A 111,469-nucleotide genomic window follows, 5' to 3' on the forward strand; every position below is an offset into this window, starting at 1 on the left:
TGCTCGTGGACACCGGTCTCGCCGACTATGTCCTGCCCGAGCTGCCGGCCCTGCGCCTGGAGCGCGACGAGCACCACCGTCACAAGGACGTCTACGACCACACGCTGATCGTCCTCGAGCAGGCGATGGCGCTGGAGACCGACGGCCCCGACCTGACCCTGCGCCTCGCGGCGCTGCTGCACGACATCGGCAAGCCGCGCACCCGCCGCTTCGAGAAGGACGGCCGGGTCTCCTTCCACCACCACGAGGTGGTGGGCGCCAAGATGACGAAGAAGCGCATGACGGCGCTCAAGTACTCCAACGAGCTCGTGAAGGACGTCTCGCGCCTCGTCGAGCTGCATCTGCGCTTCCACGGGTACGGCACCGGCGAGTGGACGGACTCCGCCGTACGCCGCTATGTGCGGGACGCGGGGCCCCTGCTGAGCCGGCTGCACAAGCTGACCCGCTCCGACTGCACGACCCGCAACAAGCGCAAGGCCAACGCCCTGTCGCGTGCCTACGACGGGCTTGAGGAGCGGATCGCGCGGCTTCAGGAGCAGGAGGAGCTCGACTCGATCCGTCCCGACCTCGACGGCAACCAGATCATGGAGATCCTGGATGTCAGGCCGGGGCCGGTGATCGGCCAGGCGTACAAGTTCCTCCTGGAGCTGCGCCTGGAGAACGGCCCGATGGAGCACGACGCGGCGGTGGCAGCGCTCAAGGAGTGGTGGGCCGAGAGCGCGCAGGACTGACGCGCATGCCATGACTCGGGGCTCTGTTTCACGTGAAACAGAGCCCCGAGTCATGTGTGGAGGACGGCGATGTTTCACGTGAAACATCGCGGCGCTCACTGTCGCCGCGAGCGGGACATCGCCAGTGCGACCGCCCCGTAGAGGGCCGCGACAAGGATCACGAGGGGGACCGAGCGGCCGTCGGTCGGCAGCATCAGTGCGGCCACGCCGGCGGCGCCGACGAACGCGACGTTGAAGAGGACGTCGTAGACGGAGAAGATCCGACCGCGGAAGCCGTCCTCCACCGCGGACTGGATGACGGTGTCCGTGGCGATCTTCGCGCCCTGGGTGGTGAGGCCCAGAACGAACGCCGCCACCAGTATCGGCGTGGGCTCGAAGGTGAGGCCGAGTGCGAGTTCCAGGACGGCCGCGAACCCGGCGCAGAGCATGATCCAGCCGCCCGCGCCGAAGCGGCCCACGCCCGTCGGAGTGATGACGGCCGAGACGAAGAAGCCCGCACCGGAGATGCCGACCGCGAGGCCGAGCAGGGCCAGGCCCTCGGACTCCGTGGACGACCACGCGTACCGGCACAGCATGAGCACCATGACGAGCAGGGCGCCGTAACAGAACCGCATGACCGTCATGGCTGCCAGAGCACGCGCCGCGGCCGGGCGGGAGACCAGGTGGCGTACACCGGAGAGCAGGTCCCGTGCGGTGCCGGAGAGAGCGGTGCCCAGGCGTGGCTGGACCAACTCCGGGTCGGGACCGAGGAGTTGTACGTCCATGCGCAGGGAGGCGAGTGCCGCACAGAGGTAGAGGGCCGCCCCGAGCAGCACGACCGCGGCGTCCGAGTCCGAGGCGACGATGCGCACGCCGAAGGCGAGGCCGCCGCCCAGCGTGGCGGCGAGGGTGCCCGCGGTCGGGGAGAGGGAGTTGGCCATGACGAGCCGGTCGGCGTCGACGACGCGGGGCAGCGCGGCCGAGAGCCCGGAGAGCACGAACCGGTTGACCGCGGTGACGCACAGGGCGGACGCGTAGAAGAGCCAGTCCGGAGCGTGGGACAGCATCAGGACGGCCGTCGCGGACGCGAGGAGCACCCGCAGCAGGTTGCCGTAGAGGAAGACCTGGCGGCGGCGCCAGCGGTCGAGCAGGACGCCGGCGAACGGACCCACGAGCGAGTAGGGAAGCAGCAGCACCGCCATCGCGGAGGCGATCGCGGCGGGTGACGTCTGCTTCTCCGGGGAGAAGACGACGTACGTGGCGAGGGCGACCTGGTACACGCCGTCCGCGCCCTGGGACAGCAGCCGCAGCGTGAGCAGGCGCCGGAAGTCGCGCAGGCGCAGCAGTACGCGCAGGTCACGGACGACAGCCATGGGGCACAGCCTCACATACGAGCGAGGCCCCCGGCCGCACGACGTGTGCGAACCGGGGGCCTCGACAGCCCTCAGGAAGCGGATGTTTCACGTGAAACAGCGAAGCAGCCGCCCATCGGGTCGGGTCAGCGCTCGACCTCGCCCTTGATGAACTTCTCGACGTTCTCGTAGGCCTCGTCGTCGAAGTACTGCACCGGCGGGGACTTCATGAAGTACGAGGACGCGGAGAGGATCGGGCCACCGATGCCGCGGTCCTTGGCGATCTTCGCGGCGCGCAGGGCGTCGATGATGACACCGGCCGAGTTCGGGGAGTCCCAGACCTCGAGCTTGTACTCCAGGTTCAGCGGAACCTCACCGAAGGCACGACCCTCGAGGCGGACGTACGCCCACTTGCGGTCGTCGAGCCACGCGACGTAGTCCGACGGGCCGATGTGGACGTTCTTCTCGCCCAGCTCACGGTCGCGGATCTGCGAGGTGACGGCCTGCGTCTTCGAGATCTTCTTCGACTCGAGGCGGTCGCGCTCGAGCATGTTCTTGAAGTCCATGTTGCCGCCGACGTTGAGCTGCATGGTGCGCTCAAGACGGACACCGCGGTCCTCGAACAGCTTCGCCATCACACGGTGCGTGATGGTGGCGCCGACCTGCGACTTGATGTCGTCGCCGACGATCGGGACGCCCGCCTCGGTGAACTTGTCCGCCCACTCCTTGGTGCCGGCGATGAAGACCGGAAGAGCGTTGACGAACGCGACCTTGGCGTCGATGGCGCACTGCGCGTAGAACTTCGCCGCGTCCTCGGAGCCCACGGGCAGGTAGCAGACGAGAACGTCGACCTGCTTGTCCTTGAGGATCTGGACGACGTCGACGGGGGCCTCGGAGGACTCCTCGATCGTCTCGCGGTAGTACTTGCCCAGACCGTCGAGCGTGTGACCACGCTGGACCTGGACGCCCGTGTTCGGGACGTCGCAGATCTTGATGGTGTTGTTCTCGGAGGCGCCGATGGCGTCCGCGAGGTCGAGGCCGACCTTCTTCGCGTCGACGTCGAACGCGGCGACGAACTCGACGTCGCCGACGTGGTACTCGCCGAACTGGACGTGCATCAGACCGGGGACCTTGGCCTCCGGGTCAGCGTCCTTGTAGAACTCGACGCCCTGAACCAGCGAGGCGGCGCAGTTGCCCACGCCGACGATGGCTACGCGAACCGAACCCATTCCGGTTGCTCCCTGTGTGTACTCGGTGAAGCCCTGACCGGGCTTCACGTGGCGGTGTCGTCGGACGGATCCGGCCGGGTGCTGTCCCGGTGCCGGGGCAGGCCGCCCGTCTCTCCAGATGTGTCCTGCTGAGCCGCGCCGTCCGGGCCTGAGCTCCGTTGGTCGCGGCCCGCGCGCTCGCTCTCGATGAGCTCGTTCAGCCAGCGCACTTCGCGCTCCACGGACTCCATGCCGTGCCGCTGAAGCTCGAGCGTGTAGTCGTCGAGGCGCTCCCGGGTGCGGGCGAAGGAGAGGCGCATCTTCTCCAGACGCTCCTCCAGCCGGCTGCGACGGCCCTCGAGAACGCGCATTCGCACGTCGCGCGACGTCTGCCCGAAAAAGGCGAATCGCGCGGCGAAGTGCTCGTCCTCATAAGCATCGGGGCCGGTCTGCGAGAGCAGGTCCTCGAAGTGCTCCTTACCTTCCGCCGTCAACCGGTAGACGATTTTGGCGCGACGCCCTGCGAGTGGAGCGGCAGGAGCGTCGGCGGGACCTGTGCCCGGTTCCTCGATCAACCAGCCATTGGCGACCAGCGTCTTGAGGCAGGGGTACAGCGTCCCGTAGCTGAAGGCGCGGAAGACCCCCAGCGACGTATTGAGTCGTTTGCGCAGCTCATAGCCGTGCATCGGGGACTCGCGGAGCAGGCCGAGTACGGCGAACTCAAGGATGCCGGAGCGCCGACTCATGATCGCCTCCTCACTGTCGCGGGCCCGTGTATCGACTCTTTATGTCGTGCTGATGTATCGGCTCGATACATCTCGACGATAGAACGACCCTGCGACGGCGACAAGAGGGATCACGGTGAACGGCGTCACATCACCGATTCGTAGGAAGCAACTTGCCTGATTTGGGGTGAACTTCGGCCCTAGGTGGGTTTTGACGGTGCGTAGTCTGTCCGCCATGCAAAACACCGGGAACCAAGTGACGCGTGGGGGCGTCGTCGTCCCTGGTGCAGTGCGGGTGAGTGCCGGAAGAGGCGCATCCGTATGTCGGGGGGACCGGAAACCAGACGCCGTTTCCAGGCGCGCGATGCCGCGCCTGCCCGAGGAGTAGTCGTTCGATGAGCGAGCACCGTCGCAAGCCGCCGCAGCCGCAGGGCGGCGGGCGCGCCGCGGCCCGTCGCGGAGCGTCCGGAGCACCGTCGGGCCGCCGTGCGGCCCCGCGCGGCAGCACCGGATCGCCGTCCGATTCCTACGGCGCCCCGAGGTCATCGGGCTCGTACGGCAATGCGGGCGAGGACAGTCAGTGGGGAGGCCGGGCGGAAGCACGCCGGGCCTCCCAGCGCGGTACCGGGAGCAGGCGCAGGGCTCCCGACGGCGGCGCCGGACGTGGCGGTGCCGGTGGCGGCGGCCGTCGCGGCGGCGGTCCCGGCGGGCCGAACGGTCCCGGGCGCGGCAGAGGCCGTCCGGAGAAGAAGAGGTTCATCGACTACCCGCGCTCCGGCAAGTACGGGCTCGCCCGTTTCGTGCCGTCGTGGAAGCAGGTCGTCGGCACGTGCTTCGGCTTCATGCTCCTGGGGATAGGAGCATTCGGCATCGGCCTGTTGATCGTGTCGGTACCGGTCGAGGCGGAGGCCGCCCAGGCCCAGTCGAACGTCTTCTACTGGGACGACGGCACGCAGATGGCGGCCACGGGCGGTCAGCAGAACCGTCAGATCGTCGACCTCGCGGACATCCCGAAGTCCATGCGGAACGCGATCATCTCCGCCGAGAACGCCTCGTTCTACGACGACTCGGGCGTCGACCCGATGGGTATCGCGCGCGCCATGTTCAACATGGCGAAGGGCGGCGAGACCCAGGGCGGTTCGACCATCACCCAGCAGTACGTGAAGAACGCGATGCTGGACGACCAGTCCCAGTCGATCTCCCGTAAGGCCAAGGAGCTCTTCATCTCGGTGAAGGTGGGCGCCACGGTCGACAAGGACGACATCCTCCAGGGCTACCTCAACACCGCGTACTTCGGCCGCAACGCCTACGGCATCCAGGCCGCCGCGCGCGCCTACTTCGATGTAGACGCCAAGAAGCTCACGGAGGAGCAGAGCATCTTCCTGGCGGCGGTCCTCAAGGGCCCGAACCTCTACAACCCCGACGGCGGCATCGGCTCGAACGCGACGTCGCAGCTCAACACCGAGCGCGCCAAGGGGCGCTGGAAGTGGATCGCCGACCGCGAGGTCGAGGTCGGGAACATGACTCAGGCGAAGCGCGACAGCCTCAAGGGCTTCCCTGCGTTCAAGAAGCAGAAGTCCGCGCTCTCCGGGCAGACGGGCTACCTGGTGGACATCGCCAAGGACTACGTCACCAAGAAGAGCCACATCTCGCCCGAGGACCTGGAAAAGGGCGGCTACAAGATCTACACGACCTTCAACAAGCAGAAGGTCGAAGAGCTTGAGAAGTCGGTCAAGGCCACCGAGAAGAGCTTCCTGGACCCGAAGCACCGCGCCAAGGACAAGTACGTCCAGTTCGGCGCCGGTTCGGTGGAGCCGGACACTGGCAAGATCGTGGCCCTGTACGGCGGTGCCGGCTACGACAAGGACCACTACACGAACAACGCGAACACGGTGGGTGTCCCGGTCGGTTCGACGTGGAAGCCGATCGTCCTGGCCTCTGCGATGGAGTACGGGACGAACAAGTCGGACAACGAAGGCATCTCGCCGCTGAGCCGGTACAACGGCAACGACCTCGCCATCATCAAGGACCGCAACGGCGAGCCCATCCGCGCCGCCGACGGGACCCCGTTCCGTCAGAAGAACGAGGGCGAGAAGGCCTGGGGCAACGTCACGCTCCGCAAGGCGATGGAGCAGTCGATCAACACGCCGTTCGTGCAGCTCGGCATCGACGTAGGCCTCGACAAGACGCGCACGATGGCCGAGAAGATGGGCATCCTCAAGTCGAGCTTCGACTCGGGGAACCTGGGCAACGCCTCCTTCTCGCTGGGTACGTCCACGCCGAGCGCCATCCGCATGGCCGACGCGTACGGGTCCTTCGCCACGTCGGGGGAGCACACCGAGCCGTACTCCGTGACCAAGGTGGTCAACAAGGAGGGCACCGAGCTCCGCGGCTTCGAGGCGCCCAAGCCGACCCGCGCCATGAAGGCGTCGGTGGCGGACAACGTCACCGACGTGCTCCAGAACGTGGTGAAGAACGGTACGGGTAAGAAGGTCGCCGACATCGGCTTCCCCGTCGCCGGCAAGACCGGTACCACGGACAAGAACAAGTCCGCCTGGTTCGTGGGCTACACGCCGGAACTCTCCACCGCCGTCACGCTGTTCCGTACCGACCCCCGGTCGAACGGCAAGGAGCTTCTCTCCATGAACGGCACCGGCGGTGTCGAGTCCATCCACGGTGGTGACATCCCGGCGCAGATCTGGAAGGACTACATGGCGGCCGCGCTCAAGGACGTGGACCATGGGGACTTCCCCGAGCCGGAGAAGATCGGCACGATCGTCGGCAACACCCCCAGCCCGACGCCCACGCCGTCCGCCACGCCGTCCCCGAGCGACACCGCCACGGCGACCCCGTCGCCCAGCAAGACCCCGCCGGGCCATCAGTCCCCGTCGCCCAGCGAGTCGTGCAGCCAGTGGGACTGGAACTGCAACAACAACGGTGGAGCGACCGGCGGCACCGACACCGGGGGAACGACCGACGGCGGGGTGACCTCATCGCCGACGGCGAGTCCCACCGATGAGACCGGAAATACCAAGGGGAACGGCAACGGTGGCTTCTTCGGAGGCACCGGCTAGCCGCAACTCAGCGTGTTTCACGTGAAACACTCCGTGTTTCACGTGAGGCGAGGGCCGTCGCACCGACCGGGTGCGGCGGCCCTCGCCCCGTTCTCAGCTCCGTACGGCAGGATGTGCGGCATGCCCAGTGCAGAGACGACGCATGTGAACCCGCAACAGCCGGAGCTGGTGAGACCGACCACGGAAGACGAGGTCGCCGCGGTCGGCAGCGAGTTCATCGGTGGGCCGGTGGGGCGGCGGGCGCTGCTGGGCCGCTCCTGGTGGACCCCCGTCCGCGTCATCGCGCTCGTCATGCTCGGCATGTTCGCGCTCGGCATGGTGCAGAAATTCCCCTGCTACGACGGCGCCTGGTTCTACGGGGCGAGTTCGCAGTACACCCACGCCTGCTACTCGGACATCCCGCACCTCTACCAGGGGCGCGGTTTCGCCGACGGACTCGTGCCCTACTTCGACAAGCTGTCCGGCGACATGGACTACCTCGAATACCCGGTCCTCACCGGTGTGTTCATGGAAGTCGCCGCGTGGCTGACGCCCGGCAGCGGGACCATCCAGCACCAGGAGCAGGTCTACTGGATGGTCAACGCGGGGATGCTGATGATCTGCGCCGTGATCATCGCGGTCTGCGTCACCCGCACCCACCGCAGGCGGCCCTGGGACGGCCTCCTGGTGGCGCTCGCGCCCGCGTTCGCGCTGACGGCCACGATCAACTGGGACCTCTTCGCCGTGGCCCTCACCGCGGCCGCGATGCTGATGTGGTCCCGCGGACGTGCCCTCGCCTTCGGCGTGCTGCTGGGGCTCGCGACCGCCGCCAAGCTCTACCCCGTGCTCATCCTCGGCCCGCTGTTCGTGCTGTGCTGGCGGGCCGGGAAGTGGCGGGCGTTCGGTACGGCGCTGCTCGGCGCGGCCGGCTCGTGGCTGATCGTGAACCTGCCGGTGATGCTGCTCGCACCCGAGGGCTGGTCGAAGTTCTACACGTTCAGCCAGGAACGCGGCGTCGACTTCGGCTCCTTCTGGCTGATCATCTCGCAGCACATGGACACACCGCTCGACACCGATGTGGTCAACACGCTGGCCACGGCCCTGATGGTGCTGTCCTGTCTGGGTGTCGCCGCCCTGACGCTGACCGCGCCGCGCAGGCCGCGCTTCGCGCAGCTCGCGTTCCTGGTGGTCGCCGCCTTCATCCTCACCAACAAGGTCTACTCGCCGCAGTACGTGCTGTGGCTGATCCCGCTCGCCGCCCTGGCGCGGCCGAAGTGGCGGGACTTCCTGATCTGGCAGGCGTGCGAGGTCGCGTACTTCCTGGGGATCTGGCTGTACCTCGCGTACACGACCAGCGGCGACAAGCACCAGGGCCTGCCGACCGAGGGCTATCAACTGGCCATCGCCGTCCACCTCTTGGGGACGCTGTACCTGTGCGCGGTCGTCGTGCGCGACATCTGGCTGCCCGAGCGCGACGTCGTACGACGCGCGGGGGACGACGATCCGTCGGGCGGTGTCCTGGACGGCGCCGGGGACCGCTTCGTCGTCGGTCACGCGGCCCTCGCGCCGTGGCACCTCGAACAGGGCCAGGAGCACGACGGGCAGCCGCCCACCGTGGACTGGGGCAAGGCGCCCTACGAGCAGTCGTACGAGCAGTCGCACGGCCGGGCGCCGCATGACGCGGACCCCGACGACACCAACCCCTACCGCGCCCCCTGAGCGAGCTCACCAGGGCGCATAAAGGCCGGGCACCCCATCGGGTGGCCGGCCTTTCGCGTACGTACGTGTGCCCGGAGGCGCTCAGCGGTCCACGAGCCGGTCGAACTGCGTGGTCGTGTGCCGCAGATGGGCCACCAGCTCCTCGCCGACCTTCGGCTCGGGGGCGTCCGACGGCACGAAGAGGATCGAGACCTGCATGTGCGGCGGCTCGGCGAACCACCGCTGCTTACCGGCCCAGACGTACGGCGCCAGGTTCCGGTTCACCGTGGCGAGGCCGGCCCGGGCGACGCCCTTGGCGCGCGGCATGACGCCGTGCAGCGCCTTCGGGGCCTCCAGTCCCACGCCGTGCGACGTACCGCCCGCCACGACCACCAGCCAGCCGTCGGAGGCGGCCTTCTGCTGGCGGTAGCCGAACCGGTCGCCCTTGGCGACGCGCGTGACGTCCAGGACGGCGCCGCGGTACTCGGTCGCCTCGTGGTCGCCCAGCCACAGCCGCGTGCCGATCCGCGCGCGGAAGCGGGTCTGCGGGAACTGCTGCTGCAGGCGCGCCAGTTCCTCGGCCTTCAGGTGGCTGACGAACATCGTGTGGAGCGGCAGACGAGCGGCACGCAGCCGGTCCATCCAGCCGATGACCTCCTCGACGGCGTCCGAGCCGTCGGTGCGGTCGAGCGGCAGGTGGATCGCGAAGCCCTCCAGGCGCACGTCCTGGATCGCGTGGGCGAGCTGCGGCAGATCCTGCTCGCTGACGCCGTGCCGCTTCATCGAGGACATGACCTCGACGACGACGCGGGCGCCCACGAGGCCGTGCACGCCGTCCACGGAGGAGACGGAGCGGATGACGCGGTCGGGCAGCGGAACCGGCTCCTCGCCGCGCCGGAACGGGGTCAGGACCAGCAGGTCACCGCTGAACCAGTCCTTGATCCGGGCGGCTTCGTACGTGGTCCCGACGGCGAGGACGTCCGACCCCATACGGGTCGCCTCCTCGGCGAGGCGTTCGTGGCCGAAGCCGTAGCCGTTGCCCTTGCACACGGGGACCAGCCCCGGAAACTGCTCGAGCACGTGCTTGTGGTGTGCCCGCCAGCGCGCGGTGTCGACGTAGAGCGTGAGCGCCATGGCCGGTCCCGGAACCTTTCGTGAGGAGTACGGAGCTACGTGAATTGTGCCGGGTGGTCAGCGGCGCGACATGTAGATGTCGAGCGCCTTGTGGAGCAGCTTGTTGAGCGGGAAGTCCCACTCGCCGAGGTACTCGGCCGCCTGGCCGCCCGTGCCGACCTTGAACTGGATCAGACCGAAGAGGTGGTCCGTCTCGTCCAGCGAGTCGGAGATGCCGCGCAGGTCGTAGACGGTGGCGCCGAGCGCGTACGCGTCGCGCAGCATCCGCCACTGCATCGCGTTCGAGGGGCGGACCTCGCGGCCGATGTTGTCGGAGGCGCCGTACGAGTACCAGACGTGACCGCCGACGACGAGCATCGTCGCGGCCGACAGGTTCACGCCGTTGTGACGGGCGAAGTAGAGCCGCATGCGGTTGGGGTCCTCGGTGTTGAGGGCCGTCCACATGCGCTGGAAGTACGAGAGCGGGCGCGGCCGGAAGTGGTCGCGCGTGGCCGTGATCTCGTACAGGCGCTGCCACTCCTCGAGGTCCTGGTAGCCGCCCTGGACGACCTCGACACCGGCCTTCTCGGCCTTCTTGATGTTGCGGCGCCACAGCTGGTTGAAGTTCTTGTGGACCTCTTCCAGGGAGCGGTTCGCGAGCGGCACCTGGTAGACGTAGCGCGGCTGGACGTCACCGAAGCCGGCGCCGCCGTCCTCGCCCTGCTGCCAGCCCATGCGGCGCAGCTTGTCCGCGACCTCGAAGGCGCGCGGCTCGATGAAGTCCGCCTCGATGTCGCGCAGGCGCTTCACATCCGGGTCCTGGATGCCCTTCTTGATGGAAGGGGCCTCCCAGCGGCGGATGATGACCGGCGGGCCCATCTTCACGGAGAAGGCGCCCTGCGCCTTCAGATGCGCGAGCATCGGGCGCAGCCACTCTTCGAGGTTCGGCGCGTACCAGTTGATGACCGGGCCCTCGGGCAGGTACGCGAGATAGCGCTTGATCTTGGGCAGCTGGCGGTACAGGACGAGGCCCGCGCCGACCATCTCGCCGGTCTTGTCGTCGAACCAGCCCATGTTCTCGGAGCGCCACTCCGCCTTCACGTCTGCCCATGCGGGGACCTGCATGTGGCTGGCCGACGGCAGGCTCTGGATGTATGCCAGATGCTGCTCTCGGCTGATGGTCCGCAGGGTCAGGCTCATTCGGGGCGCTCCTCGGGCTGGTGTGTCCCCATGGGTACAGGGGCTCCGGCTCTCGCGCCGAAGCCTACTGCGCCCTGTGAGCGCCCCGACTGGCCGTATGGAAGGTCGGCCCCTTCCGGTGGTCGGACGTCAGCCGATGACCCCGCCGAAGAGGCCTCCGTGGGCCATGCCGATGAAGAAGCCGACGGCCGAGGCGCCGAGGCCCAGGATCAGCCCGAAGCGCTCGCGGGTCGTCTCCGAGACGAACTGGCCGTACGCCCCGGTCAGGATTCCCACCAGGCCCGTCCACGAGCTGAGGAGATGGAGCCCGGTCCAGAGCGACGAGATGATCGCGATCGCCCCGAGGACCACGGTCACCGCGAGCAGGGTGTCCGGGAGCGGATGGGACTTCCCGTCCGAGGCGAAGAGAGAGCCGGCTGTGGTGCTGTTCGGTCGCATTGCTTGTGCCATGAGGGCACCTCCTGCGGAAGGCGGCGCATCGTAGCGCCATACACACCCGATGTGTACAGACTGCGGCTGTCCACTGTCGGATTTCAACCGGAAGCCGAGGTGCGGGTAGTCTGTACCGTCTGCATCGGTGTCTGCCCACGTCCCGGCAAGGGATGGATACCCACTGATCTGCAAGGTTCTCCTCGCGAGACCCGATTGTCAGTGGTGGCCGATACCGTTGCTCACGCATAACAACCCTCCTGCCACGGAACGACCGTGGCCGCTGAGTCCAAAGGAGGTGGGTTCCACATGCGTCACTACGAAGTGATGGTCATCCTCGACCCCGATCTGGAGGAGCGCGCCGTCGCCCCCCTGATCGAGAACTTCATGTCTGTCGTCCGTGAGGGCAACGGCAAGGTGGAGAAGGTCGACACCTGGGGCCGTCGTCGTCTCTCGTACGAGATCAAGAAGAAGCCCGAGGGCATCTACTCGGTCATCGACCTGCAGGCCGAGCCTGCGGTCGTCAAGGAGCTCGACCGCCAGATGAACCTGAACGAGTCGGTCCTCCGGACCAAGGTCCTCCGCCCCGAGACCCACTGAACTTCCTAGTTCAGCGGTATCGGGATTCGAGTAGCAGCAAGCAGTCCGCAGCAAACCCGCCGAGAGGTACCCCATGGCAGGCGAGACCGTCATCACGGTCGTCGGCAATCTTGTCGACGATCCCGAGCTGCGCTTCACCCCCTCCGGTGCGGCGGTCGCGAAGTTCCGTGTCGCGTCCACTCCCCGCACCTTCGACCGGCAGACCAACGAGTGGAAGGACGGCGAGAGCCTGTTCCTGACCTGCTCGGTCTGGCGTCAGGCGGCGGAGAACGTCGCGGAGTCGCTCCAGCGAGGCATGCGCGTCATCGTGCAGGGCCGGCTGAAGCAGCGGTCCTACGAGGACCGTGAGGGCGTCAAGCGCACGGTCTACGAGCTGGACGTCGAGGAAGTCGGCGCCAGCCTGAAGAGCGCCACGGCCAAGGTCACCAAGACCAGTGGTCGCGGTGCCCAGGGTGGTGGCTTCGGCGGCGGCGGTGGCGGCCAGCAGGGCGGCGGCTGGGGCGGTGGCTCCGGCGGCGGTCAGCAGCAGGGTGGCGGCGGTGCTCCCGCCGACGACCCCTGGGCGACCGGTGCGCCGGCCGGCGGCGGCCAGCAGCAGGGCGGCGGCGGTGGCGGCTGGGGCGGAAGCTCCGGCGGCTCCGGCGGCGGCTACTCGGACGAGCCCCCCTTCTAGGGATCACTCCCTCGGGGCCGGGCTCACCCCACACTTCTTGATCACACAGGAGAAACACCATGGCGAAGCCGCCTGTGCGCAAGCCTAAGAAGAAGGTCTGCGCTTTCTGCAAGGACAAGGTCACGTACGTGGACTACAAGGACACGAACATGCTGCGGAAGTTCATTTCCGACCGCGGCAAGATCCGTGCCCGCCGCGTGACCGGCAACTGCACGCAGCACCAGCGTGACGTCGCCACGGCCGTCAAGAACAGCCGTGAGATGGCGCTGCTGCCCTACACGTCCACCGCGCGATAAGGGAAGGGTGACCGAAAGATGAAGATCATCCTCACCCACGAGGTCTCCGGCCTCGGCACCGCCGGCGACGTCGTCGACGTCAAGGACGGGTACGCCCGCAACTACCTGGTCCCGCGTGGCTTTGCCATCCGCTGGACCAAGGGTGGCGAGCAGGACGTGGCGCAGATCCGCCGCGCCCGCAAGATCCACGAGATCGCGACCATCGAGCAGGCCAACGAGATCAAGGCCAAGCTCGAGGGCACGAAGGTCCGTCTGGCCGTCCGCTCCGGCGACGCCGGTCGTCTCTTCGGTTCCGTCACGCAGGCCGACGTCGCTTCGGCGATCGAGACCGCCGGCGGCCCGAAGGTCGACAAGCGCCGCGTCGAGCTGGGCTCGCCGATCAAGACGCTGGGCGCCCACGAGGCGACCGTGCGTCTGCACCCCGAGGTTGCCGCCAAGGTCAACGTCGAGGTCGTCGCTGCCTGAGCACTGCCCTGAGCAGCGCTGAAGCGAATGTGGGGCCGCACCCTTCGGGGTGCGGCCCCACATGCTTGTGCGGTCGCGGTCGCGGTCGCGGTGGCGGTGGCGATCACCGTCGTGGGCGTGTCGTTTCACGTGAAACGACGGATGTTCGTCAGCGCGTCGCGCCCGTGACAGCCCAGCGGCCTGAGCGGTAGCGGGTCCAGAGGGTCAGCATGCGCACCGCCATCATCAGGGTCATCGCTCCCCACACGGCGGTCAGACCACCGCCGAGGACCGGAACCAGCAGGGCCACCGGTGCGAACACCGCCAGCGTGATCAGCATCGCCCAGGCCAGGTACGGCCCGTCGCCTGCTCCCATGAGCACACCGTCGAGCACGAACACGATGCCGCAGATGGGCTGGGACAGCGCCACGACGATCAGGGCGGGCAACGCCGCGTCCTGGACGGCCGGGTCGCTCGTGAACAGCGGGACGAAGAGCGGTCGGGTCAGGACGAGAAGGATGCCGAGGACGATCCCCGCCGCGATCCCCCACTGCACCATGCGGCGGCAGACGTCCCGCGCTCCTGGCGCGTCGTCGGCGCCGAGGTAACGGCCGATGATCGCCTGCCCCGCGATGGCGATGGCGTCCAGGGCGAAGGCCATCAGGCTCCACAGGGACAGGATGATCTGGTGGGCGGCCACGTCCGCGTCGCCGAGCCGGGCAGCGACCGCCGTGGCGATCATCAGGATCGCGCGGAGCGAGAGCGTACGGACCAGCAGCGGCGCCCCCGCCTTGGCACAGGCCCGGATCCCGGCCACGTCCGGGCGCAGGGAGGCGTGGTGACGCCGGGCTCCACGGACGACCACGACCAGATAGACGGCGGCCATGGCGAACTGGGCGATGACGGTGCCCCAGGCGGAACCCGCGATGCCGAGCCCGGCGCCGTAGACCAGCGCGACATTGAGCACGCCGTTGGCGACGAAGCCGGCGATGGCCACATAGAGCGGGGTCTTCGTGTTCTGGAGGCCGCGCAGGACTCCGGTCGCGGCCAGGACGACGAGCATGGCGGGGATGCCGAGTGCGGAGATGCGCAGATACGTGACCGCGTACGGTGCGGCGGTGTCCGATGCGCCGAAGAGCTGCACCAGCCCCGGGGCGGTGGGCAGGACGACGGCGATGACGGCGACGCCGAGGAGCAGAGCGAGCCAGATGCCGTCCATGCCCTGCTGGATCGCGGCGCGCAGATCACCCGAGCCGACGCGGCGGGCGACGGCGGCGGTGGTCGCGTAGGCCAGGAAGACGAAGACGCTGACCGCGGTCGTCAGGAGGGCCGAGGCGATGGCGAGTCCCGCCAGCTGCGCCGTGCCGAGGTGCCCGACGATGGCGCTGTCCGCCATGAGGAAGAGGGGCTCCGCGACGAGTGCGCCGAAGGCCGGAACGGCGAGGGCGACGATCTCTCGGTCGTGCCGACGGCGGGCGGCTTTGGGTGTCGCGGGAGCCTGTGTCATGCCCACCAATCTAATCTTCCACAGGTAAGAGATGCAATGCCATGTAGACCCTTACTTGTGGCCGTCTTCCGCGTGTCGCGGGACGCTCCTCCGAAGGATCTTGGGCCGACTGGGAAAGTTTTTCTTCTGCACAGCCGGTGGACGGGAAAAGCGCAGGTCACGTCCTGTGTGTGGAAGTGGCTGAGGGCTTGTTCACAGGCCTGTCCACCGGGTCGTGCACAGGTTTTCCCCGGTTCTCCACAGCGAGAGGCCCGTCATCCACACCGCCTGTGGATAACCAGATTGGCTGACGGTGCCCGCGCGCCTAACGTGGTGCGGCGCCCACCCTGTCCCGCGCCCTCGGAAACCTCACAAAACCGACGCGTCGCAACCGGAGTCGGGCCCCCTATTTGTCAGTGTCGTGCCGTAGGAATGACAGCACGGCGAGGTCCGCTCGGCGGACGGGAGGAGGTGGCCCGGTGAGTATCTCCGAGCCCTTGGACGACCCCTGGGCCGACAGCGGTCCCAGTGATCGTCTTCCCCCTTCCCGTAAGGGCCGGGGTGGTGCCCGTGGCCAGGGCGACCAGCACGAGCGGGGTCGCGAGGACAGCGGCTGGGACGACGGTCCCGCCACGTTCGAGCGCGTACCGCCGCAGGATCTGGACGCCGAGCAGTCCGTGCTCGGTGGCATGCTCCTGTCCAAGGACGCCATCGCCGATGTCGTCGAGGTGCTCAAGGGCGCCGACTTCTACAAGCCCGCCCACGAAACGATCTTCCAGGCGATCCTCGACGTCTACGCCAAGGGCGAGCCGGCCGACCCGATCACCATCGCCGCCGAGCTGACCAAGCGCGGTGAGATCAACAAGGTCGGCGGCGCATCGTATCTGCACACCCTCGTCCAGACGGTCCCGACCGCTGCCAACGCCGAGTACTACGCGGAGATCGTTCACGAGCGGGCCGTGCTGCGCCGGCTCGTCGAGGCCGGCACGCGGATCACGCAGATGGGATACGCGGCCGACGACGACGTCGACGAGATCGTCAACAAGGCGCAGGCCGAGATCTACGCGGTCACCGAGCAGCGCACCAGCGAGGACTACCTCCCGCTCGGCGACATCATGGAGGGCGCGCTCGACGAGATCGAGGCGATCGGTTCGCGCAGCGGCGAGATGACCGGTGTGCCGACCGGCTTCACCGACTTCGACTCGCTGACCAACGGTCTGCACCCGGGCCAGATGATCGTCATCGCGGCCCGACCCGCCATGGGTAAGTCCACACTCGCCCTCGACTTCGCGCGCGCCGCATCGATCAAGCACAACCTGCCCAGCGTCATCTTCTCCCTCGAAATGGGGCGCAACGAGATCGCGATGCGTCTGCTGTCGGCGGAGGCGCGCGTCGCGCTGCACCACATGCGGTCGGGCACGATGACGGACGAGGACTGGACGAGGCTCGCGCGCCGCATGCCCGAGGTCTCGGCCGCGCCGCTGTACATCGACGACTCCCCGAATCTGTCGATGATGGAGATCCGTGCGAAGTGCCGTCGCCTCAAGCAGCGCAACGACATCAAGCTCGTGATCATCGACTATCTGCAGCTGATGCAGGCCGGTGGATCGAAGCGGTCCGAGAGCCGACAGCAGGAGGTCTCGGACATGTCCCGAAACCTCAAGCTGCTCGCCAAGGAGCTTGAAGTCCCGGTGATCGCGCTCTCGCAGCTGAACCGTGGTCCCGAGCAGCGCACGGACAAGAAGCCGATGGTGTCCGACCTGCGTGAGTCCGGCTCCATCGAGCAGGACGCCGACATGGTCATCCTGCTCCACCGCGAGGACGCGTACGAGAAGGAGTCACCGCGCGCGGGCGAGGCCGACATCATCGTCGGCAAGCACCGTAACGGTCCGACGGCCACGATCACCGTCGCCTTCCAGGGCCACTACTCCCGCTTCGTGGACATGGCGCAGACCTGATCCGCAGCAATTCGGTCGACGCGGGCCGATGAGCGGGGTGGACTGAGGGCATGACGATGCCCCCTGAAGAGTTGTTGCCCACCACGCGCCGCGCGCTTGTGCACCGTATCGCCGTGGCTCAGAGCGAGGGGCGTTCACCGTCCCTCGTCGCCGCGGTCGCCCGGGACGGGCAGGTGGTGTGGACGGGATCCCGTACCTCGGTGGACGGGCACGGGCCTGATGAGAACGTGCAGTACCGGATCGGCTCGATCACCAAGACGTTCACGGCCGTGCTGGTGATGCGTTTGCGTGACGAGGGGCTCCTCGATCTGGGAGACCCGTTGGAGAAGCACCTTCCGGGCACCGGCGCGGGGGAGGTCTCCATCGCCGAACTCCTCGCGCACACCGGTGGGTTGGCGGCCGAGACGCCCGGTGAGTGGTGGGAGCGCTCGTCGGCCGCGCTGCGCCCGACCCTGGGCGACGTCCTTGGCGAGCGGCCGTTCCGGCATCCGGTCGGCCGCCGGCACCACTACTCCAACCCCGGCTACACACTGCTGGGTTCGCTGGTGGAGAAGGTGCGCGGCGTCCCCTGGGAGCAGGCTCTGCGGACGGAGATCCTCGAACCGCTCGGCCTGAGCCGGACCAGTGCCCAGCCGCAGATGCCGCATGCCGGCGGGTGGGCCGTCCATCCGTACGCCGACGTGATGATGCCGGAACCCAGCGAGGACCTCGGCCTGATGGCGGCCGCGGGCCAACTGTGGTCGACCACCAAGGACTTGCTCGCGTTCGCCGCTTTCCTCATGGCCGGCGACGAGCGGGTCCTGAGCGCGGAGTCCGTACGGGAGATGCGGGCGCCAGCCGCGCCCGCGCTGCCCGGCAGCGGCGAGTCCTCGTACGGCCTCGGTATGCAGGTCCTGACCGCGAACGGGCGGACGCTGGCGGGACACAGCGGGTCGCTGCCCGGGTTCGTGGCGGGGCTGTGGCTGAGCGAGGAGGACGGCCTCGCCGCCGTGGTGCTGGCCAACTGCACCTCCGGGGTTCCCGCGGCGACCGTGGCCGCCGACCTGCTGGTGACCGTCGCCGAGGCCGAGCCGCGCATCCCCGAGCCGTGGCGCCCCCTGCCCGAAGTGGACGTCTCCGTACTGGGGTTGGCGGGCCCCTGGTACTGGGGTACGCAGGCTGTGGCGCTGCGGCTCACCACGGAGGGCGGCGTCGATCTGGGGCCCGTGGCCGGTGGTGGGCGTCGCTCGCGCTTCCGGGCGAACGGTGACGGCACCTGGACCGGGCTCGACGGCTACTACGCGGGGGAACTGCTCCAGGCGGTGCGGCGGCCGGACGGCTCGGTGAGCCACCTGGACCTCGGCTCGTTCGTCTTCACACGGAAGCCGTACGACGAGGACGCTCCGGTGCCGGGTGGTGTGGACCCGGAGGGCTGGCAGGGGATGCCGCAGTAGACGCGATGCGTCGTTTCACGTGAAACGGCCCGTCGTTGTTTCACGTGAAACAACGACGGGCCGTTCTGCGTAGCCGGAGGCATCGCAGCGGCGGCTTTACAGCTGCATCTTGAACCCCACGTGCGAAGCCTCAAAGCCGAGGCGCTCGTAGAAGCGATGGGCGTCGACGCGGGTGGCGTCGGAGGTCAGCTGCACCAACTGGCAGTCCTGGCGCCGGGATTCGTCGACGGCCCACTCGATGAGCAGGGTGCCGAGACCACTGCCGCGCTCGTCCGCGTGGATGCGTACGCCCTCGATGACCGAACGGGTGGCGCCCTTCCGGGAGAGCCCGGGGATGACGGTGAGTTGCAGGGTGCCGACGACGCGGCCCTCGCGCACGGCGACGACGAGATGCTGGTTCGGGTCGGCGGCGAGGCGTGCGTGAGCGGCGAGATACGGCGCCAGGTCGTCCGGCGACTCCCGCTGGGCGCCGAGCGGATCGTCCGCCAGCATCGCGACGATCGCCGGAACGTCCTCGGCCGCGGCAGGCCTGATCTCAAGATCTCCCATGGCCGCAGCCTAAGCGGGACGCCCCGTGCGGACCAGGGCTTTACGCGGGGACGCGGAGGGCTTCGACGGCCCTGACCAGCGGAGCGAGCTCGGGGTTCTCGGCGGCGGCGTCGAGCGCCTCGCGCAGTGCCGCCTCGTTGGTCGGCCGGGCCTCTTCGAGGAGCTTGAGGCCCGCCTCGGAGACGTTCGTGTAGATGCCGCGCCGGTCGGTGGGGCACAGGTAGCGCGCGAGGAGGCCGCGGTCCTCGAGGCGCGTGACCAGGCGGGTCGTGGCGCTCTGGCTGAGGACGACCGCGTCGGCGACCTGCTTCATCTGAAGGTGGCCGCCCTCCCCGTCGTGCTGTCGGCTGAGGACGTCGAGCAGGGAGTACTCGCGCACGCTCAGGCCGTGTCCGGCCTGGAGGGCGCGCTCGATGTGGGCCTCGATCCTCCCGTGCAGGAGGGAGAGCGCGCACCAGCCCTGGGAGAGGGCGGTGAGTGCGGGGTCTGTGGCGGTCATGGCTCGTGGATCCTCCGTCCCGGAGCGGCTGTGCACCAGGATAGTCGATGCACGCGATTGCCCGCGTTTGCAATTAACCAGCGTCTGCAATTATTGTGAGGTCTCGTAAAGCGCACCCGCAACAGTCTGGGAAGGTGAACCCCATGCCTCTCGCGCTCCTTGCCCTCGCGATCGGGGCCTTCGGGATCGGAACCACGGAATTCGTGATCATGGGATTGCTCCCAGAGGTCGCGGGCGACTTCGGCGTCTCCATCCCCACGGCCGGATTCCTCGTGACCGGCTACGCCCTCGGCGTCATGTTCGGCGCCCCGCTGATGACCGCGCTCGGCACCCGCATCTCCCGCAAGCGGATGCTGATGCTCCTGATGGGCCTCTTCATCGTCGGCAACCTGCTCTCCGCTGTGGCCCCCGTCTTCGCCGTGATGCTGATCGGCCGCGTGGTCGCCTCGCTCGCCCACGGCGCGTTCTTCGGCATCGGCTCCGTGGTCGCCGCCGAACTGGTCGCCCCGGAGAAGAAGGCCGGAGCGATCGCGATGATGTTCACGGGCCTGACCGTGGCCAACGTCGTCGGCGTCCCGCTCGGCACGCTCATCGGCCAGTCCGTCGGCTGGCGCGTCACGTTCACGATCGTCGCGGCGCTCGGGGTCGTCGGCCTCCTCGGCATCGCCAAGCTCGTACCCGACCTGCCCAAGCCCGAGGGCGTGCACCTGCGCCACGAGCTGGCCGCCTTCAAGAACGTGCAGGTCCTGCTCGCCATGGCGATGACGGTGCTCGGCTTCGGCGGGGTCTTCGCCGCCATCACCTACATCACGCCGATGATGACCAACGTCGCCGGATTCGCCGACGGCTCGGTCACCTGGCTGCTCGTCCTCTTCGGGCTCGGCATGGTCGGCGGCAACCTCATCGGCGGCAGGTTCGCCGACCGGGCCCTGATGCCCATGCTCTACGTCTCCCTGAGCGCCCTGGCGATCGTGCTCGGCCTCTTCACGGTGACCGCGCACAACAAGGTCCTGGCCGCGATCACCATCGCCCTGATCGGCGCGCTCGGCTTCGCGACGGTGCCGCCGCTGCAGAAGCGGGTCCTCGACCAGGCCTCCGGTGCCCCCACGCTCGCCTCGGCCGTCAACATCGGCGCCTTCAACCTCGGCAACGCGCTGTCCGCCTGGCTCGGCGGCATGGTGATCGCCGCGGGCCTCGGCTACACCGCCCCGAACTGGGTCGGCGCCGCGCTCGCCGCCGGAGCCCTCGTCCTGGCCGTCCTGTCCGCCGCCCTGGAGCGCCGCTCACCGGCCCCGAGCCCGGTCGTCGCAGGCTCCGCCCAGCGGCACGCCGAGCCGGTCCACCACTGACCCGTACCCCTGCCGACGGGGCCGACGACGTCCCCGCACCCTGAACGACCCGCCCCCCCCTGAACAACCCGCACCACCCTGCAAGGAGAACCCCCGCATGAGCACCACCACGGCCGTCACCCCGCTGACCACGCAGGACGCCGAGGCCCTCGTCACCGCCGCCGCTCGCGCCGCCGAGGAGGCCGGAGTCACCGTCAGCGTGACCGTCCTCGACGCCGGCGGTCACCTGCTCGCCTTCCGCCGCGACGACCGCGCCGTACTGATCTCCGGCGAGACGAGCACCCGCAAGGCGTACACGGCTCTCCAGCTGAACGCACCGACCGCCGACCTCGTCGACCTGGTCAAGCCCGACGGCCCGTTCCACAGCCTGCCCACCGCTCTCGACCGGCCGCTGCTGTTCATCGCCGGCGGTCTGCCGGTCCACCGCGACGGCCGCCTCATCGGGGCCATCGGCGTCGGCGGTGGCGCCCCCGAGCAGGACCACGGGTTCGCCACGGCGGCCGTGGAGTCGCTCGCGTAGTGCCGCCCCCGGGACGAGCCCGCCCCAAGTTCCGCTGCGAAGGCGGTACTTGGGGCGGGCTGTGTGCTGTGTGGGCTGTGCTCAGCCGGCGGCGACGGTCAGCGGCGCGAAGCGGCGGGTCCAGTCGCCGGGCAGGTCCGGGGCGCCGAGGTTCATCACCGCGTTCAGGCTGATGCCCTCGAGGCCGCGCTCCTTGACCCAGGCGAGCAGCTCCTCGTGGCGTACGTCGATGTCGGTGCGCAGCGGCCGGTCCGTGCCCGCCGCGAGCGAGGCGACGAGGGCCTTCGCGGTCTCGGTGTCACGGGCGATCAGCGGGCCGACGACGTGCGTGTCCATGTTGGGCCAGGCGGCCGCGTAGCCGATGAGCTCGCCGTCGGCCTCCGCCACGCGCAGCTGGTCGGCGAAGGCCGGCAGGCGCGTGATCACGTGCGTGCGGTCCGGGCCGAACACCTCGGCGTCCAGGCGCACGATCGCCGTCAGGTCCTCGGCGGTCGCCGGGCGCGTGGCGACGCCGGGCACCGCACCGCCCGGGGTGAACCGTCCGCGCACCATCTCGGCCTGTCCGGTGACCTTGAAGCCCAGCTCCTCGTAGAGCGGGCGCCCGTACGGCGTCGCGTGCAGCGTCAGTGGCGTCGTGCCCGCCCGCTCCAGTGCGTACCGCATCAGGCGCCTGCCGACCCCCTGGCGCGCGTGCCGTTCGGCGACCAGGACCATGCCGATCGCGCCGAGCTCGGGGCGCTCCTGAGGGCCGTACTCGGTGACCACGAAGGCCCCGACGAGTCCACCGTCGGGGTCGTCGATGCCGTAGCCCGTACCGGCGGTGAGCAGCAGTCCCCATTTGTGTTCTTCGCGGGGCCACCCCCGGTTCTCGGAGAGGTCGGCGCAGGCGAGGACGTCGCGGCGGGTGAGACGGCGGATGGGAAGGCCGGAGAGGGAAGGTGTCGACACGCAGGTCAGGCTGTCGGACTCAGCCCGTCGCGTCCACCGCTTTGGGCGCAGTGACCCGGTGCTTTCGGCCACGTCGGGTCAGACCCCACGGCTTGAGCACCGAGATCGCCGTCATGAAGACGTACGACGCCAGGGAGACGATCGGGCCGGCCAGCAGATCCGCGGCACGCGGCACCTGGCCCCCTGCTGAGATGGTCGCCACCGCGTCGTCGACGCCCGGCCGCAGGACGAGGACCGAGGCCGTGGTGGTGGCGAGGGTCAGCCAGAATTTGACGTAGATCCACCGGTGCCGGGCCAGTCCCCATGGCGTGCCCAGCGAGAGCACCAGACCGCTGAGCAGCGTCAGCAGCGCGAGCGGGATCACCAGCCAGTCCGCGAAGAGCTTCATCGAGCGCGCGGAGGCCTCCACGGCCGGACCCGCCCCGGTGGTCGTCGCCGTGACGGCCAGCGCGAGCAGCCCGAGCGTGACGCCGAGCCAGCAGGCGGACGCGGCGACGTGCACGACGAGGAGGGCCCGGCGAGGGCGGCGCTGAAGTTTCACGTGAAACACCGTGCCGGGAACGACCCGACGCGGCGTCTGACGGGGGGAGTAACCCTCCCTACTAGCCTCGGCGTACATGACGCGACCGAGACTGCACCTCTTCGACCTCGACGGGACGCTGCTGCCCGGCACGACCGCGCCCGTCCAGATATCCCGGCAACTCGGCCTGGAGGCCGAGGCGCTCGCCCTCGACGTCGAGATCGGAGCGCAGCGCATCGGCCCTCCGGAGTACGCGCGCCGGATCCATGCCCTCTGGTCGGGGCTGACGGCCGACCATGTCACCGCCGCGTTCGACGGCGCGCCCTGGCTGCAGGGCATCCGCGAGACGTGGGCGCAGATCCGGGAGCACGGCGACTACTGCGCGGTCGTCTCGCTGTCGCCCTCGTTCTTCGTCGAGCGGCTCACTGGCTGGGGCGCCCACGCGGCGTACGGCTCCCGTTTTCCCGCGGTGCCGTTCACCGAGCCGGTCGACCCGGCCGGAGTGCTCAGCGCGGCGGCCAAAGTGAAGATCGCGGACCGGCTCTGTGAAGAGTTCGGGGTGGAGCGGGCCGATTGCATTGCGTACGGGGACTCCCTGTCGGACGTGGAGCTTTTCGCCACGGTGCCGGTTTCGGTGGCGGTCAATGCGGATCAGCACCTGGTGGGACTCGCCACGCACTCGTATGTGGGGCGTGATCTGCGGAAGGCGTACGAATTGGTGCCGCGCGACCGGTAATTGAGAATTTCGGAGAGCCTGAGGCGCGCTTAATCGGCGCTTAAGCCGGGAGGGGCTTGTGACACTTCCGGCGGCCGGTATGGTCGACTCCGGTTCCCGCCGTGTGCATGGAAGACACCGGGGAAGACGCCTGGAGGGCGGACGCAGGCCACCGCAGCCTAACCGGACGGAGAGATCGAAAGCTGGCACTTTCCGCTTTGCGTTCTGTGCAATGGCGCCCGACGGCAGGCTGCAGTGAGAGGACTGCGGGCAATGTCACATTCTTGCCTTACTTGTCCGTAGCGGGCGGGAATGCAGGGTTCAATGTGGGCCGCATTGTCCGGTGAAGCCCGCATGACATGAAGCGACAGACGGGGGAAAACCCGCTGCTTCCGTTCGCAGAAGAGCACGGAAGAGCGCGGACGTACGCAGACCGACCGAGAGATGTTCGAGGCGAGGCACAGCATGGACGCTCCGACCACTACGTCGGCCGGTTCCGACCCGGGCGACGGGGGCGGCTGGTTCACGCCGCGCACGACCGCCGGACCGGATCCGGCCCTTCCCGGCCGCCCCGAGCAGGACGAGAGCCGAATACCCCAGCCGCGCACGGCCGGGCCCGCCGCCGAGCCGCGCCCCCAGCGCTCGACTCGGCCGAACGCCTCCCCCGACGCGCTCCTCGTCCGGCGCACGATGGAGGAGGTCGGCCCGGTCGCCGACAAGGTGACCTCGTACTTTTACGCGCTGCTCTTCGTGCGCCACCCCGAGCTGCGGCAGTTGTTCCCCGCCGCCATGGACACCCAGCGCGACCGCCTCCTGAAGGCCCTGCTGACCGCCGCGGAGCACATCGACAACCAGGACGTCCTGGTCGCGTACCTGAAGAACCTCGGGCGCGGCCACCGCAAGTACGGCACGCAGGCTGAGCACTACCCGGCCGTCGGCGAGTGCCTCATCGCCGCGCTCACCCGGTACGCCACGACGACCTGGGACGCGCGGACCGAGGCCGCCTGGGTCCGTACGTACACGGCGATCTCCCAGATCATGATCGACGCGGCGGCCGAGGACGAGCTGAAGGCGCCGGCCTGGTGGCTCGCCGAGGTCGTCTCCCACGATCTGCGCACCCCTGACATCGCTGTCGTGACCGTCAGGCCCAACCAGCCCTACCCCTTCCTGGCCGGGCAGTACACGACGCTGGAGACACCGTGGTGGCCGCGGGTCTGGCGGCACTACTCGTTCGCCGCGGCGCCCCGCTCGGACGGGCTGCTCTCGTTCCACGTGAAGGCGGTGCCCGCGGGCTGGGTCTCGAACGCCCTGGTGCACCGCGCCCGCCCCGGCGACGTACTCCGCCTCGGGCCGCCCGCCGGCTCCATGACCGTCGACCACGCCACGGACGCCGGACTGCTGTGCCTGGGCGGCGGTACCGGCATCGCCCCCATCAAGGCGCTCGTCGAGGACGTCGCCGAGCACGGGGAGCGGCGCCCGGTGGAGGTCTTCTACGGCGCCCGGACCGATCACGACCTGTACGACATCGACACCATGCTGCGGCTCCAGCAGACCCACCCCTGGCTGTCGGTCCGCCCGATCGTCGACCACCACCTGCAACTGCCGTACGCGGTGCGGGACTACGGCCCCTGGAACGAGTACGACGCCTATCTCTCGGGCCCGCCCGGCCTGATCCGCAGCGGTGTCGACGCGCTGCGCGACATCGGCATCCCGGTCGACCGCATCCGGCACGACTCGGTGGAGGACCTGATGGCGGCTGCGAACTGAGGCGCCCGTACGGTCCGGTCAGCCCAGATCGGGCGCGTGCATCGCCCGTACGCCCTCGATGTTGCCGTCGAGGTAGTGGCGCAGGGACAGCGGTACGAGGTGGACCGAGGCGATGCCGACGCGGGTGAAGGGCACCCGGACGATCTCGTACTCGCCGCACGGCTCCTCGACCTCGGGGCCGTGCCGCTGGTCGGTGTCCATCGACTCCAGCCGGCAGACGAAGAAGTGCTGGACCTTCACGCCGGTCGCGCCGCCGTCCTCGCCGATGTGCTCGACGGTGTCCACGAAGCAGGGCACCACGTCGACGATCTTGGCGCCGAGTTCCTCGTGCACCTCGCGGTGCAGGGCGTCCACGACGGTCGTGTCCTCCGGCTCGACCCCGCCGCCGGGGGTCACCCAGTACGGATCGACGCCGGGCTTGGTCCGCTTGATCAGGATCAGGTCGTCGCCGTCGAGCAGAACGGCGCGTGCGGTGCGCTTGACCACGGGTCGGACGGTCATGGGAGAAATGTGGCCCGGCTGGTTCCACGTGAAACATCCCGCACCGCCCGCGCCCGCGCTCACGACCAGTCGACAGCAGCGCGCAGCAGCCACTCATGCGCCCGCGCGATGTGCGGCAGGGCGAGTGTGCCGGTGCGTACGACCAGGAAGTACGTGCGCAGGGGCGGCACGGGCGGGTCGAGCAGCGCCACGATCTCGCCGCGCTCCAGGGCCGGGGCGCACAGATAGCGCGGCAGGACCGCGAGGCCCGCGCCGGCGATCACGCAGGCGAGCACCGCGCGCAGGTCCGGCACGACGACCGTGCCGGAGGCGACGGGCCGGGCGTCGAAGACCGCGGCCCAGTAGCGGGCGACCAGGGGCAGTGACTCGTGGACCTCGACGACGGGGAACTTCTCCAGCGACGGCGCCGCGTCGCGGTGCAGTTTGCCGGGGCCGATGCGGGCGGCCCAGCGCGGGGCGGCGACCAGGACGTGCTCCTCGTCGCAGAGCGGAGTCGCCGTGAGCAGGGCGCCGCGCGAACGGGCCGTCGTGATGGCCAGATCATGATGTCCCGCGGCGAGCCCGTCCAGGACCTCCTCGGCGGTGCCGAAGGACGTGCGCAGGGCGACGCTGTGGCCGTCATCGCGGGTCAGTGCCGTGAGGGCGGGAAGAGCGCGCTCCGCGGTGAACTCCGGCGGCCCCGCGAGGTGCAGGGTGCGGACGGAGGACTCCACGTCGAGCCCGGCCTCGGTGATCTCCACGAGGGCGTCGAGATGCGGGGCCGCCTTGTGGGCCAGCTCGTCGCCGATGCTCGTCGGGGTCACGCCGCGTGCCTGGCGCAGGAACAGAGGGCGCCCCAACTGCCGCTCCAGGGTGCGGATCTGAGAGGTCACCGCGGGCTGCGAGAGGCCGAGCAGGGCGGCGGCACGGGTGAAGGACCCGGCCCGATGGACCGTCACAAAGGTGCGCAGCAAAGCGAGATCCATGCGCCTCCCCCACCTCCCGGCCCCCGGGTCGCGCCCAACTATAAATATGTCGATAGGTCTCTGTCGCTACCGTGATTGGACACTGACACAGAGTCAACTAGCCTTGTTTGCGCGGTTCTTCGCGCGCAGAACCGGGACGGTCCGAGCCACGAGGGGGGAGGCTCGGACCGTCCGTTGTGCGTAGCCGGGTACTAGACGGCCGCTGAATTCACCGTGTCGCGCACGGCGTCGAGCAGCCCGTCGCACGCCGCCTCGACGCTCTTGAGGCACTCCTCGAAGCCGCTCATGTCGCCGTAGTACGGGTCGGGGACGTCCAGGTCGTCGCCGGCCGCGGGATCGTACGAGCGCAGCAGCCGGATCTTCTCCGCGTCCTCAGGGCGCGCGGCCAGGCGGCGCAGGGTGCGCTGATGACCCGTATCGAGAGCGATCACCAGGTCGAGCCGGTCGAACCAGTCGCGGCGGAACTGCCGGGCGGTGTGGTCGCTCGTGTAGCCGCCCTCCTCCAGGACGTGGACGGTGCGCGGGTCGGCGGGGTCGCCCTCGTGCCAGCCGTCCGTGCCCGCGCTGTCGACCTCGACGAGAGCGGAGAGCCCGGCCTCCTCGACGCGGGCGCGGAAGACGTGCTCGGCCATCGGCGAGCGGCAGATGTTGCCGGTGCAGACGAAGCAGACGCGGAAGGTCATCGGGCGCCTCAGTCGTTGTCGGGCAGCACGACGTTCAGCGCCCACGAGACGATCGAGATGATCAGGCCGCCGAGGATCGCGGTCCAGAAGCCGTCGACGTGGAAGCTCAGGTCGAGCTGGTCGGCCAGCCACGAGGTCAGCAGCAGCATCAGGGCGTTCACGATCAGCGTGATCAGGCCCAGCGTGAGGACGAAGAGCGGGAACGTGAGGAGCTTGACGATCGGCTTCACCAGCACGTTGACCAGGCCGAAGATCAGCGCCACCAGGATCAGGGTGCCGATCTTCTTGCCGGTGCTGTCGCCGGTCAGCGTGATCTTGTCGAGCACCCAGACCGCGACGGCCAGGGCCCCCGCGTTGGCGATCGTCTTGACTACGAAATTCTTCATGTGTCTGATCGTGGCAGACGAGACCGGTGACGACGTGAACAGCGAGGACGACGACGGCGATGAAGGCTTTCCGGCTGGACGAACTGGAGGCGGAGCGCGCCGCCAACGACGGCGCGTATCTGCAGTTCCTGCGCGAGCGGAACATGTCGGTCGGGCTGTACGCGCTGAACGCGGGGGAGCACGACCCGCAGCAGCCGCACCAGCAGGACGAGGTGTACCTCGTGGTCAGCGGCCGCGCCTCGATCACGGTCGGGATGGAGACCACGCAGGTCGGCCGCGGCAGCGTCGTCTACGTACCGGCCGGCGTCGCTCACAAGTTCCACCACATCAGCGAGGATCTGCGGGTCCTCGTGGTGTTCTCTCCCCCGGAGAGCTGACCCCCGACCCCGGGGTTCCCTAAGGGGTGGGTCAGGGGAGGACAAGGGATCGCGAGGCCCCATCCGGGCCCGCGCCGTGTCAGCATCGGGTGCAGGACGTCACAGGAGCCCCGGCAAAGGGGCTCGCAACCGAAGGAGCGAGGGCAGTGCGAGAGATATTCGCGGGCATGCCGTGGTGGGTGAAGTGGGTCGCGGTGCCGGTCATCGCCCTGGTCGTGTTCGGCGGGCTGATCGCCAGCGTCGTCGGCTTCGTGATCGGACTGCTCTTCAAGGTGCTGGTGTTCGCTGCCCTCGTGGGCGGACTCATCTACCTCGTACGGAAGTTCATGGCGGGTTCGTCGTCGCGCAGCGACTGGTGAGTCCGGGCGGGGTGCAGGGTCCCGGACGGCGATGAGGGCTTCCTTGGTTGCGTCGTGCGACGGTTCGCACGACCGGGGGAAGTTTCCGTTCCGGGCCCGCACGAAGCGGTGGCCAAGGGTTAAAGTCCGGAATCCGACGGCTTCATCCCCGTGAGCCCCGGGTACGCGGGGAGACCCACGAGCATCGGGAGTGAACCGTGGCCACGGCTGACACCGCACCCGCCACCCAGCAGACGCTCATCGGCTCCGTCCAGCGGGCCATGCGGTTGCTCGAGGCGGTCGCCTCGCACGACGAGGGGGCGCCTGCCAAGCAGCTCGCCCGGGAGGCGGGGCTCGCCCTCCCCACGGCGTACCACCTGCTGCGCACCCTCGCCCACGAGGGCTATCTCCGCAAGGAGAACGGGGTGTTCGTGTTCGGCGACGCGACCGAGCGGCTGAGCAGCAGCGGAGCGCAGCAGAATCGTCGCGGCATGATCACCAACGCGCTGCGGCACTGGCGGGACGTCATCGGTGTCCCGGTCTACTTCGCGGTCTACCGCGAGGGCGAGATCGAGGTCGTCGCCGTCGCCGACACCCCGGCCAATCCGGCCGTCGAGGAATGGGCCGACTTCCGCGAGACCGGCCATGCCCACGCGATCGGCCAGTGCCTGCTCTCGCAGCTCGACGAGGAGGCCCGCCGCGACCACCTCGACCGCTACCCCCCGCAGTCCATCACGCCGTACTCGGTACGCGACGAGCGCTCACTGCTGCGCAAGCTGAGCACCGTGGGGCGGATGGAGCCCCTGATCGAGCGTCAGGAGTACGCGCTGGGCGCCGCCTGCGCCGCGTTCCCGATCACCATCGGGTCGACCGCGGCGACTTTGGCCATTTCGCTCCCTTCCCACCAGGCCGAGAAACTGCTTCCCGCCGCACGCCTGTTGCAGCACGAGATCGGAAACCTCGTAGGGACACTCGCCTTCTCTATCAGCATCTGAAAACTCACTCCTTGTGATCCTCCGTGTACGTTGAGCAAGATGCCAGCAGTGTCAGGAAGGTCATTCCTGGCCAATCGACGGCAAGTTGACGGGGTAGGCGATGCGCGAGTCGGTACAAGCAGTTCAGGCAGAGGTCATGATGAGCTTCCTCGTCTCCGAGGAGCTCTCCTTCCGTATCCCGGTGGAGCTCCGGTACGAGGCCGGGGATCCGTACGCCGTGCGGCTGACCTTCCATCTCCCCGGAGACGCGCCCGTGACCTGGGCGTTCGGCCGGGAACTCCTCGTCGACGGGGTCAACGGGGCCAGCGGCGACGGCGATGTGCGGATCTCCCCGGTCGAGCTCGCCGGGGGCAACGCCGGTGAGATGCCCGGCGAGGTGCACATCAGGCTCCAGGTCGGCATCGACCAGGCGCTGTTCCGGGCCGGGGTCGCCCCGCTCGTCGCGTTCCTCGACCGTACGGACAAGCTCGTCCCGCTCGGTCAGGAGCGGGCGCTCGCCGACTTCGAGACCCACCTCGACGAGGCCCTCGACCGGATCCTCGCCGAGGAGCAGAGCGCGGGCTGAGCCGTTCCCCCGGCCCGGCCCTCGCAGACGTAACGCTTCAGCAGCACGGTGCCCCCGAGCCGTACCGTGCGCTCAGCGCTTGCGTCGGCGGCCCCTGCCACCGCGTACCGGAGCGGCCCTCTCGGGCCCGTGGGACCCCGGGCGGTCGGCGGACACGACCAGGGCCGCCAGGGCGGTCGTGACCGGAACGGACGCCACCAGGCCGATCGAGCCGACCAGCGTGCGCACGATCTCCTCCGCCACGAGCTCGCTGTTGGCGACGTCGGTCACGCTGCTCTGCGCGATCGAGAAGAGCAGCAGGAGCGGCAGGGCCGCGCCCGCGTACGCCAGGACCAGGGTGTTGACGACGGACGCGATGTGGTCGCGTCCGATCCGGATGCCCGCCCGGTACAGACCGCGCCAGCCCATCGTCGGATTGGCCTCGTGCAGCTCCCAGACCGCCGACGTCTGGGTCACCGTCACGTCGTCCAGGACGCCGAGCGAACCGATGATGACGCCGGCCAGCAGCAGACCGCTCATGTCGATGTCCGGGTACAGGCCGTGGATCAGGCCGGTGTTGTCGTCCGTGTTGCCGGTCAGCGCTGCCCAGCCGATGAACAGGGACCCCAACAGCCCGATCAGCAGCAGCGATACGAGCGTGCCGAGCACCGCCACCGAGGTGCGGGCCGACAGGCCGTGACACATGTAGAGCGCGATGAGCATGATGGCGCTCGCCCCGACGACCGCCACCACCAGCGGATTCGAGCCCTGAAGGATCGCGGGCAGGATGAAGAACGTCAACACGAGGAAGCTGACCGCGAGCGCGATCAGCGCCATCAGGCCCCGCAGCCGGCCCACCACGACCACGGCCACGGCGAAGATCCCGGCGAGCAGCGCCATCGGAAGCTTGCGGTTCACATCGGTGACCGAGTACTGCAAGTTCTCAGGGGCGTCGGGCGCGTAGGCGACGATCACCTTCTGGCCCTCGTGCAGCTGCCGCGGCGAGTCCGGCTGGACGACCTCGGTGAACGTACGGCCCTTGTCCTTGCCGGTGTCGACGCGGATCGTCGCGTTCTCGCAGGTCCCGTTGGCCTGTTGCTGCGCGGACGAACCCTCGGCCGTGGAGGTGTCCCCGGTGGGGGTGTCCCCGGAGGCGTTCACGGACTTGCAGTCGACCTTGTCGACCTGGGTCACCGTGGCCTGCTGCGTCTGCCGGTCGAAGCCCACACCGGTGCGCTCGTGCGCGGGGGCGCCACCGGGCCACAGCACCGCCAGACCCACGACGACGGCGACGGAGAACGGGATCAGGACCGCCGCGATGACCTTGCGCAGGTGCTTCGAGACGGGCGTGGCCGGACCGTGGCTGTGGGAGTGCCCATGCGGCGGATGGGACGGTGGGGGCGGGGGCTGCTGGGTGGTGGTCACCGCCCGATCATCGCAAGAACGGCAGGGGCCCTCTGTTCAACGCGTCCGACATGACGCTAGCGTGGAGGCACCTTTGCACACGCGGGAGCTCGGAGCACCGGGCTGAGAGGGCGCTGACCTCCGTATCGAAGCGTGTTTCACGTGAAACGACGTGGAACATCGCGAGACGGATCTCGCTGCGTCGACCGCCGAACCTGTTACCGGGTAATGCCGGCGTAGGGAGTAGGTCTCATGACCACAACGGACGCACGCACGCCTGCCTCCAACCAGGGCGAGAACCTGAACGAGGCCGGGAAGTCCATCGGCTGGCACAAGGGATACGTCACGGGCTCGCGCCCGGACCTCCAGGTGCCGGTCCGTCAGGTGCATCTCACCAACGGGCAGTCGGTCACGCTGTACGACACCTCCGGCCCGTACACCGATCCGACCGTCGACACCGATGTCCGCCGCGGGCTCGCCCCGCTGCGGGAGAACTGGATCATCGCCCGCGGCGACACCGAGGAGTACGCGGGACGCCCCGTCCGCCCCGAGGACGACGGCATCAAGCACACGTCGCCGCGCGGCGGTCTGCGCAACCTCGACGCGGTCTTCCCGGGCCGCCCGCGCCAGCCGCGCCGGGGCCGCGACGGCCAGGCCGTGACCCAACTCGCGTACGCACGCCGGGGCGAGATCACCCCGGAGATGGAGTACGTGGCGCTCCGGGAGAACGTCGCGCCCGAGGTCGTACGGGAGGAGATCGCGGCGGGCCGGGCCGTGCTGCCCGCCAACGTGAACCACCCGGAGATCGAGCCGATGATCATCGGCAAGCGGTTCCTGGTGAAGGTCAACGCCAACATCGGCAACTCCGCGGTCACGTCGTCCATCGAGGAGGAGGTGGAGAAGATGACATGGGCGACCCGCTGGGGCGCCGACACCGTCATGGACCTCTCCACCGGCCGCAACATCCACACCACGCGCGAGTGGGTGCTGCGCAACTCCCCCGTCCCGATCGGCACCGTGCCGCTCTACCAGGCCCTCGAAAAGGTCGACGGCAAGGCCGAGGAACTGACCTGGGAGATCTACAAGGACACGGTCATCGAGCAGGCCGAGCAGGGCGTCGACTACATGACGGTCCACGCCGGCGTCCGCCTCCCGTACGTCCCGCTGACGGCCAACCGCAAGACCGGCATCGTCTCGCGCGGCGGCTCGATCATGGCCGCGTGGTGCCTCGCGCACCACAAGGAGAGCTTCCTCTACGAGCACTTCGAGGAGCTGTGCGAGATCCTCGCGGCGTACGACGTCACGTACTCGCTCGGCGACGGCCTGCGCCCCGGCTCCATCGCGGACGCCAACGACGAGGCCCAGTTCGCGGAGCTGCGCACGCTCGGCGAGCTCAACACCATCGCCAAGCGGCACAACGTGCAGACGATGATCGAGGGCCCGGGCCATGTCCCGATGCACAAGATCAAGGAGAACATCGACCTCCAGCAGGAGATCTGCGAGGAGGCGCCGTTCTACACGCTCGGCCCGCTGACCACCGATGTCGCCCCGGCGTACGACCACATCACGTCCGGGATCGGCGCGGCGATGATCGCCTGGTGGGGCACGGCGATGCTCTGCTACGTCACGCCCAAGGAGCACCTGGGCCTGCCGAACAGGGACGACGTGAAGACCGGCGTCATCACGTACAAGATCGCGGCCCACGCGGCGGACCTCGCCAAGGGGCACCCGGGCGCGCAGGAGTGGGACGACGCGCTGAGCGACGCCCGCTTCGAGTTCCGGTGGGAGGACCAGTTCAACCTGGCTCTCGACCCGGACACGGCACGGGAGTTCCACGACGAGACGCTGCCGGCCGAGCCCGCGAAGACCGCGCACTTCTGCTCGATGTGCGGTCCGAAGTTCTGCTCGATGAAGATCTCGCAGGACATCCGGCGCGAGCACGGCACGACCAAGGCCGAGGTCGAGGCCGGGATGGAGCAGAAGTCGAAGGAGTTCGCCGAGGCGGGAAACCGCGTCTATCTGCCGATGGCCGACTGACGCGTACGCGGGCATGACCAAGGGCTCGGGGCCCGCGCAGTTCGCCCCGAGCCGAGGTCACGGCCCCGTGCCGATGCCGGAGGGTCAGTCCGGCTGGTGCTCGGGGCCTCCGAAGTCCGGACTGGTGAAGTCCGGGCTGGAGTAGCCGGCCCGCTGCCCCGTGGCGGTGCCTCCGCCGTCGGGGCTGCTGAACCCCGGCCGGTTGTAGCCGAGTTGGGGCATGCGGCTGGGGCCACCGCCCCGGCCGCCGCCGAGCGGCGTCCCACCGCTCGGCGGCGGGTCCGCCAGGGCCTCCCGCAGGAACGGCAGGATGCCGCGCTCCAGGAGCGCCTTGCCCCAGACTTCCCTGGCCTGTGCCACCGCCTCGTTCGACTCGCCGTGCGCGCTCGCCTGGAGCGACGTCGCTCCGTTGCGCAGGGCGGTCAGCAGCAGGCAGACCGCCGCGACGAGGATGCCCGCCGCGGTGATGGCGCCGAAGACCCAGCCGAACGCCAGCAGCGTGTCGGCGAAGTCGGGCGCCGGGTGGAGCATCTTCAGGATGTAGCCGACCAGCAGGAAGATCGCGGCGGCCGTCCCGGCGAGGACCGGGGCGAGCACGACGGCGACGGCGGCGACGCCGGGCCCCGTGGTCTCCGCGACCAGACCGATCGTGTTGCTTCCGGACTCCGCGGAGCCGGAGGAGCCTCCTTCGCGTAGCGGACGGACGGGCCGCGGGGCAGCACGCAGTTCCTCACGGACCTTGATGTAGTGCTGGTACTCGGTGGCTGCCGCCGTGCTGATCAGCGCGGCGGCGTTCAACGCCATGGTGCGCAGCTGTTCGGGGTTGAGCCGCCGGCCCACTGCGGCGAGATCAGGGCGGTTGGGTGCGGTACGCAGCGCCTCATCGAGGATCCGCTCGAACTCGGGGCGGTCCTCGTTCAGCAAATGCGGAGCGCTGTTCATGTGCATCCCCCGATGCTCCGTAGGGCTTGGTGACTCGCATGGTTACGAGCCGTCGGGCAGAAACGGAGGGGAGCCTGCTACGGATAAGCCGATGGTAGAGCGGTCACGGCGCGCGGTGACAGGGGGTTTCCGGAAATTGGCCCTGTGGCCTGCCGGATCCTCCGCTTACGCGCCTGCCCGGTGAACTCTCAGATATCCATGGGGAGTTGCTGGACCAGCAGCTTTCCGGCCATGGTCACGCCGCCGTCCATGGCGATGGCGAGACCGCCCGCGTACACGTGCGGGCCCTCGACGACGGGCCGGCTCTCCTCGCCGTCCGCGTCCTCGCCACCGACCTCGCCGAGGAGGTACGGGATCGGGCTGTGGCCGTGCACGACGCGGGAGCCGCCGTAGGCGTCGAGGAGCTCGCGGACCGAGCCCGGCCCGGACTCCTCGTCACGGAAGGCGAACCGCTTCGTGAACTTGCGGAACAGGTCCCAGCACTCGTCCGCGTCGTTGCGCGTGAGCGTCTCGCGGACCGTGTCGTTGACCGCCTCGATCGAGTCGCCGTAGTCGAGGTACGCGGTCGTGTCGGAGTGCATCAGCAGGTGGTCGTCCTCGATCTCGATCGCGTCGAGACGGGACATCCACTGGAGATGGACGTCCTGGAGGCGGTCCATGTCGGACTTCTGGCCGCCGTTGAGCAACCAGGCCGCCTGGAAGGTGGCGGTGCCGGCACCGGAGTTGACGGGGGTGTCGCCGAACCGCTTCGCGCCGAGCAGCAGCAGCTCGTGGTTGCCCATGAGCGCCTTGCAGTAGCCGCCGGCCGCGGCCGCCTCGGCGGACAGCCGCATCACGAGGTCGATGACGCCGATCCCGTCGGGCCCGCGGTCGGTGAAGTCGCCGAGGAACCACAGGCGCGCGGTGCCCGCCGCCCAGTTGCCCTCGGTATCGATCAGGCCCTTCTCGCGGAGCGCGGCGAGCAGCTCGTCGAGGTAGCCGTGCACGTCCCCGACCACGTACAGCGGGCCGAGGCCGTCGGCCTGCTGCGGCGCGGGCTGCTGCGCGATCTCGACCTGCACGGTGTCACCCCGATTGATGACCGGGAGGTCGCGCTCGGTGGGGGTGTACCCGTCCGGGTACACCTCGGCGTCGGGCTCGGGACCGGGGGCAGGGTCGGACGGAACCACGTTCGCCGGTACGTCATGGACGTACGCGGGAACGCGGAAGTCGCGCAGCGTCTCCGTGCGCGCTGCGGGTCCCTGACCGGCCCCCTGAGTCATCGACCCCTCCACCACCATTGCGCCGCCTGTGCACCGGATCGGACTGCCTGGTCGCAGCGGCCCGCGGTGTCGTGCGCCCATCATAGGAATGCGGCTCGCGCTGTGTGATGCACCAGGGGTGGTGAATCGGTGACGGGGGGCTGTTCACCGTGCTTTTCTCCCGAATTGGTGTGGACTTTTCCCCTGAGTCCTTGCCGGTTTCTTTCCCGGCTCCCTCCTGCTTCTTCCGGCTTCGACGGGGTCGACGGGGGTACGGGGGTCAGCCCTGCCCGGGCGAGCGGGGCGGGCTGACGGTGGTGCGGGGCGGACGGCGCTGGGACGAGGTCCGCACGATCAGCTCCGTCGGTATCACCTGCTCGACCGGCTGGTCGGATTCGAGCCCCTCGATGGCGTCGATGAGCAGCTGGACGACGGCCGTGCCGATGCGGCGCGGCTTGAGCGAGAGCGTGGTGATGGGCGGCTCGGTGTTGGCGTACACGTTCGACTCGCTGCAGCACACGAGCAGCAGGTCCTCGGGGACGCGCAGCCCGTAGCGGCGTGCGGCCGCAAGGAGATCCGTGCCGTTGGGGTCGAACAGGCCGTAGACCGCGTCCGGGCGGTCGGGCCTGGCGAGCAACCGGTCGGCCGCGACGGCGCCCGCACAGGGGTCGTGCGCGGGGTACGACTCGTAGACCGGTTCCTGCCCGATCCGCTCGCACCAGCGCAGATACGCGGAGGTGGAGAGGTGGGTGTAGGTGTCGGTGGTGGTGCCGGTCAGGAGGCCGATGCGGCGGGCGCCGGCCTCGGCGAGGTGGTCGAGGATGCCGAGCACGGCGGCCTCGTGGTCGTTGTCGACCCAGGCGGTCACGGGCAGAGTGCCCGCGGGACGTCCGTCCGAGACGACGGGCAGGCCCTGGCGGACCAGCTCGCTGACGACCGGGTCGTGGTCGGAGGGGTCGATGACGACGGTGCCGTCGAGCGCGACGTTCGACCAGACGTCGTGGCGTGAGGTGGCGGGCAGGATGACGAGGGCGTAGCCGCGCGCGAGCGCGGCGGAGGTGGCCGCTCGGGCCATCTCGGCGAAGTACGCGAACTCCGTGAAGGTGAAAGGTTCATCCCCGTAGGTCGTCACGGTCAGGCCGATCAAGCCCGACTTGCCGGTACGGAGCGTGCGGGCCGCCGCGGACGGGCGATAGCCCAGCCGGTCGGCGACCTCGCGGACATGGCGTCGGGTGGCGTCCGGAAGCCGTCCCTTGCCGTTGAGCGCATCGGAGACAGTCGTGATCGAGACCCCGGCGGCGGCGGCAACGTCTCTGATGCCTGCCCGGCTCGGCCGGGTGCCCCTGCGGGTCGTCTCTGCCCGGCTCACCTGGTGCTTCCCTGCTGCTGTCATGGCGAGCCGATAGTAGGGCTCATGCGGCTGCATGGTGGGGGCGCATATGCACGCGTTGACAGGCACGTTTCTGCAAGGTGATGAACCATCAATGACCTTGGAAATCAAGGGAGTTGAGGGTTCTGACGGTGGTACGTCACTTGTCGGTGCGCGCGGGCCTGCCAAGTCGGCGATGTTGCGAGTAGGTCTCAACTCACCTTCACGGGTGATGCGCGCCACGGCGCGAGCCACCGGCGCACGCCAGAGCGGGGAGCGCTCCCCCCTCTCCGTACGCCTTCGCAGGGTCGTGGGATCCGGCCCATTGGGGCGAGCCGCGAATCCTCTTAAGGTGAGCAGTATTGGAACGGTGGCCACAAGGAGGACTGCGGTGAGCGAGAACAACCCCAAGCTGCGTGCCGAGCTGGAGGGGGTCCCCACCTATAAGCCGGGCAAGCCGGCGGCTGCCGGCGGACCGGTGGCATTCAAGCTGTCCTCCAACGAGAACCCGTATCCCCCGCTGCCCGGCGTGATGGAGCAGGCGATCGCCGCGGCCGGGTCCTTCAACCGGTACCCGGACATGGCCTGCACGGGCCTGATGAACGAGCTGTCCGAGCGCTTCGGGGTTCCGGTCGAGCACCTGGCCACCGGCACCGGATCGGTCGGCGTCGCGCAGCAGCTGCTCCAGGCGACCAGCGGTCCGGGCGACGAGGTCATCTACGCGTGGCGCTCCTTCGAGGCGTACCCGATCATCACGCAGATCAGCGGTGCCACCTCGGTGCAGGTCCCGCTGACCGACGGGGATGTGCACGACCTGGACGCGATGGCCGACGCGATCACCGACCGCACGCGCCTCATCTTCGTCTGCAACCCCAACAACCCCACGGGCACCGTGGTCCGCCGCGCCGAGCTGGAGCGGTTCCTCGACCGGGTGCCCTCGGACGTCCTGGTGGTGCTCGACGAGGCGTACCGGGAGTTCATCCGCGACGCCGAGGTGCCGGACGGCGTGGAGATCTACCGGGACCGGCCGAACGTGGCGGTGCTGCGGACCTTCTCGAAGGCGTACGGGCTCGCGGGGCTGCGGGTCGGCTTCGCCATCGCCCACGAGCCCGTGGCAGCGGCGCTGCGCAAGACGGCGGTGCCCTTCGGCGTGAGCCAGCTCGCGCAGGACGCGGCGGTGGCCTCGCTGCGCGCGGAGGACGAGCTCCTCGGCCGCGTCGGCTCGCTGGTCGCGGAGCGCGCCCGGGTCGTGGACGGGCTGCGGGCGCAGGGCTGGACGGTGCCGGAGACGCAGGCCAACTTCGTGTGGCTGCGGCTGGGGGAGCGCACGCTGGACTTCGCGGCGGCGTGCGAGCAGGCCGGGGTGGTCGTGCGGCCGTTCGCCGGCGAGGGGGTCCGGGTGACGGTCGGCGAGACCGAGGCCAACGACATCTTCCTGAAGGCGGCGGAGGCGTTCCGCAAGGAGCTGTGAGCAGCACGGAGCTGTGATCCTCCGGCGGCTCCAAGTCGCCGGGTGCCGCGGCCGGTTCGGCGGGACGACTCCCGTCGGGCCGGCCGTTCGCATGTCCGGGCGCGGGCGCCGTGTGGTGTTCCTCGCAGTAAGGGGACCCCCTTCGGATCCCGACAGCCAGTACGACATAATGCTTGTGAATGTGAACGCGTTCACAAGCGTGTCCCGGTTCCTCCCGGGATTTGTGGGATTAAAGGGGCAAACTGCCGCTGTGACCGCGGCGATGTAAGGAGAGACGCAGTGGACCTGGCTCTGGCGCCGGAGACCCTGGCGCGATGGCAGTTCGGCATCACCACCGTCTACCACTTCCTGTTCGTCCCTCTGACGATCTCGCTCGCGGCGCTGACCGCCGGGTTGCAGACCGCCTGGGTGCGCACAGAGAAGGAGAAGTACCTCAGAGCCACCAAGTTCTGGGGGAAGCTGTTCCTGATCAATATCGCGATGGGTGTCGTCACCGGCATCGTGCAGGAGTTCCAGTTCGGCATGAACTGGTCGGACTACTCCCGCTTCGTCGGTGACATCTTCGGGGCGCCGCTGGCCTTCGAGGCACTGATCGCGTTCTTCTTCGAGTCCACCTTCATCGGACTGTGGATCTTCGGCTGGGACAAGCTGCCGAAGAAGATCCACTTGGCCTGCATCTGGATGGTGTCGATCGGCACGATCCTGTCGGCGTACTTCATCCTGGCCGCCAACTCCTGGATGCAGCACCCGGTCGGCTACAGGTACAACAAGGCGAACGGACGGGCCGAACTCACCGACTTCTGGCACGTGCTGACGCAGAACACGGCGCTCACGCAGGCGTTCCACACGCTGTCCGCCTCGTTCCTGACCGGCGGCGCGTTCATGGTCGGCATCGCGGCGTTCCACCTGGCCCGCAAGAAGCACATCGCGACGATGCGGTCGTCGCTGCGGCTGGGGCTGATCACCGTCGTCATCGCGGGTCTGCTCACCGCGATCAGCGGCGACCAGCTCGGCAAGGTCATGTTCAAGCAGCAGCCGATGAAGATGGCGGCGGCCGAGGCGCTGTGGGACGGCCAGAACTCCGCCCCGTTCTCGATCTTCGCCTACGGCGACGTGAGCAAGGGCCACAACACCGTCGAGCTGTCGATCCCCGGGATACTGTCCTTCCTCGCCGACGACAACTTCCACTCGTACGTCCCCGGCATCAACGACACCAACAAGGCCGAGCAGGAGAAGTACGGGCCGGGCGACTACCGGCCGATCATCCCCGTCACCTTCTGGGCGTTCCGCTGGATGATCGGCTTCGGGATGGCTTCCTTCGGCATCGGGCTGCTCGGGCTCTGGCTCACCCGCAAGAAGTTCATGCTGCCGCAGGCCATGCGGACGGGTGAGGACGAAGTGCCGAACCTGGTGCTCTTCAAGAAGAAGGCCCTCAGCCCGAAGTTCACGAAGCTCTACTGGATCGTGGCGCTGTGGACCGTCGGTTTCCCGCTGATCGCCAACTCCTGGGGCTGGATCTTCACCGAGATGGGCCGTCAGCCGTGGGTCGTCTACGGAGTTCTGCAGACCCGCGACGCCGTCTCCCCCAGCGTCTCGCAGGGCGAGGTCCTCACCTCGATGACCGTCTTCACCCTGCTGTACGCCGTGCTCGCCGTCATCGAGGTCAAGCTGCTCGTGAAGTACATCAAGGCCGGGCCGCCCGAGCTCACCGACGACGATCTCAACCCGCCCACCAAGATCGGCGGAGACCGTGACGCCGACAAGCCGATGGCCTTCTCCTACTGAGGCCCAGGGAGCTGACGAGTCATGGAACTTCACGACGTCTGGTTCGTACTCATCGCGGTCCTCTGGATCGGCTACTTCTTCCTGGAGGGCTTCGACTTCGGAGTCGGCATCCTCACCAAGCTGCTGGCCCGTGACCGCACCGAGCGCCGTGTCCTGATCAACACGATCGGGCCGGTCTGGGACGGCAACGAGGTCTGGCTGCTGACGGCCGGCGGTGCGACCTTCGCCGCGTTCCCCGAGTGGTACGCGACGCTCTTCTCCGGCTTCTACCTGCCGCTGCTGATCATCCTGGTCTGCCTCATCATCCGGGGCGTCGCCTTCGAGTACCGGGCGAAGCGGCCGGAGGAGAAGTGGCAGACCAACTGGGAACACGCGATCTTCTGGACCTCGTTGATCCCGGCGCTGCTGTGGGGTGTGGCCTTCGGCAACATCGTGCACGGCGTCAAGATCGACAAGAACTTCGAGTACGTCGGCACCTTCTGGGACCTGCTCAACCCGTACGCGATCCTGGGCGGCCTGGTCACCCTGACGCTGTTCACCTTCCACGGCGCGGTGTTCTCCTCGCTCAAGACGGTGGGCGACATCCGGGTGCGGGCCCGGAAGCTGGCGCTGACGCTCGGTCTGGTGACCGCGGTGCTCGCGCTCGGCTTCCTGATCTGGACCCAGATCGACAGCGGGGACGGCTGGTCGCTCATCGCGATGATCGTGGCCGTGGTCGCGCTCGTCGGGGCGATCGGAGCCATCAAGGTGGGACGTGAGGGCTGGTCGTTCGCCCTGTCCGGCATCACGATCGCGTCGGCTGTCGCGATGCTCTTCCTGTCGCTGTTCCCCGACGTCATGCCGTCGTCGCTGAACCCGGACTGGAGCCTCACGGTCTCCAACGCCTCGTCGAGCCCGTACACCCTGAAGATCATGACCTGGTGCGCCGGGATCGCGACGCCGATCGTGCTGCTCTACCAGTCGTGGACCTATTGGGTGTTCCGCAAGCGGATCGGCACGCAGCACATCGCCGACGCCGCGCACTGAGTCCCTTGGATCAACCCGCCTGATGTGAGGGTGTGTTTCACGTGAAACCGATCGACCAGCGTCTGCTCCGGTACGCCCGGGCCACCCGCCTCTTCCTGATCGCGGTGGTGCTCCTCGGCGCCGCCGGGGCGGGCCTGGTCATCGCCCAGGCGATGCTGATCGCCGAGGTGGTGGTCGGCGCCTTCCAGCACGGCTCGGACGTGGCTCAACTGCGCACACCGCTGCTGCTGTTGGCGGTCGTCGCGGTCGGGCGCGCACTGGTCTCCTGGCTCACGGAGATGGCCGCGCACCGGGCGAGCGCGGCGGTCAAGTCGGAGCTGCGCGGGCGGCTCCTGGAGCGGGCCGCGCAGCTCGGTCCCGGCTGGCTGAGCGGGCAGCGCACCGGATCGCTGGTGGCGCTCGCGACGCGCGGCGTGGACGCGCTCGACGACTACTTCTCGCGCTATCTGCCGCAGTTGGGGCTCGCGGCGGTGGTCCCGGTGGCGGTGCTCGCCCGCGTCGTCACCGAGGACTGGGTGTCGGCGGCGATCATCGTCGGCACGCTGCCCCTCATCCCGATCTTCATGATCCTCATCGGCTGGGCCACCCAGTCCCGGATGGACCGTCAGTGGCGTCTTCTCTCCCGGCTCTCGGGGCACTTCCTGGACGTGGTCGCGGGCCTGCCCACGCTGAAGGTGTTCGGCCGCGCCAAGGCGCAGGCCGAGTCCATCCGGAAGATCACCGGTGAGTACCGCAGGGCGACGGTGCGCACCCTGCGGATCGCCTTCCTGTCGTCGTTCGCCCTCGAACTGCTCGCCACGCTCTCGGTCGCGCTCGTCGCCGTCACCATCGGCATGCGGCTCGTCCACGGCGAGATGGACCTCTACGTAGGCCTGGTCATCCTCGTTCTCGCGCCCGAGGCGTATCTGCCGCTGCGGCAGGTCGGGGCGCAGTACCACGCGGCGGCCGAGGGCCTCGCGGCGGCGGAGGAGATCTTCGCCGTCCTGGAGACGCCGCTGCCCGAGCAGGGCTCCGGGGAGGTCCCGGCCGCAGGCGGTCTGCGCTTCGACGGGGTCCGCGTCCGCTACGAAGGGCGCGACGAGGACGCCGTCTCCGGAGTCTCCTTCGATGTCGCCGAAGGGGAGACCGTCGCCCTTGTCGGGCCGAGCGGCGTCGGAAAGTCGACGCTTCTTAGTGCCCTGCTGGGTTTTGTGCGACCTAGTAGTGGGCGGGTTCTCGTCGGCGGCAAGGATGTCGCCGAGATGGCGCGGGAGGCGTGGCACGCGCGTGTGGCGTGGGTCCCGCAGCGGCCGCAGCTGTACGCCGGGTCCATCGCGGACAACGTACGGCTCGCGCGGCCGGACGCGGACGACGCCGCGGTGCGGGACGCGCTGCGCGAGGCGGGCGCGCTGGAATTCGTCGAGGCGCTGCCCGAGGGCGCGCGGACCGAACTCGGTGAGGACGGGGCCGGGCTCTCGGCCGGACAGCGGCAACGGCTCGCTCTCGCGCGGGCGTTCCTCGCCGACCGGCCCGTCGTGCTGCTCGACGAGCCGACGGCCGCGCTCGACGGCGCGACCGAGGCGGGCATCGTCGAGGCGGTCCGCAGGCTCGCCGTGGGCCGGACCGTGCTCCTTGTCGTGCACCGGCCTGCGCTGCTCGCCGTGGCCGACCGTGTGGTGCGCCTGGAGACGCCGGGGACCGGACACCTGCCGCGGGCGGCCGCCGCTGCGACCGGCATCCCGGAGCAGCCCCGCCCCGCGTCGGACGAGGCGCCTTCGCCGGAGCGGGAGCTGCCCGTGACCCGGCGGCGCCACGTGCTCGCCCGGCTCCGGGAAGCGGCCCGCCCGCGCCGGTCGCGGCTCGCGCTCGCCCTGCTGCTCGGGGCGCTGGCCCTCGGCAGCTCCGTCGGCCTGATGGCGACATCGGGGTGGCTGATCTCGCGGGCCTCGCAACAGCCGCCCGTGCTCTACCTGATGGTCGCGGTGACGGCCACGCGCGCGTTCGGCATCGGCCGCGCCTGCTTCCGGTACGCCGAGCGGCTCGTGTCGCACGACGCGGTGCTGCGCATGCTGGCCGACACCCGGGTCGCCGTCTACCGGCGCCTGGAGCGGCTCGCGCCCGCCGGACTGCGGGCCCACCGGCGCGGCGACCTGCTGTCCCGGCTCGTCGCCGACGTGGACGCCCTCCAGGACTACTGGCTGCGCTGGCTGCTGCCCGCGTCGGTCGCCGCACTTGTGGGCGCGGGTTCCGTGGCGTTCACCGCATGGATGCTGCCCGCGGCCGGTGCCGTGCTCGCCGCGGGCCTGCTGCTCGCCGGAGTCGGGGTGCCGCTGCTGTCCGGCGCCGTGGCCCGCCGCGCGGAACGACGGCTGGCCCCCGCGCGCGGGGTGCTCGCCACCCGGGCGGCCGAACTGCTCACCGGCACCGCCGAACTGACGGTCGCCGGCGCCCTTCCGCACCGTACGAAGCAGGCCGCCGAGGCCGATTCCGTGCTGACGCGGATCGCCTCCCGCGCCGCCTCCGCCACCGCGCTCGGCGACGGCCTCACCGCCCTGATCACCGGTCTGACGGTGGCGGGCGCCGCCCTCGTCGGCATCCAGGGCGTGCGCGCCGGACAGCTCGACGGGGTCGCCATGGCGGTCGTCGTCCTCACCCCGCTCGCCGCGTTCGAGGCCGTGCTCGGGCTGCCGCTGGCCGTGCAGTACCGGCAGCGGGTCCACAAGAGCGCCGAGCGGGTCTACGAGGTCCTCGACGCCCCCGAACCCGTGCACGAGCCCGCGAACCCCGCGCAGACGCCGCAGGACCCCTTCCCGCTCGTCGTGCGCGACCTGACGGCCCGGTACGGGGGCCAGGCGCGGGACGCGCTCGCCGGGGTCGGTCTGACGCTGGAGAGCGGCCGTCGGGTCGCCGTCGTGGGCCCGTCCGGAGCCGGCAAGACGACCCTCGCCCAAGTGCTGCTGCGCTTCCTCGACGCGGACGCCGGGACGTACACGCTCGGCGGCACCGACGCGTACGCCCTCGAAAGCGACGACGTACGCCGCGTCGTCGGACTGTGCGCCCAGGACGCGCACCTCTTCGACAGCAGCGTCCGCGAGAACCTGCTGCTCGCCAAGAAGGACGCCACCGAGGACGAACTGCGGTCCGTGCTCGGCCGCGTACGTCTTCTGGAGTGGGCGGACGCGCTGCCCGACGGGCTCGACACCCTGGTGGGCGAGCACGCCGCGCGGCTGTCCGGCGGGCAGCGCCAGCGGCTCGCGCTGGCCCGCGCGCTGCTCGCGGACTTCCCCGTCCTCGTTCTCGACGAGCCCGCCGAGCACCTGGACCTGGAGACGGCCGACGCGCTCACCGCCGACCTGCTGGACGCGACCCGGGGGCGGACGACCGTGCTGATCACGCACCGTCTGGCCGGTCTCGACGCGGTGGACGAGGTGCTCGTGCTCGACGGCGGGCGGGTCGTGCAGCGCGGCACGTACGCCGAGCTCGCCGCCGTCGACGGGCCGCTGCGCGAGCTGCGGGAGCGCGAGGACGCGTCGGAGCTCCTGGCCGGTGCGGGGGCGGGCAGGTGAGCGCGGGCCGTCCGCGCCGCCGAGCCCGACTTTCCTCGCTAAATAGGACTAACTAGGCTCAGGGCATGGCAGCACCTCCGGACCCAGGCGCCCCGTCCCCCGCCGAGCCCACCGCGAACTCCGTGGAGGCGGCGACCCGGGCCACGCGCAGCCTTCAGGGGCTGTCCACCGAGCTGACCGCGCGGGTGCCGCAGCTCCTGGAGGCGATGCGGTCCGTGGGCACCGGTCTGGAGCTGCACTCCACGCTGGACCGGATCTGCGAGACCGCCGCCGAGCTGGCGGACGCCAAGTATGCGGCGATCGGCGTCGTCGACGAGGACGGCGACGGGCTCTCCGACTTCGTCTACCACGGGGTCGACGACGCGACCGCGCGGCTCATCGGACGGCTGCCCGACGGGCACCGCGGCCTGCTCGGCGCCCTGATCCACGACCCCACACCGGTCCGCCTGGCCGACCTCTCGCAGGACCCGCGCTCGTGCGGATTTCCTGCGCATCATCCCCCGATGCGGACGTTTCTGGGCGTCCCCATCCGCGTACAGGGCGAGATCTTCGGAAACCTGTACCTCACGGAGAAGCACGACGGCGGCGAGTTCAACGACTACGACCTGAACATGGTCCGGGTCCTCGCCACGGAGGCCGGCATCGCGATCGGCAACGCGCGGCTCTACGAAGCGGCCAAGCAGCGCGAGCGGTGGATCGACGGGTCCGTGGCGGTGACCACCGCGCTGCTGTCCGGCGGCGACGCCGACGACGCGCTCCAGGTGGTCGCCGAACAGGCCCGCCAGCTGTCGGACTCGGCGGCGGGGATAGTGCTGCTGCCCGCGGCCGAGGGCGGCATGGAGATCGTCGCCGTGGCGTCGGACCAGCCGTCGACCGCGCTCGGCGTGATCGTGCCGCCGGAGAGCGAGATCGTCTCCGAACTGCTCGACGGGCAGGCCGTGTTCATCGACGACGCGGCCACCGATCCGCGCGTGCTGACCGATCTCGCGCGGGACTACGGCCCCGCCATGATGCTGCCCCTCCAGAGCGACGGGCGCGTCCTGGGGACGCTGGTCACGCCTCGCGCGCGCGGGGCACGGCCTTTCACGGAGGTGGAGCGCACGCTCGCCACCCAGTTCGCGTCGCAGGCCGCGCTCGCGCTGATGATGGCCGAGGCGCAGCGCGACCGGGAGCGGCTCGCCGTCTTCGAGGACCGCGACCGGATCGCACGTGACCTGCACGACCTCGTCATCCAGCGGCTCTTCGCGACCGGGATGATGCTGGAGGGGGCCCAGCGGCGGTCCGTGGTGCCCGAGGTCCAGGCCGGCATCGGCAAGTCCGTCGACGAGCTGGACGTCACCATCCAGGAGATCCGCACCGCCATCTTCGCCCTCCAGCAGGGGCCCGCGGAGGCGCCGTCGGGGCTGCGCACGCGCGTGCTGCGGGAGATCAACATGGCCGCGGTGCCGCTCGGCTTCAAGCCCTCGCACCGCTTCCTCGGCCCCGTCGACACGGTCGTCGGCGAGCTCACCGGGAAGAACCTCATCGCGGCGCTCAGAGAGGCCCTCTCGAACGCGTTCCGGCACGCGCAGGCCGCGCACATCGACGTCGTCGTGGACGCGACCGTGATCCTGCCCGACGGGCAGCAGGGCGTGCGTCTGACGGTCGCCGACGACGGCGTGGGCATCCCGGAGGGCGGCCGGCGCAGCGGTCTTAAGAACCTCAAGCGCCGGGCCGAGTCGCTCGGCGGCGACAGCTGGTACGGGCCGGGGCTCGGCGACGACGGGGGCGGCACCACGGTGGTGTGGCAGGCGCCTTACTGAGCCCGGCCGCCGTCAACCCGGCTCTACCAGTTCGGCGGTACGTTTCTGCGCCGTACGGGGCAAGGGTTCCCCCGCCCGTACGAGTCCCGCAGGAGGGTGACCGCGCGGCGGGCAACGATCCGAGACATGCGCCAACGCCCCCGCTCGCGCGGCTCCCTCGTCGTCCCGGCGCTGCTGTGCGCGCTCATCGCCCTCGGCGGCCCGCCCACGCTCTCCCAGGGCGCGGAGGGTTCCGAGGGCCCCGAGGCAAGTGCGGAGGTGGCGCGCCTCTTTGAGGAGGCGTCAACGGCTACGCAGCACTACGAAGAGGGGCGCAGAGCCGCCGTGCTGCAGAAGGCGAAGGCGCAGCGGATGGAGCGCCTGCTGGAGCGGGAGCGCCGCGAGATCGCCGTGCTCCACAACGACCTCGGACGCATCGCCCGCGCCCAGTACCGCAACGGCGGCGACATCCCGCTGACCGCGCAGATGCTGCTCGCCGACGACCCCGAAGAGCTGATGCACGGTCAACGGGCCGTCTGGCAGGCAGATCTGGCGCTCAACAACGCTGTGGACAAGAGCCGCCGCGCCGAGAAGAAGCTGCAAGAAGGGCAGCGCAAGGCGACGGCCGCATGGCACTCCCTGCAAGAGCGCAACGGGCAGCTCGCCGCGCTCAAGCAGAGCATCGCGAGCAAGCTCGAAGAGGCGCGGTGGAAGCTCCAGGGCGAGGCGGACAGCTCGGTGGCGGCGGGCCAGTGCCGCGGTGCGGTACGCCTGGAACAGCCGGAGTTCCGCGCCACGCGCGCGTGGGTGCCCCCGGTGGAGACGTACGAGCTGTCCGCCGGCTTCGACAGCGCGGGCGAGCGCTGGGCGCACCGGCACACCGGGCAGGACTTCGCCGTCGCCATCGGCACCCCGGTGCGCGCGGCGGGCGCCGGACGCGTCGTCAGCGTGTCCTGCGGCGGCGGCTTCGGCATCGAGGTCGTGGTGGAGCACCCGGGCGGCTACTACACGCAGTACGCGCATCTGGCGGCCGTCACGGTCGACCAGGGTCAGAAGGTGGGGGCAGGGCAGTGGCTCGGGCAGTCGGGGACCACCGGCAACTCGACGGGGCCGCACCTGCACTTCGAGGTGCGGCTGACGCCGTATCTGGGGTCGGGTGTCGACCCGGTCAAGTGGTTCGCCGAGCGGGGCGTGCGGCTTTAAGCGACCCGTTGCGTGGCCGGCTTCAAGCGACGTGGTCCGGCGGGACCTGTCGGGCGGCGAGGATGTCCTCGATGACGAGGGCCACGCCGTCCTCGTTGTTGGTCGCCGTACGGCCCGTCGCCGCGGTCAGCACCGCGGGGTGCGCGTTTCCCATCGCATAGGAGGTGCCCGCCCAGGCGAGCATCTCCATGTCGTTGGGCATGTCCCCGAAGGCGACGACCTCCGTGGGGGAGATGCCCCGCTCCAGACAGCACAGTTCGAGGGTGCTCGCCTTGGAGACGGCGCGGCCGCTGATCTCCAGGAGCGCGCTCGGGCTGGAGCGCGTGATGGCCGCGATCTCGCCGACCGCGTCGCGCGCGAGAGCCAGGAACGTGTCGGGTCCGAGGTCCGGGTGGTAGGCGAGGAGCTTGAGCACCGGCTGGTCCGCGACGGCCGACCCCTCGAAGTCCGCGGTGAGCAGCTTCTCGGCGGGGGCGACGCTCTCCCCGGCTTCGAGGTGCAGCGGCGGATACGTCGGCTCGTGGTGCAGGCCGCCGGTCCGCTCGACGGCGAACGAGGTGCCCGGCGCGGCCGCGCGCAGGATCCGTACGACATCGAGAGCGTCCGCGACCGGCAGCTCCCGGACCTTGACGAAGCGATGCCGGCCGGGGCCCCCGTGCAGGTCGACCACGGCGGCGCCGTTGCCGCAGATGGCCAGGCCGTGGCCGTGCACATGGTCGCTGACGACATCCATCCAGCGGGCCGGGCGCCCCGTCACGAAGAAGACCTCGATGCCGGCCTCCTCGGCGGCGGCGAGCGCGGCGACCGTACGAGGAGAAACGGTTTTGTCGTCGTGCAGCAGCGTGCCGTCCAGGTCCGTGGCGATCAGCCGGGGCGCGGGGACGGTGGGGGCCGAGGTCCGGGGCCCGGGAGTCGGTGAGGTCACCGCTCCATGGTCGCGCATATGCGTGCACGGGCGTGCGGCGGGGCGCGCAGATGAGTACGTTCCTGACGCACGCGCCCCGCCGGTTGTGCGCCGGTGGCGCCCCGGGCTCAGCCGAGCTGGGCGAGCGCCTCCGTGGCGATCGCCTCGAAGACCTTCTGGTCGGCCGCGAAGGCCGTGTCGGCGATCGGCCAGTGCACCACGATCTCGGTGAAGCCCAGGTCGCGGTGGGTGCCGGCGAAGTCGACGAAGGCGTCGACGGACTCCAGCGGACGGCCCCGGTCCGGGGTGAACCCGGTGAGCAGGATCTTGTCGAGTCCGGCGGCGTCACGGCCGATGGCGTCGCACGCCGCGGTCAGCTTCTCGACCTGTCCGCGAATGGCTTGAACTGATTCCTCGGGGGTGCCCGATTCGTACAGCTTGGGGTCGCCTGTGGTGACCCAGGCCTGTCCCTGGCGCGCGGCGAGCTTCAGACCGCGCGGCCCGGTCGCGGCCACCGCGAAGGGCAGCCGGGGCCGCTGGAGGCAGCCCGGGATGTTCTGCGCGCCGCCCGCCGAGTAGAACGTGCCGTCCGAGGAGACCGTGTCCTCGGTGAGCAGCCGGTCGAGCAGGCCCACGAACTCGGCGAACCGGTCGGCCCGTTCCCGCGGCGTCCACGGCTCCTGCCCGCTGGGCGCGAGAGCCGTCGCGTCGAAGCCGGTGCCGCCCGCACCGATGCCGAGGGTGATCCGGCCACCGGAGATGTCGTCGAGCGAGATCAACTCCTTGGCGAGCGTGACCGGGTGGCGGAAGTTGGGCGAGGTCACCAGGGTGCCCAGGCGCAGCCGCTCGGTGACGCCGGCCGCGGCGGTCAGCGTCGGCACCGCCCCGAACCACGGCCCGTCCCGGAACGGGACGCGCCAGGACAGGTGGTCGTACGTATAACCCGTGTGAAAGCCCAGCTCGTCGGCGCGCGTCCAGGTGTCGCGGGCGCCCTCGCGCCAGCGACGGTAGGGCAGGATCACGGTGCTCAGGCGGAGCGGGGGCTGGGTCGTGGGGGCCTTGTCGGTCATGGGTGTGAGCGTATGCGGCGCGACGGGCGGCCGCGCGGGCCGGGACCCCGGCCGCACGGCTCAGCGCACGTGCCGGCTGAGCCAGGGCGTGAGCTGGATCATCGGCAGGAACTCCTTGTACGTACGGTCGCCGGGCAGCGGCACGATCAGCCGGTAGCCGGGCGGGAACAGCTTTCCGCTCACGGACGCGAGGCCGCTGTAGCAGGACCGCAGGAAGGCGGGCACCTCGTCGCGCGGTACGTCGTGGAACTCGACGCCCTCGACGGTGATCAGGGCGTCGTCCTCGGGGAAGAGCCGCACGGTGATCCGCGGTGAGCCGCCCAGATCCACGTAGGCCTCGTGGGGCAGGGAACCGTCGGGGTCGGTGGTCCTGCCGACGTCGGCCGTGGTGCGGCGGGAGGTCCGGTCCGCCCCGATGTCGTGATCGACCTCGATCTCCAGGTTGAACTCGCGGGCGATCCCGCGCAGGGCGGCGACGGCTGCCTCGGTGGTGGGCAGATGCGGGTGGTCCATACCAACCGATCATGCCGCAGGTGGTCGGCGTCCCGGTCTGTCAGCTGGAAAATCGCAGGTAACGCGGGGGGACGGCGGCGGTGAGCCAGACCCCGTTGGCGCTCACGCGGAACGTGTGGCCCGCGCGGTGCATCGCGCCCGCGTCGACCGGTAGCACCACGGGTCGGCCGCGCCGGGCGCCGACACGGGTGGCGGTCTCGCGGTCCGCGGACAGGTGGACGTCGTGCCGGGCCATGGGGCGCAGGCCTTCGGCGCGGATCGCGTCCAGGAAGCGGGCGACGGTGCCGTGGTACAGGTACGCGGGCGGTTCGGCGGGGGCCAGCCCCAGGTCGACGGCGATCGTGTGGCCCTGATTGGCCCGGATCCGGGTGCCGTCGATGCTGAAGCGCCGTTTGTCGTTCTCGGCGACGACGCGGGCCAGTTCGTCCCGCGCGATCGGGAAGCGGTGCGCGGCGCACGCGGCCAGCAGGTCGTCGATCTCCACCCAGCCCGCCTCGTCGAGGGTCAGCCCGATGCGGTCCGGTTGATGCCGCAGATGCTTCGAGAGGTACTTCGACACCTTGACGGTGCGCCGCTCGCTTTCTTGCTCGCCTTCTTGCTCGCTCTCTTGCTCATTCATGGCGACCAGAGTGCCCGGCACGTCGTCCGGCGTGCACGCAGTTTTCTTCCGCTCCGAACGCCTCGCATGTTTGATCCACAGCCAAGTGCGGTTATCCACAGGGGAATTGGCGATTCTGTGGACAACTCCCAGACAATAAGCCCTATTTGGCCAAGTAGAGTTTATTTGCTGTGGTTTGTCGCCAGTGAGTCCAATGTCCGTGCCTGGACCTCGCGTTCGGCAGCCGCGGTGATGAACGCCGACACGTTCTCCGGCCCAACCAGCGCGCGTACGGCCCGCATTGTCCCCATCGGCACGGTGACGGACTGCGGCTCGTCCTCGGGCGGGAGTGCCGGTCCCTCGGCGAGATGGCGGTGCAGGTGCCGGGTCGCGAACAGGCGCATGGCGCGCGCCAGTTCGGCGTCCACCGACTGCTGGGCGAGCGGCCGCAGGCGCCGTACGAGCGCGGCGGCTTCGGCCGCTTCCGCGTCGGTCGGCGGCTGCGGGCCGAGATAGCGAGCGAAGACGTGCTCGGTCGTGAACTCCAGGAAACGGGCCGCTATATGTTCGATCTGGCCACGCAACTCTCTTACATGCGCGGAAATTGCGGGGAGCGGAACGCCGGCCGCGTGCAACTCGGCTGCGACGGCGAGCTCTTGAGGACTCGGCACCAGGAACTCGCCCTCGCGCCCGGGGACGCGCTCCAGGATGCCCAGCTCGATCGCGTCCTGCACGGCCACCTCGTCGGGGTCGCCGCCGAACATCACGTCCAGCTCGGTACGGGTGATGCGCCCGGCCCGCTCGTCCGTCCACGGCCCGTCCACCTCGGCGACGAGACCCAGTACGCCACCGAGCCCGCGGCCCGCGTCCCACGCCTCCAGGAGCTCCTTGATGGACGCCAGCGTGTAGCCGCGGTCGAGCAGATCGGCGATCTGGCGCAGCCGGGACAGATGCGTGTCCGTGTACACGTTGGCCCGGCCGCGGCGCTCGGGGCGCGGCAGCAGCCCGCGGTCCTGATAGGCGCGGATCGTACGGACCGTGGCGCCGCTGTGGTGGGCCAGGTCCTCGATGCGGTACTCGGCGGCCGACTGCACCGATCGCTCCGTCACAGCTGCACCCCTTGATCGTCCCTGGTCACGCGACCCTCCTGCGAGGGATGGTACGGGCGCTCACAGAGGCGGCTCCATGCGTGCGACCGCGCGCAGCGCCCTCGGCGTGAAGCGGGACATGAGGTACGCGCCGCGCGCCTCCGGGGTGACCGGGACGACGGCCTTGTTGTGCACGACGGCGCCGAGGATCGCGTCGGCGACCTTCTCCGGCGGGTAGTTGCGCAACCCGTACAGACGCGAGGACTTCTTCTGGCGGCGCTTCTCCTCCTCGGCGTCGACCCCGGCGAAGCGGGCGGTCGCCGTGATGTTCGTGTTCACCAGACCGGGGCAGATCGCGGAGACGCCGATGCCCTGACCGGCCAGCTCGGCGCGCAGGCACTCGCTGAGCATGAGGACGGCGGCCTTGGACGTGGAGTACGCGGGGAGCGCTTTGGAGGGCTGGTACGCGGCCGCGGACGCGGTGTTGACGATGTGGCCGCCCTGTCCGCGCTCGGCCATCTGCCTGCCGAAGAGGCGGCAGCCGTGGATGACGCCCCACAGGTTCACGTCGAGGACCTTCTTCCAGTCCTCCGCGCTGGTGTCGAAGAAGGAGCCCGACAGGCCGATCCCCGCGTTGTTCACCAGGACGTCGAGCACGCCGTACTCGGCGGCGACCTTCTCGGCGAGCTTCTCCATGGCCTGCTCGTCACTGACGTCGACGGTCTCGGCCCAGGCCTGCGGGGCGCCGATGAGCTGCGCGAGCTCGGCGGTGCGGGCGGCGCTCTCGGCGTCCCGGTCGACGGCGATCACGCGCGCGCCCGCCTCGGCGAACGCGAAGGCGGTGGCCCGTCCGATGCCGCTGCCGGCCCCGGTGACCAGGACGAGCTGGCCGCCGAACCGGTCCGCATACTTGCCGTCCGCCGTCGTACGCGGTGCGGGCACGCCCGCCTCCTGCCCCTCGTTGGCGGTGACGAACTCACCGATCCATGCCGCGAGTTGATCGGGCCGCGTGCGCGGCACCCAGTGCTTGGCGGGCAGCGTGCGGCGGGTCAGCCGGGGCGCCCACAGCTCCAGCTGGTCGTACAGCTTCGGCGACAGGAAGGCGTCCCCGAGCGGCGTGATGAGCTGCACGGGCGCGTGCGCGTACGCGTCCTCGCGCGGGCGGCGCAGCCTCGCCCGTACGTTGTCGCGGTAGAGCCAGGCGCCGTGCGCCGCGTCCGAGGGCAGCGACGGCGTCGGATAGTCGCCCGCGGGGACCCGCTCCACGCGCTCCAGGATCTTCGGCCAGCGCTTGCCGAGCGGACCGCGCCAGGCCAGCTCGGGCAGGACGGGCGTGTGCAGCATGTACACGTACCAGGACTTGGCGCCCTGGCCGAGGAGCTGGCCCACCTTGCGCGGAGTGGGCCGCTTCATACGCTGCTTGATCCAGTGCCCGAAGTGGTCGAGGGACGGGCCCGACATCGAGGTGAAGGACGCGATGCGGCCCTCGGTGCGCGCGACCGTGGCGAACTCCCACGACTGCACCGAGCCCCAGTCGTGCCCCACCAGGTGGACCGGCGCGTCCGGGCTCACGGCGTCGATCACGGCTATGAAGTCGTCGGTCAGCTTCTCCAGGGTGAAGCCGCCGCGCAGCGGGGCCGGAGCCGTGGAGCGGCCGTGCCCGCGGACGTCGTACAGCACCACATGGAAGCGGTCCGCGAGGCGTGTGGCGACCTCGGACCAGACCTCCTTGGAGTCCGGATAGCCGTGGACGAGGACGACGGTCGGCCGCGCCGCGTCCCCCAGTTCGACGACGCACAGCTCGATGCCGCCCGTGCGTACCCAGCGCTCGCGCGCGCCGTGCAGTTTCGTGAGGTCCGCCATCAGATGCCCTCCGCCCAGCGCCGCACGTGCGGCAGATCGTCGTCCAGCCAAAAGGCGCTCTCCTCGGGGTCCTTGGAGTCGGTGACCACGAGAAGCTCCTCGAACTTGGCGCCCGTACCGCGGAATCCCAGATGCGGCTCCACCGCCCACAGGCCGGGCCGCGGCGGATGGTCGGAGAACCGGTACGGCGACCAGAGCGGCGACCAGCCGTCCCGGTGCCCGTGCAGCGCGTCGCTCGCCAGGCCCTTGAGGGACTGTGTGCCGAAGCCGAAGAGCGTGGGGTTGAAGCGGCGCTCCTTGGCCCGGTCGACCTTGTGCGCGATGACGCCGAAGGGGTACGCCCGGTGCCGGTTCGCATAGCCCTGGCGGACCATCAGCCGGTCCACGTCCTCGTAGATCTCCCGCAGCGGGCGCCGCTCGCGCACCTCGCGCAGCAGCAGCTCACGGTGCGCCTCCAGGTCCGACAGCAGCTTGTCGTGCACGGGGTTGGGGCCGAGGCAGCCGGAGTAGCCGATGTCCGCCGTGTAGCCCTTGTGGACCGGGGCCATGTCGAGGATGAAGGGCATCCCCGCCTCCAGCTTCCGGTTCGTGGGGAAGAACTGGAGCGGTACGCGGAAGTCGACGAACGCGGTGCGGTCGCCGAACCAGGCGAAGGGCAGGTGGAACCAGTCCCGCACCCCGCGCCCGCGCAGCCACTCCCGCTGCATGCGCGCCGCCTCGCGCTCCGTCACGCCGGGCTTGAGCTGCGCCGCGACCGCTTCCGCGCATTCGTACGCGAGTGTCTGCACATCCCTGAACCCCCGCAGTTCCGCGGAGAGTTCCCGTGCCACCGCTGTGGTCATGCCACCGTCCGTCCGTGTCACGGCCACCCGGATCCCGTGACCGGGCCGTCGCCGTACGCGCTCGTAACTTGACACTGATGAATGTGACAATGCCTGGCGGCGACGTCAAGGGGTGTGCAGCGGTCGTGCGGCGGGGGCGTGCGGCGCGGGGCTACTCAGGGAGGACCCCTAGGGCCCCGTAATACTCAGGTCTCATACGAGGTTGACCCCACGGTCTGACGAATTGGTGTGGCCTGCGCCACTACGGTCGAACCGTGACTGTGATCGCGACCGAAAGCCTGAGCAAGCGGTTCCCCCGGGTGACCGCTCTTGACCGGCTGACCATGGACATCGGGCCCGGGGTGACCGGACTCGTCGGGGCCAATGGAGCCGGCAAGTCCACCATGATCAAGATCCTTCTTGGTCTGTCCCCCGCCACGGAGGGCCGTGCCGAAGTGCTCGGACTCGACGTCGCGACGAAGGGCGCCGCCATCCGGGAGCGCGTCGGCTACATGCCGGAGCACGACTGCCTGCCGCCCGACGTCTCGGCCACCGAGTTCGTCGTGCACATGGCCCGCATGTCGGGGCTGCCGCCCACCGCGGCCCGCGAGCGCACGGCGGACACGCTGCGCCACGTCGGTCTGTACGAGGAGCGCTACCGCCCCATCGGCGGCTACTCGACGGGCATGAAGCAGCGCGTGAAGCTGGCCCAAGCGCTCGTCCACGACCCGCAGTTGGTCTTCCTGGACGAGCCGACGAACGGCCTGGACCCGGTCGGCCGCGACGACATGCTGGACCTGATCCGCCGCGTCCACACCGACTTCGGCATCTCCGTCCTCGTCACGTCGCACCTCCTCGGCGAGCTGGAGCGCACCTGCGACCACGTCGTCGTGATCGACGGCGGCAAGCTCCTGCGCTCCAGCTCCACCACGGACTTCACGCAGAGCACGGCGGTCCTCGCCATCGAGGTCACCGACAGCGACGAACACCCGGACGGGACGCGGGCGTTGCGCGAGGCCTTCGGGCAGCGCGGCATCGAGACCAGCACCGGCGGCGAGCTGCCCGGCGCAGGCCACACCGTGCTGATCACCGCGCGGGGCGAGGAGACGTACGACATCGTGCGCGACGTCGTCGCGGACCTCGGCCTCGGTCTGGTCCGCATGGAGCAGCGCAGGCACCACATCGCGGAGGTCTTCCGCCCGGTGGACGAACAGCGGCAGGAGCCGCTCGCCTCCGCGGGGGCACAGCAGACGGGAGGCCGGTCCGATGACCACTGAGCCCATGCCCACGGACCGCGCGTCCACCCAGATCCACAACATCGGCTACCGCCACTACGACGGCCCGCGCCTGGGCCGCGCGTACGCCCGCCGCTCGCTGTTCTCGCAGAGCCTGCGCGGCGCGTACGGACTCGGCCGCTCGGCCAAGTCGAAGGTGCTGCCGATGCTGCTCTTCGTGGTGATGTGCGTCCCCGCGCTGATCATGGTCGCGGTCGCCGTCGCCACGAAGGCCAACGACCTCCCGGTCGACTACACGCGCTACGCGGTCATCCTCCAAGCCGTGATCGGCCTCTACGTGGCGTCGCAGGCTCCGCAGGCCGTCTCCCGCGACCTGCGCTTCAAGTCGGTGCCGCTCTACTTCTCGCGGCCCATCGAGCGCGTCGACTACGTGGTCGCGAAGTTCGCGGCCATGGCGTCCGCCCTGTTCATCCTCACCGCGGCGCCGCTGATCGTCCTCTACGTAGGCTCTCTGCTCGCCAAGCTGGACTTCGGCGACCAGACCAAGGGATTCGCCCAGGGGCTGGTCTCCGTGGCACTGCTGTCACTGCTCTTCGCCGGGATCGGCCTCGTCGTCTCCGCCGTCACACCGCGCCGCGGCTTCGGCATCGCCGCCGTCATCGCCGTCCTGACCATCTCGTACGGAGCGGTCTCCACGGTCCAGGCCATCGCGGACGCGCAGGACAACGGCAGCGCGGTGTCCTGGCTCGGCCTGTTCTCGCCGATCACACTCATCGACGGGGTGCAGACCGCCTTCCTGGGAGCGGACTCCTCGTTCCCCGGCGCGCACGGTCCCTCGACCGGCCAGGGGCTGCTCTACCTGCTCGTCGTCCTCGGGCTCATCGCCGGCTCCTACGGGCTGCTGATGCGCCGCTACCGGAAGGTCGGACTGTGACCAGCATCAACATCGACCACGTCTCGCGCTGGTTCGGCAACGTCGTCGCGGTCAACGACATCACGATGAACGTCGGCCCCGGCGTCACCGGCCTGCTCGGTCCGAACGGAGCGGGCAAGTCCACGCTCATCAACATGATGGGCGGCTTCCTGGCCCCGTCGAACGGATCGGTGACCCTCGACGGAGAGCCGATCTGGCGCAACGAGCAGATCTACCGGCACATCGGGATCGTCCCCGAGCGCGAGGGGATGTACGACTTCCTCACGGGCGAGGAATTCGTCGTCGCCAACGCGGAGTTGCACGGTCTCGGCAAGAAGGAAGCGCAGCGCGCGCTCGCCACGGTCGAGATGGAGTACGCGCAGGACCGCAAGATCTCGACGTACTCCAAGGGCATGCGCCAGCGCGTGAAGATGGCCAGCGCGCTGGTCCACGAGCCGTCGGTGCTCCTGCTCGACGAGCCGTTCAACGGCATGGACCCGCGCCAGCGCATGCAGCTCATGGACCTGCTGCGGCGGATGGGCGACGAGGGCCGCACGGTCCTGTTCTCCTCGCACATCCTCGAAGAGGTCGAGCAGCTCGCCTCCCACATCGAGGTGATCGTCGCGGGCCGGCACGCGGCCAGCGGTGACTTCCGCAAGATCCGCCGCCTGATGACCGACCGGCCGCACCGCTATCTGGTCCGCTCCAGCGACGACCGCGCACTGGCCGCCGCGCTGATCGCGGACCCGTCGACCGCGGGCATCGAAGTCGACCTGAAGGAGGGGGCGCTGCGCATCCAGGCCGTCGACTTCGGCCGGTTCACGACGCTGCTGCCGAAGGTCGCGCGGGCGCACGGCATCCGTCTGCTCACGGTCTCGCCGTCCGACGAGTCCCTCGAGTCCGTCTTCTCGTATCTCGTCGCGGCGTAGGAGGCCCTGATGTACGACCCCACTGTCGCCCGGCTCACCTACCGGGCCCTGCTCGGCCGCCGCCGGGCCCTCATCCTCTTCGCGCTGCCCGTCCTGCTCGTCGTGATCGCCGCGCTGGTCCGCGGGCTCACCGGAGCGGACGACCAGACCGCGTCCGACGTGCTCGGCGGGTTCGCGCTCGCCACGATGGTGCCGCTCATCGGCGTGATCGCGGGCACCGGCGCCATCGGCCCCGAGATCGACGACGGCTCGGTGGTCTACCTGCTGTCGAAGCCGGTCAAGCGGCCCACGATCATCTTCACGAAGCTGATCGTCGCCATCGGCGTGACCATGGTCTTCTCCGCCGTCCCGACGCTCATCGCGGGCCTGATCCTGAACGGGAACGGGCAGCAGATCGCCGTCGCCTACACGGTCGCCGCCCTCGTGGCCTCCATCGCGTACGCGGCGATCTTCCTGCTGCTCGGCACGGTGACCCGGCACGCGGTCGTCTTCGGCCTCGTCTACGCCCTCGTATGGGAGGCGCTGTTCGGCTCGCTGGTCGCCGGGGCGCGCACCCTCAGCGTGCAGCAGTGGTCCCTCGCGGTCGCCCACAAGGTGGCCGGCGGCGACCTCGTCACCTCGGACGTGGGGCTGCCGCTCGCGACCGTCTTCCTCGTCGCCGTGACCGTCCTGGCGACCTGGTACGCGGGCCAGAAGCTGCGGGCGCTGAAGCTGGCCGGCGAGGAGTAGGCCACGGAACCCGGCGCCGGCCGTTCTTGATGCCGCTCTCACCCTCCCACCCGGACACTGGATGGGAGGGTGCGCTGGTTCCGTAGGCCGCCCGAGGAGGAACCCATGGCATCCGAACCGATCCGTGAGGGGGACCGGCCCGGTCAGGGCGACGACGCCTGGGACGACGTGGTCCTGGACGCAGACTTCATACGTTCCGCGCAGGCGGCCGAGCCGTCCGCGCGGGCCCGCATGCTCACCGCACGGTGGCGGGACGGCGGCCCCGAGCCGCAGCCGTGGCGCTCGGACGAGCCGCCCGCGGGCTGGTTCTTCAGCAAGGCGCGGCGTCGCAGGTGGCGCCGCCGGTGACCGCCGGATTCTTATTCGGTGGCGTCGAACTGGGCGGCGGGGCACAGTAGTTGAGTCACCGCGCCGGTCCGGTTCCGAACCCGACACCGGCGCCCGTCCACGGGGAGAGGAGCGCGACGATGTGGATCAGTAGTCCGTCGAGCTCCCGACAGGGCAGCCCGAGGCAGGCTCCGGAGTAGTCACTGCACTCCGTCGAGCCCCGCCCCAGGGGTGCTGCCCGGGGCGGCCGCTTCGAGCACGTGCCCTCAGCGGCACGTGGGCCGCCCACCCGGAGGATTGGCCGAGCGGTAAGGCACCGGCTTGCTAAGCCGTGGTCGGGGTTGGTAGCCCCGCGCGCGTTCGATCCGCGCATCCTCCACGTACTCGCTGCGCTGTGCTTGAACGGATGAGGGCTGGGCCCGGGTCTTGGGTCCAGCCCTCATCAGCGTCTGCCAGGGACCGTTTTGTCGCGGTCTGCGGGTGGTTCTCGGTTGCTCGCGCAGTTCCCCGCGCCCCTTTCGGGGCGCGGTGCTAGCCGAGCAGGCGTTCCAGGACCACCGCGATGCCGTCGTCCGCGTTCGACGACGTCACCTCGCTGGCCACCGCCTTCAGTTCCGTGTGGGCGTTGGCCATCGCCACGCCGTGCGACGCCCAGCCGAACATCGGGATGTCGTTGGGCATGTCGCCGAAGGCGATCGTGTCCGCGGCCTTCGCGCCGAGGCGGCGGGCCGCGAGCGAGAGGCCGGTGGCCTTGGACAGCCCGAGCGGGAGCAGTTCGACGATGCCCTCGCCGGCCATCGTCACGCCGACCAGATCACCGGCGACCGTGCGCGCCACCGCCGCCAGCTCGTCGTCGGTCATGCCCGGGTGCTGGACGTAGACCTTGTTGAGCGGCGCCGACCACAGCTCCGAGACGTCCGTGAACGGGATGGCCGGCAGGTGCCCCTCGCCCACCTGGTAGCCCGGGCCGACGATCACCTCGCCGTCCAGTCCGTCGCGGCTCGCGGCGAGCGCCATCGGGCCGATCTCGGCCTCGATCTTCGACAGGGCGAGGCCGGCCAGCTGCCGGTCGAGCGTCACGGACGTGAGGAGCCGGTGCTCCCCCGCGTGGTACACCTGCGCGCCCTGCCCGCACACCGCGAGACCGTTGTAGCCGAGGTCGTCGAGGATGTGGCGGGTCCAGGGCACGGCCCTGCCGGTCACGATGATGTGCGCGGCGCCCGCCGCGGTGGCCGCGGTGAGCGCCTCACGCGTGCGCGCCGAGACCGTCTCGTCGGGCCGCAGCAGCGTCCCGTCGAGATCGGTCGCGACGAGCTTGTACGGGAACGCGGGCGGGGTGGGAGCGGGATGGCTCACTTGCTGTTCGGCTCCAAACTGCACTTACTTGGGGTCAAGAGTGGCTCGTCCCCCCAGGTACGGCCGCAGCACCTCCGGCACGCGCACCGAACCGTCGGCCTGCTGGTGGTTCTCCAGAATGGCGACGATGGTGCGCGGCACGGCGCACAGCGTGCCGTTCAGCGTGGCGAGCGGCTGCACCTTCTTGCCGTCGCGCATACGGACCGACAGACGGCGCGCCTGGAACCCGTCGCAGTTCGACGCCGAGGTCAGCTCGCGGTACTTGCCCTGGGTCGGGATCCACGCCTCGCAGTCGAACTTGCGCGAGGCGGAGGAGCCCAGGTCACCGGTGGCGACGTCGATCACCTGGAAGGGCAGTTCGAGGCCGGTCAGCCACTGCTTCTCCCACTCCAGGAGGCGCTGGTGCTCGTTCTCCGCGTCCGCCGGGTCGACGTACGAGAACATCTCGACCTTGTCGAACTGGTGCACGCGGAAGATGCCGCGGGTGTCCTTGCCGTACGTGCCGGCCTCGCGGCGGAAGCACGGCGAGAAGCCGGCGTAGCGCAGCGGCAGCTGGTTCGCGTCGAGGATCTCGTCCATGTGGTACGCCGCGAGCGGGACCTCGGAGGTGCCGACCAGGTAGTAGTCGTCCTTTTCGAGGTGGTAGACGTTCTCGGCGGCCTGGCCGAGGAAGCCCGTGCCCTCCATGGCGCGCGGGCGCACCAGGGCCGGGGTCAGCATCGGCGTGAAGCCGGCCTCGGTGGCCTGGGCGATCGCCGCGTTCACGAGCGCGAGCTCGAGGAGGGCGCCGACGCCCGTCAGGTAGTAGAAGCGCGAGCCGGAGACCTTCGCGCCGCGCTCGACGTCGATGGCGCCGAGCGCCTCGCCGAGCTCCAGGTGGTCCTTGGGCTCGAAGCCCTCGGCGCCGAAGTCGCGGATCGTGCCGTGCGTCTCCAGGACGACGAAGTCCTCCTCGCCGCCGCGCGGGACGTCGGGGTGCACGATGTTGCCCAGCTGGAGGGCGAGACGCTTGGTCTCCTCCTCGGCCTCGCGCTGGTCGGCCTCGGCCGCCTTCACGTCGGCCTTGAGGGCCTCGCCCTTCTTGAGCAGCTCCGCGCGCTCTTCGGGCGTGGCCTTGCCCATCAGCTTGCCGAGCGACTTCTGCTCGGAGCGGAGTTCGTCGAAGCGGAGCCCGGACGACCTGCGCCGCTCGTCGGCGGACAGGACGGCGTCGACGAGCGCGACGTCCTCTCCACGGGCGCGCTGGGAGGCGCGAACACGGTCGGGGTCCTCACGGAGCAGGCGAAGGTCAATCACCCCTCAAGGCTACCGGTGCGCGCTTCCGGCTCACGACCCGATATCCGTTGCGATGCTTTATGCCCTATTTGCCGGAATGTGAATTAAGGGCGGAACGCGTGCGGAGTCCGCCCGTGGACGGCTGGTCAATAAAACCGCCCCTTTCCCTGAAAAGGGGCAGACGAGGCGTGCGCCCTTGACGTGATTCCCTTGTGCGGAACGGGACTTGGGGCCTGGTTGTCCACAGTGATGCACCGCCCCGAAAAGTTATCCACAGGCTGTGAGAAAGAACTGTGGACACCGGAAGTGATCGTTCCGAAAGCCGCATGTATCGCGAAGGATTCCCGTTCCAAACCCGCTCCATGCTCACTTTCGGGTGGAAATGCTTCACTCCAAAGAGTTGATCAAGGGAAAAGGGTGGACGAGGGGTGACGTGCGAGGCTGTGGACGGACTTGTGGGCTGTAGGGCGATTTGTCGACCATGTCGCACCATCCTGTCGACTTGTCCCCAGGTCGAGAAGGTCACCTGTGGATAACTCTTGTGGACGAAGAAAATCCGCTGGTAGGACAGGGTGCGGACGCGACAAGAAGCCGGACCCGGCGGTGGAGAACCCGGATCCGGCTGGGGAGAACCAGGAGGAACAGGCGCTAGAAGCGGCCGTCCTGGCAGCGCAGCAGCCAGTCCGACGCCGCCACGAACTCGTCGTCCGACGTTCCCGTACGCGGCTTGCGCACATCCTCGACCGCGACGCCCGCACGCGGGTACGAGCCGAGGAAGCGCACCTGCGGGCACGCCCGCTTCAGGCCCATCAGCGCCTCGGCCACCCGACGGTCCGAGATATGGCCCTCCGCGTCGATCGCGAAGCAGTAGTTGCCGATGCCCTTACCGGTGGGCCGGGACTGGAGCAGCATCAGGTTGACCCCGCGGATCGCGAACTGCTGGAGCAGCTCCATCAGGGCGCCGGGGTGGTCCTCGCGCTGCCAGATGACGACCGACGTCTTGTCAGCGCCCGTCGGCGCCGCGGGCCGGGCCGGCTTGCCGACCAGGACGAACCGGGTCTGCGCGTTCTCCGCGTCGTGGATCTCGGTGACCAGCGGCTCGAGGCCGTACCGGTCGGCCGCGAACTCCCCGGCGAACGCGGCGTCGTACCGCCCCTCCTGGACGAGCCGCGCCCCGTCGGCGTTCGACGCGGCGGACTCCCAGACCACGTCATCGGCCAGATGCCTCTTCATCCAGTTACGGACCTGCGGCTGGGCGGCCGGGTGCGCGGTGACCGACTTAATGTCGCTCAGCTTCGTACCGGGACGCACCAGCAGGGCGAAGGTGATGTCGAGCAGCACCTCGCGGTAGATCATCAGCGGGGCGCCCGCCACCAGCTCGTCGAGGGTCGTGGTGATGCCGCCCTCGACGGAGTTCTCGATCGGCACGAACGCGGCCTCGGCCTCACCGTTGCGGACGGCGTCGAGCGCCGCCGGCACCGACACCACGGGGACGAGTTCCCGGGTGGCCGTCTCCGGGAGCGTGCGCAGGGCGACTTCGGTGAAGGTGCCCTCGGGGCCGAGGTACGCGTAGCTGGCTGGCATGGGCTCACCCTAATGGGCCGTACGGGACGTGCCGGACGGGCCGAAAGGCCCGCCCGGCCGAGCGGACGTCAGCCCTCCAGCAGGGCCTGCCCCACGTACCCGCCCTTCTCGGCGCCGCCCGGCACCGCGAAAAGCCCGCTCGACTCGTGCCGGACGAACTGCGACAGGGCGTCGCCCCGGTCGAGCTTGCGCTGCACGGGGACGAAGCCGCGCAGGGGGTCCGCCTGCCAGCACACGAAGAGCAGGCCCGCGTCCGGGACGCCGTCCCGGTCGATGCCGTCGTGGAAGGAGAACGGGCGGCGCAGCATCGCGGCGCCGCCGTTCTGGTCGGGGCGGCTGATGCGGGCGTGCGCGTTGATCGGGATGACGAGGTCGCCCTTGGCGTCCGTCTTCTCCAGGTCCGGTTCGGTCGTCTCCCCGCCGCCGGTCAGCGGGGCGCCGGTCGACTTCTTGCGCCCGATGACGTCCTCCTGCGCCTTCGGCGACAGCTTCTCCCAGTCGTCGAGGAGCATCCGGATACGGCGTACGACGGCGTACGAGCCGTTCGCCATCCAGTCGGGCGAGCCCGAGGACGGCACGAAGATCCGCTTGTCGAAGTCGGACTCGGCCGGCTTGGGGTTGTTGGTGCCGTCGATCTGGCCCATCAGGTTGCGCGCCGTCATCGGGTGCGCGGTGGCGCCGGGCGAGCGGTTGAAGCCGTTCATCTGCCAGCGCACCTTCGCCGCCGAGCCCGCGTCCTTCTGGATCGCGCGCAGGGCGTGGAAGGCGACGAGCGAGTCGTTGGCGCCGATCTGCACCCACAGGTCGCCGTTGCTGCGCGCCTTGTCGAGATGGTCGGAGAAGAAGTCCGGCAGCGGGTCCAGGGCCGACGGGCGCTGCTTCTCCAGGCCCGTACGGGAGAAGAAGCTGTGGCCGAAGCCGAAGGTGACCGTCAGCGAGGACGGGCCCGCGTCCCGGGCCACATCCGTGTCGTCGGACGACATCGGCTCGCCCGCCATCAGCCGCTCGGCCGTCGCCGACCAGCGGCGCAGCAGCGCGGCGGCTTCCTTGCGGCCCGCGCCCGCTGCCAGGTCGAAGGCGACGAGATGGCCGCGCGCCTGCATCGGCGTGGTGATGCCGGCCTGATGTTTCCCGTGAAACATCACCGTGTCCGCGCCGAGTGAGGTCAACGCGGCCTGCTGCTCGGGGGAGTTCGAGGACGCCACGGCGTACCCCGCGCCCGCGCCGACGGCGCCGAGCGCGACGCCGGTGGCGCCCGCCGTGCCGATCAGACGGCGCCGGGAGATCCCCGAGGGGGCCTGGGCGGGGGAATCGGTACGGCTCTGAGTGTCAGCCATGGTCGTTCAGCCGATCTTCGCGTTCTTGGTGACGGTCACTTGGTCGATGTCGGAGGTGCGCACGGTCACCGCGATCTTCCAGTCACCGGCCACGGGGATCTGGACGCCGCTCGCCGACCAGTGGCCGGTGGCGATGTGGTCGGGCACGACCGGCAGCGGCCCGATCTTCCGCGCCTCCAGGGTGAAGGCGACCTTCACCTCGGGGACGTCGAAGGCCTTGCCGTTCGGCCGCTCCACGTAGACGTGCATCTCGTTGTTTCCGGTGCGGCCGGGGTCGACGTCCAGGAGGACCGTGCCCTTGCCGTCCTTGCCGCCGGTGTCGAACGGCAGCTTCACGGAGAGCGGCCCGGACTGCGTCTGCGCGGCCGAGGTGGCGGCCTTGGCCTCCTCCTCCGTACGACCCGGTTCCGTGGAGGTCAGCACGGTGGTGACGGCGAGCAGGACGACGGCGACGCCCGCCTCGGCGAGCACCGAGCGGCGCAGCCCGAAGCGGTGCGGGTCGGCGTCGCGGGCGCGCTTCTCGCGTGCGGTGGCCATCGCCGCGCGCTGCCGCGCGAGTTGGGCGGCCCGCTCGGGGTCGTCGCTCGTCGTGTCACCGGAGCTGGAGCCGGAGCCGCCCTGGCCGGTCTCCGTACTCGTGGCCCCGCCGCCGACCGCGACCGGCTCCTTCTTCTCGGACGTGCGCTCCTGCGTCACGGACGCGGAGATCCGGCCCGTCCACGTACGCGAGATCCAGGCGATGCCGACCAGGACGGCGACGAGCCCGATCTTGAGCAGCAGCAGCTGCCCGTACCTCGTTCCGGTCAGCGCCGACCAGGAGCCGACCTGCCGCCACGACTGGTAGAGCCCGGTCGCCGCGAGCGTCACGACGCTGCAGAACGCCACCCGCGAGAAGCGGCGTACGGCCGTCGACTCGATCGAAGGGGCCCGGTACAGCGCCACGAGCAGGGTGGTCAGACCGCCCAGCCAGGTGGCCACGGCCAGGAGGTGCAGCACGTCGACGGGCATGGCGAGCCCCGCCTGGATACCGGTCGAGGCGTGCTCGGCCATGGCCCAGGTGGCCGCGAGCCCGGCCGCGACGACGGCGCCGCCGATGGCGAGCCCGAAGGTGAGGTCCTTGACCTCCTTCTTGTCGCCCTCTTCGGCGCGCTTCACGTAGGCGCCGAAAAGCACCGCAATGAAGAGGGCCGCCGCGGCGAGCAACAGAAGACGGGACGTAAGTGCCGCCCCGGTCTTCGTCTGGAGGACCTGCCCGAGCTGCGTCATGTCGAAGACGTCACCGAGCTTGCCGGACCCGGTGTACGAGCCGCGCATCAGCAGCAGGGCGAGAGTGGCGGCGGTGAGCGCGGTCCAGCCGCTCACCACGACCCGCTGCACCGGCCTGATGCCCGCGCCGCGCGGCCAGCAGCCCAGCACGAACGCGGCGCCGCCCACCAGCAGCACGAAGCCCGCGTACGAGACGTAGCGCGCGAAGCCATAGAGGCCGCCGACGACGCCCCCGCCCGCGTTCTGGTCGGTCAGCACGGCCGAGGTCTTGGACGGGGCGCCGATGGAGAAGGTGAACGCGCCGGACACGGGGTGGCTGTCGGCCGAGACGACCTGGTAGGCCACGGTGAACGTGCCGTCGGGCAGGCCGGCGTGCAGGCCCACCGAGTAGGTCGTGCCGCGGGCGTGGCTCACCTTGCCGGTGTCGACGCGCTTGCCCGCCGGGTCGAGGACGCGCACCGCGCCACCCGACATGGCCACGTCCTCGGAGAAGGTCAGCGACACGCTGCGCGGCGCCGTCTCGACCACCGCTCCCTGCTTCGGGTCGCTCCCGGTCAGCGCGGCGTGCGCGGACGAGGGAGCGGCACCGGCGAGGAGCGCACCGGTGACGGCGAGGAACAGCAGCACCAGGTGCCACAGGCGGGGAGCGATGGTCTTCACGTGCGGTCAGCCCCTCAATGAGACGCGTGCGACGTCGGGTTGTAGGTGGCGGCCTTCACCGGGAAGGCGACCTTGACGGTGCCCGCCTTGGCGAAGTGCAGCTCCACGGACACCTTGTCGCCCTCCTTCGGCTTCTGCGCCACGTTTTCGAACATGAGGTGGTTGCCGCCCCGTTCGAAGTCGAGCGCGCCGTCGGCGGGCACGGCGAAGGACTTCTGCTCCTTCATCACCCCGCCCTTGGTGCTGTGCAGCGTGACCTGCTTCGAGAGCGGGCTGCTGACCGAGGTGAGCGTGTCGGCGCCGCCGCTGTTGTGCACGACGAAGAACCCGGCCGCCATGTCGCCGGAGGCGGGCTCGGGGATGAACGCGCCCTCGACCTTCAGCTCCGGCTCGTCGTCCGAACCGCAGGCCGTGAGGGTGAACCCCGCGGCGAGTATCAGGGCGCCCAACGCGAGCGGGGCGCGCCTCACGGCTTCGCCCCCTTGATGATCCTGGGCAGGTCCTTGGTGTAGTCGTCGACGGTGGCTTCCTCGTCGTACAGCAGGTAGCCGGCGTCGGTCTTCGGCGAGAAGGCGATGACCTGCGTGCCGTGCATCGACACGAGCTTGCCGTTCTTGTCCTTCTGCGTCGGCTCGATGGAGATGCCGAGGGTCCGGGCACCGCCCTGAATGGTGGCGAAGTCACCGGTCAGGCCGATGAAGTCGGCGTCCTGGGCCTTGAGCCACTTGCCGAGCACGGCCGGGGTGTCGCGGTCCGGGTCGGTGGTCACGAACACGACCTGGAGCTTGTCCTGTTCGGCCTTGGGCAGGGCCTTCTTGGCCACGGCGATGTTGCTCATCGTCAGCGGGCAGACGTCGGGGCAGTGCGTGTAGCCGAAGTAGATCAGCGTCGGCCTGCCCTTGGTCCGCTCGCGCAGGTCGAACTTCTTGCCGTGGGTGTCGGTCAGGACCAGGTCCGGCTTCTCGAACGGCTTGTCGAGCACCGTCACGTTCTGCTGCGAACCGGCCTCGGAGGAGACCTCGGCGACCGGCTTCCCGCTGTCGTCACCGCCGCCGCACGCGGAGAGCGTGAGCGCGGCCGCCGTGACCAGGCCGGCGGCGAGCAGTGCCTTCCGGCCCCGGCCCTGCTTCTTGATCGTCTTCATCGTCTTGCGCATAGAGAAATGTCCCAGATGTGAGGGGGCCGGCGGGTGCCGGGGCCGCCCACCGCGACCCCGGCACCCGCCATGGGTGGCTCAGCTGTTGGTACGCCGACGGCCCGCCAGCACGCCGAACGCCACACCGGCGGCGCCGACGGCGATTCCGACGATGCCGAGGACGCGGGCGGTGGTGTCGCTGCCGGAGCTGTCGGACGACGCGTCGGAGGAGGCCGCGGTGGTCTCCTTCTTGTCGTCGGCGTGGTCGTCGGAGGACGCGCCGGACGAGCCGTGCTCGTCGTCCGTCGCGGCCGTCAGCTCAAGGGTGGGCGCCGGGTTCTCCGGCTCCTCCTGGCCCTCCTGCTGCGGCTCGATCCAGCGCACGACCTCCTTGTTGTCGTACGTCTGGATCGCCTTGAAGACGAGCTGGTCGGCGTCGGTCGGCAGCTGGCCGATGGACACCGGGAACTTCTGGAAGTAGCCGGGCCGGATGCCCTTGGCGTCGCCGGAACCGGTCGCGGTCCAGGTGACCTTGGAGACGGCCTCGGTGATCTTCTCGCCGTGCATCTCGATCGGCTTGTCGAGCTTGGACTTGGTGACCTTGGCCTCCCAGCCCGGCACCGGCTCGGGCATCACCGAGGCGAGCGGGTGGTCGGTCGGCAGGCTGACCTCGAGCTTGGTGGTCGCGGCGTCGTCGCGCTCGTTGGGCACCTTGAAGTCGACCACGGCGTAACTGCCCTTGGCCGCGGCGCCCTCGGGCTGCACGCTCACGTGCGCGAAGGCCGGGGCGGACACGAGGACGACGGAGGAGACGGCGGCGGCACCGACGAGAGCGGCGCGGGACATCTTCTTCATGGCAGAAAGAACTCCACGTTCAGCGGGATCCAGCGAAGGGTGGGGCGCGTGACCGCGGACGCGAGCAGGCCACATGTATGCGGCGGGAAAGCAGGCGAGGACGCGGGTACGCGCGCGTGCCGCACGGCACACCTCACCCCACGCAGTACGTGGTGGAGTACGGGCGCCGTTCAGGCAGCGAGACGGAACGAGTCCGCGGCGGGCGGCCCGCGCCGGCTCACGGAGTGCTGAAGCACCGCCGCCCGCAGGACGGGCGGCGCGGCGAACCCGGCGCGCGGCAGCCCGCGCGACAGGCCCCCGGACGCACCCGGAAGACCCGCACGCAAGGCGCGTACGAGGGCGAGAGCCGCGCGCAGGGAGCGCAGCGGCACCCCGGCCGCGACGTCGTGCGCAGAGATCTTGGAGAGCCGCACGATCCGGCCCAGGGCGAGGTCGCCGTGGCGCATCAGCCACCCGGCGCCGGCCGCGGCCAGCAGGTGCCCGAGGAGCATGGGCAGCGACGGCAGCAGCGACATGGACGTGCCGGCCGCGCCTCCCATGTCGTGGTGAACGGCGCCCGGTGTCACACCCGCGTCGTCCAGGATCCGCTGCGCCTGCGCGGGGCTGAGCGCCGAAGCGCCCGCACCGCACATCAGGCGCGCGGCCCGCTCCACGACGGAGGGCTCCGTCGCGCTCATGGTCATGGCGCCCTGCTGCCCGAGGCCGAACAGGCTGTGCAGGCCGATCTGCCCGATCCCCAGCGTGCAGGCGATGCCCGCGAGGGACCGCTCGCGGCCGGCCAGCGGCGCGGCCACGCAGAAGGCGGCGACGAAGCCGAGCCCCAGCGTCCACCAGGGGACACCGGAGGTCGAACCGAGGACGTGCCCCGCAGCGGACAGCACGACGCAGACCGCGGCGAACACCGCGGCCCTCAGCAGCCGGAGATCGGCCGCGCTGTGCGTCTGACGCTGGTGGGGGGCAGGCATGGCGGCCTCATCATCCCACCGGGCCCACCCGCTTCACACGGCAGGTCCGCAAGGTCCGGATTCTTCCCTACACCGCCGCCCAGGGTGCGCGCGTCGGCCGTATGGGCGGTATCACGTCAACTCCCTGATTGCGCAGGGCCGATGATGGCAATACGTATCGGTATGTCGAGCCGCGGCCAGGAGGCTGGAGCATGAGCATCTGGTGGTCCCTCCATCTGCGGCGCGAGGCTGCGAGCGTGCCGCTCGCCCGACGCCTCCTCATGGGCACCATGGAGACCGCCGGTGTCGACCCGGACGTCTCCTACGAACTGTCGGTCGCGCTCAGCGAGGCCTGCGCGAACGCCGTCGAGCACGGGGGCGCCACGGCCGGACCCGGGGAGACCTCGGGCGCCTACCGGGTCACCGCTTACCTGGACGGCGAGAAGTGCCGCATCGAAGTGACCGACTCGGGCCCGGGGTTCCCCGCCCTGCGCGGCCGCGCGGCGCTGCGCCCGGCGCCCGACCACGCGGAGAACGGCCGCGGGCTCTGCCTCATCCAGGAACTCGCCGACCATGTGCGCTTCGTGAACCGGCCGGACCGGGGCGGCGCCGTGGTCAGCTTCGACAAGATCCTCAAGTGGCGGGAGGACGCACCGCTCGTGGCGGTGTGACGAAGGGCCGCGGACGCCTTGGTCCACGGCCCTCCACCGAAAGCTGCTGGTCGCTATGAGCGGCGATCAGCCCTTCAAACCCGCCATCCACGCCTCGACCTCGTCGGACCGGCGCGGCAGCCCGTCCGACAGGTTCCGGTTGCCGTCCTCCGTGACGAGGATGTCGTCCTCGATGCGGACACCGATGCCGCGGTACTCCTCGGGCACCGTCAGGTCGTCGGCCTGGAAGTACAGACCGGGCTCGACGGTGAGGCACATGCCCGGCTCCAGCGTGCCGTCCACGTACGCCTCGGTCCGCGCGGCCGCGCAGTCGTGCACGTCCATGCCGAGCATGTGACCGGTGCCGTGCAGCGTCCAGCGGCGCTGGAGACCGAGCTCCAGGACGCGCTCGACCGGCCCCTCGACCAGACCCCACTCGACGAGCTTCTCGGCGAGCACGCGCTGCGCGGCGTCGTGGAAGTCGCGGTACTTGCCGCCCGGCTTCACCGCCGCGATGCCGGCCTCCTGGGCCTCGTACACCGCGTCGTAGATCTTGCGCTGGATGTCGCTGAAGCGGCCGTTGATCGGCAGCGTGCGCGTGACGTCGGCGGTGTAGTACGTGTGCGTCTCCACACCGGCGTCGAGCAGCAGCAGGTCGCCGGAGCGGACCGGGCCGTCGTTGCGCACCCAGTGCAGCGTGCAGGCGTGCGGGCCCGCGGCGCAGATCGAGCCGTAGCCGATGTCGTTGCCCTCCACGCGTGCGCGCAGGAAGAACGTGCCCTCGATGTAGCGCTCGGACGTCGCCTCGGCCTTGTCGAGGACCTTCACGACGTCCTCGAAGCCGCGCACGGTCGAGTCGACCGCCTTCTGCAGCTCGCCGATCTCAAACGCGTCCTTCACGATCCGCGCCTCGGAGAGGAAGACCCGCAGCTCCTCGTCGCGCTCCGCGGTGACCTTGTCGGTCAGGGCGGCCTCGATGCCGGCGTCGTAGCCGCGCACGACCCGGACAGGGCCGGTGGCCTCGCGCAGCGCGTCGGCGAGCTCGCGCACGTCGGAGGCGGGGATGCCGTACAGCTTCTCGGCCTCGGTCAGCGAGTGGCGGCGGCCGACCCACAGCTCGCCCTGGCCGTCGAGCCAGAACTCGCCGTTCTCCCGGTTGGAGCGCGGCAGCAGGTAGATGGTCGCCTTGTGGCCGTCGGCGACGGGCTCCATGACGAGGACGCCGTCCTCCGTCTGGTTGCCGGTCAGGTACGCGTACTCGACGGAGGCGCGGAAGGCGTACTCCGTGTCGTTCGAGCGGGTCTTGAGGTTGCCGGCGGGCACGACCAGGCGCTCGCCCGGGAAGCGGGCGGACAGGGCGGCACGGCGGGCGGCGGTCTCGGCGGCCTGCGCGATCGGCTGCAGGTCGTGCAGCTCGGTGTCGGCCCAGCCGGACTGCATGTTCTCGGCGAGCTCGTCGGACACACCCGGGTAGAGGCCGTTCTTGCGCTGCTTGATGGGCTCTTCGTCCGGGGTCTCCGGGGTGGTGAGCTCCTCCGACACAATTCCTCCTGAAATACGGCCTGAGTACGGCAATGGACCCCCTCCATCGTACGAGCGTACGGAAGGGGGTCCAGGGCCGGAGTGCCCGTTACACACAGCTCCGACAGGTCACTCGAAGCGCGCCGCGAGCAGCACGACGTCCTCGTCGCTGTCGGCCGTGTCGAGCCCGTCGGGCAGCATCGCGCGCAGTACGTGGTCGGCGATCGCGCCCGGGTCCTCGCGGATCGGTTTGGGGACGCTCGCGGCGGCCGCGTGCAGCCGGGCGAAGGCGCGGTCCATGGCGTCGCCGGTGCGGCGCAGCAGGCCGTCCGTGTAGAGCAGCACGGTCTCGCCGGGCTCCGGCGCGATCTCCGCGCTCGGCGCCTCCCAGCAGGAGAGCATCCCGAGCGGCGCCGACAGGGTCGTCTCCGCGAACTCCGTGCGCCGCTCGCCGATCACCAGCGGCGGGCAGTGCCCGGCGCCCGCGAGGACGATCTTGCGCTGGGCCGGCTCGCAATAGGCGAACAGGGCGGTCGCGCTGCGCGCGGGCTCGGTCAGCCGCAGCAGGAGTTCGAGGTCGGACAGGACCGCGACCGGGTCCTCGCCCTCCATCACCGCGTACGCGCGCAGGGAGGCGCGAAGGCGGCCCATCGCGGCGACCGCGCTCGCGCCGGAGCCGGTGACCGAGCCGACCGCGAGCCCGAGCGCCCCCTCGGGCAGCGGCAGCGCGTCGTACCAGTCGCCGCCGCCGCGCGGACCGGTGCGGTGCCGCACGGCGAGCTGCACACCGGCGACGCGGGGCAGCCGCGCGGGCAGCAGTTCGTCGGCCATCGTGCGCGACCACGCGCGCGTGCGCTCGGTTTCGAGGAGGCGGGCCAGGTGCTCGGTGGCGTAGCGCGCGTACAGGCCGATGAGGTGGCGCTGGCGCTCGACGGGTTCGGCCGGCTCGTCGTAGAGCCAGACGGCGGCGCCGAGCCGGCCCGCTGCGTCGGTGGCGAGCGGGAGCGCGTAGCTCGCGGCGTAGCCCAGGCGCGCGGCGACCTCGCGGTGGCGCGGGTCGAGCCCGTCCTCGGAGAGCAGGTCGGCGCGGGACTCGGGGTCGGTGCTCAGCCCGTCCAGGATCCGCCCGTACGACGTGGCGCCGCGCGGGACCGTCTCGATGTGCCCGAGGTCGGGCCGGGACAGGCCGAGGCCCACGGTCGTGTCGGGGCCGAGTCCGTCGCCCGGTTCGAGTACGACAAGACCGCGCCGGGCGCCCACCAGGGCGGCTCCGGCGCGCAGCAGTTCGTGCAGTGCGTCCTCGAGTGCGGCCGTGCGGGCCAGCCGTTCCGTGAGTTCGTGCAGGGTCGTGAGGTCGGAGACCCAGCCGGCGAGGCGGTCCTGGATCACGGCTGTGGGGGCCGCGGGGGCGGCAGGGACCACAGGCGCCGCAGGCGCGGGCGCGACAGTGTGTGCGGGTGGGGGAACCGTTGAATCGATTCCAGCCACTTTCGGGAGGCGTGGGGTTGTCATGGCTTCGGGCTTTCCGGCCGACCCATATTGCTCGATAGCATCGCAAACCCCCATGTCAGCCTATCCAGCACTGCGTCGCTAGCAATGTCTCCACATCTACACGCACTGGAGAGGGGATGTCCAGCATTGTCCTGCCGGGATTCCTGGTGTCCGTGGTGGTCAAGTGCCTTCTGAGGTAATGCGATCTCTGTTCTCCCTCGTGATCTCGACCAGATCTCGATCTCCCCAAGATGGCCAAAAACTGCCTCAGGGAACGGCATATTGCGGTCGACTGGCATTGTTCGACAGAGCGTCATGGCGGCCGCGATGGGTACGTACTCGGTGAAGACCAGGGGCAGTTGGGATCAACCCGGAACCTGGTGAGGGAGCCGGGCGTCATAACCATCGACGACCGTGCCCCATCCTCCCGTGGGGGAGACGGCGAGAAATACGCGGGACGGCAAACGCCAGGCGCCGCCACCCCACGCCAGGCTTTTAAAGGACGCAGCAGGCGCTCGGACTATAGGGGTTCCCCCTGTCTCCGGCCGGCGACTCAGGCTGGGTCAGGTGCTCCAACCCGTACGCGCAACACGTACGCGCAGTGACTGATCGACACATGGTGTGATGTGGCCCACAGCGTTCTCTTCGGTCAACGGAAAGGAACGAGCGCTCATGCGCGAGATCCTCGGAAGGCGACGCAGGCTCCTGTCCAGGCGTGACAGCGGGAAGTCTGACCTGATCAGCGCGGCCCTCACGTTCGCGACAGCGTGGCAGTGGCCGGTATTGCCCGGCATAGGGCTCGAGTCGGCGGGCCGTCGTGACGGCGTCCGCTGCGCCTGCCCCGACCCCGAGTGCACCGTGCCCGGCGCGCACCCCTTCGACCCGGGGCTGCTCGCCGCGACGACCGACGAGCGCATGGTCCGCTGGTGGTGGACCAACCGCCCTGGCGCGCCGATCGTGCTCGCCACCGGTGCCCCGGCCGGGGCCTCCGGCGGGCGCGCACCGTGCGCCGTGAGCCTCCCGGCCGTCGCGGGCGCCCGCGCGCTCACGGCGCTCGACCGCACCGGCATCCGCCTCGGCCCGGTCGTCGCCACCCCGGAGCGTCTCTCGATCCTCGTGGCGCCGTACTCGATGGAGCAGCTCGGCGAGCTCCTGTACGCGCAGGACTTCGTCCCGGGATCGCTCCGCTTCCACGGCGAGGGCGGCTACATCGCGCTGCCCCCGTCCACCACCGGCGCCGGCCAGGTCCGCTGGGAGCGCGCGCCGCTGCCCGGCTCCGCGGCGCCGTGGGTGCCCGATGTGGAGGCCGTGGTCGGCGCGGTCGTGGACGCTCTCACTCGTACGGGTGTGAGCGCGCCCGAGTTGTAGCGGTATCGGGCGCGCGGCGCCCCGTCGCGAGGGGTGTGCGCCGATATCTTCGGCGCATGCCTGCCTCGCGCCTTCGTCTGTTCGGACTTCTCGCCGTGGTGGTGCTCACCGCCGCGCTTCCGCTGGCGGGCGCTTCCGCGGGGCCCGCGGACGACGGGCCGACGCGGCCGGCCGCGGAGAAGGCCGAATCGGCACCCGTGGGGACGGGCGACAAGGTCGACGACAAAGCCGGGAACGAGGCCGACGGCGAGGACGCGGCGGACCGCCCCGAATCCCTGCTGAGCGATCTGGGCCTCGCCACCGCCGCCCAGTGCGGACCGCAACTCGCCTCCCCCGACGGCATCGAGGCGCAGACCTGTGTGCTCACTCAGGGTCGCGACACCTGGGCGCGCACCTACTACCGCAACGCGACCGGCGCGGAACTGAGTGCCGTCCTGACGCTGATGGCGCCCGGCGGGCGCACGGTGCAGATCAATTGCGCGGTCGGCGCGGAGGACGAGCCGGGGATGTGCGAGACGCCGCGCGGACGGACGCGGGGCAAGCCTTCGCAGTACGCCGCCGTGGCGGAGTACGCGGCCGGTGAGACGGGACCGCTGCTGTTGCGGTCGGGGAGCAACTCGGCGCCGTCGCACGGGGGTTGAGCCGTCCGGAGCGGGCGCGGACATGAAAGCGCCCGGTTGCTGGCGACGGGGGATGCACCAGCAACCGGGCTACTTGAACGGTAACAAGAGATCGGCAGTTAGCAAATTCGATCTCTTCTATTCGGACATGGATTTACCTGCAACTACCGGGAGTTGTGACCGGAGTCACCCATTCCGAGTGGGTTTTCCCGGGCCTTTCACAGCCCCGGGCGGCTGACCGGTCGGTCAGCCCAGGTGAACGCTGAGCATCAGCTGAGCGTCACCTGTCGGTTGGTGAGTCCACCGCGCGCCCGGCGCTCGTCCGCGGTCAGCGGCGCGTCCGTGGCGAGCGCGGCGGCGAGCCGCTCGGCGAACTCGGCGGCGGGCTTCTCGATGTCCTCGGCCTTCACGGCGCTCGGCAGGTCCCACACCGGGACGGTCAGACCGTGCGCCCGGAACGAGCCCACCAGACGCGTGCCCTCGCCGAGCGACGACGTGCCCGCCGCGTGCAGCCGCGCGAGCGCGTCGAGGAGCTTCTCCTCCGGGTGCGGCATGACCCAGCGCAGGTGGTTCTTGTCCGGCGTCTCGCACCAGTAGGCGCTGTCCACGCCGGAGAGCTTCACGGTCGGGATCGCCGCGTCGTTGGCCCGCTCCAGGGAGGCGGTGACCTCCGTCGACGCGTTCTCCGAGTCGGGGACCCAGAACTCGAAGCCCGTGTGCACGACCGGCTCGAAGGGGCCCTGCGGGTCGAGCACGTCCTGAAGGCGCGGCCCGTCGGCGGGGGCGCGGCGGGCCTGCACCGGGTGGCCCGGCTCGGCCTCCAGGGCGCGCAGCAGGGTGTCGGCCAGGTCGCGGCTGATGTCGCCGGAGGGGGTGTCGTTCTGGAGGCCGATCAGGACCGACCCGTCGTCACGGCGCAGCGCGGGCCACGCCATGGGGAGCACGGTCGCGAGGGTGACCGACGGGACGCCCTCGGGCAGCCCGTCCTTCAGGTGCAGCTCGACTGTCGCGGCGGGCACCAGCTCGCGCAGCGCGACCCAGTCGCCCTCGCCGGCCAGGCCCTCGAAGGGGCGGTGCACCAGCTCGGTCACCGCGTGCGCGGCGGCCCGGCCGTGGCAGGCCTTGTAGCGGCGGCCGCTGCCGCAGGGGCACGGCTCACGGGCGCCGACAACCGGGATCTCCCCGTTGGTGACTTGCGGCTTGCCCTTGGTCTGGGGGCGCTTCTTGGCCATCTTGGGTGTCTCCCGGATACGGCTCTCGTACGTACGGGCGCGAGCCTAGCCGCTCGTACTGACAAGGGTGGGATTCGGTCCAAGTGCCCTGCGCCCGAAGGCGGTCAGGTCAGCTCGTCGAAGGCGTCCGCGAAGTCGAGGCCCGCCAGCTCCGAGACCGGCGGCGCCGTGATGCGCGCCGCGAAGTCGTCCCTGCGGTGCGCGGCCGACTCCGCGTGCACGTCCTTGTGCACGACCACCCAGACGGTGACCTCGCCCCGGGCGTCGTCCCGTACGCCCCAGTCGTCGGAGAGCGCCGAGATGATGTTGAGCCCGCGGCCGCCGTGCGCCGTGACCGAGGGCGTGGCCGGAACCGGGCGGGTCGGGCCGCCGCCGTCCGTGACCTCGACCGTGAGGCAGCCACGGTCGTCGACGCGCCATGCGGCGCGTACGTCCCCGTCGCCGACCACGTCGTCGCCCAGCGGCCTGCCGTGCCGGCAGGCATTGCTGAGCAGTTCGGAAAGGATCAGAACTGCATCGTCTACGACCGATTCCGACACCCCGCTGCTACGCAGTTGATCGCGCATCCGGTGTCGTGCTTCGCCCACGCCCGCAGGGCCATGGGGTACGGCCATGCTCGACGACGCGGGCACCTCCTGTGCCACCACCAACGCCACCCCCGAGACCTCCTTTGCCCCACGCCACGGTGTGAATGCCCCAATGGACTGGACCGGAAACCGGCCAACCGACCTGTGGTGACGCACTCGTAACGATCGAACACGGAACGAACGCGCCGGAGTACTCCCTGTGACAGCTCGGGGTGAAGGTGGCCGGATTCAGCCTCTTCCGAGGTGGCGCAGCACCGCCGCGGGCCGATTGGTGATGATCGCGTCGACACCGAGTTCCACGCAGAGGTCGATGTCCGCGGGCTCGTTCACCGTCCAGACGTGGACCTGGTGACCCGCGCGCGTGAGCTTCTCGATGTACGCGGGGTGGTTGCGCACGATCCGGATGCCGGGGCCCGCGATGTGCACGCCCTTGGGGAGGCGGCCCTCGCGGTGGCGCGGCGAGACGAACTGCATCAGGTAGACGGTCGGCAGCGTCGGCGACGCCTCCTGGACGCGCAGCAGGGAACGGGCCGAAAAGCTCATGACACGCACCTGTGAGGGCTCGTCCGCGGGCGGCGCGTCCAGGCCGAACCGCTTGAGCAGGAGCAGCAGCCGCTCCTCCACCTGCCCCGCCCACCGGGTGGGGTGTTTGGTCTCGATGGCCAGCTCCACGCGGCGGCCCGCGTCGGCGACCAGTTCGAGGAGCCGCTCCAGGGTCAGGACCGAGGTGTCCGCCGAGCCCCCGGTGCGGTCGGGCGCCTCGTCGCGGTCCAGGTCCTTCCAGGAGCCGAAGTCGAGCGCGGCGAGATCCGCGAGTTCCAGGGCCGAGACCGCTCCGCGGCCGTTCGACGTACGGTTGACACGGCGGTCGTGCACACAGACGAGATGGCCGTCGGCCGTGAGCCGCACATCGCATTCAAGGGCGTCGGCACCGTCCTCGATCGCCTTCTTGTATGCGGCCAGCGTGTGCTCGGGGGCGTCCTCCGAGGCACCGCGGTGGGCGACGACCTGGATGCGTTGCTGTCGTGCGTGGGTCACCGCGTCATGGTGCCACCGCGCGGCGGGGCACCGAGAAAAACGGCCTAGCGGATGCGTCCGTTTCGCCGGACATAAAGGATGGCATCGGACGCACAGGAACGTCTTATGGTGCCCTGACGTCCGGTGGGAAAAGCTGACGGCGTACAACTGCACAACCGGACCGTGACAGGACCATGCCGGAACGGCAGGTGGCACCGTCCACCGGACCCGGCCGGCGACGACAGCCGTGGATCGAGGAGAGAAAGCTGTGAGCACCGAGAACGAGGGCACTTCGGTCCCCCCGGCCCCGTCCGCACCTCCCGTGCCGGTGGACGCTCCCGCTGCTCCCGCGCCGGCCCCGGCCGGACCCGCGCCGTCGGCCCCGCAGGGCGCCGGACACGACACGGTGAGCCAGGGAGCGGTACCCGCCGGGCACGAGACGCCCGCAGCGTCCCCCGCCGGGCCCGTCGGCGCGGGCGGCCCCGCCCCCGCCGGCGACTGGCCGCCCCCGCAGCCGCCGGCCGTGCCCGCGTACGCCTCGGGCGGTGGCGGCGGCACCCCGTGGGGGGCTTCCTACCAGCAGCCGCAGCCCAAGCCGGGCGGCCGTCGCGGCGGGCTCCTCGCCGGAGTCATCGCGGCGGCGCTGATCGCGGGCGCGGTCGGCGGCGGCGTGGGCTACTGGGCCGCCGAGCGGGGCGACGACGCGGGCACCGGCTCGACCACCGTCTCCGCCTCCAACCCGGCGGACCTCAAGCGCGACCCGGGCACCGTCGCGGACATCGCCGCCAAGGCGCTGCCCAGCACGGTCACCATCGAGGCCGAGGGCGACAACGGCGAGGGCGGTACCGGCACGGGCTTCGTGTACGACAAGGAAGGCCACATCCTCACCAACAACCACGTGGTGGCGGAGGCCGTCGACGGCGGCAAGCTGTCGGCCACGTTCTCGAACGGCAAGAAGTACGACGCCGAGGTGATCGGTCACGCGCAGGGCTACGACGTCGCGGTCATCAAGCTGAAGAACGCGCCGGACGACCTCAAGCCGCTCACCCTCGGCAACTCGGACCAGGTCGCTGTCGGCGACTCGACCATCGCGATCGGCGCGCCCTTCGGCCTGTCCAACACGGTGACCACGGGCATCATCTCCGCCAAGGACCGCCCGGTGGCCTCCAGCGACGGATCGGGCAGCAGCAAGGCCTCGTACATGAGCGCCCTGCAGACCGACGCGTCGATCAACCCGGGCAACTCCGGCGGCCCGCTGCTCGACGGCAACGGAAGCGTGATCGGCATCAACTCCGCGATCCAGTCCGCCTCCAGCGGCGGTCTGGGCGGCTCGGGCCAGGCCGGTTCGATCGGTCTCGGCTTCGCCATCCCGATCAACCAGGCCAAGATGGTCGCCCAGCAGCTCATCAAGACCGGCGAGCCCGTCTACCCGGTGATCGGTGCCTCGGTCTCCCTGGAGGAGGGCACCGGCGGGGCGAAGATCACCGAGCAGGGCGCGAGCGGCTCCGCGGCGGTCACGCCGAACGGTCCGGCCGCCAAGGCGGGCCTGAAGTCCGGCGACGTGATCACGAAGCTGGACGACCAGGTCATCGACTCGGGCCCGACCCTGATCGGCCAGATCTGGACGCACAAGCCGGGCGACACCGTGAAGCTCACGTACACGCGCGACGGCAAGGAGCACACGGTCGACGTGACCCTCGGCGAGCGCAAGGGCGACAGCTGACCGACCCCGCGACCGGACCCGCTACCCTGGTCCCGCGCTCACGACGGCCGGCACGGCCGCCGCGGGGCGCGGGGTGGGTTGCCCGAGCGGCCTAAGGGAACGGTCTTGAAAACCGTCGTGGCGCGAGTCACCGTGGGTTCAAATCCCACACCCACCGCATGCAGGTCAGCTTAGGTGCTGGTCAGAAGGGGTGTTCCGGTCTCCGGAGCACCCCTTTCGCGTTGAACCTGTCTCACCCTTTCTCGCCCATTTCCCAGCGTTGACCAGTACGTATGGGCCATCTGTGGGCCAGGGTCAGGACTCCTCGCCCTCGTCGAGGGCGCGGGAGATCAGGTCGTTGGAGTGCTCCTGACCGCCCTTCAGGATCTTTGCGTAGAAGCGGTACAGCACGGTGATGCTGTGGCCGGCGCGAGCGGCGACCTCCGCAGGGTCTACCCCCGACTTGATCCAGAGGGAGACGCCCGCGTGCCGCAGTGAGTACGGCACCGCCGCGAGCGCGGATTTGGCCTCGCTGGGCGAGAGCGCAGCGGCTCGTGCTCTGTCCCAGACGGCGCAGTACTCAGTGGAGTTGAGGCGCCCTCCGCGCGACGCTCGGAACAGGCGACCGTCATCGGCTGTGCCGTACCGGGCGATGTGCTCGCGCAGCAGGTGTACGAGAACGGGCGGGATGGGCACGGACCGCGTCGCGCCGCGCTTACGGCGCTTGAGACCGCGCTTCTCGTACGACGTGCCGTCGTCGGTCCAGCCACCCCCGACCTCCGGGCGGCTCTCCCCCAGGAGGAGTTCGCCCCATTCCCTTACGGACTCAGGTGAGTTGGGTGGCAAGGTGCAGTCCGCCGCCGTGAGGGCCGCGATCTCACCGGGGCGCATAGCCGCGTAGTAGAGGCACCCGAAGAACGCGTGCAGATGTTTGCCGCGGGGCCCGGAGTCGCGGACAGCGCCGAGCAGGGCGCGAGCTTGGCTCGGGCCCGGCACATACCGGAAGTCAATCTCGTCGTCGTTCTCAGGAGGCGTCCAGTCCACGCGGCGCAGGGGGTTCGCCGTGAGGAGACCCTTCTCCTCCACGGTGTAGCGGAGCACGTTGCTCAGCACCATGCGCTTCCGGCTGACCGTGTTCTCAGCGGCCTTGCCTCCGTCGAGCCGGATCGACAAGGCCTCAAGGGCGGGACGCAGAAGGGTGGGGTCCTCCAGGTCCTTGACCTTGATGGAGCGGGCAGCGATCCACTCCAGGGCGGCGCGGATATCCGCAGGCGGTTCTTCGACGACGTGACGCGGCACCCAGGACCCTTCCGAGTTGCGAACCGCTCGGAACGCCCACTGGTAAAGGGCCTCACGCAGCACACCAGGGCGGGGTGCTCCCCGCTTGCTCGTGACGAGCGCTGGGGTCACGATAGCGAGCGATTCCGCGATGCTCGCCCGGTGCTTGGCGGCGACTTGAGGCCACTTCATCAGGACGTACCCCGTGACGTGCTCGTACCAGGAAGGGGACGTGCGAGCCATCAACTCGCGCGCGGGGAGCCCCGTTTCCTCGTCGAATTGCTGGTTCTCGCGCAGGGCCGTCATCAGCTCAGACCGCCGGCCTTCCGCTTGCGGCTTGAGCTTGAAGCTCCGGGAATGGGGGCGTTCGCCGACGCGCCAACGCAGTTCCCATGGCTTCGGGCGGCCCGAGCGCTTGCGGATGGACCAGATATCGACGTCGTACGTGAGCATGTCTCTCCTGACATAAGGAGGGGCCCGCGCTCGGCGCGGGCCCCGGTGAAACGGTTTGATCTATGCGGCGTTCTCGGCGCAGCGCTCCCACCACGCGTCCAAGTCGGCTCGGCTGACGCGAACTTGGCCGTTGGGGAGTTTGCGGAGACGGGGGGCTTGGCCACGGGCACGCATGCGGTAGAAGGCGGCGCGGCTCATGTCGATCTCTTGGAGGACTTCGGGGAGCTTGAGCATTTGAGGGCGTGCCACGGTCGACTCCTTCGGGGTCTGGTCACGGCGGGGCTTGCACCTGTCCGAGGTGCGGGTTTCTGCGTCATTGGCGTCATCAGCGTCATTTGGGCTGCTGACCTGCGGGTTTGGGTGACGCGGGTGCCGGAAGCGTGCGTCATCCGCGCGTCATGGGCTGCGTCCCGGGCATGACGCAGGTGACGCAGGATGACGCGGGGCCCTCGTCTGCGTCATGCCTGTTGTTGCAGATCAGGGGCTGCTTTCCGGCGTGCGTGACGCGGATGACGCAGCGTCTTCCCTCTTAGGACAAAAAAAGGGGGTGTCTGTGGGTAGTTGGTGCGCCTTACAGCGCGAAGAAGGGGCCGCTGCGCGGCGCGTCCATGGGTGCGGTGCTGCGCACCGAACAGCAAGAGGAGCACGCCACGCGCCCGGTGCTCCTCTTGCTTGTCCAAGGAAGCGTCCGCCGCGGCGCGGCGGTCAGAACACGCTCTTCTGCTCGTGTGCGGCCGGGGCCGTCCGGCGGGTCATTTCGAGATAGCGGCCCGCAGCGGTGCGCCCCGAGTCGATAAGGACCCCGCGAGCCGCCAGCGTCGGCTGAAGGCGCTTGAGCCGGTCGGAGAGAACCTTGCCCGTGGTCGGCCACCCCTTGGGCAAGGGACGTACCTCATCGCTGCTGTAGAGGGTGCTGAGCAGGTGCAGCCACTCCGTGGACGTCATCCGCTCCGCGCCGCCCGGAGCGATCGTGTCGGCGTGCCGCAGGACGGTCTGCGCGAGCAGGTCACCCTCGATCACGTCGTCGTTCAGATCGTCCAGACTCGCCCGGTACGCCTTGAGCGCGCCCAGTCCGCTCGCGGCGTCGAGCTGCGCGCACAGGTGCGCGAAGTCCGCCATTCGCAGATCGGTCGGGGTCTCGGCTTCCATGGCGCGGATCTTGGCGGTGAGGTCCAGGAGCGAGCCGAGGACGACGGGCAGGACTTCCTCGTACTCCGCCCACAGTTCGGCTTCCGTGCGCCGCACCTTGGGCCGCTCCAGACGCAGCGGCAGGAGCCTCTCGGCGAGGTCGGGCCGGATGACGCCGACGTCGATCCCGGTCAGCAGCAAGGGGCGGCGGTAGCCGACGCGGAAGACGTCCCCGTCGGTGAACAGGGCGCGCTTGACGCTCTCGGCTCCGGTGACGATGCAGCACATGGCATCGGACAGGTCCGGTGTCATGTGGGACAGGTTGTCGAGCGCGGTCACCCACCCTGCGGCGACCGCGGCGATGAGGTTCTCCTCGTCCTTGGGGGCGCGGCGCAGGTCGCCGCTCATGCCCTCCACGATCCGGATCAGCATCCGGCCGCCGGTGGACTTGCCCGCTCCCTGCGGCCCGGTCAGGAACGGTGCGGGCACGGGCACGGACGGGGTCAGGCAGCCGATGAGCCACGCGATGGCCAGGGATTCGGTGTCGGCAGTGGCGAAGTTGCACAGCCGCATAAGCAGGTCAATGCCTTTGCCGTCGGTGTCCTTGACCGGCAGCGGGAGTTCCCCGGTGAGCTGGGTGCGGCGCCAGCACACTTCCCGCGGGTCTGGAACGGTGACCTCCCACCCGGTGGGGTGGATGCGCACCGACTGCCCGTCGTCGCGTCCCAGGTCCAACCAGGTGGCCCCATCGAATCCGGGCGCGACGCGGATGTGCACGGGCTGGACGTCCTCGCTCAGCGCGAGTGCCTCGATGAGGTCCAACGCCTCTTTGAGAGCGGTGCCGTTGAAGACGCCCTTTCCGTCGCGGAACAGGCCGACCATGAGTTCTTGACGGTGGCTGCCCATGGTGCCCTGCGAGCGCATCGGCCGGGCCACGGGGTGGCCCTTGCGCTGGGCGTAGACAGTGCCGTCGGGGGTGCGGAAGTAGCGGAAGTGGGCTTGCGCGTAGTCGGTGATGATCTCGCGGGCGGGGGTCTTGTCGTCGTCAGCCATGCTCACAGTCCCAACGTGGTGCGGGCGTTGGCCCACGCGTCCGTGCAGTGCCGCGTGCTCTCCCCCTTGGCCTGTGCCGCGGCGAACAACCGGGCGACGTGGGCGTCGGTGAGGCAGCCGCACTGGCCGTGCGTGGACAGCACGGCCAGGAACGTGCGGTAGACGGTCGCGTGTACGCCGCTGGACGCGTCGGTGATGCGCTGCTCCGCCATCGCGATGCCGCGGTTCAGGAAGGCGGGCGTGCGGTGCGGGCACTGTCCGCCCCCGATCGGTACGGACACCGTGGCGGCGCCCGGTGCGGGCCGGGCCGCGGTGGGCTTGCCCGCGATCAGCGCGCGTACGACGTTCGGTAGGGCGGTCATGTCGCCGGTGCCAAAGCCGAGCCAGCGGGCGTAGGACATCGTCGACTTGATGTCGATGCCGGGCCGCACGCCGTTGGCCGACGGCATCGTCCCCCGATAGAGCCAGTGTTCGCCGCGGGTGGTCGGCACGGTCTGCGTGGCCGGCAGGTGCTTGCGCGCCCACGCGATGGCGTCGGCGTCGTCGAGGTCGACGACGGTGAGACCGGCGCCGCCCGGGTGGTAGGCGAGCGCCGCCGCGCCGCGCCATGCCGGTGCCCATTCCGTGGAGGTGAGGGTCTCGGGGTCGGTGGTGGCGGCCGCCCATCCGTGGCACGGGTGCGGGCATGTGCACGGGCCCGGGGTCTTCATGTGCGGTCGGCCGCCGCACGAGGTGTAGAGGCACGCGGGACAGTTGGCGAAGGGCACCTTGCCCTTGCGCAGAGGGAGTACGGGCAGGCCCTCGGCCGCGAGGCGCAGAGCGTTGCGCAGGGGCTCGCTCGTGTCATCACCGGGGGCGAGGGCTCGCCGGATGGCGGTGGGTTGGGTCATGCTGGGGGTCTCCAGTTCTCTATCTCAGTGCTGGATCACAAGGGCGGCCCCGCGACTTTGGCGAGACGAGGGGGCCGCCCTTGGCGTAGCTACTGCGGGTCGTTGAAGCCGAGCGGGGCGAGCGCGTTGTGTGCGCGGTCAAGGTGCTCGGTGAGCGTCTGGGCGATGAGCACGGAAGAGGCCAGGCCGGAGAGCACCTCCATGAGGTGCTCCTCCGGGGTGCCGTAGTCCGCCGTGACCGCGTCGGTCTTGTCGAGCCTGCGCAGGAAATCGGCAAGCTGCTCGAAGCTCTGCGGCAGCCGCTGGGTGAGCGTCTTGAGCGAGGCGACGACCTCGTACGCGTCGCCGGGGTAGATCAGGTTCCCCTTGAAGCTCTGCGTGGCGTGGTTCAGGCTGCGTACCGATTCGGCGGCGGTGTCCGCCAAGGCCGCGGGAGACGGGTTGGTCGGCATGGGGGTCCTTTCGGGATGGGTCAGAACGGGGGTTCGTCGGTGGCCCACGGGTCGCGGTCCGGGTCGGTGCGGCGCAGCCAGAGCGGGCGGCGCGGCAGGGGCAGCAGCGGCCAGCGGCGGTTCTCGTTCCAGCAGTCGCAGGGGTCCCAGTCGGTGCCCGCGTATTCGCCGGTCTCGGGGTCGCCGTAGTCGCGGTTGTGGCCGCCGTTGCCGTCGCACTGCGGGCAGTCGGGGCGGGGCGTGTCGGTGAGGATCAGCGCGGGGCGCGGCCGGTGCTCGCGCTGAATGCGCAGTCGGGGCATGGGTGTTGGTCTCCTGTCACCCGTGGAAGTGGTTGCGCTTGATGACGGCCTTGCGGATGTTGACCGTCGTGCCGCCGCGCGAGGAGCCGAGGACCTGCACGGCGATGAAGCCGCCGAAGACGACCGCGGCGAGGATGACGAGTTGCTGGATCAGCGCGGCGAGGGCGGCGATGAACGTGGTGAGCATCAGCAGTCCGCCGCACACGGCGAGGAAGCCGACGCCGCCGAGGGCGACGTTCACCGCGGCCCGCGAGACGACCGGCTTGACCGCGGCCGGTTCGGGCTTGGCGGGGTCGATGGCGTAGCCGGTGACGACGCGTCCGTCGGGCAGCACGATGGACTGCACGGCCGGGATGTGGCCGCTCTGCACGGGCATGAGCGGCGCCGCGGCCGGTATCGGCGTGGGGTAGTGGACGGTGTCCGCCGTCTCCGGCGGGCGGTAGGTGGTGGGCTCGTTCACGGGGCGGTCCTCAGCTTCCGATGTTCGGGATGGCGTTGGTGATCGCGGACACGAGGCCGTTGACGGTGTCGTTGGCGTCGGTGGAGGCGAGGTAGAAGCCGAAGAGCACGGCGACGACCGCGGCGCCGCCGCCGAGCGCACGGAAGCGCAGGAGCAAGAGCAGCGCGGCGGCGAGGAGCAGAACGAGCGGGATCGTGATGACCATCAGCGGACGCCTTTCGTCTCAGTGGGCGGGGCAGGAGGTGAGGAGCAGCCCGAGCGCGATGCCGAGCGCGGCCAGGCGCAGGATCGTGGCCATCAGCGGGTGCCGGCGCGGTAGGCGTGGCGGCCGACGTTGTAGAGGTGGCGGCCGACCCGTATGCGCTTGCCGATGCCGCGGCAGCGGCGGCAGGTCTTGCCGCGCTTGGCCGTGCCCTTGCGGTCGAACTTGATGAGGTGGCCGACGCCGTTGCACTTGCGGCAGTCACCGAACGGGGACAACCAGCACGTCACGCCGTAACCCAGCGTGATGGCGAGCAGGCAGGTGATAGCGAGCAGAGAGAGCGTCATGACAGGGCCTCTCAGGCGGTTTTGAAGGGTTTCCGCAGGTCGGCCGCTAGTCGCTAGCGACCTGATCAGGTGCGGTTTGGGTCGCTAGCAGGGTCGCTAGCGCTAGCGACGTCTGCCGCTAGCGCTAGCGACCCTTGAGGGCTATCCGGCGTCCCGCTTCTCGTTGCGCTGAGTAATCGCGGCGGCGAGGTCCTCGCGCTTGATGCCGCGCTTGTTGACCGTCTTGCCCTCGACGCGGCGGCCGATCTGCTCGGTGGCCACCCCGTACGGCTTGAGGGCTGCGGTGAGTGCTTCGGCCTTCGGCTTGGGCTCCAGGTCGGCCCATGTGCCGTAGACGTCGGGGCGCAGGTCGGCGAGGCGGTCGACGAGGGTCTCCGACCACACCTTGGCCTCGCCCTTGCCCAGCACCGCGGCCACGTCATCCAGCACCGTGGCCGTGTTCTCCGCGGCGGGTGCCTGTCCGGCCGCGTCGCCGGACAGGGTGCCTTCCGCGTCGCGCAGGGTGGCGGCGCGGGTGAGGATGCGTTCCGCGTCGCGTCCGTCGGCGAGGTAGGTGCGCACGATCCCGGCATCGTCCGACATGCCCTTGAGCAGGCCAACTCCCTTGTGGGACTTGAGGAGTTTGGACGCGTCCAGGCCCTCGGAGTACGAGCCCGCGCCAAGGATCGTGTCCGAGACCTGGTAGGCGCCGACCCGCAGCGCGAACCGGGCCTGATGCTGGTCACGCAGCTCGGAGGGGCACGCCTTGTCGTCCGGCTTCTGCGTGGACGTCATCACGGACACGCCGACCGCGGGGGCGACGCGGGCGAGGTAGACGAGCAGCGACAGGATTTCCTTGCCGTGCTCGGGGTGCTGCAAGTACTCCTGCACCTCGTCGACGACGAACAGCGTGAGCGGCATGTTCAGCTTCCTGTCCCGGCTGATCTCCGGGGTGAGCTTGCCCTCCGGGCAGATGTGCAGGGGCAGTTCGGAGAGCCGGTGGTAGCGGTCCTCGACATCCGCCTTCAGCTCGCGCAGCGAGGTCAGCAGGTGCACCACCGGGTCGAACCCGTTCTTCGGCACGATCCCGAACCCGATCCGGTGCGCAACCAGCGCGAACTTGCGCCAGTCCGGCGACGCCTTCCCATCGAACACGTACAACCGGACGTACGGGTCCAGGGCCGCGGCGAGCGCGATGGTGCGCGCCGAGAACGTCTTGCCCTGCCTCGGCACCGCGCCGACCAGCAGCGACAGCCACAGCATGGTGGCCATCACCGGGTTGCCACGCTCGTCGACGCCCCACGGGAACGGCTTCCAGAAATCCACCCGAGTCGCCCCGAGCAGCGGCGACTTGCCCGACGGCACCGCGAGCGGGTCACGGTCGGCGATCCAGTACGAGACGCGCCGGCCACTCGTCTCGTCCTTGTCCAGGAAGAGCTGCGTGGGGGCGATGTCCATGCCGGAGCACAGTCGGGCGTGCGCCTTGACCGCATCCCCGAACGTCTTGCCGTACGGCAGGTCGACGACGACCCGCCACCCGTCACCGTCCCGGCCGATCGGCCGCGGGAACGCAATGCCCTGATCCTTGGCTGTCAGCCCCGCGGCCTCGTGGGCGCGGACCACGATGTCGGAGGACAGACGCCGCTTGCGGAAGGTCACCTTCGCCCGGTCGATCAGCGGGCGGTCCGCCGGGGCCCCGACCACACCGAGCGCCGTGGTCAGCGCGACCATCGACAGCGTCAGCAGCCAGGACGGCGCCATCACATACAAGACCAGCGCGGCGGTCAGACCGATGAACGAACTGAGCGCGGCGACGACGCCGCGCAGCCGCACCCGGGCGTTGCGCTGATGGGACAGGCGCAGGTACTCCGCCGCGTCCTCGTTGACCACGGAGGCGAGCCGCAGCGGCTTGCCCTCGGCGTCGAACACCCACCGGCCGACGGCAGCCGACCAGCGCCAGACGCCGCGCGGCGAGTACATAAGGATCTTCGGGGTGTAGATGCAGGGCAGGCGCACCGCGTGATAGCCGAGCATCGTCGAGTAGTGCCGCACCGCCCACTTACGGACGGCCGTGCGCTGGTCAGGCAGCTTCACCCAGTCCGGCAGCACGGGCAGACGGGCCTTGTCCTTGGCCTCCATCCACTCCGCCACACTCGGCGGGTACACCTGCTTGGGCGGGTCGACGTCGGCGCCCTCGGTGAGGCCCTCGGCCTCCGGGTCGTCGGTGTCGGGGAGTTCGGCCTCCCACTCACCCGGCTTCACCTCCCCCTCGTCGACCGTCGGCGCGGTCGCGGCGGGGGCGGGGTCCTTGCGCAGGAACGGCAGCACCCGCGCCGTAGCCTCGCTGGTCTCCTCTTCCGGCGCCTCAGCGGGCGGACCGGACACGTTGATCTCGGTCATGCTGGGTCTGCTCCTTCACGGGAGTGGAACGACGGGGTTCGGCCGCCGCGGTGAGAGGTGAGCGGCCGAACCCCTGAAAAGGGACTGGTCAAGCGCTGTGCGGCTACAGGTCGAACAAGCCGCCCTGATCGGTAGAGGTGTCGGGCAGGTGCCGCCGGGCCGCGCGGGCGGCGGCGGTGAGGCAGTCGGGACACCAGGCCCGCAACTGCTCGGGCGGGAGCCCGGCGGCGGCGACCGCGGAGGCGAGCGGGTCGGCGGGAGCCGCGATGAGGCGGACCCGGCGGCCGTGCTTGCTGGTGTAGCCGTCGTGCTCGTGCGGGCAGCGTCCGCCGCTCTTGGCGTGCGGGTTGCCGCACTCGCCCTCGCATTGGCAGCGGTGGCCGGCGGCCTCCATGACCGGGTTGAACACGGCGGTGCCGACGATGGGCTGTGACTTCATGCCGCCACCCCCGCCCAGGTCCCGGGTTCGGCCCGGTTGAGCAGGATGTGCAGGGCGGCCACGGCCTGCGGCGGGACGACGCCGTTGCCGAGCGCCTTGAGCTGTGCGGTGCGCGACAGGCCCGGCACACCCGTGACATGGCCCTCGCTGAGGGCCATGAGCCACTCGACGAAGACCGGGTTCAGTCGTCCCAGATCGTCAGTTGGCCGGGGGGCGGGGCGGCCGATGACCTGCGCCCACCTTTCGACCGCTTCGGCGTACGGTCCCCAGTTGGTTCCGCCTTGCTGGGCTGCGCGAGTTCGCCCATCTCGGCCGCCAGGCACTTGCCGTGCGTCCCGGCTTCCTGTGAGGGTGAGCGCTTGGTCTGCCGGTTCTCGTTCGCCGATGCCCGCGGGGTGGGCAACAGGCTGACGACCCCCGGCAGAAGCAGTTCGCCGCGGTTGTTGCGCTGGTTGCCGCTGGCGTTCTGCACCGTCGGCGTAGGCAGCAGTGAGACCACGTGGCGCAGGTTCATCCCGCCCTGTGCTGCGTGCCCGGCCCCCGTGGACTCCGAGGTCGATGGCGTCGGCAGCAGGGAGACGGCGGTGGGAAGCTGCCCGCTCTGCCCACCGCCGCGCCAGTCCCGGGCCGCCGGAGTCGGCAGGCCAGGCGCAGAAGATGAGCCGCTTGCGCTGGTGGGCGGCCTTGATGTCGCTCGCGCGTACACAGCACCAGTCCGCATCGAACCCGATGGCGGCAAGGTCGGCGAGGACGGTGTCGAAGCCGAGAGAAAGGTGGCCTGCGACGTTTTCAAAGACCGCGAGGCGGGGTCGTAGAACGCCAAGGGCGCGGGCGATGTACGGCCAGAGGTGCCGGTCATCCTTGGTTCCCTTCCGCTTGCCCGCCGTGCTGAACGGCTGGCACGGATAGCCGCCGATGTAGACGTCGACGGGTTCGACGTCGTGCCAGTCGACGGCGGTGAGGTCCCCGAGGTTGGGCACCTCGGGGTAGTGGTGGGCGAGGATCCGGGCGGCGCCGGGATCGTTGTCCGCCACCCACGCCAGCTCCCCGCCGAACACGGCCCGCACGGCATCGTCCAGACCGCCGTATCCGGTACACACCGACCCGATCCGCAGCCCGGTCACGCTGCTGCTCCCCGCTCGGCACGCAGGGTGTCGCGCAGGGCGCGGGCGTTGGCGGGGGAGGTGTGCAGGGCGCGGCGGATGCCCTCGCCGGTCAGCTTGGCGTCCGGCCAGTCGGCCGTGACGGTCCGCGCTTCGACGAGCAGTTCGTCAGCCGTGCGCTTGGGGCGGGTCGACTTCGCGACGTCCGGCACACGGCCGGTCGCCCGTCGGGGTCGACTCGATTCAGCGGCCACGCTGCGAGCCGCGATCGGGTCGACCGGCGGCGCCTCGATCGCCTTGACGGGCTTGGTCGCCACGGTCGACTTCAGGAAGCCGACGGCGACCGGTCGGGGCAGCACGGTCACGTTCGGAATGATCGGCGCGGGAGTCGATTCGGGCAGGTCAGCCGTAGACCGATTCCTGATGGTCTCGGTAGATTCCTCCGCATTTACGATCGGGGGTGCGATCGGGGCGGGACGGTGGTGCAGCACCTTCGCGACGAGGTCGGAGCCGAAGTAGATCGAGCCGACCGGCAGCGACGTGGCGAGCAGTACGAGCGCCCAGTTCGCCGGGTCCCAGTCCGCGAGTCGACCCCAGTCGACGGTGCGGCCGTGCAGCTCGGGGACAAGACCGTGGACGTAGTTGAGGATGAGCGAGGCGAGTGTGTAGGTGCCCAGCACCCGCAGTGCGAACGTCCGGTCCCGCCCGGCGAGGACGAGGGTGGCGATCAGGGCGAGCGCCATCAGGCCATCGACCACGAACGGGTACAGGGTTGCGGCCGTGGCGTCGGCACCGACCGCGCCGGCGATGTCCCGCAGTGCGTTCCAGGAGACGCGGAACGCCATTGCGACCACGATGACCAGGGCCGCGACGAGGGCGCGGCGCCCGTTGCGGTGAAGGTTCATCGCTCCCCCTCCCGCCCGTCGTGAAGGTCGCCGTACTCCCACGCGAACGACTCGAACTCCTCGTCGTCGTCCGGGGCGTCGTCGTCCAGCGGCGGCTCCTCGAAGGACTGACTGAGCAGGATCGCGGGGACCTGGAGCAGGCCACTGATGAGCAGCGCCAGCCACCAGCGCGAGTCGTTCAGGGTGACCAGGGCTGCGGCCGCGGCCATCGCGAGCCAGCTGGAGACAACCAGCGCGGTTGCGATCCGGGTCTTCACGGTGTCGGTGGTGCTCATGCGGCACCGCCCGTCTGCCCCTGCTTGGCGGCCTTGTTGACCAGGTCGCAGCGCGCGGCGAGGGCCCGTCGGCGGGCCCGGCGGATGCGCCGCTCGTCCAGCTCGGTCGGCGTGCGGTCCAGGGTGGCGATGGTCGCGTCGAGCAGGTCGACGTCGGCGAGGATGACGGGCATTTCCGCGTCGATGGCGTCCAGTTCCGCATCCGTGGGTTCCAGATACGGAGCGAACGCGGTAACAGCGTCCTGAACAGTGACGATGTAGTCCATGGGTCGTGATCTCCCTAGCAGTAGGTGCGGCCCGAACAGAGCCCCCGGTGTTCGAGCACCGGGGGCTCACGCCGTTGAAGGTGATTGAGCGATCGGCGGCGCGCTCAGCGCCGGTTGAAGCCAGGGCAGCCGTTGACCATGTGGTCCACGCACTGCGGGCAGTCCCCCCGCAGGCCCCGGTGCACCTTGGGGTCGTGAGCGTGCTGCCAACACTGCGGGCACTCACGCTTCGGCACGGACATGGCCTTGGCGGACGTTCCAAACAGCCCCATGACGGGCTCCTTCCTGTGACTCGGCTCCCCTCGCCGCTGCTCGTACGAGACGAACAGCGGAGGCAACCGACCGCCGCGACGAGCGCGGCGGAGAGTCGACGTACAGCGCGGCATGTTCCGCGCGGACCGCCTTTTCGACTCGGGGAGGCGGGGCCCACCTATTCAGTTCTCAAAGAACGAGCGCTCCCGGCAGAGCGCGGTAACCCCCTGTGACAGGGGCTCCCGCTCCTCACGGAGCGGGACCCGGCCGGTGCATTCATCAGGTCAAATGACCCTTAGCGAAGCGACCTAGGTCGCTTGCCGTTGATGTGAAAGCTACCTAGGTCGCTTTGGTGCGTCAAGTGCTTCTGCACCACTGATGGCGAGCGACCTAGGTCAAGTACGCTTTCGAGGTGGACTCACAGCCGAAGAGGAAGCCCAACGCACGCGAGATCGCCGCACGGCTCAGAGACGAGATCGCCGCAGAGACGTTCGGTCCTGGGGATCGCCTCCCGGGCGCTCGGGCGTACGCCAAGAAACTCGGTGTGGCCCTGATGACCGTGCAGGCCGCCTACGCGCAACTCCAGGAAGAGGGGTTGGTCGAGGGCCGTACGGGGAGCGGCACCTACGTCCGCGACCCTGCCCCCGGCGAGCAGGCGCCCCGCGAAGCTGCCCAGCGCCTTACCGAGCTGCAAGCCGAGGTGGCGCGCGTCTCGACCGAACTCGCCGGCCTCGTCGAGCGCGTGAAGCAGCTTGAAGCGGTCGTGGGCCCCGCCGAGCGGGAGCCCGACGCTTAGCGTCTCTCGCGGTGCGTTCGTCATCATGCTCTTAGCGTGTCCCGGCGAGCGCTCCGTGAGTACGTACTCCCGCCGCCCCTGCACCGAACTAAACCGAACTTTGGCTGACGGAACGGGTGTTGGCGGTACGTCAGGGACTGCCAGACTGGCCGCATGGCTGAACTGAACGGAAAACCCGTCACCCTCGACGAACTCCAGAGCCTCGCCCTCACGAACTACGGGCACTTCACGTCAATGCGCATGGAGGACGGCACGGTCCGGGGCCTGTCGCTCCATCTGGACCGGCTCGTACGTGACTGCCGACTCGTCTTCGGTGTCGAGTTGGACCGCGACCAGACGCAGAGCTACATCCGCAAGGCAGCCGAGGGCATCACGGGTGTCGCTGGCCTGCGCGTCACCATCTTTGACCCCGCGATCGATATGGGCCGTCCCAGCGGCGCCAAGGACCCCCACGTTCTCGTGAACCTGCGGCCGGCGGGCGCCCTGACTCCGCCCCCGCTCACCGCCAAGACCTTCGCCTTCACCCGTGACAGCGCGGCGGTCAAGCACATCGGGCTTCACTCGCAGCTCCGGGTACGGCGGGACGCTCAACTCGCCGGGTTCGACGATGCCGTGTTCGTCGAACCGGACGGTTGCGTCTCCGAGGGCGGCACGTGGAACCTCGGGTTTGTTGACCAGGAGGGCACGGTCATTTGGCCGGAGGCCCCGGTCCTCCCCGGTACAACGATGCTCCTTCTCCAGGGCCTTGATGCCCCCAAGCAGGTCACTGCTCCTGTGCGGCTTGCCGACGTGCCGAACATGGATGCCGCATTCGCTACGAACACGACGATCGGCGTGCGTTCAGTGAGCGCGCTCGACGACGTGCAGTTCCCGCAGGACCACCCCGTGCTCGATGCACTGCGCGAGGGCTACGCCGCGATCCCCGGCGACAGCCTGTAGACGCGTGCCGCCGCCCCTGCCCGGGGCGGCGATTCACGACAGAGGTAGCCCATGCCACTCGTTACGAAATGGACCGGACGTGAAGTTAAGGCACTGCGTGAAGCCGTACGCATGAGTCTCATGGAGTTCTCCGAGAAGCTCGGAGTCTCCGACCGCATCGTCTCCCGATGGGAGGCAGACGGGGAGCAAGCCACCCTGCGCATGGTGAACCAAGCGGCCTTGGACACGGTGCTCGCCAAGGCTGACCAGGACGCTCAGGGCCGCTTCGTCGGCATCCTCGCCGCGGACGACATCCCCACCCAAGCGGTCATCGAGCCGGACGAAGACCAGACGAGCAGCGGCGAGTATGTGAAGCACCCCGGTGACGGGAAGCTCATGGCTCACGTCCCGGAGGGGATCTTCCTGGCAGGGGAAGACGACGAACCGGTGTGGGTGGATGAGTTCCACATCGACACCTTCCCGACGACCAACGCCGACTACGCGCGGTTCTGCGCGGCGACACGGCACCCGGTGCCTGAGCACTGGCAGAACGGCCGGTGCCCGCGGGAGCTGTACGACCACCCTGTTGTGCACGTGACGTGGCGGGACGCGAACGCGTACGCGATGTGGGCGGGGAAGTCGCTGCCAACAGCGGAGCAGTGGGAGAAGGCGGCGCGGGGTACCTCCGGCCGTACATTCCCGTGGGGCGACCAGAAGACCGCCGCGAAGTGCAACGTCCGAGAGACCGGTGTGGAGGTCACGACGTCCGTCTCCCGGTACCACAGCGGCGTGTCTCCCTACGGGGTCTACGACATGGTGGGGAACGTCTGGGAGTGGCTCTCAACGCCGACCACTCCAGGGCGGTACGAACTCCGCGGCAGTGCCTTCACGAGTCCTCTGTTCCGGGGTGTACCCGCCGCTTCCAACGACGCCAACGACACGATGCACGACGACGACACAGGGTTCCGCTGCACGGCGACACCAGAGCAGATGGCACCCAGGAAGAAGTGACGCCGAGGGGCCCTTTCGGGACCTCATGGGCCATGTGTGGGCCAGGAAGCCTCACACGGGAGCCGAAACAGCGTCTGACCAGGGCGTTCCTACCGCAAGCTTGTCGGTCTTGAAAACCGTCGTGGCGCGAGTCACCGTGGGTTCAAATCCCACACCCACCGCAGTGGTTGAGAGCCCCTGACCTGTACGAAGGTCGGGGGCTCTCGGCATGTGACGGGGGCTAGCCTCCGCATGTCATGCGCGCCGCCGACGCGATCGTCGCGCGGGCCTCGCGTGCCGTCAGGCCCGTGCGGGTCGCCGCGTCGGTCAGGGCGTCCACGAGGGTGTCGCCGAGGCCGCTCTCGTAGGCGCGGCACGCTGCCCAGAAGAGGCGGGTGTTGCGCTGGCCCTCGTGGGCGCTCAGGACGAACTGGACGAGACCCAGGCCGTGGTGACCGGGCGGGCCCGGCGTGGGGTGGTGCGTGCGCGGAGGGGGCGTGAGCAGGCGCAGCAGCGCGGGAGGGCACGCGGCGGGCGGGAGGTGGGCGGTGCCGAGGACCGTGCTGTAGACGCCGTGTTCGGTGCGGGAGCCGGGGCCGACCAGGTAGCCGCCGGCGCCGCGGATGTCGATGCCGGGGGCGAGGCGGCCCGCCGAGTTGGGCACCACCACGTCGGGCGGCCCGGAGAGCCACAGGTGGCGGCCGCCGCTGGGGGTGGCCACGACCACGGTCTCCGGGATCGTGAAGAGGTGCCGTAAAGCCAGCTCACGCAGGGAAGCGGAGGAATCCGTACCGGACTTGGTGTCGAGGTCGACGCCGATGAGGTGGTGCGGGGGCAGGCCGCACGCGATGCCGTAGCCGGTCGCCCGGGGCGCGGCGGCGAACAGGGCGCGGATGCGGCGCGGATCGGTCGTCGCGTCGTACACACCGTGGCCGGGAAGGCCGCACTCGCCGTGGCAGCGCGGCTTCCAGGGAGGGTCGTCGCGGTGCGGGGACGGCAGCGCGGGGAGCTTCGTGCGCGACAGCGGGATGACGGCGAGCCCGCGCTCCGCCGCGGACAGCGCGTGCGCGAGAGCCAGGGTCGCCGCGGGGACGGAGGAGGTCAGGTGCCGGTCGGTGGTGGCCATGGCCCTATGTTCGTACGAATGTTCGAAACGGGAAAGGGGTGTGGGCCGGGCGGGGTGGCTATTTACCAAAAATGTGCTGAAACGCTTCGTCCCATGGGAGGGCTGGTCGGTGATCGGCGGAGGTGACGGACTCGGGGCTGAACTGGGACTTTGTGGGCGTGAAGCAGGTTTATCGACATGTCCTCACGCTTGCGAGGGAATGAGGGCTTCCGGGCTGGTTCGCCGGGGATTCGGTGGGCAACTCTGGTCTCGCGACGTCGTGAACATCACCGAGGCGGTCGGCCAACTGCCTTGGGACAACCCGTAATTCCCCGGGATGCCGGACCCCCGTCCGAGCAGCCGGTGCGTACTTCCTTTCTGGAGGAATTGACATGGCTTCCATCCGTACCGCCCGCGTCATCGCCGCTGTCGCCGCGCTGCCCCTCGCCGCCGCCCTCTTCTCCGGGGTGGCGATGGCCGACAACGGCTCGTTCGCGGACAACGGATCGAACGCGGGCGTGGCGACCGTCAGCGGCAGTGGCGTCGGACACGACAACAACGGCAACTCGTCCACCACGCAGCAGCAGGCCGTCGGCAACGGCGCCTCGAACCAGAGCAACACGGCCCAGGTGAACGGTTCGGCGTTCACGGCCATCGAGCAGGGGAACTCGAACGTCCAGGTGAACTTCACCGAGCTCTGGTAGCCCTCGCGTCCCCGTTCGGCGGGGGACTTCCGTGGGGTGTGTGACAGTCCGCGCGGCGGCGCTCCGGCGCCGCCGCGCAGGCGTGTTCGCGGCCCCCTTCTTCGCTCACGCGCGCGTGTTTGCCCGCTCTTGCGCGCGTGTGGTCGATCTCTTGACACCCGATGGCATCTGACGGACAGTCAGAAACCCTTGTCCGTACGAGCAGGCCTCGTACGCGAGCCGTCCGGGAGGTCGTCGCCGTGCACCTCGCCCCCACCGCGCGTCAGCAGGAGCTCCGTGCTCACCTGCGCGCACGATTCCGTACGTTGATGCCGGACGGGCCGCCCGCCGGCGACGACGTCGCCGGGCAGCGCGCGGTGCTGCGCGGGCTCGGCGCCGAAGGGCTGCTCGGCCTCGGCTGGCCCGTCGCGTACGGCGGTCAGGGACGCGGCGCGGACGAGCAGTTCGTCTTCTTCGACGAGGCGTACCGCGCGGGCGCACCGGTCTCCATGGTCACGCTCAACACCGTCGGTCCTACGTTGATGAAGTACGGGACCGAGGAGCAGAAGGCCTACTTCCTGCCCCGGATCCTCAGCGGCGATCTCGTCTTCGCCATCGGCTACAGCGAGCCGTCCGCCGGGACCGACCTCGCCGCGCTGCGCACGCGCGCGGTGCGGGACGAGGCGAGCGGCGACTGGGTCGTCGACGGCCAGAAGGTCTTCACGTCGAACGCGCAGAACGCGGACTGGATCTGGCTCGCCTGCCGCACCGACCCGGACGCGCCGAAGCACCAGGGCATCTCGATCATCCTCGTGCCGACGGACGCCCCCGGGTTCTCGTGGACGCCGATCGAGACCGTCGGCGGGCTCACGACCACGGCGACGTACTACGACGGGATCCGCGTGCCCGCCTCGAACCTGGTCGGGGACCTGCACGGCGGCTGGGGTCTGATCACCAACCAGCTCAATCACGAGCGGGTCGCGCTCGCCGCGATCGGGATGCAGGCCGAGGACTTCTACGAGCGGGTGCTCGCCGCCGCCCGTACACCCGATCCGGTGACGGGTGAGCGGCGCGTTGACGCGACCTGGGTCCGTTCCCAACTGGCCGAAGTGCATGCCCGTCTGGCGGCAACGCGCCTGCTCAACTGGCGTTTGGTGCAGGACGTGGGGGCCGGCCGGCTGGCCCCCGGGGACGCCAGCGGCGTGAAGTTCGCGGGAACGGAATCCGCGATCGAGACGTATCGCATGTGTCAGCAGATCGCGGGCGATGCCGGATGGGTACGGGCCGGGTCGCCGGGGGCGTTCGGGGGGACGGGTGACGGGGGCGACGGGGGGACTGCCGTGGGGGACGGCGAGTTGGAGCGGATGAACCGGGCGGCGCAGATCAACACGTTCGGGGGCGGGGTGAGCGAGGTGCAGCGGGAGATCGTGGCCACCATGCGGCTCGGGATGAAGCGGGGGAGGCGGTGAAGGCGTTGTCGTACGAGGAGTTGAGGGCGTTCGAGGGGCGGGCCGCCGCCACCGGCAGTCCGGGGAAGGACCCGGTCAACGCGCCGATGATCCGGCACTGGTGCGAGGCCATGGGCGACACCAATCCGGCCTACGAGGGGCCGGACGCGATAGCGCCGCCGACGATGCTTCAGGCCTGGACGATGGGTGGCCTGTCCGGGTACGAGGGGCGCTCCCCCGCGCACGACGAACTGTTCGCGCTGCTCGACGGCGCGGGGTGCACCTCCGTCGTCGCGACCGACTGCGAGCAGGAGTATCTGCGGCCGCTGCGGCCCGGGGACGTGATCACGTACGACTCGGTGATCGAGTCGGTGTCGCCCCTGAAGACGACGAAATTGGGGACCGGGCACTTCGTCACGACGAGGATGGACGTCCGGGCGAACGGGGAGCCGGCCGGGACGCACCGGTTCCGGATCCTCAAGTACGCGCCCGCGCGGCGTGGTTCGGGTGCGCCGCCGGGTGCCGCGCCGGGTGCCGCGTCGGGTGCCTCGTCGGACGCGTCGTCGGATGCCGGGAAGAAGCTGCGGCCGCGGCCCGTCGTGAACCGGGACAACGCCGGGTTCTGGGAGGGCGTCGCCGAGCACCGGCTGCTCATCCAGCGCTGCCGGTCCTGCGAGACCCTCCGCTTCCCCTGGCTGCCGGGGTGCAACGCGTGCGGGGGGCAGGACTGGGACACCGTCGAGGCGAGCGGCGAGGGAAGCGTCTTCTCGTACGTCGTCATGCACCATCCGCCCTTCCCGGCCTTCGATCCGCCGTACGCGGTGGGCCTGGTGGAGCTGGCCGAGGGGGTGCGGATCGTGAGCAACGTCGTCGGGGTGCCGTACGACAAGGTGCGCATCGGGATGCCGGTGCGGCTGGAATTCCTGCGGGTGGACGACGAGTTGGAGCTGCCCGTCTTCCGCGCGGCCGAGGGCGGTGAGGTGTGACATGGACTTCACCCCCACCCCGGAGCAGGAGGCGGTACGGGATCTCGCCGCGCGGATCTTCGGCGATCTGTCCACGCCGGAGCGGCTCGCGGGGCTCGACGGCGGCACGGACGGCGAGCTGTGGAAGGCGCTGGGCGGCGCGGGCCTGCTCGGCGCCGTGGAGGAGACAGGGCTGCTCGGACTCGTCCTGATGCTGGAGGAGCAGGGCAGGACGACGGCACAGGTGCCGTTCGCGGCGAGCTGTGTGTTCGGGCTGCTCGCGGTGGGCGCGCACGGCGGCGCCGAGCAGCGGGAGCGGCTGCTGCCGGGGTTGCGGGACGGCTCGGCCGTGGCGGCGGGCGCGTTTCCGGCACGTACGGGGATCATGGTGGACGCCGAGAAGGCGGCCGGGCGGGCGCGGCTGAGCGGGACCGTGCCGTGGGTGCCGTGGCTGCGCGACGCCACGCATGTCCTGGTGGCGGTCCGCGAGAAAACTGTCCACAGCCTGTGGATGGCGCGGGCGGACGACGCCGGGTGCGAGCCGGTCGAGCTGACCGCGCCCTGGTCGGCGGGGCGGCTCGTGCTCGACGGCACGCCGGCGGAGCGGATCGGCGGCCCTGGCGCGTACGAGGACGTGCTCGCGACCGCGCGCACCGCGTTCGCCGGGCTCCAGGCGGGGGTCTGCGCGGGCTCGCTGGCCCGAGCGGTGGCTCACACGAACGAGCGGGAGCAGTTCGGCCGCCCGCTCGCGGCCAAGCAAGGGGTCCAACTCCGGGCCGCGGAGGCCCACATGGACGTCGAGGCGATCCGGGTCACCGCGTACGAGGCGGCCTGGCGGCGCGACGAGGGTCTCGCGTACGGCAGCCATGCGCTGACGGCGGCCTGGTGGGCGTCCGAGGGCGGCAAGCGCGTGGTGCACACGGGCCAGCATCTGCACGGCGGCATGGGCGCGGACCTCGACCATCCGGTGCACCGGCACTTCCTGTGGGGCCGGCAGCTGGACGGCTATCTGGGTGCGGCCCCCGAACTCCTGGCGGAACTGGGCGATGTGATCGCGGCTGGAGGCGAAGCGGCATGAAGGCGGGTGACGAACTGGCGCCCCTGGAGATCCCGGTGACGCGGACCCTGATCGTCGCGGGGGCGATCGCCTCCCGCGACTACCAGGACGTGCACCACGACGCGGAGCTGGCCCGGCAGAAGGGCTCCCCCGACATCTTCATGAACATCCTGACGACGAACGGCCTGGTGGGGCGGTACGTCACCGACCACTTCGGCCCCACGGCGACGCTCCGCAAGGTCGCGATACGGCTCGGCGCGCCCAACTACCCGGGGGACACCATGGTGTTGAGCGGGCAGATCACCGAGGTCGACGGGGAGACCGCGCGGGTGCGGATCACCGGCAGGAACGGCATCGGCGACCACGTCACCGGCACGGTCACGGTCACGGTCCCGGCCGCGGCCCCGGGTGTGGCCCCTGTCGTCGCCCCGCAGGGGAGCCCGTCATGAGCGTACGGACGAGGGACTCGCTCGGCGGGCGCGCGGCCGTCGCCGGGATCGGTGCCACCGAGTTCTCCAAGGACTCGGGGCGCAGCGAGTTGAAGCTCGCGGTGGAGGCGGTGCACGCGGCGCTCGACGACGCCGGGCTGACCCCCGGGGACGTCGACGGCATGGTCACGTTCACGATGGACACCAACCCGGAGATCACCGTCGCGCAGGCCGCGGGCATCGGGGAGCTGTCCTTCTTCTCCCGGGTGCACTACGGGGGCGGCGCGGCGTGCGGCACCGTGCAGCAGGCGGCCCTCGCGGTGGCGAGCGGAGTCGCCGAAGTCGTCGTCTGCTACCGGGCGTTCAACGAGAGGTCGGGACGGCGCTTCGGCTCGGGTGTGCAGCGGCGCGAGCCGTCGGCGGAGGGCGCGGCCCTCGGCTGGAACCTGCCGTTCGGGCTGCTCACCCCCGCGTCCTGGGTGGCGATGGCGGCCCAGCGCTATCTGCACACGTACGGGCTGACGCCCGAGGCGTTCGGCCACGTCGCGGTGGTGGACCGCATGTATGCGGCGACGAACCCGGCCGCGTACTTCTACGAGAAGCCGATCACGCTCGCCGACCACGCGGCCTCGCGCTGGATCGTCGAGCCGCTGCGGCTGCTCGACTGCTGCCAGGAGACGGACGGCGGGCAGGCGATCGTCGTGACCAGCGTCGAGCGGGCCCGCGATCTGCCGCACCCGCCCGCCGTGATCGCTGCGGCGGCCCAGGGCGCGGGCCGCGGGCAGGAGCAGATGACCAGCTTCTACCGGGACGGTCTGACCGGGCTGCCCGAAATGAGTGTCGTGGCACGGCAGTTGTGGCGTACGGCGGGGATCGGGCCCGGTGACATCGACGTCGGCATCCTCTACGACCACTTCACGCCGTTCGTGCTGATGCAGCTGGAGGAGTTCGGGTTCTGCGCGCCCGGTGAGGCGGCCGGCTTCGTCGCCGAGGAGCGGCTGCCGCTCAACACCCATGGCGGGCAGCTCGGGGAGGCGTATCTGCACGGGATGAACGGGATAGCGGAGGCCGTGCGCCAGGTGCGGGGCACGGCCGTGAACCAGATACCGGGCGCGGCCACGGCCCTGGTCACCGCGGGCACCGGAGTGCCCACATCGGGTCTGATTCTGGGGTCGGACGGCTGAACCGGGAGCGTGTCCGCGGCCTGTGAGCGACGCGGGCCCCTTCACTCGGCCCATGCACCGACAAAAGCTGATCATGGGACTTGTGCTGCTTCTGCTCGGGGTCGGTGTCCTGCCGACGTCCGCGGCGGACCGCCCCGCGCGGCCGCCCACGGCCGCGGTGGAAAGGACCGGGGCCGCCGCGCCGTGGGGAGCCGAGGTGCGCACCTTCCGCGGCCGGGCGTTCGACGTCTGCGCGGCGCCGTCGCGGGACACCATGCGCCGCTGGCGGTCGTCCGACTACCGCGCGGTGGGCGTCTACTACGGCGGCCGCGGCCGGGCCTGCCGCAAGCAGCCCGGGCTGAACCGCGGCTGGATGCGGGCGGTCGACCGGATGGGCTGGCGGGTGCTCCCGGTGTACGTCGGTTCGCAGGCGCCCTGCGTCACCGCGCAGCGCAAGAAGGGCGTGCGCATCGGGCGGCACCCGTGGCGCCAGGGCGTGCGCGAGGGCCGGGACGGGGTGCGCCGCGCCCAGAAGCTCGGCATCCAGCGGCACAGCCCGCTCTACCTCGACATGGAGGCCTACAACCTCCGCAAGCGGGGCTGCGCCCGCACGACGCTGTCCTTCGTACGGGCATGGGACAAGGAGGTGCGCAGGCACGGGTACATCCCCGGGTTCTACAGCAGCGCCGGGTCCGGGGTGCGGCACATGGAAGCGGCGCGTCGGGCCGGGGCGCGGGACCTGCCGTCGGTCATGTGGTTCGCGCGCTGGCACACCCGGCCCCATCTGTACCGGGAGCGCGTCCTGCGCCGGCACGCCTGGCACCCGCAGCGCCGGATCCACCAGTACGCGGGGAACGTGAAGGAGCGGCACGGCGGCCGTACCCTCGTCATCGACCGGAACCTGGTGCACGCGCCCGTCGCCCGGATCGGCTGAACCGGGCCGGCCGGGCGGGGCGGGCCGCACAGGGCTTCTCAGGGCCGAACCCTCAAGGGTCCTCATCCCCTCCTCCACCTTCAGGAGGTGGGGCTACCACCCCGCGTACAACCTGAGGCGGACGCCGCTTCGGGACCTCCGGCCGATCCGCGGTGGTAGGGGGCGCTCATAGCGTGGAGCCATGACCGCAACCCTGGCGTCTGTCTGCACCGGCGCATCGGAACCCGCCGTGCGGGCCGCGTCCGCCGCGTCATCGGCGTACCCGTCGTTCGCGTCGTACGTCCGTGCCCGTCAGCCCGTGCTGCTGCGCACCGCCCGGTCGCTGACCGCGAACCCGTGCGATGCCGAGGACCTGTTGCAGACCGCGCTCACCAAGACGTATGTCGCGTGGGACCGGATCGAGGACCACCGGGCGCTCGACGGCTATGTGCGCAGGGCCCTGCTGAACACGCGGACCTCGCAGTGGCGCAAGCGCAAGGTCGACGAGTTCGTCTGCGACGAGCTGCCCGAGCCGGCGAACGTGCTGCCCGCCGGGGACCCGGCCGAGCAGCAGGCCCTGCACGACGCGATGTGGCGCGCCATCATGAAACTGCCCGCGCGGCAGCGGGCCATGGTCGTCCTGCGCTACTACGAGGACCTGAGCGAGGCCCAGACGGCCGAGGTGCTCGGGGTGTCCATCGGCACCGTCAAGAGCGCCGTGTCGCGGGCGCTCGGGAAGCTGCGCGAGGACCCGGAGCTGCGGCCCGTCCGCGGCTGAGCTGGGCGGCTCAGGTGATCGATCATTCCGGGGAGTAGTGACATACCGCGTGGTATGCGGTGAGAATCGGCGGAACCTTACTGCTCCGTAGCGCCCACCGGGAGGACGCCGTGCTGAGCACGATGCAGGACGTACCGCTGACAGTCACCCGCATCCTGAACCACGGAATGCGAGTCCACGGCACCTCGAAGATCATCACGTGGACGGGTGAGGGCGAACCGCACCGCCGTACGTTCGCCGAGGCGGGTGCCCGCGCGGCCCAGCTCGCCCATGCGCTCCGCGACGACCTGGGCGTCACCGGCCACGACCGGGTCGCCACCCTGATGTGGAACAACGCAGAGCACGTCGAGGCCTATTACGCCGCGCCGTCCATGGGCGCTGTCCTGCACACCCTCAACCTGCGGCTGCCCGCGGACCAGTTGACGTGGATCGTGAACCACGCGGCCGACCGCGTGATCATCGTCAACGGTTCGCTGCTGCCGCTCATCGCGCCGCTGCTGCCCGCGCTCGGCACGGTCGAGCACCTCGTCGTCTCCGGCCCCGGCGACCGCAGCGTCCTCGAAGGCGCCCCGCAGCAGGTGCACGAGTACGAGGAGCTCATCGCCGGCAAGCCGACCACGTACGACTGGCCGGAGCTGGACGAACGCCGGGCCGCGGCCATGTGTTACACCTCCGGCACCACCGGCGACCCCAAGGGCGTCGTCTACTCGCACCGCTCCATCTACCTGCACTCCATGCAGGTCAACATGACCCAGTCGATGGGGCTCACCGACGCCGACACCTCGCTGGTCGTCGTCCCGCAGTTCCATGTGAACGCCTGGGGCCTGCCGCACGCCACGTTCATGACCGGCGTGAACATGCTGATGCCGGACCGCTTCCTGCAGCCCGCGCCGCTCGCCGAGATGATCGAGTCCGAGCGGCCCACGCACGCCGCCGCCGTCCCCACCATCTGGCAGGGCCTGCTCGCGGAGCTCACCGCGAAGCCGCGCGACGTCTCCTCCGTCACCCAGGTCACCATCGGCGGCGCCGCCTGCCCGCCCTCCCTGATGAAGGCGTTCGACGAGCTCGGCATGCGTGTCTGCCACGCCTGGGGCATGACCGAGACGTCCCCGCTCGGTACGGTCTCCCGACCGCCGGCCGGCGTCGAGCCGGGCAGCGACGAGGAGTTCGCCTACCGGCTGACCCAGGGCCGCTTCCCGGCCGGCGTCGAGGCCCGCCTCAGCGGCCCCGGCGGCGAGCACCTGCCCTGGGACGGCGAGTCCGCGGGCGAGCTGGAGGTGCGCGGGCCCTGGATCGCGGGCGCGTACTACGGAGGCAGCGGCGCGGACGCCGAACCGCTGCGCCCCGCCGACAAGTTCAGCGAGGACGGCTGGCTGAAGACCGGCGACGTCGGCACGATCAGCCCCGACGGCTTCCTCACCCTCACCGACCGCGCCAAGGACGTCATCAAGTCCGGCGGCGAGTGGATCTCCAGCGTCGACCTGGAGAACGCGCTGATGTCCCACCCGGACGTCGCCGAGGCCGCCGTCGTCGCCGTCCCGGACGAGAAGTGGGGCGAACGCCCGCTCGCCACCGTGGTGTTGAAGGAGGGCGCGAGCGCCGACTTCGAGTCGCTGCGGTCCTTCCTCGCCGAGAAGGTCGCCAAGTGGCAGCTGCCGGAGCGCTGGACGGTCATCGAGTCCGTCCCGAAGACGAGCGTCGGCAAGTTCGACAAGAAGGTGCTGCGCAGGCAGTACGCGGAGGGGGAGCTGGACGTCACGCGGCTGTGAGCATGCGGTGACGCGCGACTGTTTCACGTGAAACGTGAAGGGGCGGCCCGAACGGGCCGCCCCTTCACGCGTGTTGTCGCTAGTTGGTGCCGATCTTCGCCAGCAGGTCCACGATCCGGCTCTGCACCTCGCTGCTCGTCGAGCGCTCCGCGAGGAACAGCACCGTCTCCCCCGCGGCGAGCCGCGGCAGGTCGGCGTGGTCGACGGCGGCGGTGTAGACGACGAGCGGGGTGCGGTTCAACTGCCCGTTCGCCCGCAGCCAGTCGATGATGCCCGCGCGCCGACGGCGTACCTGGAGCAGATCCATCACGACCAGGTTCGGCCGCATCTGGGCCGCCGCCGTCACCGCGTCCGCGTCGCTCGCGGCCCGCGCGACCTGCATCCCGCGCCGCTCCAGCGTCGCCGTCAGCGCGAGCGCGATCTCCTCGTGCTCCTCGATGAGCAGCACGCGCGGCGGGTGCTGCTCGCTGTCCCGCGGCGCCAGCGCCTTGAGGAGTACGGCCGGATCGGCCCCGTACGCCGCCTCGCGCGTCGCCTGTCCCAGGCCCGCGGTCACCAGGACCGGGACCTCGGCCGCGACGGCGGCCTGGCGCAGCGACTGGAGTGCGGTGCGGGTGATCGGCCCGGTCAGCGGGTCCACGAACAGCGCGGCGGGGAACGCCGCGATCTGCGCGTCGACCTCCTCGCGGGAGTGCACGGTCACCGGGCGGTAGCCGCGGTCGCTCAGCGCCTGCTGCGTCGTCACGTCGGGCGCGGGCCACACCAGGAGCCGGCGCGGATTGTCCAGCGGCTCCGGGGGCAGCTCGTCGTCCATCGGCAGCGGCTGCGGCCGGTTGGCGACCTCGACCGCGCCGCCCGGGCCGTCGAGCGGCTCGGGGCCCTCGTCGGCGTCCCGGGCGGGCGCGCCGATCGCGTAGGCGCGGCCGGTGCCCTCCGTCGTGTTGCCCGCGAGCCGCGGGGGCTGCGGGTGCGGCCGGGCGGCCGTCCCCTGGGGCGTGCCCTGAGGCGGGGTCTGGGTCTGCGGCTGGTTCGCCGGGGCCTCCGGCTGCTCCTGCCGTGTGGACAGCCTGCGCCGCCGCCCGGAACCGCCGAGCGTGCCCTCCTGGGAGGGGAGCTGGGACGGGGTCCGCGGGATGCCCTGCGGGGGCGTCTGCGGTTGCGGCCGGCGCTGCTGCTCGGCCACCTGGCGCCCGAACGGCACGCCCTGGCCCAGCGTCCGCACGCTGAAGGCGCGGCCCTGCGTGGAGTCGGGGTCGACGGCCGCCGGGTTCGGCGGCGCCTCGGCGGGCAGCGGCTGAGCGGTACGCGGACGCGGCGCACCCTCCGGCGGCAGCGCGGCCCGGGTCGGGGTGCCCTGCGGCGGTGTGGTCTGCGCCGGGTGCGGCTGCGGCGGCGTGTGGTCCTCGGCGGGGTGCCCTCCCGCGGCGTCGTGCCGCTGCTCGTCGTCCTCGTCCTGCTCGACAGGTGCGGAGACGGGGGCGGGGTCGGGGGCGGGGCCGGCGGCGACGGGTGCGGGGGGTGCGATGGGCGGGGCAGGGACGGTGGGCACCTCTTCAGCCCCAGGAGCCCCAGGAGCAGCCGGTGCCACAGGGGCAGCAGGCGCTACGGGGACACCAGGTGCCGTGGGGACACCAGGGGCCATGGGAGCCGCGGGAGCCCCAGGCGCCTCAGCCGTCACAGGTGCCTCACCCGTCACCGGCACCTCGGCCGGCCGGTCGCTCTGCGCGGGCGGCAGCGCGAACACCTCGCGCGGGGCGGCCTCTTCGGTGCTCGCGGCGGCCTGCGCGGTGCCGAGCGCGCGCCGCGCCCGCCGCCCCGAAGGCTGCCCGGAGGCACCGGCCCCCGCCAGTTCCAGCTGGCCGTGCCCCGACGCGTCGCCGGACGCCGACGGCAGCGCGGGCAGTGCCGCCTGCGGAGATCCGTCGCGCCGGGCCCGGCGCCCGGTCGGCGTGGGAACGCCCTGCGGCGGCACCGTGTCACCCAGGCCCGAGGCGGGCGATCCCGCCGCGTGCTCGGCCGCGGTCACCACGGCGCCCTCGGCGGCGGAGGTCTCCACGGGGCGCGCCCGGCGCCGCCCGGTGCCGCCGGCCGTTCCTTCCTCGGCCGCGGGAAGCTGCGGCTGGGCGGGGGTGTCCGTGGTGACGGCCCCGGTCTCGTCGGCGGCCCGCCGCCCGCGCCGGCGGCCCGTGCCGCCGGACCGTGAACCGGGTTCGGCGGCCGCGTCGACCGGCAGCCCGCTCTCCAGGAACGAGTCCACCGAAGGCCCGGCCGCACGGCGTGCCCGGCGGCGCCCGCCACCGGTGGTCGCGGTGGCCTGCTCGGGCAGGTTCGGCGTGACCTCCGGGGCCGCGACGGTCCCGGGGGCGGGGGCGGCGACCGCCCCGGCCCCGTCGCCGAGCGGCAGATCGAGCACGTACGCGCTGCCGCTCATGCCCGGCACCTCATGCGTCTGGAGCACACCGCCGTGCGCCCGCACGATGCCCCGCACGATCGGCTCGTGGACGGGGTCGCCGCCCGAGTAGGGCCCGCGGACCTCGATGCGTACGCTCTCGCCGCGCAGCGCCGCGGCCACGACGATCGTCGAGTCCACGTAACCGGCGCCGGGCACGGCCGCCCGCGCGTTCCCGGTCGCGTCGATCCCCGCGACGTCGGCGATCAGGTGGGCGAGCGCGGTGGCGAGCCGCCCCGCGTCCACCTCGGCCTCGATCGGCGGCGCGTGCACCGCGAACTGGGCGCGTCCGGGCCCGATCAGCTCCACGGCCCCGTCGACACCGGCGGCGACGACGGCGTCCAGCATCACCTTCGTACGGAAAAGCTGCGCGCTGCCCGAATCGAGCAACTGGTAGGCCAGCACGTTGTCGACGAGGGTCGTCATCCGTGAGTAGCCGGCGGCCAGGTGGTGCAGGACCTGGTTGGCCTCGGGCCACAACTGCCCCGCGTCGTCGGCGGCGAGGTGCCCCAGCTCGCGGCGCAGCTCGTCGAGCGGCCCGCGCAGGGACTGGTCGAGGACGGCGAGCAGCTGCGAGTGGCGCGCCGCCAGCTCCTCGTAACGGTCCTTCTCGCGCTCCGCGAAGGCGGCGCCGCGCTCCCGCTCGGCGGACAGCTCCTCGGCGTGCTCCTCGCGCAGCGCGGCGAGCTCGGCGGTCAGTTCCCCGCGCACCCGCTCCAGCTCGGCGGCGCGCTCCTCGCGCTCCCGCTCGGCGGCCTCGTCGCGCCGGGCGATCTCCTCGGCGTGCTCGGTGACGAGCTTGTCGTAGGGACGGCGGTCGGTGAAGGTCATGACCGCGCCGACGAGTTGGTCCCCGTCGCGCACGGGCGCCGTCGTCATGTCGACGGGCAGCCGCTCGCCGTTCTTGGACCACAGGACCTGCCCGCGCACCCGGTGCTTGCGCCCGGAGCGCAGCGTGTCGGCGAGCGGCGACTCCTCGTACGGGAACGGCTCGCCGTCGGCGCGCGAGTGCAGCACGAGCGCGTGCAGCTCCTGGCCGCCCAGGTCACTGGCCCGGAAGCCGAGGATCTGCGCGGCGGCGGGGTTCACGAGCACGATCCGTCCGTCGGTGTCCGTCCCGACGACACCCTCCGCGGCGGCCCGCAGGATCATCTCCGTCTGCCGCTGCGAGCGGGCCAGTTCGGCTTCGGTGTCGACGGTCCCCGACAGGTCGCGCACGACGAGCATCAGCAGCTCGGAGCCGTTGTAGGAGGAACCCGCGGTGCTGTACGGGTCCACGGCGTCCCGCGCGCCGTCCGCCAGATTGGCGGAGGTGACCTCGACGGGGAACTCGGTGCCGTCGGTGCGGCGGGCCGTCATCCGGGTCGGCTTGGTGCGCCCGCGCTCGTCGGTGACGGTGTCGGGGCGGCGCATGGAGCCCGGGATCAGCCGGGAGTCGAACTCCGGCAGCAGATCGAGCAGTCCGCGCCCGACCAGTGCCGTGCCCGGGGCCTCGAAGGCCTCGAGGGCGATGGAATTGGCGTTGACGACGGTCCCGTTGGTGTTGACCAGCACCAATGCATCCGGGAGCGCATCGAGTATGGCTGCGAGGCGAGCAGCGCCTCGGGATGGCCTGCTGCTCACGACGACGCTTCCTCCCTGATTACCGCAACTTGCCGACTGCGCAGGCCATCTTGCCGCGCGGCCCGCAACGTGTCACGGGAGGGAGTCTACGGGCAGAGGTTGCGCTCGCGGCGCCGGATGAGAGGGAGCCCACGTAGAGGATGTGACGATCCGGCGCGGGCCGGGTCACGGCCGTGTGACCGATGGACCCACCGTCACGGAGCCGTCGCAGGCAGCACGGGGGTCAGCCGGTTCCACCGCGAGATCTCGCAGCCGTCGGTCAGCTTGTACGAGGCGTCGACGGACCGCCCGTGCCAGGTCCCGGTGACGTGCGCGGTGGCCGAGCCGCCGTACTGCATCGTGCAGTACGTCCCCGCGGGCACGGGCGCGAACGGGTCCTGGCCGGCCGCCGCGAGCTCGTCGAGCCGCCCGCAGGCCGCACGCGGATCCGGATGGCTCCCGCCGGCGGGCCCGCACTCCAGCTCGTACGTGCCGTCGTTCCCGTTGCCCGAATCGACGACGGAGACGGTGAGGCGGTCGGCGCCCGGAGCGTCCGGGGAGCCGAACGGGGGCGGCGGCATCCGGTACGGGCCGGTGTCCGCGTGGGCGCCGGCGGGCACGGCTGCGAGGACGGCGACGGAGGCGGCGGCGGTGAACAGCAGACGGGTCAGCGACATGCCGTGCTTAACGCCCGGCTCGCCACGACGTTGCGCCCGGCGTTACGCCTTTGCCCTGCGGCCTGCCCGCCTAGTACCGTGGGGGGCGATTGGTGACACGGCGCTCAGCTGTGTCATCATCTGCACGCAACCCACTCGCTCGCGCGGGCGGGACTGTGCTGGAGGCGTCGCCTAGTCCGGTCTATGGCGCCGCACTGCTAATGCGGTTTGGGACTTAAATCCCATCGAGGGTTCAAATCCCTCCGCCTCCGCCACATGATCCGGAGCCCCGGTCCACCAGGACCGGGGCTTCGGTGCTTCCAGGGAACGTTTCCGCAGGTCACAACGGGTGCGGCTAACGGATTTCACATGGCGGCGGCAGTCATGTAATGTTCTTCCTGTCGCCGGGACAGGCCGAAAGGCAAGGGCCGGAGACAACAACAGAACAAAAAACAAGCACTCGTAGCTTAACGGATAGAGCATCTGACTACGGATCAGAAGGTTGCAGGTTCGAATCCTGCCGAGTGCACACAGCCAAGAGGCCCCCGGAGATCATCCGGGGGCCTCTTGCGTTGCCCGACGACGGCATCCGGAGCGCGGGGGGTCCGCCTTGGATCTGCCGTGCCCGGAGCCCTGCGCTGTCAGTGGTGTGCGTCATCCTGGCTCGTATGACGTGGTGGTGCACCGGGATGCGGTGGCGTGGGGGGCGGCCGGCGTTCGGATGGGTCGGGGGCGAAGGGGTCGAGCGGTGGAGTGAGGTGCGGTTCGGGGAGGGCGTGGGGTTTCGGGTCGCGGGGGCGCGGCGGTGTCTCGGGGTGTGGCGGGGCGGGCGGCGGACCGTGTGTCCGGGGCGGGATGCCGTGCCGGTGCGGGGGACACGGGCGCAGTGCGACGAGTGTGCCGGGATCGACCGGGCGCATTCCGTGGCCGCCGACACCGTCGCCGACGATCCGCGGCCGTACCACGTGTATCTGGCCTGGTTCGGGGACGGGCTCGTGAAGGTGGGGATCACGGGGGTGGGGCGCGGGAGCGCGCGGCTCCTTGAACAGGGGGCCGTCGCTTTCACGTGGCTGGGGCGGGGGCCCCTGATGGCTGCGCGGCGGGCCGAGGAGTTGTTGCGGGTGGCGCTCGGGGTGCCGGACCGGATTCCGTACGAGAGGAAGCGGGCCGTGCGCGCGGGGGTCGGGGACGGGAGCGCCGAGCTGGTGCGGGCCCACGCGGTGGCCTGCGGGCTCGGCGGGTGGCCCGAGTCGCTGGAGCGGATGCCGTGCGAGGTCGTGGGGCACGGCGAGGTGTTCGGGCTCGGCGCCGTGGACCGGGTGGACGGCGTGGTCGGCGGGCTCGGGGAGGGGGCTGTCGTGGCGGGGACGGTCGTGGCGGCGGCCGGGCCCGATCTGCATCTCGTGGAGGCGGCGGGGCGGCGGCTCGTCGTCGATACGCGTGTGCTGGCCGGGTGGCCTTTGGAGCGGCCGGGGGAGGGCGCGGGGGCGGCGGGCGTGTCGGGGGTCGTCGTGCGGGAGGTGCCGAGGGTGCAGGACGGGTTGTTCTAGGTCGTGTCCGCAAAGTCCCTCCGTTCGCCCGGAGGGCGGGCCGCGTGGTGTCTGGTGCGTGCTCTCGGCGTGCCGGGTGCAAGGCCTCGTACTGGATGTACCCGGCCTTACGGCCGGTGCGGCGTCTTGGGGGGCGTGCGAGGCGTCGCGCGGCAGGAGGGACTTCGGGGACACGGCCCAGGGCCTGTCTCCCGGATTCCTCTCGGATTCCCTGGACAGCCGCGGCCGGGGCGGGCGACCGTGTGGGACATGAGTGATCAGAGCGTTGCGCCTGGCGCGGCCGGTGGGGATGTCCAGCCGCTGCCCGCCTTTGAACTGCCGTACTACGTCGTCGTGTTCACCTCCGTACGGACCGAGGGGGATCACGGGTACGGGGAGACCGCGGAGCGGATGGACGAGCTCGTGGCACGGATGCCGGGGTACCTCGGGCACGAGTCCGCGCGGACGCCCGGAGGGCTCGGGATCACCGTGTCGTACTTCCGGGACATCGACGCGATCGAGGAGTGGAGGTCCGTCGGCGAGCACCGCGCCGCGCAGAAGCAGGGGCGCGCCGAGTGGTACGAGCGGTACACGGTGCACGTCGCCAA

General features: G+C 70.4%; 106 protein-coding genes, 4 tRNA genes and 1 riboswitch (2 of these 111 running past the window's edge). Of the genes, 51 read left to right on the forward strand and 59 right to left on the reverse strand.

Annotation, left to right across the window (positions count from 1 at the left end):
* Window positions 1–731, forward strand: the 3' portion of a protein-coding gene (locus tag AB0L37_RS01960; RefSeq protein ID WP_365498558.1) for a CCA tRNA nucleotidyltransferase. It extends 718 nt beyond the left edge of the window; the window shows 731 of its 1,449 coding nt (coding positions 719–1,449); its start codon lies beyond the left edge, outside the window; it ends in the stop codon at window positions 729–731.
* Window positions 732–826: 95 nt separating this feature from the next.
* Here AB0L37_RS01960 and AB0L37_RS01965 read toward each other — a convergent pair whose 3' ends face one another.
* From AB0L37_RS01965 to AB0L37_RS01975, 3 genes are all read right to left on the reverse strand, one after another.
* Window positions 827–2,083, reverse strand: a complete 1,257-nt coding sequence (locus AB0L37_RS01965; RefSeq protein ID WP_365498561.1) for an MFS transporter — start codon at window positions 2,081–2,083, stop codon at window positions 827–829.
* Between the two features lie 125 nt (window positions 2,084–2,208).
* Window positions 2,209–3,291, reverse strand: coding sequence for an inositol-3-phosphate synthase (locus AB0L37_RS01970; RefSeq protein WP_365498564.1), 1,083 nt, complete (start codon window positions 3,289–3,291; stop codon window positions 2,209–2,211).
* A gap of 44 nt (window positions 3,292–3,335) precedes the next feature.
* Entirely contained in the window at window positions 3,336–4,016 is a 681-nt protein-coding gene (locus AB0L37_RS01975) for a helix-turn-helix transcriptional regulator (protein WP_365498567.1), read from the reverse strand.
* A 374-nt stretch (window positions 4,017–4,390) separates the two neighbouring features.
* Between AB0L37_RS01975 and AB0L37_RS01980 the strand changes: the two genes are divergently transcribed.
* Window positions 4,391–7,069, forward strand: coding sequence for a transglycosylase domain-containing protein (locus tag AB0L37_RS01980; protein ID WP_365498570.1), 2,679 nt, complete (start codon window positions 4,391–4,393; stop codon window positions 7,067–7,069).
* A 111-nt stretch (window positions 7,070–7,180) separates the two neighbouring features.
* Entirely contained in the window at window positions 7,181–8,767 is a 1,587-nt protein-coding gene (locus tag AB0L37_RS01985) for a glycosyltransferase 87 family protein (protein WP_365498573.1), read from the forward strand.
* Between the two features lie 81 nt (window positions 8,768–8,848).
* Here the strand turns inward: AB0L37_RS01985 and AB0L37_RS01990 are convergent, their stop codons facing one another.
* The 3 genes from AB0L37_RS01990 to AB0L37_RS02000 all read right to left on the reverse strand — a co-directional run bounded on the left by AB0L37_RS01990 (window position 8,849) and on the right by AB0L37_RS02000 (window position 11,509).
* Window positions 8,849–9,880, reverse strand: coding sequence for an alanine racemase (locus AB0L37_RS01990; RefSeq protein WP_365498577.1), 1,032 nt, complete (start codon window positions 9,878–9,880; stop codon window positions 8,849–8,851).
* Between the two features lie 57 nt (window positions 9,881–9,937).
* Window positions 9,938–11,059: a peptidoglycan bridge formation glycyltransferase FemX gene (gene femX / locus AB0L37_RS01995; protein WP_365498580.1), complete on the reverse strand. Its 1,122-nt coding sequence runs from the start codon at window positions 11,057–11,059 to the stop codon at window positions 9,938–9,940.
* Between the two features lie 129 nt (window positions 11,060–11,188).
* The gene (locus tag AB0L37_RS02000; RefSeq protein WP_365498583.1) at window positions 11,189–11,509 is read right to left on the reverse strand and encodes a hypothetical protein; all 321 of its coding nucleotides are present in this window, start codon (window positions 11,507–11,509) and stop codon (window positions 11,189–11,191) included.
* Between the two features lie 288 nt (window positions 11,510–11,797).
* Here AB0L37_RS02000 and rpsF point away from each other — a divergent pair, with 288 nt between their 5' ends.
* The 4 genes from rpsF (at window position 11,798) to rplI (ending at window position 13,522) form a co-directional block, all read left to right on the forward strand.
* Complete coding sequence (rpsF, locus tag AB0L37_RS02005; protein WP_164559357.1) at window positions 11,798–12,088, forward strand: 30S ribosomal protein S6; 291 nt, start codon at window positions 11,798–11,800, stop codon at window positions 12,086–12,088.
* A 73-nt stretch (window positions 12,089–12,161) separates the two neighbouring features.
* A complete protein-coding gene (locus AB0L37_RS02010) occupies window positions 12,162–12,761 on the forward strand; it encodes a single-stranded DNA-binding protein (RefSeq protein ID WP_365498586.1) in 600 nt (199 codons plus the stop codon).
* 59 nt (window positions 12,762–12,820) lie between these two features.
* On the forward strand, window positions 12,821–13,057 hold the full coding sequence (gene rpsR / locus AB0L37_RS02015) for a 30S ribosomal protein S18 (protein WP_003949403.1): 237 nt from the start codon (window positions 12,821–12,823) through the stop codon (window positions 13,055–13,057).
* Window positions 13,058–13,075: 18 nt separating this feature from the next.
* The gene (gene rplI / locus AB0L37_RS02020; RefSeq protein ID WP_018529699.1) at window positions 13,076–13,522 is read left to right on the forward strand and encodes a 50S ribosomal protein L9; all 447 of its coding nucleotides are present in this window, start codon (window positions 13,076–13,078) and stop codon (window positions 13,520–13,522) included.
* Window positions 13,523–13,670: 148 nt separating this feature from the next.
* On the opposite strand, the gene AB0L37_RS02025 is transcribed toward rplI, so the two are convergent.
* Window positions 13,671–15,008: an MATE family efflux transporter gene (locus AB0L37_RS02025; RefSeq protein ID WP_365498590.1), complete on the reverse strand. Its 1,338-nt coding sequence runs from the start codon at window positions 15,006–15,008 to the stop codon at window positions 13,671–13,673.
* A gap of 458 nt (window positions 15,009–15,466) precedes the next feature.
* Between AB0L37_RS02025 and dnaB the strand changes: the two genes are divergently transcribed.
* Entirely contained in the window at window positions 15,467–16,945 is a 1,479-nt protein-coding gene (dnaB, locus tag AB0L37_RS02030; RefSeq protein WP_365498593.1) for a replicative DNA helicase, read from the forward strand.
* 50 nt (window positions 16,946–16,995) lie between these two features.
* Complete coding sequence (locus AB0L37_RS02035; RefSeq protein WP_365498596.1) at window positions 16,996–18,378, forward strand: serine hydrolase domain-containing protein; 1,383 nt, start codon at window positions 16,996–16,998, stop codon at window positions 18,376–18,378.
* A 96-nt stretch (window positions 18,379–18,474) separates the two neighbouring features.
* Here the strand turns inward: AB0L37_RS02035 and AB0L37_RS02040 are convergent, their stop codons facing one another.
* Both AB0L37_RS02040 and AB0L37_RS02045 read right to left on the reverse strand, forming a co-directional pair.
* The gene (locus AB0L37_RS02040) at window positions 18,475–18,927 is read right to left on the reverse strand and encodes a GNAT family N-acetyltransferase (RefSeq protein ID WP_365498599.1); all 453 of its coding nucleotides are present in this window, start codon (window positions 18,925–18,927) and stop codon (window positions 18,475–18,477) included.
* A gap of 40 nt (window positions 18,928–18,967) precedes the next feature.
* Entirely contained in the window at window positions 18,968–19,426 is a 459-nt protein-coding gene (locus tag AB0L37_RS02045; RefSeq protein WP_365498602.1) for a MarR family transcriptional regulator, read from the reverse strand.
* Window positions 19,427–19,569: 143 nt separating this feature from the next.
* Here AB0L37_RS02045 and AB0L37_RS02050 point away from each other — a divergent pair, with 143 nt between their 5' ends.
* Together AB0L37_RS02050 and AB0L37_RS02055 are read left to right on the forward strand one after the other, a co-directional pair.
* Window positions 19,570–20,775, forward strand: a complete 1,206-nt coding sequence (locus AB0L37_RS02050) for an MFS transporter (RefSeq protein ID WP_365498605.1) — start codon at window positions 19,570–19,572, stop codon at window positions 20,773–20,775.
* A 97-nt stretch (window positions 20,776–20,872) separates the two neighbouring features.
* Window positions 20,873–21,295 (forward strand): heme-binding protein, encoded by a 423-nt coding sequence (locus AB0L37_RS02055; RefSeq protein WP_365498608.1) that lies wholly within the window; start codon window positions 20,873–20,875, stop codon window positions 21,293–21,295.
* An 81-nt stretch (window positions 21,296–21,376) separates the two neighbouring features.
* On the opposite strand, the gene AB0L37_RS02060 is transcribed toward AB0L37_RS02055, so the two are convergent.
* A complete protein-coding gene (locus AB0L37_RS02060; protein WP_365498611.1) occupies window positions 21,377–22,243 on the reverse strand; it encodes a GNAT family N-acetyltransferase in 867 nt (288 codons plus the stop codon).
* A 19-nt stretch (window positions 22,244–22,262) separates the two neighbouring features.
* Window positions 22,263–22,784: a DUF2269 domain-containing protein gene (locus AB0L37_RS02065; protein ID WP_365498614.1), complete on the reverse strand. Its 522-nt coding sequence runs from the start codon at window positions 22,782–22,784 to the stop codon at window positions 22,263–22,265.
* A 76-nt stretch (window positions 22,785–22,860) separates the two neighbouring features.
* Between AB0L37_RS02065 and AB0L37_RS02070 the strand changes: the two genes are divergently transcribed.
* Both AB0L37_RS02070 and AB0L37_RS02075 read left to right on the forward strand, forming a co-directional pair.
* Window positions 22,861–23,499, forward strand: coding sequence for an HAD-IB family phosphatase (locus AB0L37_RS02070; RefSeq protein ID WP_365498617.1), 639 nt, complete (start codon window positions 22,861–22,863; stop codon window positions 23,497–23,499).
* Between the two features lie 423 nt (window positions 23,500–23,922).
* Window positions 23,923–25,245: a globin domain-containing protein gene (locus AB0L37_RS02075; RefSeq protein ID WP_365498620.1), complete on the forward strand. Its 1,323-nt coding sequence runs from the start codon at window positions 23,923–23,925 to the stop codon at window positions 25,243–25,245.
* Window positions 25,246–25,263: 18 nt separating this feature from the next.
* On the opposite strand, the gene AB0L37_RS02080 is transcribed toward AB0L37_RS02075, so the two are convergent.
* The 4 genes from AB0L37_RS02080 to AB0L37_RS02095 form a co-directional block, all read right to left on the reverse strand.
* On the reverse strand, window positions 25,264–25,746 hold the full coding sequence (locus AB0L37_RS02080; RefSeq protein ID WP_365498623.1) for an NUDIX hydrolase: 483 nt from the start codon (window positions 25,744–25,746) through the stop codon (window positions 25,264–25,266).
* Window positions 25,747–25,805: 59 nt separating this feature from the next.
* Window positions 25,806–26,711, reverse strand: a complete 906-nt coding sequence (locus AB0L37_RS02085) for a LysR family transcriptional regulator (RefSeq protein ID WP_365498626.1) — start codon at window positions 26,709–26,711, stop codon at window positions 25,806–25,808.
* Between the two features lie 191 nt (window positions 26,712–26,902).
* Window positions 26,903–27,394, reverse strand: coding sequence for a low molecular weight protein-tyrosine-phosphatase (locus AB0L37_RS02090; RefSeq protein WP_365498629.1), 492 nt, complete (start codon window positions 27,392–27,394; stop codon window positions 26,903–26,905).
* 8 nt (window positions 27,395–27,402) lie between these two features.
* On the reverse strand, window positions 27,403–27,780 hold the full coding sequence (locus AB0L37_RS02095) for a phage holin family protein (RefSeq protein WP_365498632.1): 378 nt from the start codon (window positions 27,778–27,780) through the stop codon (window positions 27,403–27,405).
* Between the two features lie 59 nt (window positions 27,781–27,839).
* Here AB0L37_RS02095 and AB0L37_RS02100 point away from each other — a divergent pair, with 59 nt between their 5' ends.
* The 4 genes from AB0L37_RS02100 to AB0L37_RS02115 all read left to right on the forward strand — a co-directional run bounded on the left by AB0L37_RS02100 (window position 27,840) and on the right by AB0L37_RS02115 (window position 30,055).
* Window positions 27,840–28,157, forward strand: a complete 318-nt coding sequence (locus AB0L37_RS02100) for a cupin domain-containing protein (protein ID WP_365498635.1) — start codon at window positions 27,840–27,842, stop codon at window positions 28,155–28,157.
* 146 nt (window positions 28,158–28,303) lie between these two features.
* The gene (locus AB0L37_RS02105) at window positions 28,304–28,516 is read left to right on the forward strand and encodes a DUF5326 family protein (protein ID WP_365498638.1); all 213 of its coding nucleotides are present in this window, start codon (window positions 28,304–28,306) and stop codon (window positions 28,514–28,516) included.
* Window positions 28,517–28,713: 197 nt separating this feature from the next.
* Window positions 28,714–29,490 carry a helix-turn-helix domain-containing protein gene (locus AB0L37_RS02110; protein WP_365498641.1) on the forward strand — a complete coding sequence of 259 codons (777 nt, stop codon included), beginning with the start codon at window positions 28,714–28,716 and terminating at the stop codon, window positions 29,488–29,490.
* Between the two features lie 100 nt (window positions 29,491–29,590).
* Window positions 29,591–30,055, forward strand: coding sequence for an SsgA family sporulation/cell division regulator (locus tag AB0L37_RS02115; RefSeq protein ID WP_365498644.1), 465 nt, complete (start codon window positions 29,591–29,593; stop codon window positions 30,053–30,055).
* A 72-nt stretch (window positions 30,056–30,127) separates the two neighbouring features.
* Here the strand turns inward: AB0L37_RS02115 and AB0L37_RS02120 are convergent, their stop codons facing one another.
* Window positions 30,128–31,459 carry a YibE/F family protein gene (locus AB0L37_RS02120; protein WP_365498647.1) on the reverse strand — a complete coding sequence of 444 codons (1,332 nt, stop codon included), beginning with the start codon at window positions 31,457–31,459 and terminating at the stop codon, window positions 30,128–30,130.
* Window positions 31,460–31,530: 71 nt separating this feature from the next.
* Window positions 31,531–31,698: riboswitch (TPP riboswitch) on the forward strand.
* On the opposite strand from AB0L37_RS02120, the gene thiC reads away from it, so the two are divergent.
* Entirely contained in the window at window positions 31,691–33,475 is a 1,785-nt protein-coding gene (thiC, locus tag AB0L37_RS02125) for a phosphomethylpyrimidine synthase ThiC (protein ID WP_365498650.1), read from the forward strand. Its footprint overlaps the riboswitch before it by 8 nt.
* Before the next feature lie 84 nt (window positions 33,476–33,559).
* On the opposite strand, the gene AB0L37_RS02130 is transcribed toward thiC, so the two are convergent.
* From AB0L37_RS02130 to AB0L37_RS02140, 3 genes are all read right to left on the reverse strand, one after another.
* On the reverse strand, window positions 33,560–34,423 hold the full coding sequence (locus AB0L37_RS02130; RefSeq protein WP_365498653.1) for a hypothetical protein: 864 nt from the start codon (window positions 34,421–34,423) through the stop codon (window positions 33,560–33,562).
* A gap of 182 nt (window positions 34,424–34,605) precedes the next feature.
* Window positions 34,606–35,679 carry a metallophosphoesterase gene (locus AB0L37_RS02135; protein ID WP_365498656.1) on the reverse strand — a complete coding sequence of 358 codons (1,074 nt, stop codon included), beginning with the start codon at window positions 35,677–35,679 and terminating at the stop codon, window positions 34,606–34,608.
* A 259-nt stretch (window positions 35,680–35,938) separates the two neighbouring features.
* Window positions 35,939–37,051 carry a LacI family DNA-binding transcriptional regulator gene (locus tag AB0L37_RS02140; protein ID WP_365498659.1) on the reverse strand — a complete coding sequence of 371 codons (1,113 nt, stop codon included), beginning with the start codon at window positions 37,049–37,051 and terminating at the stop codon, window positions 35,939–35,941.
* Window positions 37,052–37,418: 367 nt separating this feature from the next.
* Here AB0L37_RS02140 and hisC point away from each other — a divergent pair, with 367 nt between their 5' ends.
* The 6 genes from hisC (at window position 37,419) to AB0L37_RS02170 (ending at window position 47,838) form a co-directional block, all read left to right on the forward strand.
* The gene (gene hisC / locus AB0L37_RS02145; protein WP_365498662.1) at window positions 37,419–38,498 is read left to right on the forward strand and encodes a histidinol-phosphate transaminase; all 1,080 of its coding nucleotides are present in this window, start codon (window positions 37,419–37,421) and stop codon (window positions 38,496–38,498) included.
* 279 nt (window positions 38,499–38,777) lie between these two features.
* Entirely contained in the window at window positions 38,778–40,283 is a 1,506-nt protein-coding gene (locus AB0L37_RS02150) for a cytochrome ubiquinol oxidase subunit I (RefSeq protein WP_365498665.1), read from the forward strand.
* Between the two features lie 21 nt (window positions 40,284–40,304).
* Window positions 40,305–41,309 carry a cytochrome d ubiquinol oxidase subunit II gene (gene cydB / locus AB0L37_RS02155; RefSeq protein WP_365498668.1) on the forward strand — a complete coding sequence of 335 codons (1,005 nt, stop codon included), beginning with the start codon at window positions 40,305–40,307 and terminating at the stop codon, window positions 41,307–41,309.
* Between the two features lie 41 nt (window positions 41,310–41,350).
* Window positions 41,351–44,854 carry a thiol reductant ABC exporter subunit CydD gene (cydD, locus tag AB0L37_RS02160; protein WP_365498671.1) on the forward strand — a complete coding sequence of 1,168 codons (3,504 nt, stop codon included), beginning with the start codon at window positions 41,351–41,353 and terminating at the stop codon, window positions 44,852–44,854.
* Between the two features lie 65 nt (window positions 44,855–44,919).
* Window positions 44,920–46,656, forward strand: coding sequence for a GAF domain-containing protein (locus tag AB0L37_RS02165; protein WP_365498674.1), 1,737 nt, complete (start codon window positions 44,920–44,922; stop codon window positions 46,654–46,656).
* A gap of 126 nt (window positions 46,657–46,782) precedes the next feature.
* Window positions 46,783–47,838 (forward strand): M23 family metallopeptidase, encoded by a 1,056-nt coding sequence (locus AB0L37_RS02170; protein WP_365498677.1) that lies wholly within the window; start codon window positions 46,783–46,785, stop codon window positions 47,836–47,838.
* Between the two features lie 22 nt (window positions 47,839–47,860).
* Here the strand turns inward: AB0L37_RS02170 and AB0L37_RS02175 are convergent, their stop codons facing one another.
* From AB0L37_RS02175 to AB0L37_RS02205, 7 genes are all read right to left on the reverse strand, one after another.
* A complete protein-coding gene (locus AB0L37_RS02175) occupies window positions 47,861–48,781 on the reverse strand; it encodes an HAD hydrolase family protein (protein ID WP_365498680.1) in 921 nt (306 codons plus the stop codon).
* Window positions 48,782–48,870: 89 nt separating this feature from the next.
* Entirely contained in the window at window positions 48,871–49,812 is a 942-nt protein-coding gene (locus tag AB0L37_RS02180) for an LLM class flavin-dependent oxidoreductase (protein WP_365498683.1), read from the reverse strand.
* Between the two features lie 60 nt (window positions 49,813–49,872).
* Window positions 49,873–50,325 (reverse strand): hypothetical protein, encoded by a 453-nt coding sequence (locus tag AB0L37_RS02185; protein ID WP_365498686.1) that lies wholly within the window; start codon window positions 50,323–50,325, stop codon window positions 49,873–49,875.
* A 40-nt stretch (window positions 50,326–50,365) separates the two neighbouring features.
* The gene (locus AB0L37_RS02190) at window positions 50,366–50,944 is read right to left on the reverse strand and encodes an RNA 2'-phosphotransferase (RefSeq protein ID WP_365498689.1); all 579 of its coding nucleotides are present in this window, start codon (window positions 50,942–50,944) and stop codon (window positions 50,366–50,368) included.
* Window positions 50,945–51,105: 161 nt separating this feature from the next.
* The gene (locus tag AB0L37_RS02195; RefSeq protein WP_365498692.1) at window positions 51,106–52,032 is read right to left on the reverse strand and encodes a MerR family transcriptional regulator; all 927 of its coding nucleotides are present in this window, start codon (window positions 52,030–52,032) and stop codon (window positions 51,106–51,108) included.
* A 60-nt stretch (window positions 52,033–52,092) separates the two neighbouring features.
* A complete protein-coding gene (locus AB0L37_RS02200) occupies window positions 52,093–53,874 on the reverse strand; it encodes an SDR family oxidoreductase (protein WP_365498695.1) in 1,782 nt (593 codons plus the stop codon).
* On the reverse strand, window positions 53,874–54,716 hold the full coding sequence (locus AB0L37_RS02205; RefSeq protein ID WP_365498698.1) for a M24 family metallopeptidase: 843 nt from the start codon (window positions 54,714–54,716) through the stop codon (window positions 53,874–53,876). Before AB0L37_RS02205 ends, AB0L37_RS02200 begins: the two co-directional genes overlap by 1 nt.
* Before the next feature lie 260 nt (window positions 54,717–54,976).
* Here AB0L37_RS02205 and AB0L37_RS02210 point away from each other — a divergent pair, with 260 nt between their 5' ends.
* The 6 genes from AB0L37_RS02210 to AB0L37_RS02235 all read left to right on the forward strand — a co-directional run bounded on the left by AB0L37_RS02210 (window position 54,977) and on the right by AB0L37_RS02235 (window position 59,207).
* Entirely contained in the window at window positions 54,977–55,972 is a 996-nt protein-coding gene (locus AB0L37_RS02210) for an ABC transporter ATP-binding protein (RefSeq protein ID WP_365499181.1), read from the forward strand.
* Window positions 55,962–56,864 carry an ABC transporter permease subunit gene (locus tag AB0L37_RS02215; RefSeq protein ID WP_365498701.1) on the forward strand — a complete coding sequence of 301 codons (903 nt, stop codon included), beginning with the start codon at window positions 55,962–55,964 and terminating at the stop codon, window positions 56,862–56,864. Before AB0L37_RS02210 ends, AB0L37_RS02215 begins: the two co-directional genes overlap by 11 nt.
* Window positions 56,861–57,772, forward strand: coding sequence for an ABC transporter ATP-binding protein (locus tag AB0L37_RS02220; RefSeq protein WP_365498704.1), 912 nt, complete (start codon window positions 56,861–56,863; stop codon window positions 57,770–57,772). Before AB0L37_RS02215 ends, AB0L37_RS02220 begins: the two co-directional genes overlap by 4 nt.
* Window positions 57,773–57,781: 9 nt before the next feature.
* Window positions 57,782–58,501, forward strand: a complete 720-nt coding sequence (locus AB0L37_RS02225) for an ABC transporter permease (protein WP_365498707.1) — start codon at window positions 57,782–57,784, stop codon at window positions 58,499–58,501.
* A gap of 105 nt (window positions 58,502–58,606) precedes the next feature.
* Window positions 58,607–58,849 carry a hypothetical protein gene (locus AB0L37_RS02230; protein ID WP_365498710.1) on the forward strand — a complete coding sequence of 81 codons (243 nt, stop codon included), beginning with the start codon at window positions 58,607–58,609 and terminating at the stop codon, window positions 58,847–58,849.
* 270 nt (window positions 58,850–59,119) lie between these two features.
* Window positions 59,120–59,207, forward strand: a tRNA-Ser gene (locus tag AB0L37_RS02235).
* A gap of 152 nt (window positions 59,208–59,359) precedes the next feature.
* Here the strand turns inward: AB0L37_RS02235 and AB0L37_RS02240 are convergent.
* From AB0L37_RS02240 to AB0L37_RS02280, 9 genes are all read right to left on the reverse strand, one after another.
* Window positions 59,360–60,184 (reverse strand): HAD family hydrolase, encoded by an 825-nt coding sequence (locus tag AB0L37_RS02240; protein WP_365498714.1) that lies wholly within the window; start codon window positions 60,182–60,184, stop codon window positions 59,360–59,362.
* Between the two features lie 24 nt (window positions 60,185–60,208).
* Window positions 60,209–61,480 (reverse strand): serine--tRNA ligase, encoded by a 1,272-nt coding sequence (gene serS / locus AB0L37_RS02245; protein ID WP_365498717.1) that lies wholly within the window; start codon window positions 61,478–61,480, stop codon window positions 60,209–60,211.
* Between the two features lie 627 nt (window positions 61,481–62,107).
* Window positions 62,108–63,043, reverse strand: coding sequence for a prephenate dehydratase (gene pheA, locus AB0L37_RS02250; protein WP_365498720.1), 936 nt, complete (start codon window positions 63,041–63,043; stop codon window positions 62,108–62,110).
* 68 nt (window positions 63,044–63,111) lie between these two features.
* A complete protein-coding gene (gene efeB, locus AB0L37_RS02255; protein ID WP_365498723.1) occupies window positions 63,112–64,380 on the reverse strand; it encodes an iron uptake transporter deferrochelatase/peroxidase subunit in 1,269 nt (422 codons plus the stop codon).
* Between the two features lie 6 nt (window positions 64,381–64,386).
* Window positions 64,387–66,306, reverse strand: coding sequence for a copper resistance protein CopC (locus tag AB0L37_RS02260; RefSeq protein ID WP_365498726.1), 1,920 nt, complete (start codon window positions 66,304–66,306; stop codon window positions 64,387–64,389).
* 14 nt (window positions 66,307–66,320) lie between these two features.
* Window positions 66,321–66,776, reverse strand: a complete 456-nt coding sequence (locus AB0L37_RS02265; RefSeq protein ID WP_365498729.1) for a copper chaperone PCu(A)C — start codon at window positions 66,774–66,776, stop codon at window positions 66,321–66,323.
* Complete coding sequence (locus AB0L37_RS02270; RefSeq protein ID WP_365498732.1) at window positions 66,773–67,462, reverse strand: SCO family protein; 690 nt, start codon at window positions 67,460–67,462, stop codon at window positions 66,773–66,775. Before AB0L37_RS02270 ends, AB0L37_RS02265 begins: the two co-directional genes overlap by 4 nt.
* 78 nt (window positions 67,463–67,540) lie before the next feature.
* On the reverse strand, window positions 67,541–68,296 hold the full coding sequence (locus AB0L37_RS02275) for a YcnI family protein (protein WP_365498735.1): 756 nt from the start codon (window positions 68,294–68,296) through the stop codon (window positions 67,541–67,543).
* 170 nt (window positions 68,297–68,466) lie between these two features.
* The gene (locus tag AB0L37_RS02280) at window positions 68,467–69,261 is read right to left on the reverse strand and encodes a hypothetical protein (protein ID WP_365498738.1); all 795 of its coding nucleotides are present in this window, start codon (window positions 69,259–69,261) and stop codon (window positions 68,467–68,469) included.
* 191 nt (window positions 69,262–69,452) lie between these two features.
* On the opposite strand from AB0L37_RS02280, the gene AB0L37_RS02285 reads away from it, so the two are divergent.
* The gene (locus AB0L37_RS02285; protein ID WP_365498741.1) at window positions 69,453–69,911 is read left to right on the forward strand and encodes an ATP-binding protein; all 459 of its coding nucleotides are present in this window, start codon (window positions 69,453–69,455) and stop codon (window positions 69,909–69,911) included.
* Between the two features lie 66 nt (window positions 69,912–69,977).
* On the opposite strand, the gene AB0L37_RS02290 is transcribed toward AB0L37_RS02285, so the two are convergent.
* Complete coding sequence (locus AB0L37_RS02290) at window positions 69,978–71,432, reverse strand: aminopeptidase P family protein (RefSeq protein WP_365498744.1); 1,455 nt, start codon at window positions 71,430–71,432, stop codon at window positions 69,978–69,980.
* A 108-nt stretch (window positions 71,433–71,540) separates the two neighbouring features.
* On the reverse strand, window positions 71,541–72,923 hold the full coding sequence (locus AB0L37_RS02295) for a PP2C family protein-serine/threonine phosphatase (RefSeq protein ID WP_365498747.1): 1,383 nt from the start codon (window positions 72,921–72,923) through the stop codon (window positions 71,541–71,543).
* A gap of 651 nt (window positions 72,924–73,574) precedes the next feature.
* On the opposite strand from AB0L37_RS02295, the gene AB0L37_RS02300 reads away from it, so the two are divergent.
* Both AB0L37_RS02300 and AB0L37_RS02305 read left to right on the forward strand, forming a co-directional pair.
* Entirely contained in the window at window positions 73,575–74,270 is a 696-nt protein-coding gene (locus AB0L37_RS02300; RefSeq protein ID WP_365498750.1) for a bifunctional DNA primase/polymerase, read from the forward strand.
* A gap of 56 nt (window positions 74,271–74,326) precedes the next feature.
* On the forward strand, window positions 74,327–74,911 hold the full coding sequence (locus AB0L37_RS02305; protein WP_365498753.1) for a hypothetical protein: 585 nt from the start codon (window positions 74,327–74,329) through the stop codon (window positions 74,909–74,911).
* A gap of 248 nt (window positions 74,912–75,159) precedes the next feature.
* Here AB0L37_RS02305 and AB0L37_RS02310 read toward each other — a convergent pair whose 3' ends face one another.
* The 3 genes from AB0L37_RS02310 to AB0L37_RS02320 form a co-directional block, all read right to left on the reverse strand.
* Window positions 75,160–76,122, reverse strand: a complete 963-nt coding sequence (locus tag AB0L37_RS02310) for a DUF5926 family protein (protein WP_365498756.1) — start codon at window positions 76,120–76,122, stop codon at window positions 75,160–75,162.
* A gap of 104 nt (window positions 76,123–76,226) precedes the next feature.
* Entirely contained in the window at window positions 76,227–76,778 is a 552-nt protein-coding gene (locus AB0L37_RS02315; RefSeq protein ID WP_365498759.1) for an ATP-binding protein, read from the reverse strand.
* A gap of 159 nt (window positions 76,779–76,937) precedes the next feature.
* Window positions 76,938–77,747 (reverse strand): glycerophosphodiester phosphodiesterase, encoded by an 810-nt coding sequence (locus tag AB0L37_RS02320; protein WP_365498762.1) that lies wholly within the window; start codon window positions 77,745–77,747, stop codon window positions 76,938–76,940.
* Window positions 77,748–77,994: 247 nt separating this feature from the next.
* On the opposite strand from AB0L37_RS02320, the gene AB0L37_RS02325 reads away from it, so the two are divergent.
* Window positions 77,995–79,449, forward strand: a complete 1,455-nt coding sequence (locus AB0L37_RS02325) for a trypsin-like peptidase domain-containing protein (RefSeq protein ID WP_365498765.1) — start codon at window positions 77,995–77,997, stop codon at window positions 79,447–79,449.
* A gap of 72 nt (window positions 79,450–79,521) precedes the next feature.
* Window positions 79,522–79,606, forward strand: a tRNA-Ser gene (locus AB0L37_RS02330).
* A 137-nt stretch (window positions 79,607–79,743) separates the two neighbouring features.
* On the opposite strand, the gene AB0L37_RS02335 is transcribed toward AB0L37_RS02330, so the two are convergent.
* From AB0L37_RS02335 to AB0L37_RS02410, 16 genes are all read right to left on the reverse strand, one after another.
* Window positions 79,744–81,159: a tyrosine-type recombinase/integrase gene (locus AB0L37_RS02335; RefSeq protein ID WP_365498768.1), complete on the reverse strand. Its 1,416-nt coding sequence runs from the start codon at window positions 81,157–81,159 to the stop codon at window positions 79,744–79,746.
* A gap of 60 nt (window positions 81,160–81,219) precedes the next feature.
* Window positions 81,220–81,408 carry a helix-turn-helix domain-containing protein gene (locus tag AB0L37_RS02340; protein WP_365498770.1) on the reverse strand — a complete coding sequence of 63 codons (189 nt, stop codon included), beginning with the start codon at window positions 81,406–81,408 and terminating at the stop codon, window positions 81,220–81,222.
* A 456-nt stretch (window positions 81,409–81,864) separates the two neighbouring features.
* Window positions 81,865–83,340: an ATP-binding protein gene (locus AB0L37_RS02345; protein ID WP_365498773.1), complete on the reverse strand. Its 1,476-nt coding sequence runs from the start codon at window positions 83,338–83,340 to the stop codon at window positions 81,865–81,867.
* Window positions 83,341–83,342: 2 nt separating this feature from the next.
* Entirely contained in the window at window positions 83,343–84,230 is an 888-nt protein-coding gene (locus AB0L37_RS02350) for a bifunctional DNA primase/polymerase (RefSeq protein WP_365498775.1), read from the reverse strand.
* A gap of 89 nt (window positions 84,231–84,319) precedes the next feature.
* Window positions 84,320–84,682 (reverse strand): hypothetical protein, encoded by a 363-nt coding sequence (locus AB0L37_RS02355; RefSeq protein WP_365498778.1) that lies wholly within the window; start codon window positions 84,680–84,682, stop codon window positions 84,320–84,322.
* 20 nt (window positions 84,683–84,702) lie between these two features.
* Window positions 84,703–84,984: a hypothetical protein gene (locus AB0L37_RS02360; protein ID WP_365498781.1), complete on the reverse strand. Its 282-nt coding sequence runs from the start codon at window positions 84,982–84,984 to the stop codon at window positions 84,703–84,705.
* 16 nt (window positions 84,985–85,000) lie between these two features.
* Window positions 85,001–85,444, reverse strand: a complete 444-nt coding sequence (locus AB0L37_RS02365) for a hypothetical protein (protein ID WP_365498784.1) — start codon at window positions 85,442–85,444, stop codon at window positions 85,001–85,003.
* A gap of 10 nt (window positions 85,445–85,454) precedes the next feature.
* Window positions 85,455–85,649, reverse strand: coding sequence for a hypothetical protein (locus tag AB0L37_RS02370; protein ID WP_365498787.1), 195 nt, complete (start codon window positions 85,647–85,649; stop codon window positions 85,455–85,457).
* A gap of 92 nt (window positions 85,650–85,741) precedes the next feature.
* The gene (locus AB0L37_RS02375; RefSeq protein WP_365498790.1) at window positions 85,742–85,993 is read right to left on the reverse strand and encodes a hypothetical protein; all 252 of its coding nucleotides are present in this window, start codon (window positions 85,991–85,993) and stop codon (window positions 85,742–85,744) included.
* Between the two features lie 141 nt (window positions 85,994–86,134).
* Window positions 86,135–88,372, reverse strand: a complete 2,238-nt coding sequence (locus tag AB0L37_RS02380) for a cell division protein FtsK (RefSeq protein WP_365498793.1) — start codon at window positions 88,370–88,372, stop codon at window positions 86,135–86,137.
* A gap of 103 nt (window positions 88,373–88,475) precedes the next feature.
* Window positions 88,476–88,811, reverse strand: coding sequence for a hypothetical protein (locus AB0L37_RS02385; RefSeq protein WP_365498796.1), 336 nt, complete (start codon window positions 88,809–88,811; stop codon window positions 88,476–88,478).
* Complete coding sequence (locus tag AB0L37_RS02390) at window positions 88,808–89,935, reverse strand: DNA cytosine methyltransferase (protein WP_365498799.1); 1,128 nt, start codon at window positions 89,933–89,935, stop codon at window positions 88,808–88,810. The genes AB0L37_RS02385 and AB0L37_RS02390 overlap by 4 nt, the downstream gene beginning before the upstream one ends.
* The gene (locus AB0L37_RS02395) at window positions 89,932–90,819 is read right to left on the reverse strand and encodes a DUF2637 domain-containing protein (RefSeq protein WP_365498802.1); all 888 of its coding nucleotides are present in this window, start codon (window positions 90,817–90,819) and stop codon (window positions 89,932–89,934) included. The genes AB0L37_RS02390 and AB0L37_RS02395 overlap by 4 nt, the downstream gene beginning before the upstream one ends.
* Complete coding sequence (locus tag AB0L37_RS02400) at window positions 90,816–91,094, reverse strand: hypothetical protein (protein ID WP_365498805.1); 279 nt, start codon at window positions 91,092–91,094, stop codon at window positions 90,816–90,818. Before AB0L37_RS02400 ends, AB0L37_RS02395 begins: the two co-directional genes overlap by 4 nt.
* Complete coding sequence (locus AB0L37_RS02405) at window positions 91,091–91,360, reverse strand: DUF6284 family protein (protein WP_365498808.1); 270 nt, start codon at window positions 91,358–91,360, stop codon at window positions 91,091–91,093. The genes AB0L37_RS02400 and AB0L37_RS02405 overlap by 4 nt, the downstream gene beginning before the upstream one ends.
* A 104-nt stretch (window positions 91,361–91,464) precedes the next feature.
* The gene (locus tag AB0L37_RS02410) at window positions 91,465–91,602 is read right to left on the reverse strand and encodes a pRL2-8 (RefSeq protein ID WP_365499183.1); all 138 of its coding nucleotides are present in this window, start codon (window positions 91,600–91,602) and stop codon (window positions 91,465–91,467) included.
* 422 nt (window positions 91,603–92,024) lie between these two features.
* Between AB0L37_RS02410 and AB0L37_RS02415 the strand changes: the two genes are divergently transcribed.
* The 3 genes from AB0L37_RS02415 to AB0L37_RS02425 all read left to right on the forward strand — a co-directional run bounded on the left by AB0L37_RS02415 (window position 92,025) and on the right by AB0L37_RS02425 (window position 94,337).
* The gene (locus tag AB0L37_RS02415) at window positions 92,025–92,408 is read left to right on the forward strand and encodes a GntR family transcriptional regulator (RefSeq protein WP_365498811.1); all 384 of its coding nucleotides are present in this window, start codon (window positions 92,025–92,027) and stop codon (window positions 92,406–92,408) included.
* Between the two features lie 153 nt (window positions 92,409–92,561).
* Window positions 92,562–93,347: an aminotransferase class IV family protein gene (locus tag AB0L37_RS02420; RefSeq protein WP_365498814.1), complete on the forward strand. Its 786-nt coding sequence runs from the start codon at window positions 92,562–92,564 to the stop codon at window positions 93,345–93,347.
* Between the two features lie 111 nt (window positions 93,348–93,458).
* Window positions 93,459–94,337, forward strand: coding sequence for an SUMF1/EgtB/PvdO family nonheme iron enzyme (locus AB0L37_RS02425; protein ID WP_365498817.1), 879 nt, complete (start codon window positions 93,459–93,461; stop codon window positions 94,335–94,337).
* 220 nt (window positions 94,338–94,557) lie between these two features.
* Here AB0L37_RS02425 and AB0L37_RS02430 read toward each other — a convergent pair whose 3' ends face one another.
* Complete coding sequence (locus AB0L37_RS02430) at window positions 94,558–95,442, reverse strand: bifunctional DNA primase/polymerase (protein WP_365498820.1); 885 nt, start codon at window positions 95,440–95,442, stop codon at window positions 94,558–94,560.
* A 371-nt stretch (window positions 95,443–95,813) separates the two neighbouring features.
* Here AB0L37_RS02430 and AB0L37_RS02435 point away from each other — a divergent pair, with 371 nt between their 5' ends.
* The 9 genes from AB0L37_RS02435 to AB0L37_RS02475 all read left to right on the forward strand — a co-directional run bounded on the left by AB0L37_RS02435 (window position 95,814) and on the right by AB0L37_RS02475 (window position 104,625).
* Window positions 95,814–96,125 (forward strand): hypothetical protein, encoded by a 312-nt coding sequence (locus AB0L37_RS02435; protein ID WP_365498824.1) that lies wholly within the window; start codon window positions 95,814–95,816, stop codon window positions 96,123–96,125.
* Between the two features lie 239 nt (window positions 96,126–96,364).
* Window positions 96,365–97,573: an acyl-CoA dehydrogenase family protein gene (locus AB0L37_RS02440; protein ID WP_365498827.1), complete on the forward strand. Its 1,209-nt coding sequence runs from the start codon at window positions 96,365–96,367 to the stop codon at window positions 97,571–97,573.
* Window positions 97,570–98,538 (forward strand): bifunctional MaoC family dehydratase N-terminal/OB-fold nucleic acid binding domain-containing protein, encoded by a 969-nt coding sequence (locus AB0L37_RS02445; protein ID WP_365498830.1) that lies wholly within the window; start codon window positions 97,570–97,572, stop codon window positions 98,536–98,538. The genes AB0L37_RS02440 and AB0L37_RS02445 overlap by 4 nt, the downstream gene beginning before the upstream one ends.
* A gap of 1 nt (window position 98,539) precedes the next feature.
* Window positions 98,540–99,595, forward strand: coding sequence for an acyl-CoA dehydrogenase family protein (locus AB0L37_RS02450; RefSeq protein WP_365498834.1), 1,056 nt, complete (start codon window positions 98,540–98,542; stop codon window positions 99,593–99,595).
* On the forward strand, window positions 99,592–100,023 hold the full coding sequence (locus AB0L37_RS02455; RefSeq protein ID WP_365498838.1) for a MaoC family dehydratase: 432 nt from the start codon (window positions 99,592–99,594) through the stop codon (window positions 100,021–100,023). Before AB0L37_RS02450 ends, AB0L37_RS02455 begins: the two co-directional genes overlap by 4 nt.
* On the forward strand, window positions 100,020–101,186 hold the full coding sequence (locus AB0L37_RS02460; protein WP_365498841.1) for a lipid-transfer protein: 1,167 nt from the start codon (window positions 100,020–100,022) through the stop codon (window positions 101,184–101,186). Before AB0L37_RS02455 ends, AB0L37_RS02460 begins: the two co-directional genes overlap by 4 nt.
* 52 nt (window positions 101,187–101,238) lie before the next feature.
* A complete protein-coding gene (locus tag AB0L37_RS02465; RefSeq protein WP_365498844.1) occupies window positions 101,239–102,099 on the forward strand; it encodes a DUF1906 domain-containing protein in 861 nt (286 codons plus the stop codon).
* 181 nt (window positions 102,100–102,280) lie between these two features.
* A complete protein-coding gene (locus AB0L37_RS02470; protein ID WP_365498847.1) occupies window positions 102,281–102,856 on the forward strand; it encodes a SigE family RNA polymerase sigma factor in 576 nt (191 codons plus the stop codon).
* 110 nt (window positions 102,857–102,966) lie between these two features.
* The gene (locus tag AB0L37_RS02475; RefSeq protein WP_365498850.1) at window positions 102,967–104,625 is read left to right on the forward strand and encodes a long-chain fatty acid--CoA ligase; all 1,659 of its coding nucleotides are present in this window, start codon (window positions 102,967–102,969) and stop codon (window positions 104,623–104,625) included.
* 79 nt (window positions 104,626–104,704) lie between these two features.
* Here AB0L37_RS02475 and AB0L37_RS02480 read toward each other — a convergent pair whose 3' ends face one another.
* On the reverse strand, window positions 104,705–108,697 hold the full coding sequence (locus AB0L37_RS02480; protein ID WP_365498853.1) for a PAS domain-containing protein: 3,993 nt from the start codon (window positions 108,695–108,697) through the stop codon (window positions 104,705–104,707).
* A 194-nt stretch (window positions 108,698–108,891) separates the two neighbouring features.
* Window positions 108,892–109,353, reverse strand: coding sequence for an SSI family serine proteinase inhibitor (locus AB0L37_RS02485; RefSeq protein ID WP_365498856.1), 462 nt, complete (start codon window positions 109,351–109,353; stop codon window positions 108,892–108,894).
* A 160-nt stretch (window positions 109,354–109,513) separates the two neighbouring features.
* Here AB0L37_RS02485 and AB0L37_RS02490 point away from each other — a divergent pair.
* From AB0L37_RS02490 to AB0L37_RS02505, 4 genes are all read left to right on the forward strand, one after another.
* Window positions 109,514–109,607 (forward strand) — tRNA-Ser (locus AB0L37_RS02490).
* A gap of 181 nt (window positions 109,608–109,788) precedes the next feature.
* A tRNA-Arg gene (locus AB0L37_RS02495) sits at window positions 109,789–109,861 on the forward strand.
* Window positions 109,862–110,021: 160 nt separating this feature from the next.
* A complete protein-coding gene (locus tag AB0L37_RS02500) occupies window positions 110,022–110,882 on the forward strand; it encodes a DUF2797 domain-containing protein (RefSeq protein ID WP_365498859.1) in 861 nt (286 codons plus the stop codon).
* A gap of 249 nt (window positions 110,883–111,131) precedes the next feature.
* Window positions 111,132–111,469: the 5' portion of an antibiotic biosynthesis monooxygenase gene (locus tag AB0L37_RS02505; protein ID WP_365498862.1), read on the forward strand. 34 nt of this gene lie beyond the right edge of the window; the window shows 338 of its 372 coding nt (coding positions 1–338); its start codon is at window positions 111,132–111,134; its stop codon lies off the right edge, out of view.

Origin of the sequence: Streptomyces sp. NPDC052225 (assembly GCF_040679615.1) — a bacterium.
Classification (GTDB): domain Bacteria; phylum Actinomycetota; class Actinomycetes; order Streptomycetales; family Streptomycetaceae; genus Streptomyces.

Bases quoted from the DNA above. Each gene is read 5' to 3' on its own strand.
- AB0L37_RS02040 (WP_365498599.1), bottom strand. From the start codon at position 18,927: ATGGGAGATCTTGAGATCAGGCCTGCCGCGGCCGAGGACGTTCCGGCG.
- femX (WP_365498580.1), bottom strand. From the start codon at position 11,059: ATGAGCCTGACCCTGCGGACCATCAGCCGAGAGCAGCATCTGGCATAC.
- AB0L37_RS02355 (WP_365498778.1), bottom strand. From the start codon at position 84,682: ATGCCGACCAACCCGTCTCCCGCGGCCTTGGCGGACACCGCCGCCGAA.
- rpsF (WP_164559357.1), top strand. From the start codon at position 11,798: ATGCGTCACTACGAAGTGATGGTCATCCTCGACCCCGATCTGGAGGAG.
- AB0L37_RS02090 (WP_365498629.1), bottom strand. From the start codon at position 27,394: ATGACCTTCCGCGTCTGCTTCGTCTGCACCGGCAACATCTGCCGCTCG.
- AB0L37_RS02205 (WP_365498698.1), bottom strand. From the start codon at position 54,716: ATGACCACAGCGGTGGCACGGGAACTCTCCGCGGAACTGCGGGGGTTC.
- AB0L37_RS02165 (WP_365498674.1), top strand. From the start codon at position 44,920: ATGGCAGCACCTCCGGACCCAGGCGCCCCGTCCCCCGCCGAGCCCACC.
- AB0L37_RS02190 (WP_365498689.1), bottom strand. From the start codon at position 50,944: ATGAATGAGCAAGAGAGCGAGCAAGAAGGCGAGCAAGAAAGCGAGCGG.
- AB0L37_RS02430 (WP_365498820.1), bottom strand. From the start codon at position 95,442: ATGGCCACCACCGACCGGCACCTGACCTCCTCCGTCCCCGCGGCGACC.
- AB0L37_RS02025 (WP_365498590.1), bottom strand. From the start codon at position 15,008: ATGACACAGGCTCCCGCGACACCCAAAGCCGCCCGCCGTCGGCACGAC.
- AB0L37_RS02010 (WP_365498586.1), top strand. From the start codon at position 12,162: ATGGCAGGCGAGACCGTCATCACGGTCGTCGGCAATCTTGTCGACGAT.
- AB0L37_RS02410 (WP_365499183.1), bottom strand. From the start codon at position 91,602: ATGTCCGTGCCGAAGCGTGAGTGCCCGCAGTGTTGGCAGCACGCTCAC.
- AB0L37_RS02500 (WP_365498859.1), top strand. From the start codon at position 110,022: ATGCGGTGGCGTGGGGGGCGGCCGGCGTTCGGATGGGTCGGGGGCGAA.
- AB0L37_RS02215 (WP_365498701.1), top strand. From the start codon at position 55,962: ATGACCACTGAGCCCATGCCCACGGACCGCGCGTCCACCCAGATCCAC.
- AB0L37_RS02175 (WP_365498680.1), bottom strand. From the start codon at position 48,781: ATGCGCGACCATGGAGCGGTGACCTCACCGACTCCCGGGCCCCGGACC.
- AB0L37_RS02400 (WP_365498805.1), bottom strand. From the start codon at position 91,094: ATGAGCACCACCGACACCGTGAAGACCCGGATCGCAACCGCGCTGGTT.
- AB0L37_RS02085 (WP_365498626.1), bottom strand. From the start codon at position 26,711: ATGGATCTCGCTTTGCTGCGCACCTTTGTGACGGTCCATCGGGCCGGG.
- AB0L37_RS01965 (WP_365498561.1), bottom strand. From the start codon at position 2,083: ATGGCTGTCGTCCGTGACCTGCGCGTACTGCTGCGCCTGCGCGACTTC.
- AB0L37_RS02295 (WP_365498747.1), bottom strand. From the start codon at position 72,923: ATGACAACCCCACGCCTCCCGAAAGTGGCTGGAATCGATTCAACGGTT.
- AB0L37_RS01975 (WP_365498567.1), bottom strand. From the start codon at position 4,016: ATGAGTCGGCGCTCCGGCATCCTTGAGTTCGCCGTACTCGGCCTGCTC.
- AB0L37_RS02270 (WP_365498732.1), bottom strand. From the start codon at position 67,462: ATGCGCAAGACGATGAAGACGATCAAGAAGCAGGGCCGGGGCCGGAAG.
- AB0L37_RS02000 (WP_365498583.1), bottom strand. From the start codon at position 11,509: ATGGCACAAGCAATGCGACCGAACAGCACCACAGCCGGCTCTCTCTTC.
- AB0L37_RS02300 (WP_365498750.1), top strand. From the start codon at position 73,575: ATGCGCGAGATCCTCGGAAGGCGACGCAGGCTCCTGTCCAGGCGTGAC.
- AB0L37_RS02140 (WP_365498659.1), bottom strand. From the start codon at position 37,051: ATGACAGCAGCAGGGAAGCACCAGGTGAGCCGGGCAGAGACGACCCGC.
- efeB (WP_365498723.1), bottom strand. From the start codon at position 64,380: ATGGCTGACACTCAGAGCCGTACCGATTCCCCCGCCCAGGCCCCCTCG.
- AB0L37_RS02460 (WP_365498841.1), top strand. From the start codon at position 100,020: ATGAGCGTACGGACGAGGGACTCGCTCGGCGGGCGCGCGGCCGTCGCC.
- AB0L37_RS02305 (WP_365498753.1), top strand. From the start codon at position 74,327: ATGCCTGCCTCGCGCCTTCGTCTGTTCGGACTTCTCGCCGTGGTGGTG.
- AB0L37_RS02055 (WP_365498608.1), top strand. From the start codon at position 20,873: ATGAGCACCACCACGGCCGTCACCCCGCTGACCACGCAGGACGCCGAG.
- AB0L37_RS02075 (WP_365498620.1), top strand. From the start codon at position 23,923: ATGTTCGAGGCGAGGCACAGCATGGACGCTCCGACCACTACGTCGGCC.
- AB0L37_RS01985 (WP_365498573.1), top strand. From the start codon at position 7,181: ATGTGCGGCATGCCCAGTGCAGAGACGACGCATGTGAACCCGCAACAG.
- AB0L37_RS02370 (WP_365498787.1), bottom strand. From the start codon at position 85,649: ATGGTCATCACGATCCCGCTCGTTCTGCTCCTCGCCGCCGCGCTGCTC.
- AB0L37_RS02345 (WP_365498773.1), bottom strand. From the start codon at position 83,340: ATGGCTGACGACGACAAGACCCCCGCCCGCGAGATCATCACCGACTAC.
- AB0L37_RS02080 (WP_365498623.1), bottom strand. From the start codon at position 25,746: ATGACCGTCCGACCCGTGGTCAAGCGCACCGCACGCGCCGTTCTGCTC.
- AB0L37_RS02420 (WP_365498814.1), top strand. From the start codon at position 92,562: ATGGCTGAACTGAACGGAAAACCCGTCACCCTCGACGAACTCCAGAGC.
- AB0L37_RS02100 (WP_365498635.1), top strand. From the start codon at position 27,840: ATGAAGGCTTTCCGGCTGGACGAACTGGAGGCGGAGCGCGCCGCCAAC.
- AB0L37_RS02335 (WP_365498768.1), bottom strand. From the start codon at position 81,159: ATGCTCACGTACGACGTCGATATCTGGTCCATCCGCAAGCGCTCGGGC.
- AB0L37_RS02425 (WP_365498817.1), top strand. From the start codon at position 93,459: ATGAGTCTCATGGAGTTCTCCGAGAAGCTCGGAGTCTCCGACCGCATC.
- AB0L37_RS02450 (WP_365498834.1), top strand. From the start codon at position 98,540: ATGGACTTCACCCCCACCCCGGAGCAGGAGGCGGTACGGGATCTCGCC.
- AB0L37_RS02045 (WP_365498602.1), bottom strand. From the start codon at position 19,426: ATGACCGCCACAGACCCCGCACTCACCGCCCTCTCCCAGGGCTGGTGC.
- cydB (WP_365498668.1), top strand. From the start codon at position 40,305: ATGGAACTTCACGACGTCTGGTTCGTACTCATCGCGGTCCTCTGGATC.
- AB0L37_RS02285 (WP_365498741.1), top strand. From the start codon at position 69,453: ATGAGCATCTGGTGGTCCCTCCATCTGCGGCGCGAGGCTGCGAGCGTG.
- AB0L37_RS02385 (WP_365498796.1), bottom strand. From the start codon at position 88,811: ATGAAGTCACAGCCCATCGTCGGCACCGCCGTGTTCAACCCGGTCATG.
- AB0L37_RS02380 (WP_365498793.1), bottom strand. From the start codon at position 88,372: ATGACCGAGATCAACGTGTCCGGTCCGCCCGCTGAGGCGCCGGAAGAG.
- AB0L37_RS02485 (WP_365498856.1), bottom strand. From the start codon at position 109,353: ATGTCGCTGACCCGTCTGCTGTTCACCGCCGCCGCCTCCGTCGCCGTC.
- AB0L37_RS01980 (WP_365498570.1), top strand. From the start codon at position 4,391: ATGAGCGAGCACCGTCGCAAGCCGCCGCAGCCGCAGGGCGGCGGGCGC.
- AB0L37_RS02360 (WP_365498781.1), bottom strand. From the start codon at position 84,984: ATGCCCCGACTGCGCATTCAGCGCGAGCACCGGCCGCGCCCCGCGCTG.
- AB0L37_RS02435 (WP_365498824.1), top strand. From the start codon at position 95,814: ATGGCTTCCATCCGTACCGCCCGCGTCATCGCCGCTGTCGCCGCGCTG.
- AB0L37_RS02275 (WP_365498735.1), bottom strand. From the start codon at position 68,296: ATGAAGAAGATGTCCCGCGCCGCTCTCGTCGGTGCCGCCGCCGTCTCC.
- AB0L37_RS02135 (WP_365498656.1), bottom strand. From the start codon at position 35,679: ATGACTCAGGGGGCCGGTCAGGGACCCGCAGCGCGCACGGAGACGCTG.
- pheA (WP_365498720.1), bottom strand. From the start codon at position 63,043: ATGCCAGCCAGCTACGCGTACCTCGGCCCCGAGGGCACCTTCACCGAA.
- AB0L37_RS02225 (WP_365498707.1), top strand. From the start codon at position 57,782: ATGTACGACCCCACTGTCGCCCGGCTCACCTACCGGGCCCTGCTCGGC.
- AB0L37_RS02455 (WP_365498838.1), top strand. From the start codon at position 99,592: ATGAAGGCGGGTGACGAACTGGCGCCCCTGGAGATCCCGGTGACGCGG.
- AB0L37_RS02050 (WP_365498605.1), top strand. From the start codon at position 19,570: ATGCCTCTCGCGCTCCTTGCCCTCGCGATCGGGGCCTTCGGGATCGGA.
- AB0L37_RS02310 (WP_365498756.1), bottom strand. From the start codon at position 76,122: ATGGCCAAGAAGCGCCCCCAGACCAAGGGCAAGCCGCAAGTCACCAAC.
- AB0L37_RS02070 (WP_365498617.1), top strand. From the start codon at position 22,861: ATGACGCGACCGAGACTGCACCTCTTCGACCTCGACGGGACGCTGCTG.
- AB0L37_RS02095 (WP_365498632.1), bottom strand. From the start codon at position 27,780: ATGAAGAATTTCGTAGTCAAGACGATCGCCAACGCGGGGGCCCTGGCC.
- AB0L37_RS02375 (WP_365498790.1), bottom strand. From the start codon at position 85,993: ATGACGCTCTCTCTGCTCGCTATCACCTGCCTGCTCGCCATCACGCTG.
- AB0L37_RS02200 (WP_365498695.1), bottom strand. From the start codon at position 53,874: ATGGCGGACCTCACGAAACTGCACGGCGCGCGCGAGCGCTGGGTACGC.
- AB0L37_RS02130 (WP_365498653.1), bottom strand. From the start codon at position 34,423: ATGCACATGAACAGCGCTCCGCATTTGCTGAACGAGGACCGCCCCGAG.
- AB0L37_RS02035 (WP_365498596.1), top strand. From the start codon at position 16,996: ATGACGATGCCCCCTGAAGAGTTGTTGCCCACCACGCGCCGCGCGCTT.
- AB0L37_RS02350 (WP_365498775.1), bottom strand. From the start codon at position 84,230: ATGACCCAACCCACCGCCATCCGGCGAGCCCTCGCCCCCGGTGATGAC.
- AB0L37_RS02280 (WP_365498738.1), bottom strand. From the start codon at position 69,261: ATGCCTGCCCCCCACCAGCGTCAGACGCACAGCGCGGCCGATCTCCGG.
- rplI (WP_018529699.1), top strand. From the start codon at position 13,076: ATGAAGATCATCCTCACCCACGAGGTCTCCGGCCTCGGCACCGCCGGC.
- AB0L37_RS02170 (WP_365498677.1), top strand. From the start codon at position 46,783: ATGCGCCAACGCCCCCGCTCGCGCGGCTCCCTCGTCGTCCCGGCGCTG.
- AB0L37_RS02465 (WP_365498844.1), top strand. From the start codon at position 101,239: ATGCACCGACAAAAGCTGATCATGGGACTTGTGCTGCTTCTGCTCGGG.
- AB0L37_RS02405 (WP_365498808.1), bottom strand. From the start codon at position 91,360: ATGGACTACATCGTCACTGTTCAGGACGCTGTTACCGCGTTCGCTCCG.
- AB0L37_RS01990 (WP_365498577.1), bottom strand. From the start codon at position 9,880: ATGGCGCTCACGCTCTACGTCGACACCGCGCGCTGGCGGGCACACCAC.
- AB0L37_RS02395 (WP_365498802.1), bottom strand. From the start codon at position 90,819: ATGAACCTTCACCGCAACGGGCGCCGCGCCCTCGTCGCGGCCCTGGTC.
- AB0L37_RS02185 (WP_365498686.1), bottom strand. From the start codon at position 50,325: ATGGACCACCCGCATCTGCCCACCACCGAGGCAGCCGTCGCCGCCCTG.
- AB0L37_RS02115 (WP_365498644.1), top strand. From the start codon at position 29,591: ATGCGCGAGTCGGTACAAGCAGTTCAGGCAGAGGTCATGATGAGCTTC.
- AB0L37_RS01970 (WP_365498564.1), bottom strand. From the start codon at position 3,291: ATGGGTTCGGTTCGCGTAGCCATCGTCGGCGTGGGCAACTGCGCCGCC.
- AB0L37_RS02180 (WP_365498683.1), bottom strand. From the start codon at position 49,812: ATGACCGACAAGGCCCCCACGACCCAGCCCCCGCTCCGCCTGAGCACC.
- AB0L37_RS02230 (WP_365498710.1), top strand. From the start codon at position 58,607: ATGGCATCCGAACCGATCCGTGAGGGGGACCGGCCCGGTCAGGGCGAC.
- AB0L37_RS02470 (WP_365498847.1), top strand. From the start codon at position 102,281: ATGACCGCAACCCTGGCGTCTGTCTGCACCGGCGCATCGGAACCCGCC.
- thiC (WP_365498650.1), top strand. From the start codon at position 31,691: ATGACCACAACGGACGCACGCACGCCTGCCTCCAACCAGGGCGAGAAC.
- rpsR (WP_003949403.1), top strand. From the start codon at position 12,821: ATGGCGAAGCCGCCTGTGCGCAAGCCTAAGAAGAAGGTCTGCGCTTTC.